A 111,178-nucleotide genomic window follows, 5' to 3' on the forward strand; every position below is an offset into this window, starting at 1 on the left:
CCTCCCCGGTGGTGGCGTCGCGCTGGTCCAGGCCGGCGCGAACGCGTTCGACAAGCTCGAGCTCGAGGGCGACGAGGCGACCGGCGCGAACATCGTGAAGGTGGCGCTCTCCGCTCCGCTGAAGCAGATCGCCATCAACGCCGGCCTCGAGGGTGGCGTCGTCGCGGAGAAGGTCGCCAACCTCCCCGCCGGCCAGGGCCTCAACGCCGCCACCGGCGACTACGTCGACCTGCTCGCCGAGGGCATTATCGACCCGGCCAAGGTGACCCGTTCGGCCCTGCAGAACGCCGCGTCGATCGCCGCGCTGTTCCTCACCACCGAGGCCGTCGTGGCCGACAAGCCGGAGAAGGCCGCCCCCATGGGTGGCGACCCGACCGGTGGCATGGGCGGCATGGACTTCTGAGTCCCGCTCACCTCGCTTCACCGCACCACCCGCAGGGCCCCCGCTTCGGCGGGGGCCCTGTGGCTTTTGGCTTCCAGCCGAGCGCTGGGTCGGGGTAGCACTCGCCGAGGACGGTGCCGTCGTGGGCGCGCAGCGGCTCGACGCGGACTGTGCCGCGTGGAGTCACGAGGCGGGCGAGGCCGTGTGGGGTGATCCAGCGGTAGGCGGTCAGGCCGAGCTGGCGCACCTGGTAGCCGCCGCCTCCGTCGGGGAGATGGCCGTGGGTCTTGATCCGATGGTGTCTTCGGGTCAGCGGAGCGGCGTTGTGGTCGCCGGTCTGACCGGGCGGGCCGCCGCGGGCGGGCGGGACGTAGGGCTCGGCATGGTCGAGGTCGAATCGGCCACCGACGCCGGCGCTGTTGGCGGAATGAGGGAAGACGTCGCCGCACCTGCGCTGGATGGCGCGTTCGCGAACGGTGGTGGGGTGCTCGTAGGCGTTCACGGTGGTGACGCCGGCGAGGTCCAACACGGGTTGCAGGGTGATGTCGTGGCGGCCGAGGAGCTCGGCCAGCTGCTCGAGGAGGAACGGGCCGAGCTCCTCGACTCGGGCGACGCCGGGGACGAGGCCGGCGAGGGCGAGAGCGGAGAGATGCACGTGGACGATCGCCTTGCGACGTCGGGCGGGCTTCGTCGGCCGCTCGGGTGGCGGGTCGTCGTCGGTCGGCGCCGGAGAATGGAGGCCGTCCAGGAACCGCGCTGCGGCGTGGGGGTCGGCCAGCAGCGCCAGCGCCTCGGCTCGCAACTGGGCACGGGTGGCGGGCTCGTCGCTCTCGGCCCGGTCCTGGTGCGCCTCCAGGGCGTCGGCGAGGTCGTCGATGGCGGCGTCCAACTCCACGGCCGCGCCGGCGGGCAGCCTGGCGGCGAAGCGGCGGGTGGCGGGCTCGTCGCCGGTGAGGGGGTCGACGAGCTCGCCGGGGCGCGGCCTGGAGAGCCAGCACCCGGTCTTCCGCGCGTCCTCGGCGATGCGGGCCTGATGGGCGGCGATGTCGGCCTCGATCACCTTGGCCTCGGCGATCCGCAGGATCCGGCCAGGGGCTTCCTGGGCCGCGGCGGCGACCGCGGCGTCGACCAGGCGCACCGCGTGGCGGTCCAGCCGCCGCGCCATCACGGCGACCTTGCGCGCCAGCCACACCGGCATCCGCAGGTCGAGCACCGAAGCCCAGAGGAACGGAAGCCGGTGGCGCAGGTCCAGCGCGGCGGCGGCGAGGTTCTGGGTGCTGATGTCACCGGCGTGGAAGGCGATCGCGAGCTCGGCGAGGCACAGCTCGGCCACCTCGGGCGTGCCGTCGCCGCCGAGCCGGACCAGACGGTCTCCACCTCTCGCAACCGGTACGACGCCCGCCGTGGCCTTGGGATCGTCGCTGTTGCGGTCGCACCACTCGAGGACCAGGAGCAGCTGGTCGACCTCGGCCTGGCGCTGCTCCCGCACGTTGGCCTCGGCAGTAGCCAGCAGCTGAGCTGCCGTCAGATTGCCGAGGTCCAGGTTCATGCCGACAGCCGATCACGCACCCCCGACACAAGGGCGATCGAATCCCCAGGACCGCCGCGGGGTGGGGAACCTCCTACGGCACCATCTCCTCTCCGGGCAGTCGGGCGGCGATCCGCTGCCGGATCATCGCGGCCGCGCGGTTGGCACGCTCGAGCGCGATGGTGGTGTCCTGGCCGTGCCCGGTGTGGACGACCGTGTCGGGCGGCAGCCGGAACAGATGCGCCTCGATGGAGGCGTCCAGGGTGGGCCGGTCGCTGTAGGAGCGGCCGGTGGCGCCGGGGCCGCCATGGAAGAGGGTGTCGCCGGTGAAGACACAGCCCAGCTCGGGGCTGTAGAGGCACACGGCGCCCGGGGCATGGCCCGGTGTGTGCAGGACGCGCAGGGTCGCGTCCGCGGCGGCCAGCACCTCGCCGTCGAACAGGTCGCCGTCCCAGGACGTCGCAGGGTGGGTCAGCTCCCAGAGAGGACGGTCCGCCGGGTGCAGCAGGATCGGCGCCCGGGTGGCGTGACGCAGCGCGGGGGCGACCCGGACGTGGTCGTCGTGGGCGTGGGTACACACGATGGCCTTGACCCGGCGGCCGGCGACCACGGCCAGGATGTCCTCCACGCTGTGGGGGGCGTCGATCACGATGCACTCGACCTCGTCGCCGACGACCCACACGTTGTTGTCGACCTCGAACGTCTCCCCGTCCAGGGAGAAGGTGCCGGAGGTGACCGCGTGATCGACCCGAGCGGTCCCGACAGCCATCAGAGGATCACCACGGACCGCAGCACGTCGCCGTGGTGCATCTTGTCGAACGCGGCCTCGATGTCGCCGAGCCCGATCTCCTCACTCACGAACGCGTCCAGGTCCAGCCGACCCTGCTGATACAGGTCGACCAGCATCGGGAAGTCCCGCGAGGGCAGGCAGTCGCCGTACCAGGACGACTTCAACGCCCCACCACGACCGAACACGTCGATCAACGGCAGATCGGGGACCTTCATGTCCGGGGTCGGGACACCGACCAGCACCACCGTGCCCGCCAGATCCCGGGCATAGAACGCCTGCCGCCAGGTCTCGGGGCGACCGACCGCCTCGACCACCACATCAGCACCCTCAGCGCCCTCGTAGGTCTCGCCGCAGATCCGCTTGATCTCCGCCACCGGGTCGACCTGGCTCGAGTCGACGGTGTGGGTCGCACCCATCGCCTTGGCCTTCTCGAGCTTGTTCGCGTCGATGTCGACCGCGATGATCGGCGAGGCACCTGCCAACGCAGCGCCCGCGATCGCCGCGACCCCGACACCACCGCAACCGATGACCGCGATCGACTTCCCACGACCGACCTGGCCGGTGTTGATCGCCGCACCGATCCCGGCCATCACGCCACACCCGAGCAGACCCACCGCCGCCGGGCGAGCCGACCCGTCGACCTTCGTGCACTGACCCGCGGCGACCAGGGTCTTCTCCGCGAACGCGCCGATGCCCAGAGCCGGGGACAGCTCGGTGCCGTCCTCGAGCGTCATCTTCTGGGTCGCGTTGTGGGTGTTGAAGCAGTACTGCGCCTCACCCCGGCGACAGGCCCGGCACTGCCCGCACACCGCGCGCCAGTTCAGCACCACGAAGTCGCCCGGCACCACGCCGGTCACGTCCGGGCCGACCGCCTCCACGATCCCGGAGGCCTCGTGACCGAGCAGGAACGGGAAGTCGTCGTTGATCCCACCCTCACGGTAGTGCAGATCCGTATGACACACCCCGCACGAGAGCACCTTCACCACCGCCTCGCCCGGACCCGGATCCGGCACGTTGATCCTCACCACCTCGACCGGCGCACCCTTCGACAACGCGACCACGGCCCTCACCTGCTGACTCATCTGCTGCTGCTCTCCGTTCGTGTGGCATCGAGGATCGAGGTGGCCCACAGGGCGTGGACCGTGGCGTCGGGGCACCCGCCGGACGTGCGTACGGCGTCGAGCGCCGCCTCGGGCTGGTCGAGCTGGAGCGCGACCTCGGCGACGAGCAGCCAGTACCGGGCGGTGCCGGTCTGGTCGGCCAGCACCATCCGGTCGAGCACCTGGTCGGCGTCGGCGGCTCGGCGGGCGCCGATCAGGGCGCCGATCGTCTCGACCCCGAGCTCCACCTCGGCGGGATGGGTGCGATGGGCGCGCAGGTAGCGCACCGCGGCGCCGTTCCGGTCGCCGCGGGCCAGGGCGAGGAGCGCGAGGTCGCGGTCCGCCCAGGGGCTGGGGCGCAGGGAGTACGACCAGCTCCAGCGGGCCTCCGCCTCGTCCAGGTCGCCCCGCAGGAAGGCGATCTCGCCCTCGCGCAGGTGGACCCGCCAGTCGCCGAGCGCCTCGCGCCGGTGCGCGCGCCGCAGCAACGGGAGCCAGGGGAGGCCGGCGGGCTCGCCGACATCGTCCAGGTGGACCCGGTCGGTGGTGCCGAGCCCCTCGTCGCGCAGCAGGTGCAGCCACTGGGAGCTGACCACCAGGCGCTGGCGGGTGGCCACGTCCTGGTGCCCGATCGGTGGGATCGGGGTGACCGCCGTCGAGAACGGCAGCGGCGTGCCCTCGGCCTCGAGCCGGGCCAGCTCCAGCGCCGCCCAGGCCGGGCCCTGCGCGACCAGCCCGCCACGCCACGTCGGCACCGGGTCGTCCAGGGCAGCCAGGACGCCGTCCAGCTCGGCCGCGTCCAGCTGGTCGTCGTCCGGCGCGAGCACGAACCAGCTGACCGAGCCGGCCGTCCCGGACGGCACGAGCACCGCGGCCCGCAGACCGGGCGGCAGGCCGCCGTCGACACTGTCGGCGAGCAGGCGCGGCGGCGGGAGCGTCGCGTCCGGCCCCAGTGGCGTCTGCCGTACGACGACCACCAACCGCGCCGGGGCCGGCAGCAGGTGCAGGTCGACCTGGGTCAGGTGATGCGACGCGCGCTCCAGCTGCCACCAGCGCAGCCGGTCGCCGCCGAGCCGGCTGGGCAGGCCGAGCGCGGCCGGCACCGCCTCCAGCGCCCAGGGCGAGCGTGGGAACGGGCTGGTGTTGAGCTCGATCCCGCCGCGCAGGCCGACCCCGCGCACGTCGCCGGGGGTGGCGACGCACTGCAGCGTCGCCTCCCAGGACGGTGCGCCGGGTCCGGTCATGCCCACGATCCGGCCGCCGTGGCCGAGATCGACGCTGACGCTGAGGTCGGCGCAGCGCAGCTCGGCCCGGGACGGCGCCCGGCGTCCCGGCTCGGGCAGCACGCCTCCGGACCAGTGGCCGTAGGGGAACGAGGAGAACGGCTGGTCGCGCAGCGGGTGGTGGGGCGGCAGGGCGGGGCTCCGGTCGAGGGGCGAGAGCCGGCTGGGGGTGAGCCTCACCCCGGCCGCGGTCGGCGCGAGCACGGACGTGACGCTCATGCGGCGGGGAGCTCGGGCGAGAACGAGGCCGGTGTCAGCAGGCGCATCCGGCGCTCGAGGATGAGGTGCCCGAACTCGGCGGCGAACGAGATCCACTCCGGGTCCGCGGCGAGCGCCTGGCGCCGCCGTGCCCGGTCGCCGTGGTCCGGGAAGGCCCAGACCTGCACCATGGTGTCCATGTCGCCGCCGACCTCGCTGGTCCAGCACGCGGCCAGGATCCCGAGGTGACGGCGCAGCACGGCCAGGCCGCGCTCGTCGTACGCCGCCAGCAGCAGGGGCACCTTGCCGACCTGGATCCGGTAGCTCTGCTCCTCCAGGATCATCGCGATCCCGCGGCCGCGCCGGCCTTCTCCCGCTCGGACTCCAGCTCGACCTTCTCGAGCACCTTGCGCAGCTCGTCCACGCCGGTGCGCGCCGCGGCGTCGAGCTCGCGGATCCAGCGCCGCCACAGGATCATCGCCTTGTCGGGCATGATCGTCAGCTCCTCGGCGGCCTCGCCGATCCGCGCCGGCTGATGGCTGGACACGACCGGCAGGTCCTCGCCGAGCACCATGTCCTGGAGCTGGAGATGCACCTCGTCGGCCGAGCCGTCCACGGTGTGGCAGGTGAACCAGTAGCTGCGGCTGGTCACCTCGTCGATCGGGGTGGCATGCATGAAGATCTGGGTGGAGAAGGTCTCCGACCATGTGAACTTCAAGGTGATCGTGAACGGCATCTCGATGACGTACTCGGCCGGCGGCAGCATCCGGGAGTCCTCGCCGGTCGGCGGTCCGTAGGTGTCGGTGCCGGGGTTGTGGGCGAGGAAGGTCTCGGTCTTCCAGCGCAGGCGGCGCTCGGCCTGGTCCATGGGGAAGACCGGGAAGACGGTGTTGGGCGGGGCGCCCAGGGTTCCCTGATGGGTGAACGGGAAGTGGGTGACGTCCATGAAGTTCTCCATCCGACGTCCCGACGAGCACGGCCACTCGTACGGCTCGCCCATGATGCAGTGCATGGACTCGTCCGACCAGCCCGTGAACTCGGGGAGCACGGTGTCGGCGGAGCTGTCGAGACGCACCCAGACCAGGTCGTAGCGCACCTCGCAGTCGTACTTCCTGAGCGCTGCTCGCGCGGGCTTGATCTGGTCGGCGGGCATCGACGGGATCTCGGTGCAGCTGCCGGCCGCGTCGAAGCACCAGCCGTGGTAGCGGCAGCGCAGGCCGTCGTCCTCGGCCCAGCCGAGACTGAGGGCGACGCCGCGGTGGGGACAGCGGTCCTCGAAGGCGATCACCTCGCCCGCGATCTCGGCGATGCCGATGTACTCGCCGAGCAGCTGGGTGCGCAGCGGGCCGCGGCCGCCCGGCTTGGCCTCGCGCAGCTCGTGGAGGGTGGCGACCGGGTGCCAGAACAGGCGCCAGGTCTCGGCGTGGGTGTTGAGGTCGTAGCCGCCGGGCAGCGTCTCGGGGCGGGAAGTGGACAGGGTCACGGTGATCTCCTCAGGGGTGGTGCTCGGTCGGGCGAGTCAGGCGAACAGGTCGATCTCGTCACCCGCTCGGGCGACGGTGATGCAGAGCGTCGGACAGGTGCGCGCCGCGCGTACGACGTCGTCGGGGTCGGCGCGGTCGGCGTCGGGACGCACCACGGCGTAGCCGGCGGCGTCGACGGCGAAGGCCTCCGGGGCGATCGCGGCGCACATGCCGGAGGCGCAGCACTCGGTGGTGTCGATGCTGATCTGGACAGGGGAATCGGTCATCGGTCGGCTCCTGCCGGCAGGGGGAGGTCGGGGGCGGGGAGGTGCGCGGTCGCGTGCTGCCACGACGAGTCGCTCCGAGCGCGCTTGCGGACGGCGGCGAACTCGCGCGGTGCGTTGACGGCGACGGCGCCGGTGAGCTCGGCGCCGGCGCGGAAGCCGGCCAGGAAGGAGCCGCGGGCGGCATCTCGGGACAGCACGACGGCCTCGCCGGCAGTGGCGCCGAAGCCCTGGATCCGGCTGCCGTACTCGTCGGACCAGAAGTACAGGTCGTGGTCGAAGGCGCCGGTCGCCGCGGCGCCCTGCACCAGGAGCCGGCCCACATGGCGGCCCTGGTCGCTGGCCGTCGTCCACTGCTGCGAGCGGGCCCGGCGCCCGAGGCGCGCGCTGGGCCAGGAGACCGCGTCGCCGGCGCCGTAGACCCCCGGGGCGGCCACGAGGTGCTGGTCGCAGGCGAGCCCGTCGTCGAGCCGGAGGCCGCTGTCGTGCAGCCACTCGACGTCGGGGACCACGCCGACGCCGACCAGGACCAGGTCGACCTCCAGCACCGAGCCGTCGTCGAGGGTGAGCCCCTCGACCCGGTCGCGGCCGACGAATCCGGTGACGGCCTTGCCGCAGACCAGGCGGATGCCGGCGTCGGTGTGCAGCCGGGCCAGCTCGGCGCCGACCACGGCGCCGACCGCCCGCACGAGAGGGGTGGGCGCGGTCTCCACGACGGTGACCTCCAGGCCCATCGAGGTCGCCGAGGACGCGACCTCGGCGCCGACGAAGCCGGCGCCGACGATGGCCAGCCGGCTCGCGCCGGCGAGGTCGGCACGCAGCCGTTCCGCGTCGTCGCGGGTGCGCAGCACGTGGACGCCGTCGGCGGGGGAGACGAACGGCAGCCGCCGCGGTCGGGAGCCGGTCGCGACGACCAGTGCCCGGTAGGGCAGCTCCTCACCGCCCGCCAGCAGCAGCCGCCGGCGCTCCTGGTCGACGCCCCGGGCGCTCACGCCCAGCAGCGTGTCGACGCCGAGCTCGTCGGAGAAGTACGCCGCCGGGTGGTAGCCGGTCGCGTCGAGCGCCAGGTCGCCGGTCAGCACCTGCTTCGACAGCGGCGGCCGGTCGTAGGGCAGCCACGGCTCCGCCCCGAGCAGGGTGACCGGGCCGGAGTACCCCTCCTGGCGGACCGTCTGCACGACCCGCAACCCGGCCACCCCGCCTCCGACGACGACCAGCCCCAGGTCGCCCGGCGTGGAGGCCCGCAGCTCGCCGCCGCTCATCCCAGCTCCTGCGGTCGGCGACCGCGCAGCAGCTGCGACAGCGAGACGGCGATGACGAGTGCGCCGCCGTAGAACAGGTCCTGCACGAACGGGTCGGCCCCCATCATCTGCAGGCCGGTGATGCCCACGATGAGGAAGTACGCCGCGATCACGGTGCCGACCGGGTTGAACTGCCCGGGCTGCACGCAGGTGCCGCCGAGGAAGGCCGCGGCGAAGGCGGGCAGCAGGAAGGCGACGCCGCCGCGCGGGTCGGCCGAGCCGGTGGTGCCGGCGTACAGGACGCCCGCGGCCGCGGCGATGGTGCCGGACCAGACCAGCGCGCCCCAGCGGGTGCGGGCCACGCGGATGCCGGAGAGGCGGGCGACCTCGCGCTGCGCGCCGACGTAGAGCCAGCGCCGGCCCAGCAGGGTGCGCTCGAAGACGAACCACAGGACCAGGCACAGCCCGAGGGCGTAGAAGAACTCGATCGGTACGCCGAGTGGGCGGGTGAGCACGACCAGGTCCAGCAGCGCGGGGTCGATGCCGGCCACGATCCGGTTGTCGCTGAGCCAGCTGACCACGCCGAGCAGGAAGGTGCCGAGGCCCAGCGTGACGATGAAGGAGTTGATCCCGAAGACGATGACGAAGAAGCCGTTGACCGCGCCCACGACGGCTCCGGCGAGCAGGGCGGCGAGGATCGCGGCCCACAGCGGCCAGCCGTGGACCCCGTTGAGGACCGCGACGAGCATCGTCGACAGGGTCAGCGTGCCGCCGACGGACAGGTCGAAGTCGCCGCACCGCAGGGGGATGATCAGCGCCAGCGAGAGCACCACGAGCACCGCCTGGGAGCCCAGGATCGCGGCGGCGTTGTCGGTGGTCGCGAACGACTGCGGGCGCAGGACCGAGAAGACCGCGACCAGCACCAGCAGACCCGCCGGCAGCGCCAGCCGTTCGGCGGTGGCGCCCCAGCGGTGGCCGTGGGCGGCGCCTCCCGCCGATCCGGTACGCCGGGGCGCGGGCGCCGTCTCGGCGTCCGCCCGGGCGAGATCGGCCGGGGCGGGGGTGTCGGTCGTCATGAGGCCTCCTCGTCGTCGGAACCGGCGCTCGTCGCGAGGAGACAGGCGCGGGTGATGGTCTTCTTGGTGACCTCGGTGCCGTCGAGCACCTGCGTCACCCGGCCGCCGGCCACCACGAGGACCCGGTGGCACAGCTCGGCGAGCTGGTCGGCGTCCCCGCTGCTCAGCAGCACCGCGGCGCCCTCGCGCGCGGCGGAGCGGACCAGGTCCTCGATCTGCCGGCGGGCGCCGACGTCGACGCCCTGGGTCGGCTCCTCCAGCAGGAGCAGCCGGGGCGCGGTGCCGAGCCACTTGGCCATCAGCACCTTCTGCGCGTTGCCCCCGCTGAGCTGCTCCACGGGCCGGGCCGGATCGGCCGGCCGCACGTCGTAGCGACCGACCGTCGCGACGGCCTCCCGACGCAGCCCCCCACGGGACAGGCCGATCCGGCCGCGGTGGCGCCCCAGCGCCGTCACCGCGAGGTTGTCGGTGACCGAGAGGCCGCGGAAGACGCCGTGCCGGTTGCGGTCCGACGGCACCAGCGCCAGCCCGGCCCGCATCGCGCGGCGCGGCGCGTGGTGGCGCAGGTCGGCCGAGGCGCCGCCGAGACACAGCGTCCCGGTCGCCTCGCGCAGCCCGAACAGGGCGCCGAGAACGTCGTCGCAGCCGGACCCGATCAGTCCGGTGATCCCGAGGATCTCGCCGGCGTGGACGTCGAAGGACAGGTCGTCGAGCACGCTCGTGCGGAGCCCGCGGACCTCGGCGGCGACCGTCGCGCCGCAGGCCTCGGGGCGCGGCGGAGTGCCGCCGGCGGCGTCGCCCACGATCGCCTCGACCAGCGTGTCCACGCTCATCCGGTCGGTGGCCTGCTCGGCGATCGTCACCCGGCCGTCGCGCAGCACGCTCACCCGGTCGCACAGGGTGAGCACCTCCTCGAGGAAGTGCGAGACGAACAGGACCGCGCTGCCGCGGGCGGCCACCTGCTCGACCAGGCCGTAGAGCGTGCGCTTGTCCTGCTCGGGCAGGAACGCGGTCGGCTCGTCGAGCACCAGCAGTGTGGGCGCCACGCCCTCCTCGCCCGGTCGCGGGCAGACCGCGCGGACGATGGCGAGGTTGGCCCTCTCGACCGCGCTGAGCTCCGCGACCGGGCGCCGTACGTCGACGTCGAGGCCGAAGTCGGCCAGCGCCGCCCGCGCGTCCCGGCGCAGCGCACCGGCCGAGACCTGGCGGCGACTGCCGCGGGCGACGTCGTCGAGCCACAGGTTCTCGGCCACGCTGAGCCGCTCGACCAGGCCGAGGGTCTGGTGGACGAAGCGGATCGAGTGCTCGCGCAGGACGGAGGCGGGGACCGGGGTCGGCACCTCCTGGTCGCGCACCCGCACCGTCCCGCTGTCGGGGCGCTCGTAGCCGGCGAGCACCTTGATCAGGGTCGACTTGCCCGAGCCGTTGTGTCCGAGCAGGCCGTGGACCTCGCCGGAGCGGAGGGTGAGGCCGACGTCGTTGAGGGCGAGGGTGGTGCCGAAGCGCTTGGTGAGGCCGGCGACCGTCACCGCGGCAGGTGCGTCGCTCACCTCAGCTCAGTCCCCACAGGGTGCGGAAGCCGCTCTGGTAGTCGTCGCCGTAGCCCTGCGAGTCGGTCGCCGGCACACCGGCCTGCTCGACGTTGTCGTGGGTCCAGATGTAGAGCGGCCAGCTCGCCTTCGGCGTGGTCGGCAGGCCCGCGACGGTGCGCATCGCCTGGTCGAGCGTCACGTGGGCCATCCAGTCGTTGCTCTGGCCGACGTTCATCTCGATGATGTCCGAGCCCCGCATCAGGTCGAGGATCGAGGGCGTGCCGTTGTAGGTGGCGATCCGGACCTTGTCCTGGCGTCCGGCCTGGGTGATCGCCTGGACCGCCCAGATCGACATGGTGTCGAAGACGGGCAGCACGTAGTCGATGCCGGGATCCGCGACGAGCGCCGACTGAACCTGGGGCAGGATCTTGGTCGCCCAGTCGGCCGACGGGATGTCGATGAAGGTGGCCTCGCAGCCGGGGCAGACGCTCTTCAGCTCCTCCTTCATCGCCGACTCGGAGGCAGCGCTGGCCTTGACGTCGCTGGAGGTCAGCACGAGCAGCTTCCCGGCGCCCTTGGTCTTGACCGTCGCCCAGTCGATCATCACCCGGGCGGCCTCCGAGCAGGGGCAGCCGACGGAGGCGGCCAGCGACTTGTCCGGGGTCTGGGTGAGGTCGTAGCCGTCGGTCGCGATCACCGGGATGTCGGCGTCGCCCGTCTGCGTCATCGCCGGCGCGATCTGCGCCGGGTCGATGCCGGCGAAGAGCTCGACCAGGTCGGCCTTCTCCGAGATCGCCTTCTGCACGCCCTGGCTCCACTCGGTGGGACTGCCCTGGTTGGGCCAGGTGGTGTAGGTGAAGCCCACCTCCTCGGCGATCCGCTTGGCCGCCTCGGCGTAGTACTGCGTGAAGTCGATGGCGGAGTTGACGGGAATGCCGGCGATGGTCCTGCCGGCCATCGCGGCCTTCGCGTCGAACGGGTCGCCGGGCGCCTCGAAGGTGGGCGGCGCGGCGTACTCGTCGACCCGGGCCTGGGCGGCGGGCAGGTCGGCGTCCGCGGCCGAGCCGCTGGTGCCGGCGTCCTCCGAGCAGGCGGCCAGAGCGGCGGTGACGAGCGCGAGCGTCACCGCGGCCAGCACGGGACGGGTGGAGCGGGCCTTGGGGAGGGCCTTGAACATGGTGACGCTTCCTCTCTGCTGCCGAGACCGTGCGAGGAATCGTCGTCGTCTGCCGGGGTGAGCCACATCACCCCGACGGCGCGTACTTGGGCGCGCCGGGTGAGGCGCCCGGTGCCGCGGATCACCCGATCGGGGTGAGGCGCCCGGGTGGGGCGGTCGGCTACAGCAGGCCGAGGGTCTCGGCCTTAGCGATCGCCTCGCGCCGGCCGTGGACGCCGAGCTTTCGGTAGAGGCTGCGCAGGTGCGCCTTGACCGTGTTGACCGAGACGAAGAGCTCGGCGGCGACCTCGGGCAGGGTCGCCATCGAGTCGAGTCGGATCAGGATCTCGTGCTCCCGGGCGGTGAGCGGCTCCTCCAGCCCGCCGTCGGGCCGGACCTGCTGCGCGGTCGAGACGTGGGCCGCGATCCGGGACCGCACCAGTCGGACGAAGTCGCGGGTGCCCTGCTCGCGCCGCTCCACCAGCTCGAGCATCCGGTCGATGCGCGGGCCGAACTGGAGCAGCGGCTGCACCATTCGCTCGCCGGCGGCCATCGCGACCGCGTCGCCGAGGAGCGGCAGCCCGGCGCGCAGGCCGTTCTGCTGGGCCTCGACCACGGCGAGCAGGACCTGCGCCTGGATCCGCTGGTCCAGGTAGCCGTGGCCGTCGGCGATCGCGGAGCGCAGCAGGTCGAGGGCGGCGTCGGGCCGGCTGTCGGAGAGGAGCAGCTCGGCGCGCCCGATCCGCAGATGGATGCCCTCGGTCGCGGCATCGGTGCGCGCCAGCGCCCGCCGGGCCGGGCCGAGCTGGCCCAGCGCGAGGTTGAGCCGGACCAGCTCGGCCTCCACGTAGTCGGTGAAGACCCAGCGGGCGTGCAGCCCGGCGATCTCCCGCTCCACCTGCATCATCTGGGTCAGCGCGTGCCGCTTGCGGCCGCGCTGGGCCAGCACCAGGGCCCGGACCAGCCCGATCGCGGCCCGCACGGCGGTGTCGTCGAGGCGCACCGCCTCGTCCCCGAGGTCGAGGAACTGGTCGGCGGCGTCCAGGTCGTCGCGCAGGTAGTGGGTCCAGCCGAGCGCGTGCCACAGCTCGGCGGCCGCGGCCGACTGCTCCCAGCCGCGCCGCCCGGCCAGGCTGCGGGCCTCGGCGGCGACGGCCAGCGCGTCGTCGAGCCGGTCCTGGGCGGTCAGGACGCCGACCAGCTGGCTCAGGCAGCCGAGCTCGACGTACGCGCGACGTCCGGAGCGGGCCGCCTCCAGCGCCTGGCGCAGGTGCTCCTCGGCGGCGAACCGGTCACCGCGCCAGTACTCCGTCGCCCCGAGCTGGTAGAGCGCGAGGGCGGCCAGGTCGCCGAACGCCTCCACGCCCGCCGGCTCGCCCGGGCGCACGCGGAGCAGGGCGGTGGAGGCCGCCTCGACGATGGCCAGGTCGCCGCAGGCGCGGCCCTGCTCCAGGGCGAGCACCTGACCGGCCAGGCCGGTGGGCGGTACGACGACCGGGCCGGCGCCGAGCTGGCTCCCGGGCTCGCCGAGGGCAAGGGCGACGGTGGTGCGGATCAGGCCCAGCTCGTCGTCCGGCCCGGCCGCCGGGTCGGTGTGTACCCGGTCGACCATGTCGCGCAGGGTGACGAGCTGGCCGCCGACGTACAGCGCGAACCAGGAGGCGTGGACGACCTCGCGGGCCAGTCCGGTCGCCGTGCCCTGGCGGGCGTGCTCGAAGGCGCCCAGCCAGAGCTGATGGTCGGCGTACCAGGCCGCGGCCCGGTCGTGCAGCGCCCGCCAGCGGGTCGGCTCGGCCTGCCGGAGCTGGCGGCGCAGCATGCCGACGAACATCGCGTGGTAGCGGTACCACTCCTCGTCGGACGACTGCCGGACCGTGAAGATGTTGTGCTCGGCCAGCCAGCGCAGCGTCGCCGCGCCGTCCTCGTCGCCGGTGAGCGCGTCGGCGAGCGAGCCGTTGAGCCGGTCGCAGACGCAGGTGGTGAGCACGAAGGCGCGGGCCTGCTCGGGCAGGTTCGCGAGCACCTCGCCGAGCAGGTACTCGTCGGCCTCGGCGCTGCCCGAGGTCAGCAGGTACGGCGAGTCGGGCGCCCCGAGGGTGTCGGCGCCCGCGAGCGCGGCCAGCCGCAGCCCCGCCGACCAGCCCTCGGTCCGGTCGACGAGCTGGGTGAGCACGTCGTCGGTGGGGTGGAGCCCGGTGCCCTCGAGCATCGAGCGCGCCTCGCCCGTCGTGAACGCGAGCTCGTCGCCCGGCACGGTCGCGAGTCTGCCCTCGAGTCGCAGCCGGGCGCGGGGCACCGCCGGGAGGAAGACGCCCGTGAGCACGAACCGGACCGCGGGCGGCAGATGCAGCAGCAGGTACGACAGCGCCTCCACGGTCGGGCTGCCGTCGATCTCGTGGACGTCGTCGAGCACCACGACGACCTCGTGGTCGAGGTCGGCCAGGGCGTCGACGACGAGGGCGGGCAGCACGGACAGGGAGTGCGTGCTCCCGGGTGCCGGCTCCATCGTCGCCAGCACCGAGTCCTCGCCCAGGCCGGCCACCGGCTGCAGGGCGAGGAGGAGCGCGGTCCAGAAGCGGTGGGGGTCGCCGTCGTGCGCGTCGAGATTGAGCCAGGCCACCGGCCGGTCGGACTGCCGCGCCCACGAGGCCAGCAGCTGGGTCTTGCCCGAGCCCGTCGGCGCGGTCATCGCGGTCACCGGACGCGTGGTCGCGACGTCGAGCAGCCGCCACAGCCGGGGCCGCTCCACGGCGGCGTCGTGGAGGTCGGGGACCGACGTCTTGGCGCGCAGCAGGGAGCGCGGGAGGGCCAGCGCGCCCGGGGCGCGAACGGTCCCGCGCTCGTCGGGACCAGCGTCCGCACCCTGCATGCGCTCCACCTCGACCAGTCTGCGCGAAGGCGACAGGGTAGCGGAACCGAGGCGCGTCGACCGGCCCAGGCGGGCAGGCTCAGGCGGGCAGGCTCAGGTGGGCAGGCGCACCAGGCAGGTCGTCGGCGTCGTGAAGGGGACCAGGGTCGCCTCGGCCGAGCCGGCGGACAGCAGGGCCTCGACCATGCCGCCGTGGAGGGCGCAGACGAGGGGCTGATGGGTGTCGACGAGCTCGCGGAAGGGGCAGTTGCGCAGCCGGATCTCGCGAGGCCGGCGCCGCGGGTGCGGCTCGGGCTCGAAGCCCATGTCGGCGAGCGCCGCCACCGCCGCCCCCGACGCGGGGCCGCCGGCGTGGGTGCGGGCCAGCCGGCGCCCCCAGGCGCGTCCGGCCGCGCGGGCGCCGGCGACGGCGTCGTCCCCGCTCGAGGCGAGGTCCTCGATCAGGACGTCGGCGAGGAGCTGGTAGTTGCGAGGGCCGCTGCGCGCCCCTTCGGGCGTGGGCCGATAGGTCGCGCGGGGACGTCCTCTGCCGCCCGTGGGCCGCGACTCCTGACGGAGCAGACCGTCGCGCTCGAGGGCCGCCGTATGGGTCCGGACGGTGTTGGGGTGCAAGTCGAGCGCGCCGGCGAGGTCTTCGACGCCGACGGGGCCTGCGGCGTCCCGGATCGCCCGCAGCACCAGATCGCGAGCGGAGGCCGGTGCGGACATGACCCCTATTTAATCACAAGACATGTGTCATTTATTGTGGCCTCATGAACGAGCTGCCCCTGACCGAAGCCGCCCCCGCCTGTGCCTGCGAAGAGGAGCCCGGCGACCCCGTGTTCGACGTGAGGCCCGTCCCCCACGCCATCCGCCACGCCACCGTCTTCGGTGCGCTCTCGGCGATTCGCCCGGGCAAGGCGCTGGTGCTGGTCGCGCCGCACGACCCGAAGCCGTTGCTGGCGCAGATCGCCGAGCGCGAGGCCGGCCAGATCGAGGTCAGCTACCTTGAGAGTGGGCCGGAGAAATGGCGTCTGCGCCTGGCCCGACGGTGAGGAGGGAAGGGGAGCCATGGAGTCCACGAGCCTGACCACGCTGGCCCGCGAGCAGGTCGCCGCCGCCCGGGCCGCCAGCAGCGGCAGGGCCGCCGTCACCGTGTACGGCGGCCGCGAGCACCGGCTGCGCCAGACCCTGGTCGCGCTGCGCTCGGGCGAGCGGCTCGGCGAGCACGACGCGCCGGACGAGGCGACCCTCCTGGTGCTGGAGGGCGAGGTCGCCCTGCACGCCGGCGGGGACACCTGGCGCGGCGTGGCCGGCGACCACCTGGTCATCCCTCCGCAGCGTCACGACCTCGAGGCGCTCACCGACGCGGCTGTCCTGCTGACGGTGTCGAACTGACCGTGGTCTGGGCGCTCAGCGGAGCAGGCCGGCCGGGGTGACCGTGAGCTGGAACGGCCGCTCCGCAGCCCAGGACTCGTGGCCTCCACCATGACAGCCATCGTGCCTCCTCGTCCCGAGATCTGTCATGGGCGCCAGGCTCGCCCACCGCCGAAGCTGCCGCAACCGGCCGTCCACAGGCGCTCTGTGACAGGGTCGGACCGTGACCACGACCGGACTCCTCCTCGCCGCCGGCGCGGGCCGCCGGATGGGCATGCCCAAGGCCCTGGTCCGCGATGCCGACGGCACGCCCTGGCTGACCCGCTCGGTGGGGGTGCTGCTCGACGGCGGCTGCCGGGAGGTCGTGGTGGTGCTCGGCGCGGGGGCCGAGGAGGCGGCGCCGTTGCTCGACGGGTTGGCCGGGGTCACCGCGGTCCGCTCCGACGACTGGTCGTCGGGGATGGGGGCCTCGCTCGCCACCGGGCTGGTGGAGCTCGCCCCGAGCCTCACGGACGCTGCGCTGGTGCATCTGGTCGATCTGCCCGACGTCACCGCCGCGGTGGTCGCGCGCGTGCTCGCCCAGGGCGGCGAGGCCGCGAGCACCCTCGCCCGGGCGTCGTACGACGCCCGCCCGGGCCACCCCGTCCTGCTCGGTCGCGACCACTGGGCCGGCGTGGCGCGGAGCGCGGTGGGGGACCAGGGTGCGCGGGCCTATCTCGCGGCCCACGAGGTGACTCTCGTCGAGTGCGGCGATCTCGCCACGGGCGCGGACGTGGACCGGAGATGAGGGGTCCGGCTTCGGCAACAGTTGCCAACCTCCCGCCAACGACCGCCCCCTAGCCTTGGTGTCATGGACACCCGTGTCGCCGATCTCGCCCGCCGGCTGGAGGGGACGGGCTACCTCTGTGACGAGGAGCTGGCGACGGTGCTCTTCTTGTCGCTGGAGATGTCGCGTCCGCTGCTGCTCGAGGGCGAGCCGGGGACGGGCAAGACGGCGCTGGCCGAGGCGATCGCGGAGAGCCTGGACCGGCCGCTGATCCGGCTGCAGTGCTACGAGGGGATCGACGCGACGCAGGCGCTCTACGACTGGGACTTCCCGCGCCAGATCCTGCACCTGCGGGCCCTGGAGGCGCTGTCCGGAGCCACCAAGGGAGATGTCGAGGAGGCCGAGAAGAGCCTGTACGACGAGCGCTTCCTGCTCGCGCGGCCGGTGCTGGCGGCGCTGCAGCAGAGTCCGGCGGTGCTGTTGATCGACGAGGTGGACCGTGCCGACGACGAGTTCGAGGCGTTCCTGCTCGAGGTGCTCTCGACCTTCCAGGTGACCATCCCCGAGCTCGGCACGGTGCAGGCCGCGACGCCGCCGACCGTGGTCCTGACGTCCAACCGGACCCGCGAGCTGCACGACGCCTTGAAGCGGCGCTGTCTCTACCACTGGATCGACCACCCGGGTCTGGAGCGCGAGGTGGCGATCGTGCGGTCGCGGGCACCGGAGGTGAGCGCGGCCCTGGCCCGCCAGGTGGTGGAGGTCGTGCAGCAGCTGCGGGCCGGCGCCGACCTGCTCAAGCCGCCGGGCGTGGCCGAGACCCTGGACTGGGCGCGGGCGCTGCAGCATCTCGCCACCACCGACCTCGACGTCGAGACCGCGGCGCGAACCCTCGGCGCCCTGGTGAAGTACCGCGACGACGCCGAGCGGGTGCGCGCCGCCCTCGACCGGATGCTGGCGCGATGACGGACTTCTTGACCAGTTCTGACGCTTCCTGGCGGTTGCAACGGCCAGGAAGCGCAGGAATCACCGCTGAGGAGGTGATTCCGACACGCGGCGCCGACGAGATCCTCCTCGGCTTCGCCACCGCGCTCCGGGAGGCCGGGGTGCCGGTGACCCAGGACCGCACCCGCGCCTACCTCGAGGCCGTCGCGCTCGTCGGCCTCGACGATCGTGGGGCGACCCGGGCGGCCGGGCGGGCGACGCTGTGCGCGACGCCCGAGGACCTGGAGCGCCACGACCGGGTGTTCGAGGAGTGGTTCGACCGCGACAACACGACGCCCACCCGTCGCCCCCGCACCGAACGGCAGCAGCCGACCGCGACCCTGCTGCCCGACCAGGAGGCCGGACCCGCGGGCGGGCCGGACGAGGAGGATGACCCGATCCGCGCGGCGGCCAGTGCGATCGAGGTGCTGCGGCACCGCGACGTCGCCACGATGGACCCGGCGGATCGAGTGCGGCTCGCCGCCATGTTCACCTCGCTCCGGGTCACTCTCCCCACCCGGCCGACCGCCCGGCGTACGCCGCGCCGCCGCGGTGACGTCGACGCCTCCCGCACGCTGCGCGCCAGCCTGCGCCGGATGGGCGAGCCGGCCGAGATCCACCGTCGCCGTCGCACGACCCGGCCCCGGCGCGTGGTGCTGCTCGTCGACGTGTCCGGCTCGATGAGCGGGTACGCCGACGCGTTGCTCCGTCTCGCGCACCGGGTCGCGGGCGCCGGTCCGGGCGTGGAGGTGTTCAGCCTCGGAACCCGGCTCACCCACCTGACCCGTGCGCTCAAGCGCCGCGACCCGGATCGGGCGATCGCGGCGGCGGGCGACGTCGTACCGGACTGGTCGGGTGGCACCCGGCTCGGCGAGACGCTGAAGGCGTTCGTGGACCGGCACGGCCGGCGTGGGATGGCCCGCGGCGCCGTGGTCGTGATCTTCAGCGACGGCTGGGAGCGCGGCGACACCACGCTGCTCGCCGAGCAGGTCGACCGGCTGCACCGGCTCGCCCACGAGGTCGTGTGGGTCAACCCGCACCGTGGCAAGGACGGCTACGCCCCGGTGCAGCAGGGGATCGTGGCCGTGCTGCCCCATGTCGACGCGTTCCTCGCCGGCCACTCGCTGGCGACCTTCGCCGAGCTGCTCGAGGAGGTACGCCGTGCGTGAGGTCCTGCCCCAGCTGCTGGCCTGGTGGGAGGCGGGGGAGACAGTGGGGATGGGCACCGTCGTGGCGACCTTCCGCTCCGCCCCGCGGCCGCCGGGTGCCTCGATGCTGGTCGGGCCCGACGCGTCGGCGGTGGGCTCGGTGTCGGGCGGCTGCGTCGAGAGCGCGGTCTACGACCTGGCCCAGGAGGTCACCTCCTCCGGGGCGCCGGCCCTGCAGCGCTACGGCGTCTCCGACGACGACGCCTTCGCGGTCGGGCTGACCTGCGGCGGCATCCTCGACGTCTACGTCGAGAAGGTGAGCCGCGAGACCTTCCCCGAGCTGGGCGAGATCGCCGCCGACATCGCGGCCGGCCGACCCGTCGCGGTCGCCACCATCGTCGACCACCCCGACCCGTCATACGTCGGTCGCCGGACCGTGATCCGTCCCGACGAGCCTCCGACGGGGAGCCTCGGCAGTGCACGCATCGACGACGCCGTCGGTGACGACGCGCTCGGCCTGCTCGTCTCCGGGCACCACGGCACGCTCACCTACGGCCCTGACGGCGAGCGTCGCGGCGAGGGGATGCGGGTGTTCGTGTGGGCGTTCGCGCCGGCGCCGCGGATGCTGGTCTTCGGCGCCATCGACTTCGCTGCCGCGGTCGCCCGGGTCGGTGGCTTCCTCGGCTACCACGTGACGGTGTGCGACGCGCGGCCGGTGTTCGCCACCACCAGTCGGTTCCCCGGCGCCGACGAGGTGATCGTCGAGTGGCCGCACCGCTACCTGGCCGCCGAGCAGGAGGCCGGCCGGATCGACGGCCGCACGGTGATCGCCGTGCTCACCCACGACCCGAAGTTCGACGTACCGCTGCTGGAGGTGGCGCTGCGCCTGCCCGAGGTCGGGTACGTCGGCGCGATGGGCTCGCGGCGCACCCACGACGACCGGATGGAGCGGCTGCGCGAGGCGGGGCTGACCGCCGACGAGCTGACGAGGCTGCGCAGCCCGATCGGCCTCGACCTCGGCGCCCGCACGCCCGAGGAGACCGCGATCAGCATCGCCGCCGAGATCGTCGCCGGACGCTGGGGCGGGTCGGGGGAGCCGCTGGCCGTGCTGTCCGGCCGCATCCACGCGTGATCGAGGTCACACTCCGGGAGTAGGGTTCGGTCATGGACGAGCTCGACCAGCGCCGGCGGCGCGCGCTCGCCGCCTGGACCACCTGGGTGGAGGAGGGCGACAGTGCGCTGACCCAGGTGCGGCCCGAGATCCTCGACAGCTGGACCCGTTCAGGGGCGTGCGTCGCGCGCGACGTGATCCGGGCGCCGCTCGCCGACGAGTCGGAGACCCGCTCGTTCTGGCAGGGCTCGCCGCTCCAGATCGCGGTCGAGCGGGTCGAGGAGGAGCTGCGCCGCACGGCCGAGGACGGTGACCTGGTCCTCGCCGTCACCGATCCCGACACCCGCGTGCTGTGGACGTACGGCGGCCGGGTGATGCGTCGCAAGGCCGAGACCGTGAACTTCGTGCCGGGCGGGCGCTGGGACGACCGCTCGGTCGGCACCAACGCGCTCGACCTCGCCAACCGGCTGGACCGCCCCTCGATGGTGTTCAGCGCCGAGCACTACGCCCCCATCGTCCACAACTGGGTGTGCTGGGCCGCGCCGGTCCACGACCCGGTGAGCGGCGCCAAGCTGGGCGTCCTCGACATCTCCACCACCTGGGAGCGCACCCACCCGATCGGCCTGGCCACAGCCCGGGTGCTGGCCCGGCTGGTGGAGGGGGCGCTGCCGCGCACCCATCTCTACGAGAGCGCCGCACCTCCCGAGGAGACCAGCGAGCCAGGCCTGGTGCTCAGCCTGCTCGGCACCGCCGAGGCGCGCGTCGACGGCCGGCGCCTGCTGCTCAACCGGCGCCAGACCGAGATCCTGTCGCTGCTCGCGCTGCACCCCGACGGGCTCTCGCTCGACCAGCTCCACGCCATGCTGTACGGCGACCACGCGGTCACCTTCTCCACGCTCAAGGCCGAGGTCTCCCACCTGCGCGCGGCGCTGTCCGGCCAGCTCGCCTCGCGCCCCTACCGGCTGCTCATGCCGATCGCCACCGACGTCGACCACGTGCTCGCCCTGCTGCGCCGAGGCAACGTCGCGGCGGCCGTCGAGGCCTACGGCGGCGACCTGCTGCCCGGCACCGAGAGCCCGGCGCTGGTCGAGATGGGGGAGTACGTCGCCGTCGCGGTCCGCGAGGCGCTGCTCGCCGACCCGCAGCCCGACGCGGTGCTGCACTACAGCGAGCTGGCGCCGTACGACACCGCCGTGCTGGAGGCCTGCCTGGCCGAGCTCGGCCGCGCGGGTCGGCTGCGGCACCCCGCCATCCCGCTGCTCAAGGCGCGGCTCGCGGTCGCCGACGACTGAGCCCGCCCGGACCTCGAGGAGGCCTCAGGCGCGGGTGGTCTCCAGCCACTCCCGGATCTCGTCGTTGTGCTGCCCGAGCGTGGGCGGCGCGACGTGCCGCTCGCGGCCGCCGGCGTAGGCGTTGTCGTCGAAGCGCAGCGGCGGGCCGGGGAGCTGGATGTCGCCGAGAGTGGTGTGCTCGACGTCGATGAGCAGGCCCTGGGAGCGGGTCTGCTCCCACGCGTAGACGTCGTCGAGGGTGCGCACCTTGCCGGCCGGGACGCCGGCCTTGTCGAGGCGCTCGAGGACCTCCTCGGCACTGACGGGGGCGAGCAGCTCCTCGATGAGGGCAATGACGGCGTCGCGGTTCTGGACCCGCTCGGGGTTGGTCGCCATGCCGTCGCGTCCCGGGTCGATGTCGAGCTCGGCGCACAGCGCCTGCCACAGCTTCTCCGAGCCGCAGGCGATCTGCACCGGCGCGGTCTTGGTGGCGAACATGCCGTAGGGCGCGATCGAGGGGTGGTGGCCGCCGGCCAGCCCGGGGACCTCCTTGGCGACGGTCCACTTGGTGCCCTGGAAGGCGTGGACGCCGACCATGCCGGCGAGCAGCGAGGTATGCACGACCCGGCCGCGGCCGGTGCGCTCGCGCTCGTAGAGGGCCGACACCACGCCGTACGCGCCGTTCATGCCGGCCAGCAGGTCGGCGATCGGCACGCCCACCTTGGTCGGCTCGCTCAGCCCGGTCAGCGACATCAGCCCGCCCTCGCCCTGGGCGATCTGGTCGAAGCCGGAGCGGGTCGCCTCGGGGCCGTCGTGGCCGAAGCCGGTGATCTGCAGGACGACCAGGCGCGGGTTGAGCTCATGGAGCCGGGAGATCGGGAAGCCGAGGCGGTCCAGGACGCCGACCCGGAAGTTCTCCATCAGCACGTCGGCGCGCTCGACCAGCCGGGCCAGGACGTCCTGGTCGGCGGGGTCCTTGAGGTCGAGGGTGATCGACTCCTTGTTGCGGTTCGCCGAGAGGAAGTACGTCGACTCGCGGCTGCCCTCCGTGGGGTCCACGAAGGGCGGACCCCAGGTCCGGGTGTCGTCGCCGGTGGGACTCTCGACCTTGATCACCCGGGCGCCGAGGTCGCCCAGCATCATCGCCGCATGGGGGCCGGCGAGGGCGCGGGTGAGGTCGAGGACCAGGACGTCGTCAAGCGGCGCGGACATGGGTCGACCCTAGTGACCACGACACGCCCGGTGCATGGCAGGTGTTGCCAAGAGAACCGCCCTGATCAGGGCAGGAGCAGCACCACCGTCTCGGCGACCGCGGCCGGCTTGTCCTCGCCCTCGATCTCGATGACGTGCTTGAGGGTGACCTGGTAGCCGCTGGCGAGCTCGGTGACCTCGGCCAGGGTGACCGTCGACCGGATCCGCCTGCCGACCAGGACCGGGCTCGGGAAGCGCACCTTGTTGACGCCGTAGTTCAGCTTGGCACCGGGGGTCTCGATGCCGAAGACGCCGCTGCCGAGCCACGGGATCAGCGAGAGGGTGAGGTAGCCGTGGGCGATGGTGCCGCCGAACGGGCCGTCCTTCGCCTTCTCGACGTCGACATGGATCCACTGGTGGTCGCCGGTCGCCTCGGCGAACTGGTTCACCCGCTCCTGGGTGATCTCGACCCAGTCACTGGTGCCGAGGACCTCGCCGTTGGCGGCGACCAGCTCGTCGAAGGTGGTGAAGACCCGCATGCCTCGTGCTCCTCGCTCTCTAGGATTCGGTCATGGAACCTACACGTGGCCTTCCGGAGGACCTGCTGCGGGCGGCACCCAAGGTGCTGCTCCACGACCACCTCGACGGAGGACTGCGGCCGGCGACGATCATCGAGCTCGCCGCCGGCGTGGGGCACGCCCTCCCCGCGACCGACACCGACGCGCTGGCGCGCTGGTTCGCGGAGGCCGCCGACTCCGGCTCCCTCGAGCGCTATCTGGAGACCTTCGCCCACACCGTCGGGGTGATGCAGACCGCCGAGGCGCTGACCCGGGTCGCGCGGGAGTGCGTCGAGGACCTGGCTGCCGACGGCGTCGTGTACGCCGAGATCCGCTACGCCCCCGAGCTGCACGTCGAGTCCGGGCTCGACCTCGAGGAGGTGGTCGCCGCCGTCCAGCAGGGCTTCGAGGAGGGCATGGCCGCGGCCGACGGCCGGATCATCGTGCGGCACCTGCTCACCGCGATGCGCCAGGCCGCGCGGGCCATGGAGATCGCCGAGCTCGCCATCGCCTGGCGTGACCGCGGCGTCGTCGGCTTCGACATCGCCGGCCCCGAGGCGGGCTACCCGCCCACCCGGTTCATCGACGCCTTCGAGTACCTCCAGCGCGAGAACTCCCACTTCACCATCCACGCCGGCGAGGGCTTCGGGCTGCCGTCGATCTGGGAGGCGGTGCAGTGGTGCGGTGCCGACCGACTCGGTCACGGGGTGCGGATCGTCGACGACATCGCCGTGCCCGTCGAGGGGGCGGACGGCGTCGCGCAGCTGGGCCGGCTGGCGTCGTACGTCCGGGACAAGCGGATCCCGCTCGAGATGTGCCCGTCGTCCAACGTGCAGACCGGTGCCGCGCCGTCGCTGGCCGAGCACCCGATCCGGCTGCTGGCCTCGCTGCGGTTCCGGGTCACCGTCAACACCGACAACCGGCTGATGAGCCGCACCACGCTGAGCCGGGAGCTCGGGCTGCTCGCCGAGACGTTCGGGTACGGCTGGGCCGAGATGGAGTGGCTGACCGTCAACGCGATGAAGTCCGCGTTCATCCCGTACGACGAGCGGTACCGGCTGATCACCGAGACCATCAAGCCCTGGTACGCGGCTCAGGCTCAGACCACGAACCAGAAGTAGCCCCAGCCGGCGACGCCGACCCGCTGCCCGGCCCAGTTCTCGGCGGGGACGTCGATCAGGTGCCCGCTCGCCGGGTCGAACACCTCGACGCCCGTCGCGGTCGCACGCACTGCCAGCACCACGTGGCGCGGCAGGCAGCGGCTGCCGATGTAGACGCCGACCGGACGGCTGTGCAGCTGCTCGCGCAGCACGTCGTAGGCGATCGCGGGGCGGGGGCGCGCGATCACCGTCGCGACGTACACGCCGGTCAGGGCCCGAAGGGCGTTGGCCACCGCCCAGGGCGGGGTGCCGAGCGCGCGCGGCCACGGCAGCTGGAAGCGGTCGCGCGGGCTGCGCGAGGAGGTGAGCAGCCGGTGCTCCTCGATGATGGCGGCCTCGGGGTCCTCGGGGCGCCAGGTCGTCAGCAGGGCGCGGGCGCCGAGGACGCTCGCCGCGCCGCAGCTGCGGGTGTCGGGCTGGCGCAGGCTGCTCGGCGCCAGGTCAGCCGGCCACCGCATGATCGCCCTCCTGGTCGCTGCTCTCCCGCAGCTCGGCGAACGCCCGGTCGCCGGTCGCCACCCGGCAGCCGACCGCGGTCGCGCGGCGCACGATCTGACGCTGGGCGCGGGCCAGCGCGAGGCCGCGTCGTACCAGGACCGGGGGCGGCTTGCGGTGCTCTCGCAGATCGCGGGTGAGCCGACGCCAGAAGGTCACCGCGGGGTGCTGGGTGATGCAGTACGCGGTCGCGAGGATGCCCGCCCGCCGGCACTCCTCGACGATCTCGGTCGCGAAGATCCCCTCCGCGCAGAACCGGGTCGCGCCGCCGAGGTCGAGGCGTTGGGTGCCGGTGCGCCGGCTCTGTGAGATCGAGTAGACGGGCACCTCGGTCGCGCCCGTCGTACACAGCTCGCGGAGCGCGGCGAAGGCGTCCTCGTGGTTCCAGGTGCCCGGATGGTCCCAGTCGACGAGGCCGGCGTTGGCGCCCGCGGTGATCAGCGGCAGTCCCGGCTCGTCGCCGTCGCGGTAGAAGTCGTCGAGGCGCAGCGTCGGCCAGCCGTAGGCCTTCGCGAGCCGCCCGGCCAGTCGCGACTTGCCGGACCCGGACGGGCCGGCGAGCACGATCACGCGGGCCCCGGGCCATCCGTCGGTCATGAGGGTCGAGTCTGCCGTACCGGCCCCGAGGGAGCGAGCCGGGTGCGGCCGACCACCTTTGGGCGTGCCGATGTCCCCGCGATCTCGGTGACTCGCGGGGTGTGGGGCTCGGTCCCTACTCGTCGGGTGGGCTGGGATCGCTGGTGCCGTGGATCGGGTGGGTGCCGCGGTGGTCGACACGGAACCGGAACCCGTTCGGGCTGGTCCACACGTACGAGCCCGGCGTCACGATGTCGTAGCGCCATCGTGAGTGGGTCTTGGCCCTGTGATGGCGTCGACACAACGGCACTTCGTTGCAGGGACACGTCGGGCCACCCTGGTCGAACGGGCGGTGGTGGTCGAGGTCGCAACGCTGTGCGGGACGAGCGCAGTGGGGGAACCGGCAGGTGTGGTCCCGCAGGATCACACGTGTCCGATGACGCTCGGGGATCTCGTACGCCGTCACGGGCACGTGGTCGGCCAGGTCGATCACCGGCCGCACGACGATGGTGGTGTCCTTCGAGCGGAGCCATGCGCGGATCTGCGTGGTGGTGATGGGGCAGCGGCCCTCCTCCCACCGGCCGACCGGGTTGGCGGAGGGGCTCACGAACGGGTTGTCGCCGAGGAGGCTGGTGTCGGTGATGTGGACGTTGAGGACGACCTTGCGTCCCGGGACGGTGGCCGTGACTTCGCCGGTGTCGGGGTCGGGGATCAACAGGTCCAGGGCGAGGTCTTGGCGGGCGATCTCCGCGACCGCCTTGGACCGGCGCACGTCCAACGGCGAGTCATCACCCAACCGGCCGAGCACGTCAGCGCGTCGGGCAACGGCTTGGTCGAGGTCGCGCCCGTCGGCGGCGTCGAGAAGTCCGTCGAGGTGGACCAGGCCGTGCTCGTCGACCTCGCCGATGTCGAAACGACGCCGGTCCGCGGCGCGCTGCCGGTCGGCTTCGGCGCGTTCGGGGTCGAACCGCACGATCGCCTCGGCGACGAGTCGTTCGAGCTGCGCCCACCCGACCCCGGAGGCGTTGAACAGCTGTCGGTCCACGAATCCTGCGGCCTCAGCAGACAGGCCGTGGGTGAGGTCCGCGATCCGCTCTGCCCGCCACGGTGCGAGCTTCCCGGCGACAACGGCGGCGTAGACGTTCGGGAGCCGCCACGCGCACTCGAGGACTCGCCCCACGTAGGCCCGGCCACCATCCGGGGAGCGGCCCAGCACCGCGACCAGTTCCATGAGGGCGAACTCCGAGACCAGTGGCGCTCCGTCACCGGCGATCGGGAGGCCGGTGTCGAGGAAGCCGTCGACGATGGTCGGGGCGCCCTCGGGTGAGGTCAGGCGGTGCTCGTCGGCCCAGGCGACGATGTCTTCCCACTCCTCGACGAGGAGTGCGTTCCGGGAGCGGATCCGCTCACCGACCCGCGACAGCAGGGTTGCTGTCGCGTGGGGGCGGGTTCCGAGATCCATGACTGGACTCTCCCACCCACCCCCGACACAAAGCCGAGGGTCGAGAGCCGCCTGGAGGTGGCATTCGACCCCGGATGTCAGATCCCGATCGGGTGCCACACCGTCTTGTGCTCCACGAACGCGGTCATGGGAGACAACCCGGGCTCGACGGCCCAGTCCGGCTCGGCATCCGGCGCGCGGCGTACCCGCTTGAGGTTGTCGGCCGCCGCGACCTCGAGGTCGGTGGCGAGGTCGGGGGAGCCCGCGACACCGCACAGGTCGATCGCGTTGACGTCCATGTGGGCGGCCAGCCACGGTCCGAGGACCGCGGCGTCGCCGGTGAGGATGTTGACCACGCCGCCGGGGACGTCGGAGGTCGCGAGCACCTCGGAGAAGGTCACCGCCGGCAGCGGCCGCTCGAAGGAGGACACGACCACCGCGACATTGCCGGTCACGATGACCGGCGCGACGACCGAGACCAGGCCCAGCAGCGAGGACTCCTGCGGGGCCAGCACGCCGACCACGCCGGTCGGCTCGGGGGCGGTGTGGTTGAAGAACGGCCCCGCGACGGGATTGGCGTTGCCGATCACCTGGGCGAGCTTGTCGGCCCACCCGGCGTACCAGACCAGGCGGTCGACGGCGGCGTCGACCTGACCCCGCGCCACCGCCGCGGAGACGCCCTCGGACTGGCGCACGGCCTCCTCGAACTGCGGACGGCGGTCCTCCATGACCTCGGCGATCCGGTAGACCACCTGGCCGCGGTTGTACGCGGTCCGGCCGGCCCACGGCCCGAAGGCCTTGCGGGCCGCGACGACGGCGTCGCGGACGTCCTTGCGGGAGGCGAGGGCGGCGTTGGCCACGAACTTCCCCTTGCTGTCGGTGACCTCGTAGGAGTGGCCGGACTCCGAGCGCGGGAACGCGCCGCCGATGTAGAGCTTGTAGGTCTTGCGCACGTCGATGCGAGCCATCAGGCGTCAGCTCCCTCGAGATAGGCGGCGAGGCCCTGGCGCCCGCCCTCGCGGCCGTAGCCGGACTCCTTGTAGCCGCCGAACGGACTGGCCGGGTCGAACTTGTTGAACGTGTTGGCCCACACCACGCCGGCCCGCAGCTGGGAGGCCATGTGCAGGATCCGTGAGCCCTTCTCGGTCCAGACCCCCGCGGAGAGGCCGTACGGCGTGTTGTTGGCCTTCTCGATCGCCTCGGCGGGCGTGCGGAAGGTCAGCACCGACAGCACCGGCCCGAAGACCTCCTCGCGCGCGATCCGGTGCGCCTGGGTGACGCCGGTGAAGATCGTCGGCGGGAACCAGAAGCCGGACGACGGCAGCTCGCACTCCGGCGCCCAGCGCTCGGCGCCCTCGGCCTCGCCGATGTCGGAGAGCTCGCGGATGCGAGCGAGCTGCTCGGAGGAGTTGATGGCGCCGATGTCGGTGTTCTTGTCGAGCGGGTCGCCCACGCGCAGCGTGGACATCCGGCGCTTGAGCCGGGAGAGCACCTCGTCGGCGACGGACTCCTGCACGAGCAGGCGGGATCCGGCGCAGCAGACGTGGCCCTGGTTGAAGAAGATGCCGCCGACGATGCCCTCGATCGCCTGGTCGATGGGCGCGTCGTCGAACACGATGTTGGCGGCCTTGCCGCCGAGCTCGAGCGTCGCCTTCTTGTCGGTGCCGGCGATCGCCCGCGCGATCGCCTTGCCGACCGCGGTGGAGCCGGTGAACGCGACCTTGTCGACGTCCGGGTGCGACACGACGGCCTGGCCGGTCGCGCCGGCGCCGGTGACGATGTTGACGACGCCCGGCGGCAGGTCGGCCTGCTGGCAGATCTCCGCGAACAGCAGTGCCGTCAGCGGCGTGGTCTCGGCCGGCTTGAGGACGACCGTGTTGCCGCACGCCAGCGCGGGCGCGACCTTCCACGCCAGCATGAGCAGCGGGAAGTTCCACGGGATGACCTGGCCCGCGACGCCGAGGGGTCGCGGGTCGGGGCCGAGGCCGGCGTAGTCGAGCTTGTCGGCCCAGCCGGCGTAGTAGAAGAAGTGCGCCGCCACGACGGGTACGTCGACGTCGCGGCTCTCCTTGATCGGCTTGCCGTTGTCGATCGACTCCAGGACGGCCAGCTCGCGGCCGCGCTCCTGGATGATCCGGGCGATCCGGAACAGGTACTTCGCCCGCTCCTTGCCGGACATGCGCGACCAGCCCCGGAAGGCGCGTCGGGCCGCGCGAACCGCGAGGTCGACGTCGGCCTCGGACGCCTCCGCGACCTCGGCGAGGGTCTCCTCGGTGGCGGGGTTGATCGTCTTGAACGACGACCCGCGGCCGTCGACGAACTCGCCGTCGACGAACAGGCCGTAGGAGGGCTTGATGTCGACGATGCTCCGGGACTCGGGCGCCGGTGCGTACTCGAACGGAGTGCTGTTCTTGGCCAAGGGGATCAGTCCAGGGTGAAGTAGTCGGGACCGCTGTAGCGGCCGGTGGTCAGCTTCGTGCGCTGCATGAGCAGGTCGTTGAGCAGCGTGGAGGCGCCGAACCGGAACCAGTCGGGGTCCAGCCAGTCGTCGCCGGCGATCTCGTTGACCATGACGAGGTACTTGATCGCGTCCTTGGCGGTGCGGATGCCGCCCGCCGGCTTCACGCCGATCTGGACGCCGGTCGCCTCGCGGAAGTCGCGGACCGCCTCCAGCATGACGAGGGTGACCGGCAGGGTCGCGGCCGGCTGCACCTTGCCGGTGGAGGTCTTGATGAAGTCGGTGCCGGCCAGCATCGCCAGCCAGGACGCGCGCCGGACGTTGTCGTAGGTCTGCAGCTCGCCGGTCTCGAAGATCACCTTGAGGTGGGCGTGCGAGCCGTCGGGACGCACGCACGCCTCGCGGGTCGCGACGATCTCCTCGAACACCTGCAGGTAGCGACCGGCCAGGAAGGCGCCCCGGTCGATGACCATGTCGATCTCGTCGGCGCCACCCGCGACCGCGTCGCGGGTGTCGGCCAGCTTGACGTCCATCGACGCCCGACCGCTCGGGAAGGCCGTGGCGACCGCGGCGACGTTGACCGAGGAGCCGACGATCGCCTTCACCTCGCCGACCAGGTCGCCGTAGACGCAGACCGCGGCGACCGACGGGCAGCTCGGGTCGGCCGGATCGGGGCGCAGCGCCTTGCCGGCCAGCGCCCGCACCTTGCCGGGCGTGTCCTGGCCCTCGAGCGTCGTAAGGTCGACCATCCGGATGGCGAGGTCGAGCGCCCACGCCTTCGCGGTCGTCTTGATCGAGCGGGTCCCGAGCCCGGCCGCGCGGGCCTCGGCGCCGACCTGGTCGACGCCGGGCAGGCCGTGCAGGAACCGGCGCAGCGAGGCCTCGCTCGCCGTCACTTCGGAGTACGCCGCGAGGGCGGTGGTCGCCATTGCCTCAGCATAGGGTTGGGAACCGTGCAGAACGAAGGTGTCGACAAGGTCGAGCGGTACAGCTCCGGTGGTCTGGTCATGGGCGTGATCGGGCTGGTGCTGGTGGCTGGCGTGCTGATCTACGGGATCGTCGCCGACGAGGCGGGCTTCGCTCCGTGGGCCTACCCGTGCTGCCTGCTGCTCGGCCTGCTGACCTGGCTGGTGCTGGTCCGGCCCGCGATCCGCCTGCACCGCGACGAGCTCGAGCTCCGTAACGTGCTGCACTCCCGCTGGATTCGGTTCGCGGCGATCACCGGCGTCGAGATCAGCCAGGTGACGGTGGTGCGCGTCGGGGAGCAGCGCTACGTCGGCAGCGGGTTCGGCCGCACCCGCCGCTCCATCCACCGCGACAGCCGGGCCGCCCACGACACCCCCCTGGAGAACAGGTCCACGGCCTGGCTGATCGAGGACAAGATCGAGCGCCGGATCGCCGCGGCCCGCGAGCGTCGTACGACGGACGACGCGGTCCCCGAGGTCCGGCACGTCTGGGCGTGGCCCGAGATCGCGCTGCTCGGCGTGCTCGCGATCGCCACCCTGGTGCTGGCCCTCCTCGGCTGAGGCTTCGCCCGGTTCGTAGGCTGCACGCCATGCAGACCCCTGCCCGGCTCGCCGCCGCTGCCCTCCTGTCGTTGTCCGTGCTCGCCACCGGTGCCTGTGGCGACGAGGGCGCGGGCAAGGTGGCGGACACGTCCGCGTCCGCGCCGAGCGAGGAGTGCGCCGTCGACGACATCACCGTCGAGGGCGACTTCGGCAGCGAGCCGACGATCACCATCCCCGACGACTGCGCGCCGCCGACGACCCTGCTCACCGAGGACCTGGTCACCGGCACCGGACCCGAGGCGAAGGCCGGCGACACGGTCGAGACGAACTACCACCTGGTCACCTGGTCGGACAAGCAGGTGCTCGACAGCTCCTTCGAGCGCGGCCAGACCTACCCGCTCGAGAACCTCGGCAACGCGGCGGTCATCGACGGCTGGAACCAGGGCCTGATCGGCGTCCGGCAGGGCACCCGCCGGCTGCTCGTCGTCCCGCCGGACCTGGGCTACGGCCAGGGCGGCAACGGGGTCGCGCCCAACGAGACCCTGGTCTTCGTGGTCGACGCCGTCTCGATCAGCTGAGCATCAGATGCCCGCTGCGGCGGCGATGTCGGCCCGCAGCGCGGTGAGCCGCGTCGCCGCCTCGGCGCGGGCCGTGGTGACGTCGCCGTCGACGACGGGGACGACGACCTCGAGATAGCACTTGAGCTTGGGCTCGGTGCCGCTCGGGCGGACCACGACCCGGCTGCCGTCGGCGGTGCGGTAGCGCAGCCCGTCGGTGGGCGGCAGCTGCGCCGAGCCGGCGGTGAGGTCGTCGGCGGTCGTCACCTCGGAGCCGCCGAGGATGGCGGGCGGGGTCTCGCGCAGGCGGGCCATGGCGGTCGCGATCTCGCCGAGGTCGGTGACCCGCACCGAGAGCTGGTCGGTGGCGTGCAGCCCGTGCGTGACGGCGATGTCGTCGAGCAGGTCCGGCAGGCCGCGGCCGGCGGCCTTGGCCTCGGCGGCGATCTCGCACAGCAGCAGGGCCGCGGAGACGCCGTCCTTGTCGGCGACGTGGGTGGGATCGACGCAGTAGCCGAGCGCCTCCTCGTAGCCGAACACCAGATCCGGCAGCCGGCCGATCCACTTGAAGCCGGTCAGCGTCTCGGCGTACCGCTGGCCGGCGGCCGCGGCCATCGTCCCCAGCAGTGACGACGAGACGATCGAGGTGGCGTAGAGGCCCTCGCGCCCGGCCCGCAGCAGGTGGTCGGCGAGCAGAGCCCCCACCTCGTCGCCGCGCAGCATCCGCCAGCCGTCCGGTCCCGGTACGGCGACCGCGCACCGGTCCGCGTCGGGGTCGTTGGCGATGACCAGGTCGGCGCCGGTCCTCTCGGCCAGGGCGACCGCGCGGTCGATCGCGCCGGGCTCCTCCGGGTTGGGGAAGGCGACGGTCGGGAAGTCGGGGTCCGGCGCCTCCTGCTCGGCGACGACCTGCGGGGTGGCGAAGCCCGCGTTCTCGAGCACGGTCGGCAGCGCGCCGCCGCCGACGCCGTGCAGCGGCGTGTAGACGATGGTGAGGTCGCGCGGGCCGTCGCCGGCGATCGCGGCGACGGTGTCGAGATAGGCGTCGACGATCCCGTCGTCGAGGACCCGGCCGCCGGTGGTCTCCAGCGGCACCCGGGCCACCGACTCCAGGCTGCCGACCGCGTCGATCCGCGCGGCGATCCCGGTGTCGGCGGGCGGCACGATCTGGCTGCCGTCGCCGAGGTAGACCTTGTAGCCGTTGTCCTGCGGCGGGTTGTGGCTCGCGGTCACCATCACGCCGGCCGCGCAGCCCAGCTCGCGGATCGCGAACGCCAGCAGCGGCGTCGGCAGCGGCCGGGGGAGCAGCAGCGGCTTGAGACCCGCGCCGGCCATCACCTCGGCCGTGTCGCGGGCGAACAGGTCGGAGTTGTGGCGGGCGTCGTACCCGATGACGACGGGGGCGCCGGCGGTGGTGCCGGTGTCGCGGAGGTACGCCGCGAGGCCGGCCGCCGCCCGGATCACGACGATCCGGTTCATCCGGTTGGGGCCGGCCCCGAGGGCGCCGCGCAGGCCCGCCGTACCGAACTCCAGAGTCCCGCGGAAGCGGTCGGCGAGGTCGGCGCGCGCATCCGCGTCGCCCGCCTCGACGGCCGCGATCACCCGGACCAGCTCGTCGCGGGTCTGCACGTCGGGGTCCTCGGCGAGCCAGGACTGGGCCCGGGCGAGCAGGACGTCAGTGTCAGGCGTGGTCACCGGCCCACCGTAGCCGGGTCATGCGTCGATGGTGCTCGGGCGCCATGATGGGCCCGTGCGCCGCTCCTTCGCGTTCTCCGACTCCTGGGTCGTCGCCGCGCCGGTCGACGACGTGGCGACCACGCTCGTCGACCTGGAGCACTACCCGCGCTGGTGGCCCCAGGTGCGTGCCGTCGCCAAGCTCGGACCCGACACCGCATGGGTGCGCTGCCGCTCGGCCCTGCCCTACACCCTCGACCTGGTCCTCGACGCGGTCTCCCGAACCCCGCCGGTGGTCGAGGTCGCGATCGGCGGCGACCTCGACGGGTACGCGCGGTTCACGCTGAACGCCGAGGGAGCCGGCACCCGGCTGGACTTCGCGCAGGAGGTCAGCGTCGGCGGCCTGCTCGCCCTGGCGTCGTACGGCGGGCGGTGGCTGCTGGTCTGGAACCACCGCCGGATGATGGCCGGCTGCCGGGTGGGGCTGGCGTCAGCGGTACGCCGCTGAGCGAGCGCCCAGCCGCGGGTCAGGCCGCGCGGTAGCGCTCGATCTGTCCGCCGAGCTCGTCGAACAGCGCCTGGTTGAGGCCGAACACGGCCCGCACCTCGTCGACGACCCGGTCGACCTCGGCCGGGGAGAGGTCGAGCGCGTCGAGGCGGGCGCGGTAGCCGTCCTTGTAGGGCTTCGGCTTGGGGATCTCCGGGAACTCGTAGAAGCGCACGCCGGTGTCCTCGGGCAGGTCGAAGGTGCGCTGCAGCACGCGGCCGATGACCTGGCCCCCGGAGAGGTCGCCGAGGTAGCGCGTGTAGTGGTGCGCGACCAGCAGTCCGCCCCAGGCGGCCCCGGCGCGGATCCGGTCGACGTAGGCCGCCGCGGCGGGGGAGTCGACCGTGGCCGGGTCGATGCCCGGAGCCCAGTGGGCCAGGTCGGCGTCGATCGCGGCGAGGCGGTCGAGGGCCGGGTCGTGGACGGCGGCGACGATGGCGTCGTCACGGTGCTCGGCGACGACCTCCTCGAGCGCGGCGTAGACCCGGCGCAGGCGCAGCAGCAGGTCGGCGTACGCCTCGGCGGTGAGCTTGCCCTCGAGCAGCTCGGCCATGAACGTCGAGCCCTCGGCCGCCTCGTGCTCGGCGCGCGAGCCGTCGCGCATGGCGGTCGAGAGCGGGACGAGGTCGGTCTCGGTCACAGCAGACATGCGGCGCTCCTTCGGAAGTCATTTCACTTACTGACGGATTGTCGACAAGTTTCTGACAACTTGTCAAGCCGGCGCAATCCAGATTAGCCTGTCCTAAGTAAGGTGATCCTGATCGTTGCGAGAGTGAGCCCCCGTGTTGTCCCACCCCGTCGGTACGCCGTGGCGCGTGCTGGTCGCCGCCCTGCTTGCCGTCGGCCTCCTCGCGGGCTGCGGACTGTCTGCGCCGGGGGCGTCCGAGCGCGGTGGGGGAGACACGGACGCTCAGGCAGCGCCGCTGCTGGCCGACGTCACCCCACTCGACGACCCACGAGACTGGACCGGCGCCACCCGTGCCGTCGTGGCCGACGCCGCCGTCGACCCGGTCGCCACGCCCGTGCCCGAGCTGCCCGCCACCGTCACCGACGCGCAGGGCACCGAGGTCACCGTCAAGGACGTCGACCGGGTGCTGGCCCTCGACGTCTACGGCACCCTGGCCCGCACCGTGTTCGAGCTCGGCCTCGGTGACCGCGTCGTCGGACGCGACATCTCGACCCAGTTCGCCGAGGCCTCCGAGCTGCCGCTGGTGACCCAGAACGGCCACGATCTCTCCGCCGAGGCGATCCTCGAGCTGGACCCGACCGTGATCCTCACCGACACCTCGCTCGGGCCCTGGGACGTCGTGCTGCAGATGCGAGACGCCGGGATCCCGGTCGTGGTGGTCGACAGTCACCGCGGCCTCGACAACGTCGCCGAGCTGACCGGTCAGGTCGCCGCCGCGCTCGGCGTCCCCCAGGCGGGACAGGCGCTCGTCGACCGCACGCAGGCCGAGGTCGCCACCGTGCAGGCCGCGATCGAGAACGTCGCCCCGGCGAAGCAGACCGACCGGTTGCGCACCCTGTTCCTGTACGTCCGCGGCCAGTCCGGCGTCTACTACCTGTTCGGCGAGGACTCCGGCGCCGACGGCCTGATCGACGCCCTCGGTCTGTACGACGTGGCCGAGGAGATCGGTTGGAACGGCATGAAGCCGGTCACCGACGAGGCGATCATCGCGGCACAGCCGGACCTGGTGCTGATGATGAGCGGCGGTCTGGACTCGGTCGACGGCGTGGCCGGGCTGCTCGACCGGCTGCCTGCCCTGGCCAACACGCCCGCCGGCGAGCACGAGCGGTTCGTCGACATGGAGGACTCGCAGATCCTGGGCTTCGGCCCCCAGAGCGCCGACGTCCTCAACGCGCTCGCGGTCGCGATCTACGCGCCCGAGGCGGTCTCGTGACGGCCGTCTCCTCGACCGCGTCCCGCGCCCGCTCGAGAGTCCAGGTGAGCGGGGCCGGGCTGCTGGCCGTGCTCACGGTGCTCCTCGTCGTGGCGCTCGTGGTCGGCGCCGGACAGGGACAGATGCACATCCCGCCGCTGGAGGTCCTCGGCTCGGTGCTGCACCGGATCGGCCTCGACGTCGGCCCGCTGCCCACGCACCCGCGCGCGGAGAACACGCTGTGGGACGTCCGCTTCCCACGGGTCGTGCTCGCCGCGCTGGTCGGCGCCGCGCTGGCCACGGCGGGCGCGGTCATGCAGGGCATCTTCGGCAACCCCCTGGCCGAGCCGGCCGTGGTCGGCGTCTCCTCCGGAGCGGCGGTCGCGGCGGGCTGCGTCATCGTCTTCGACGTCGCCGTCCTCGGCTCCTGGACCATCGCGGTGGCCGCCTTCATCGGAGGCCTGGTCGCCACCCTGCTCGTCTACCTGCTCTCGCGCGACGGCGGGCGCACCGAGGTCGTCACGCTCGTCCTGACCGGCATCGCCCTCAACGCCATGACCAGCGCGGCACTCGCCTTCTTGATGTTCCTCGGTGACCAGCAGGCGCGCGAGGAGATCGTGTTCTGGACCCTCGGCAGCCTCAACGGCACCCGCTGGGCGGCGGTCGCCGTGGTCGCGCCGCTGACCGCGGTCGGCATCGTGGCGGCCTTCGGCCTGGCCCGCAAGCTCGACCTGCTCGCGCTCGGCGACCGGGCGGCGTACCACGTCGGCGTGGACGTGGAACGGCTGCGCATCGTGGCCATCGTCGTCGTGGCCGTGCTCACCGCAGCGGCCGTCTCCTTCTGCGGCATCATCGCCTTCGTCGGCCTGGTCGTCCCCCACCTGATCCGGATGATCGCCGGCCCCGGCCACCTGCTGCTGATTCCGGCCAGCGCCCTCGGCGGCGCCGTGCTGCTGACCTTCGCCGACCTGTGGGCCCGTACCGCCATCGACAATGCGGACCTGCCGATCGGCATGCTCACCTCGCTGATCGGCGGCCCGTTCTTCTTCTGGCTGATCCGCCGTTCCCGTCGCACGGCGGGGGGCTGGGCGTGAGCACGGCACTCGAGGCCCGCGGGATCCGGGTCGAGCTCGGCGGTCGGGCGATCCTGGACGGCGTCGACCTGGCGGTCGATGCCGGCGAGCTGGTCGTGCTGGTCGGGCCCAACGGAGCCGGCAAGTCCACCTTGCTCGGCGTCCTGGCCGGCGACGTGCGCGCCGACGTCGGCGAGGTTCACCTCGCCGGGCAGCCGCTGGCGTCGTACGGCGCCCGGGCGGCCGCCCAGCAACGCGCGGTCCAGCTCCAGCAGCAGGGCCTCGCGTTCGGATTCCGGGTGCAGGACGTCGTCGCGATGGGCCGCTCGCCTTGGCACCGCACGCCGCGTGGCGACGCCGACGACGAGGTCGTGCGCGCCGCGATGGTCCGCACCGACGTCGACAACCTCGCCGAGCGGACCTTCCCGACCCTGTCCGGCGGCGAGCAGGCCCGGACGTCCTTCGCCCGCGTGCTCGCCCAGGAGACCCCCGTGCTGCTGCTCGACGAGCCCACCGCGGCGCTCGACATCCGGCACCAGGAGGCGGTGCTGAGCGTCGCGCGCTCGGTGGCGGCGGAGGGGGCTGCGGTCGTCGTCGTCCTCCACGACCTCTCCCTGGCCGCCGCCTACGCCAACCGGATCTGCGTGATCGCCGACGGTCGGGTCCGCGCCGTCGGTCCCGCCGCGGAGGTGCTCACCGAGGCCCTCCTCAGCGAGGTCTACCAGCACCCGGTCCGCGTGCTCGACCACGACGGCACACCGGTCGTCGTGCCCGTGCGCATCTCCCAGGAGGCACGATGCTGACCCGGGTCACCCTGCTCCTGGCCGCGGGCTCCGCCGCTCTGGCCGCCTTGCTCGGTCCGGTCCCGGCCGCGCAGGCCCAGGCGCGCGTGTCCATCTCCAGTGACAGGGGCGGCGCGGCCATCGACCCGACCTACGCCACGACGCTGCGGGTCAGCGGCAGCGGCTTCCAGTCCATCAAGGGCGGCCACGGCGGCATCTACGTCTTCTTCGGCACGGTGTCCGGCAACTGGCGCCCCAGCAAGGGCGGAGTGACCGGCAAGGACTACTTCTACGTCCCCGACAGCGAGAGCCAGGCCAACGCCGGATATCAGAAGTACGTCGCGTTCCCCGGCTCCGACACCGCCGCCTCCGCCAACGGCGGCACGGTCTCGGCCGCGGGCCGGTGGGCGACGACGATCACCGTGCCGGGCGCGACCTTCAAGGCGGTCGACCGCAACGGTGGCACCCGCACCATCGACTGCCGCAAGGTCCGGTGCGGGATCATCACCGTTGGTGCGCACGGCGTCACCAATGCCGTCAACGAGAGCTTCACGCCGGTCACCGTCCAGGACCTGTACGGCGGTACGGCTGCCGGCGACGAGAAGACGCCCGCCGACGTCGGCGGTCAAGAGGCCCCCGCCCCCACGCAGGCCGCCGACCCCGCGCCCGAGGCCGGCGCCGCGCCGCCGGCGGCGTCCGCGCCGATCCTCAGCGTCGACCGGCCCTCAGCCGTCGCCGGGCGGGCCCTGTCCTTCACCGCCCGCGGGCTGACGCCGGGCGCCCAGGTCTCGGCCGTGCTCGACGACGGCGTGGCGGCGGCGGGACCCTTCCTCGTCGGTGCCCAGGGCCAGGTGACGGGTGTCGTCACCCTGCCCTCCGAGGTCGCCGGGGGCACGCACGAGCTTCGGCTGTACGGCCTCGACGGCGACCAGTCGCCCCTGGTGCGCTTCGCGATCTCCGCCCCCGACCGCCCGGCGGCCGACGCCACGGCGGCGAACGACGACGACCAGCGGTCCACGGCCGACCGGCTGGGGATCTGGTTCTTCGCCACAGCCGGGCTCGTGCTGCTGGCGGCGGTGGCGCGCCTCCTGCTCGCGGCCCGCCGGCGAGGAGCATCGCGTGCGTAGGCCCCTCGCCGCCGTCCTCGCCGCCGCGGGGCTGGTCGCGTGGCTGGTGGCGATAGCCACGCTCGTCGTCACCCCCGCCCGGGCGGACGAGACGCCGAGCGACCCGGCGACCACCACCTCCCCGACGGAGTCGACCACCGAGCCGGCGACCGAGCCGACGGACGAGCCCACGACCGAGCCCACGACTGAGCCCACGACCGAGCCGACGGACGAGCCCACGACCGAGCCGACGGACGAGCCCACCACCGAGCCGACGGACGACGGCACCCGCACCCTGACCGACGCGGTCCTGCGTTGGGGCGTCAGCAACGAGTCCAACACCGCGGCGTTCAACCCCGGCACCTACAACTTCCTGGCCGCCGGGAAGGTCCCCGACCCGGGCCAGGGTGGCCAGCAGATCCCGGAAGGCCAGTGGCAGCAGCGGTCCGGTGAGGTCGAGGTCGAGAAGTGGAACGCCACCACGGGCGCTTGGGCCGACGCCACCTGGGCCGGGCTGCGCACCGACAGCACCGGCGCCCCGCTGCGGATCGGCACCTTCAGCAACCACCAGCTGGTGTTCTCGAAGGGGGTGGGCGAGCTCGACCTCGCGGCCGGTACCGCCCGGATCGCCTGGCAGGGCAGCGCCACGGTCGTCTACTACTCGGGCCTCTCGTTCTTCTACCTCAGCGATCCGGTGCTCGATGTCGCCGACGGCAGGGGAACCGTGACGGCGACCTTGAGCGGGTTCGGCTCCGACCAGACCGACCCGAGCAAGTGGGTCGCGATCCCACCGACCGTGGTCACGGTCGCAACCCTCCCGCAGGTGAGCTTCGGCGCCGACGGCTTCACCGTCGACCCCGCCTACCGCGGTGTCGCGGTCGAGCTCGCGGTCGGCGCGCAGGTGCGCACGGGCGAGCAGTGGGGGGCCTTCCCGCAGTCATGGGTCAGCTTCATGGAGAAGGTCGGCACGGCGGCCTTCTGGTACTCCAGCGGCGGCGCCGCCGACCCCAACAAGGTCGCCGCCCCGCTCACCGTCGCCTTCGACGCGAGCCGGGCGGCGGGGCCCGCGCCGTCCGTCGCGACCAGCCAGCCCCCGAACGTCCGCAACAGCGCACCGCCGCCGCCCAGCACGACGGTGCCCGTGCCCGTCGCGGGAGCCGGCGTCGGCGCCGGCGGTGCGCCCCCGGTCGCCGTGCCTCCGGCCGCCGGCGTACCGATGGCCGGCGACGTGGCCCTGCCCCGCCCCGCCACCGACCTGCGGCTGGCCGCGGCGACGGCGGCGCCGGCCGAGACGAGCGGGGCGCGCTCCTGGCCGTGGTGGGGCGGCGGCGCGCTGCTCCTCCTCGCCGCAGCGGCCCTCGTCGTACCCCCACCCGTTCGCGACCTGCACTGAGCAGCGTCGCCTGCCCGTCCATCTCGGGACCACCACAGAAGGGAACACACATCATGTCCACCATGACCTCGCTGCGGCGGGCCCTGGCGGCGACCACCGCTGCCGGCGTCACCGCGGCCGGCCTGACGCTCGTCGCTGGAGTGAGTCCTGCGCATGCTGCGCAGGGTGACCTCGAGTTGCGCTGGCTCATTTCCCAGCAGTTCAAGGATCACCTCTCGACCCATACCTACTCCGGCGGCGTGACCGAAGATGCAGCCGGTGTGGTCACCTTCCCGGATGGTGACGCCAGCACGGTCGGTGGGGTGGAGCAGATCGCCTACCAGGGCTCGATCACGGGCGGTTTCGCGCCGGCGCCCGGGGCCCCTGCTTTGTACTCGGTCACCATCGAGGATCCGATCATCACCCTCGACGGTACGGACAGCACGATCACCGCAACCGTGAGCGCGACGGCTCCCGGTGGTGTGGTGGCCTCGTCCGAGGAGGTGGTGCTGACGACCTTCGACAGCGACACGGGCGTGTGGGGACGCTCTGCCGAGGACAACACTCTCACCGCCACTCCGCGTTGGGAGGGTGTGCTGCCCGAAGGTGCGCAATCGGATGCGCTCGGCATCCCGGCGGGCCAGCCACTCGGCGGCAAGGCATGGGATCCCGAGTTCCTCGGCCACCTGCCGTCGTCTGTTCGTGCCCACTTCTATGCATCGGGATCGGCATCCGACCCGAAGAAGGCGCCGGCAGTGTTCACCGCCGAGCAGCCGGCTCCGACCGTGCAGGCGATCGCCACGACGTCGGCCAGTGGGGTCGCGATCACAGTCTCCGGGGACGGGTTCCGCGGGGTGACCAAGCCTGGTGACGACGGTGTCTACGTCGGGCTTGCCCCCTCCGGCGGACTGCCCGACGTCAGCAGTATCTCCCAGCAGGCAGCGTTCGCGACGTCGACCTATCTGCCTGCGGTCGCATTGGGCGGCGGTACTTTCGACATCAACCTGAGCGCCGTCTCGGACAAGCTGGATCCGCGACTGAAGTACTCGGTCTACACGTGGCAGGCCCACGCCCATTCCAACGCCAGCCAGGACACCGAGACCCCGGTGACCATCGACTGGAGCAAGCTGGGCTACCCGGTCGCGACCACCGCGACCGCGACGGTGACCAAGAAGCCGACCAGCAAGAAGAAGGGCTCGGCCACCATCGCCGTCGCGGGCGGCAAGTACACCGCGACCGGTCAGGTGCAGGTCGTCTACAAGGGCGGCAAGCTCAAGGGCAAGAAGAAGGTCAAGGTCAAGAAGACCCTCACCCTGGCCGCCGACGGCACGGTGACGGTGAAGCTGCCGAAGTCCGCCAAGGGCAAGCGCACCCTGAAGGTCACCTACCTCGGTGACCAGGTGCATCAGGCCTCGGCCACCACGAAGGTCAAGGTCAAGGTCAAGAAGTAGGTTCCGGCGCTGCGGTCCTCCGAGATGTCTCGGAGGACCGCAGCGCTCGTTCGGCTCAGGCCACGATGTCGTCGGCGAGCACGAGTGCCTGCCGTTCGAGCACGTGGTACTCGGCCGCGGTCAGCACGGTTGTGCCGGTCGTGGGGACGAGGCGGAACAGGCCGCGGGTGACGAACACGCTCTCACCGCGCGCGACGGCGATCTCCACCAATGCCAGATCGGCGACCTGGGGAGTGCCGTCCCCGCCCAGGGTGATCAGCCGAGACCCGCCGTAGCGGGCCGGGACCGCGTCGGGCTCGGCCTGCGGGTCACCAGAATGCCGATCGGCCGCCATGCACGGTCCGTCAGGATCTTCGGGCGCTGTCGGCGCCGACCGCCCGCAGCACGAACGACTCGATCGCCGCGGACGCGAGGTGTCGGGGGCTCAGGCATGCGTGGACCAGGGACAGGGTCGAGTCGAGGTCGTCGAAGTCGAAGGCGCCGTCGGCTCGGCCCTGTTCGAGCATGGCCCGCAACACGTCCTCGACCTCGATCACGTGGTCGCGGATCTCCAGCCTGGCGGACGGCGAGAGCGCGCCGTACAGCGCCGGGCCCAGGCCCATGTGGAACTTCTCGCCGGCGGCCAGGTGGTGCCGGATGTAGGTGCGCAACTGGTCGGCCGGGCCGTCCACGTCATCGAGCGCGGCGCGCAGGTCGGCGGTGTACGCCTGGGTCTCGTGGGTCGCGAACGCGACCAGGACCGCCTCCTTGTCGTGGAAGTGGTGGTAGATCGACGTGCGCCCGATCCCGGCACGCTCGGCGATCGCGCGCATGGTCACGCCGTCGAAGCTGCCCTCGCCCACGAGCTCGGCGAAGGCGTCGAACACGCGACGCTGGATCAGCTCGCGGTGGTCGCTGAGCGACTCTCCGAGGATGCGAGGCACGGTCGAAGATTAGTGGAGAGACCTGCCGGCGGCGATGACCTCGCCGCGAGCCGTGTGATCAGCGCGGGCCGGCCGCTCTCACAGGCCGTCAGGAGACCCACCTCAGCGCCCGCCCGTGCCCGTGCGTCTGGGCGACCATCCGCCCGTCGACGCCGAGCACGAAGGTGGGGTGGTGCTCGGGGATCGGCGGGCCGGTGCGGGTGACCGACGGCAGCACCTGCTTGCCCTCGTTGCTGACCCAGTGGCACCGGCCGCGACCGACCAGGTCGCGGACCAGCTCGTCGAACTCGGCACGACGCGCGGGTGGCAGGTAGGCGATGACGGCGCTGTGGAAGACGACGACCGTCCCGTACGACGACGCCCGCTCGACCGCCGCGGGCAGCTCGTCGATCAGATCGCCCCGCGCGACCACCGGCGGATCGGCGCGGGCGACCTCGATCGCCCGCACCAGCCGGGCCCGGCGCTCGTCCTGCTCGGGCCAGACCAGGGTCTCCAGCCAGGCCATGTCGTCGGCGTCGGTGACGTCGAGCGGGTGGAGGTCGATCCCGCCGCGCCAGGCCACCTCGGGCAGCGCGCTCGGAACAGGAGCGGGCCCCTTCACCCGGCACGGCAGCCGGGGGGAGTCGCCGAGCACGACGTCGCCGTCGTCGGTGGTCCAGCGGTAGCCCCAGCGGTCGGGGTACAGGCACAGCCCGGCGGAGGAGCCGACCTCGAGCAGCGCCAGCGGTCCGTCGAACCGGGCGAAGGCCGGCACCAGCGTCGCCAGCCGGCCGACCTCGTTGGTCTGCGTCGCCCGGGCCAGGATGGTGGCGCGGAGCGGCCCGGTGTCACCGAGGAGCGCGGCCCGCAGGCCGGCGTACGGGCCGGGCGCGGGGACGCCGTGGTGCCGGGCCGCCGCGAAGACCAGGTTCGGCTGCTGCTTGAGCGAGGGCAGGGTCCGGATCCACGACAGCACCTCCGGGTCGTCGGCGACGGCGCTCGCCCATGTCGTGAAGGTCGGCGAGTCGGCCGCCTCGACCGCGAAGCGGCGGTAGGACTCCTCGACCTCGGCGTACGGCTCCACGCGCGGCGCCCGGACCTCAGATCCGCGGGACGATGTCGCCGAGCAGCGCGCCCATCCGGGTGGCGGCGTTGCGGCCGGCCTCGAGGACCTCGGCGTGGTCGAGCGGCTCGCCGCTGAGGCCGGCGGCCAGGTTGGTGACCAGGCTGATGCCGAGGATCTCCATCCCGGCCTCGCGGGCGGCGATCGCCTCGAGGGTGGTGCTCATGCCGACCAGGTGGCCGCCGAGGATGCCGGCCATCCGGACCTCGGCGGGCGTCTCGTAGTGGGGGCCGGTGAACTGGACGTAGACGCCCTCGTCCAGCCCGGGGTCGACCGAGCGGCACAGCTCGCGCAGCCGGGACGAGTAGAGGTCGGTGAGGTCGACGAAGTTGGCGCCGACGATGGGCGACTGGCCGGTCAGGTTGATGTGGTCGCTGATCAGCACCGGGGTGCCGGGCGTCCAGGTCTCCTCGAGCCCGCCGCAGCCGTTGGTCAGCACGATCGCGCGACAGCCCGCGGCAGCCGCCACCCGCACGCCGTGGACGACGGCGGCCACCCCGCGGCCCTCGTAGTAGTGGGTGCGGCTGAGGAACACCAGCAGGTGGCGGTCGGGGCCACCGTCCTCGCCGGGGATCCGGATCGAGCGGATCTTGCCGGAGTGCCCCTGCACCGCCGACGCGGCGAAGCCCGGCAGCGAGGTCACCTCGATCTCCGTGGTGTCGGCCCCGCCCGCGCCGTCGAGCGCGTCGGCGGCCGGCAGCCAGCCGGAGCCGAGCACCAGCGCGACGTCGTGACGAGCCACTCCGGTCAGCTCGACCAGGCGGGCGGCGGCCTCTTCGGCCAGGGCGTACGGCGTGGGCGACTCGGTCACGGCGCGAGCCTACTCATCGTGGGTCACAGGCCCGTCGAGCGGCAGGCGCGGGTCCGCAGCCCGGCCACGTAGTCGTCGGGTGCGTCGGCCGCCTCGGCGGCGTCGGCCAGCACGCCGAGGTACGACGCCGAGGGCAGCCCGCCCTCGTACGCGTCGAGCACGTAGGTCCACGCCACGATCTCGCCGGCCATGGTCGAGATCCGCACCTTGGTCCTGCGGTAGAGCCCCGAGTCGGCCGACTCCCACTGGTCCAGGCTCGGCTCGTCGAGCGGGCTGACGTCGTAGACCGCGACGAAGACGGCGCCGATCGGGTCGGGCGCGATCGTCGCGAGGGCGCCGTCCCAGCCGTGCTCCTCGCCGCCGAAGGTCAGCCGCCAGCCGGTCAGCCAGCCGGTGGTCTGCAGTGGCGAGTGGGGGCATCGCTCGCCCATCCGCTGGGGGTCGAGGTTGGTGCCGTAGGCGGCGTACGACGTCACGGGCTCAGGCTAGACCGTCGTACGCTGCCCGAGCGTGATGCCCGACACAAGGAGGGGTCCCACTACGCTGGCTCCGTGACCCACTTCGATGTCCTCGTCCTCGGTGCCGGCCCCGGTGGGTACGTCGCCGCGATCCGCGCCGCCCAGCTCGGCAAGTCCGTTGCCGTGATCGAGAAGAAGTACTGGGGCGGCGTGTGCCTCAACGTCGGCTGCATCCCCTCCAAGGCGCTGCTCAAGAACGCCGAGCTGGCCCACACGCTGACCCACGAGAAGGCCAAGTTCGGCATCGAGGGCGATGCGACCATGGCCTTCGGCCCCACGCACAAGCGCTCGCGCCAGGTCAGCGCCGGCATCGTCAAGGGCGTCCACTACCTGATGAAGAAGAACAAGATCACCGAGATCGACGGCTGGGGCACCCTGACCGGTCCGAAGTCGGTGTCGGTGGCGCTCGAGGACGGATCCACCGCCGAGCACACCTGCGACAACCTGATCATCGCCACCGGTGCGACGGTCCGCACCGTCCCGGGTGTCGAGGTCAACGGCAAGAACATCGTCAGCTACGAGGAGCAGATCCTCGACGAGAACCTGCCGTCCTCGATCATCATCGGCGGCTCCGGCGCGATCGGCGTCGAGTTCGCCTACGTGCTGAAGAACTTCGGTGTCGACGTCACCATCGTCGAGTTCCTCGACCGGATGGTCCCGACCGAGGACGCCGACGTGTCCAAGGAGCTGGCCAAGCACTACAAGAAGCTCGGCGTGAAGGTGCTGACCTCGACCGCCGTCAAGGGCGTCGAGGACACCGGCTCCGGCGTCAAGGTCCGCGTCGCCCCCGCTGCCGGCGGCGACGAGCAGGTACTCGAGGCCGACAAGTTCCTCGCGGCCTTCGGCTTCGCCCCGCGCGTTGACGGCTACGGCCTCGAGGCCGCCGGCGTGAAGCTCACCGACCGCGGCGCGATCGAGATCGACGACTTCTGCCGCACCAACGTCGAGGGCGTCTACGCCATCGGCGACTGCACCGGCAAGCTGATGCTCGCCCACGTCGCCGAGGCGCAGGGCATCGTCGCCGCCGAGACCATGTCCGGTGCCGAGACGATGCCGGTCGAGTACGACTTCGTCCCGCGCGCGACCTACTGCCAGCCGCAGATCGGCTCCTTCGGCTACAGCGAGCAGCAGGCCAAGGACAAGGGGTACGACGTCAAGACGGCCACCTTCCCGTTCTCCGCCAACGGCAAGGCCCAGGGCCTCGGCGAGGCCGTCGGCTTCGTCAAGATCGTCGCCGACGCCGAGTTCAACGAGATCCTCGGCGCCCACCTGATCGGCCCCGACGTCACCGAGCTGCTCCCCGCGCTCACCCTGGCGCAGAAGTGGGACCTCACCGCCGACGAGGTGGGCCGCAACGTCTTCGCCCACCCGACGCTGTCCGAGGCCGTCAAGGAGGCGATCCACGGGATCGCCGGCCACATGATCAACCTCTGATTCCGGCGACCGTCCGGGGAACGGGAGCACCATGACGCGCGTCGTGATCGTCGGTGGCGGACCCGGTGGCTACGAGTCGGCCCTGGTGGCCGCCCAGCTCGGGGCCGAGGTCGTGGTCGTCGACTCCGACGGGCTCGGCGGGTCGGCGGTGCTGACCGACTGCGTGCCGAGCAAGACCCTGATCGCGACCGCCGAGGTGATGACCGACTTCAGCGAGGCCGGCGAGCTCGGCATCGACGTCGCGGCGCCGCGCGTCGACCTCGCCCGGGTCAACGAGCGGGTCAAGGCGCTCGCGCTCGCCCAGTCCGCCGACATCGAGAGCCGGCTGGCGCGGGAGGGCGTCACGGTCGTCCACGGCCGGGGACGCCTCGACGGCCCGTCCCGGGTGGTGGCGACGCTGGCCGACGGCACCGAGACGTCGTACGGCGCCGACGCGGTGCTCGTCGCGACCGGCGCCACGCCGCGGGTGCTCGACACCGCCCAGCCCGACGGGGAGCGGATCCTCACCTGGGAGCAGGTCTACGACCTCGCCGAGCTGCCCGAGCACATCGTCGTGGTCGGCTCGGGCGTCACGGGCGCGGAGTTCGCCAGCGCCTACCAGTCGCTCGGCATCCCGGTGACGCTGGTCTCCTCGCGCGATCGGGTGCTGCCCGGCGAGGACCAGGATGCCGCGCAGGTGCTCGAGGACGTGCTCACCCGCCGCGGCATGACCGTGCTGTCGCGCTCGCGGATGCAGTCGGTGACCCGGGCAGGCGACGTCGTGACCGTCACCCTCCAAGACGGCCGCGAGGTGACCGGCTCGCACTGCATCCTCGCCCTCGGCTCGGTCCCGAACACCGCCGGCATCGGCCTGGAGTCGGCCGGCGTGGACCTCGACGACGGCGGCTTCGTCAAGGTCGACCGGGTCTCGCGGACCTCCGCGCCGGGCGTGTACGCAGCCGGCGACTGCACCGGCGTGTTCATGCTCGCCTCGGTCGCGGCCATGCAGGGCCGGATCGCGATGGCCCACGTGCTCGGCGACGCGGTGCAGCCGCTGGACCTCGGCGTGGTCGCCTCCAACGTCTTCACCGCCCCCGAGATCGCGACCGTCGGCGTCACCCAGCAGCAGGTCGACGCGGGCGAGGTGCTCGCGGAGGTCGTCATGCAGCCGCTCGCGACCAACGCGCGCGCCAAGATGCAGGGCGTCGTCGACGGCTTCGTGAAGCTCTTCGTCGCCCCCGGCTCGCGCAGCCTGCTCGGCGGGGTGGTCGTGGGACCGCGGGCCTCGGAGCTGATCCACCCCGTCGCGCTCGCCGTGACCGAGCGGCTCACCGCCGACCAGCTCGCCCAGACCTTCACCGTCTACCCCTCGATCAGCGGCTCGATCGCCGAGGCCGCCCGCCGCCTGCACCAGGTCTGAGGCCTGAGAGGATGGGGGTCATGCGCGTTCACCTCGGCTGCGACCACGCCGGCCTCGAGCTCAAGTCCCACCTCATCGGCTGGCTGAGCGAGCACGGCTACGAGCCGGTCGACCACGGCCCGTTCGTCTACGACGCGCTCGACGACTATCCGGTCTTCTGCCTGCGGGCCGCCGAGGGCGTGCGCGCCGACCGCGAGCAGGGCCTCGACAGCCTCGGCGTCGTCATCGGCGGCTCCGGCAACGGCGAGCAGATCGCCGCCAACAAGGTCGAGGGCGTCCGCGCGGCCCTCGCGTGGTCGGAGGAGACCGCCACCCTGGCGCGCGAGCACAACGACGCCTGGGTCGTCGCCGTCGGTGGCCGGATGCACACCCTCGAGGAGATGACGCGGCTCGTCGAGGTCTTCCTGGCCACCCCGTTCCCCGGCGACGAGCGCCACGTGCGGCGCATCGGCCAGCTGACGTCGTACGAGACCACGGGCGAGCTGCCGCCGCTCCCCGAGTCCGCTCTCGGGCACCAGGACTGATGCCCGAGGGTCATACCCTCCATCGTCTCGCCGGCGAGCTGACCGCGGTCTTCGGGGGGAGCCGCGTCCGGGTCGGCAGCCCCCAGGGCCGCTTCGCGGAGTCCGCCGCCCAGCTCGACGGCGCCCTGCTCGTCGACGCCGAGGCCTGGGGCAAGCAGCTGTTCATCCGGTTCGAGGGCGAGCGGTTCGTCCAGGTCCACCTCGGTCTCTACGGCACCTTCGACATCCGCACCGGCGTCGACGAGATCCCGCTGCCCGTCGGCCAGGTCCGGCTGCGCCTCGCCCTGCCCCGCGCGTACGGCGACCTGCGCGGTCCCACGACCTGCGCCCTGGTGACCGCGGCCGAGCGCGCCGCGGTGGTCGCGAAGGCCGGCCCGGACCCGCTGCGGGCCGACGCCGACCCCGAGCGGGCGTGGGCCCGGATCGCCAGGAGCAGCGCGCCGATCGGCACCCTGCTGATGGACCAGACGGTGCTCGCCGGCGTCGGGAACGTCTACCGGGCCGAGGTGCTGTTCCGGCATCGCATCCACCCGCTGCGTCCGGGTCGCATGCTTCGGCGTACGCAGTGGGGTGCGATCTGGGACGATCTGGTCGTGCTGATGGGGGAGGGGGTGCTGACCGGGCGGATCGACACCGTCCGGCCGGAGCACACCCCCGAGGCGATGGGCCGTCCCCCGCGGGTCGACGACCACGGTGGCGAGGTGTACGTGTACCGCCGCACGGGACAGCCGTGCCACGTGTGCGGGGGCAAGGTGCGCACCCAGGTCCTCGGCGGCCGCAACCTGTTCTGGTGCCCGCGCTGCCAGCCGGCCCCTCGTTCGACTTCCAGTCGGTCCCGGGCGGGGCGATGATCCGCGGCCGGCGCCGGCCACGCCCCGACATCGTCCTCGCCTGCCTCCTGGGGCTCCTGGCCGCGGCGGTCGTGGTCGCCATCGCCGCGATGCCCGCCGACGTCCCGGTCAACCTGGTCTTCTTGCCGCTGGTGCTCGGCATCCTGTTCCTGAGCAACCGGGTGCTGCGCTGGTTCGCGGCGTTCGTCATGGTCGCGCTCACCGGCGCGGCGGTCCTGCAGGAGACCTTCCAGGTGCGCGTCGTCGTCGCGCTGTGTGTCATGTACGGCGTCTCGGTCCTGGTGATCATGCTGTCCCTGCGCCGCGACCACGTCGGTGTCGGCCCGCTGCGCGGGCAGTCGATGCTGGTCGACCTGCGCGACCGGATCCTGGCCCAGGGCCAGATCCCGGACCTCCCGGCCGAGTGGCTGGTCGAGTCGGCGCTGTCGTCGGCCGGCGGCTCGCCGTTCGCCGGCGACTTCGTGGTCGCCACCGCCAGCGACCGGGGCCGGCGCGTCGAGCTGGTCGTGGTCGACGTGTCCGGCAAGGGCGAGGCGGCCGGCACCCGGGCGCTCCAGCTCTCCGGCGCGATGGGCGGCCTGGTCGCGGCGCTGCCGCCCGCCCGCTTCCTCTCGGCGGCCAACGACTACCTCCTCCAGCGCGCCTGGGAGGAGGGCTTCGCGACCGCCGTCCACGTCTCGGTCGACCTGCGCACCGGCGACTTCGAGCTCCGCTCGGCCGGCCATCCGCCCGCCGTCCAGCGCGAGGCCGGCTCGGGCCGCTGGCGGCCGCTGCGTCCCGAGGGGCCCGTCCTCGGCATCGTCGACGACGCCGAGTTCGGCTGCCACCGCGGCCGGCTCGCCCCCGGCGACAGCCTGCTGCTCTACACCGACGGCATGGTCGAGGAGCCGCGTCGCGACATCGACCTCGGCATCGACCACATGATGGGCGAGGCCGAGTCGCTGCTGCGCGGTTCGTGGGACGGACTGGCCCGTCGCCTCGTCGCCGCCGTCGGCTCGCCGGACGACGATCGGGCGCTGCTGGTGGTCCACCGCCGTCCCTGAGCGTGGCCCGGGTTGGGGCGCACGCCATGCGATGTGGCACGATTGCGCGTGGTCTTCGGCCGTGCGCGAGCGCAACCGGGGCCGGTCGGGGATGTAGCTCAATGGTAGAGCCTCAGTCTTCCAAACTGATTACGCGGGTTCGATTCCCGTCATCCCCTCGAAGTGCGGCCCAGCCAACCGAGCGCCGGGCCGTTCCGCGGGGCGTAGCGTAGTGGCTAGCGCGCCTGCTTTGGGAGCAGGAGACCGCAGGTTCGAGTCCTGTCGCCCCGACAGATCGCCCCGATCGGCGGGCCCTCGTGGCCCGTGCATCATCCCGGACAAGTACAAGTAGGAGAACACCTGTGAAGAGCGCCGTCGAGACCTTGAGCCCGACCCGGGCCAAGCTGACCGTCGAGGTGCCCTTCGAGGAGCTCAAGCCGAGCCTCGACGCGGCGTACCAGAAGATCGCGAAGCAGATCAACGTCCCCGGCTTCCGCCGCGGCAAGGTCCCGCCCCAGGTGATCGAGCGTCAGTTCCCCGGAGCCGCCCGCGAGGAGGCCCTCAACGACATCCTCGGCAGCAAGTACGTCGAGGCGCTCCAGGAGAACAACCTCACCCCGCTCGCCCAGCCCGAGGTCGAGGTCGTCAAGTACGACGACGAGGGTCCCCTCGAGTTCACCGCCGAGGTCGACGTCAAGCCCGAGTTCGAGCTGCCGGCGTACGACGGCGTCGAGGCCTCCGTCGAGGACCTCGAGGTCACCGACGAGGACGTCGCCGAGCAGGTCGACGCGCTGCGTGAGCGCTTCGGCACCCTCATCGACGTCGAGCGCGCGGCCCAGGACGGCGACTTCGTCGTCATCGACCTGGTCGCCACCAACGACGGCGAGGTCGTCGACGGCGCCGAGATCTCCGGCTTCTCCTACAAGGTCGGCAACGGCGGCATGATCGACGGCCTCGACGAGGCTCTGGTCGGCATGGGCGTCGACGAGGAGAAGACCTTCACGACCCAGCTCGTTTCCGGCGACCTGGTGGGCCAGGACGTCGAGGTGGCCGTCAAGGTCACCCAGGTCCAGGAGCAGGAGCTCCCGGAGCTCGACGACGAGTTCGCCCAGGAGGCCTCCGAGTTCGACACCCTCGACGAGCTGCGTGCCGACGTCCGCGAGCGGCTGACCCGCGGCAAGCGTCTCGAGCAGGCCGCCGCCGCCCGCGACGCCGTCCTCGAGGTGCTGCTGGAGAAGGTCGAGATCCCGCTGCCCGACAGCATGGTCACCGAGGAGCTCAACGCCCGGCGCGGCAGCCTCGAGCAGCAGCTGGCGATGGCCGGCATGACGCTGGAGAAGTACCTCGAGGACGAGCAGCAGACCCAGGAGGAGTTCGAGGCCGACCTCGAGCGCCGGGTTCGCGACGCCGTCGCCGCGCAGTTCCTCCTCGACGACATCGCCGACAAGGAGGAGATGGGCGTCGACCAGGGCGAGCTGACCCAGCACATGATCCGCCGCGCCCAGCAGTCCGGCCAGGACCCGCAGGAGTTCGTGAACCACATGTTCGAGCACAACCACGTGCCCGACCTGGTCCAGGAGATCCGCCGCGGCAAGGCGCTCCAGCTCCTCGTCGAGGGCGCGACCGTCAAGGACGCGGCCGGCAACGTGCTCGAGCTGAAGAACCTGCAGGCCGACGGCACCATCGGCGAGCCCGCGGACGAGGCTGCCGACGAGACCGCTGCCGACGACGCCGCTGAGGACGAGGCTCCGGCCGAGGCCTGATCCGCTGCACACTACCCGCTGAGTGTACGACTGTACACTCAGCGGGTAGTGTGCGTTCCATGACCACTGCCCCGACCGTCGTGGACGCCCTGGCCCTGGCGAGCGCGGTCGTCGACGACCTGGTCGTGACGACGGCCCGCGACACCCATCAGGCGATCGCGCGCCGCGCCCACGGTCTGGTCCGACGCGGCGTCGGGCCGGCCGCCGTGCCGGCGGAGGTGCTGCACCGCGGCATCGCCGCGACCGTGTACGGCGCCGTGGCCCTCTCCTTCCGCGGCGCCAGCCTGGGCCTGACCCGTCTGGCGGAGGCGGGGGTCGGGCCGGCACTCGAGGCGGGCCCGCGCGGCCGGTTCGTCAACGCCGCCGTCAACGGACTGATCGGCGACGAGATCCGCCGCGAGCGCCCGCGCCTGGCGATCGAGATGGGGGTGCGGCGCGAGGGACGCGACGTGCCGCTCACCCCGGCCGGCGTGAGCCGGGCGTTCCCGGAGGCGACCGGCCGGATCGTGGTGTTCGTGCATGGTCTGTGCGAGAACGAGGACTACTGGCGGCGCCACCGCGACCGCCTCGGCTCCACGTACGGCGAGAGCCTGGCCGCGCGCGGCTGGACTCCGGTCTACCTGCGGGCCAACACCGGGCTCCCGCTGCGTGAGAACGGCGTCGTGCTGGCCTCCCTGGTGCAGCGGCTGGTCGACGCCTGGCCGAGCGAGGTCACCCGGATCGCGCTCGTCGGCCACTCGCTGGGCGGCCTGATCCTGCGGGCCTCCTCCGCGGTCGTGGCGGAGGGGGAGGGCCCGGCGGCGTGGACCCGGCTGGTCAGCGACGTCGTCACGCTCGGCACACCACACCTCGGCTCCTGGTTCGCGATCGGGGCGGACCACGCCAGCCGCACCCTGGCCCGCGCGCCCGAGGTGGCCGCCTTCGGCCGGGTCATCGACCGCCAGGCACCGGGCATCCACGACCTGATCGAGGGCCTCGCGCACGACGTGCCGCCGCTGCCGCACGCCCGCTACCGCCTGGTCTCGGCCACCTTGACCCGCTCCGCGCGGCACCCGGTCGCGCAGGCCGTGGGCGACCTGCTGGTCACCCCGCGCTCCGCCGTCGGCCGGGACCGCCGCGGCACCGACCTGTTCCCCGACGCCGAGGTGCTCCACCTGGCCCGCACCGACCACTTCGGGCTGCTCAACCACCCCGAGGTCCACACCGCGCTGGCCCGCTGGCTCGCCTGAGCATTCCTCCCGCGGGAGGTGGTGGCCCGCCGGCGCACGCCATCATGATGATCCCCATGACGACGAACGCCGCGCGCGAGCTGCGCGCCGAGGCCGTGATCGAGGCGCCGGCGGCGCACGTGTGGGCGCTGCTGACCGACTTCGGCCAGCTGGCCGGGTGGAGCCCGGAGACGGTCCGGATGGTGCCGCTCAAGCGGGGCGGCCTGCGGGTGGGGCAGTGGTACCTCGGCATCAACCGGCGCAAGGCGGTCGTGTGGCCGACCCGCTCGGTCGTCGTCGACGTGGAGCCGGAGCGGCGGCTGGTGTGGGACACGCCGTCGAGCGGTGCCCAGTGGGTCTGGGAGCTCGAGGCGGACCCGGCCGACACCGGCCGCACCCGGGTCGTCCACCGGCGTCCCGTCCCGCGCTCGCTGAGCCTCGGCAGCCGGATCGTGGCCCCGCTGCTGCTCGGCGGCAACGACGAGCACGCCGCCGAGCTCGAGGCGGGCATGGCCACCACGCTGGCCGGGCTGAAGGCCGCCGCCGAGCGCTGAGCCGGGTCAGCCCGGGAAGCCGGTGAACCCGACGAGCGTGCTCGCCCCGACCAGCCACACGGCGCTGGGGGAGACGTACGGCCCGCCGGGCGAGACCCCGTCGTCGTACCCCTCCTTGCCGATCGCGCTGACGTCCTTCTCCCACGCCACCTCGCCGGAGGTGCGATCGAGGGCCTGCACGACCCAGGAGGTGGCGTCGTCGCTCGCGACCTGGACGAAGGCGTCGGGCGTCTCGGTGGGGGCGACGTCGGTGCCGGGGCCGGCCCAGAGGGTCTTGCCGGTCTCGGCGTCGAGGTACGTCGTCAGCATCTTCTGGGCCTTCGTGTCGTACCCGGTCACCGCGACCTGGGCCCGGTCCTCGGTCCAGCGCCACCCGGCCAGGTCGTCGCCGAGGTCGGGGCGCTCCCAGACCGGCTGGCCGGTGGTCACGTCGTAGAGCGTCGAGCCGACGCCGAGGCGCCCCTCGGTGCTCGTCAGGCGCTGGTCCTGGGTGTCCCACGGCTGGCCCTCGAGCGTGAGCAGCACCTCGTCGCCGAGCAGCACCTCCAGCTTGTCGTTGCCGAAGCCGCGATGCACCGTCCACGGCCGCTCGAGGAAGGAGCCCTTGCCGAGGTGGGTGCTGCCGAGCACCCGTCCGCTGGCCCGGTCGAGCTCGAACTGGGTGGCGTCGGGCTGCCCGGAAGGGGTGTCCTTCCAGGCCGCGACCGACACGTCGTCACCGCCGAGGTCGAGCGCGGGGGAGCCGGCCCCGAAGCCGCGCAGCTCGTCGGCACCGGCCGGCCCGTCGGGCCACACGCTCCTCAGCGTCGTCGCGTCGAGCGCGGCGACCGCGAACGGCGGCGGGTAGGCGGTCTCGTCGGCGCCCGCGGGAGTCACCACGACATAGAGCACGCCGTCGTCGAGCACGGGCACGCTGCCCGGCGCGACGCTCACCTCGGCGCCGGCCCCCGCGCCGCCCGTCTCTGGGTTCACCTTCACCAGGGCGTTGCCCCGGGCGCAGTAGAGGGCGGCGTGGTCGGGCGTCCAGCAGCCGCCGTAGTCCTTGCCCCGCCACAGCACCTCGCCGGCACCGGAGACGCCGACCAGCAGCGCCGCGACGCCTCCGTCGGCGTCGTCCGTGCCGTGGTCGGTGATCGCGGCCACCAGGACGTCGCCCACCACCACGCCGCCCGGCTGGGGGACCTCGTCGTCGCCCACCGGCGCCAGCGGCGCGAACCGGCCGCCCGGCAGCACCGTGTCGGCCCGCAGCTCCCAGGTCGTCGCGGGCTCGTGGAGCACGGCGGCCGCGGCCGCCGTGCTGCCGCTCGCGGCCGGCCGCTCAGGGGCGTCCCCGCCCGCGTCGCAGGCGGTCAGGCCGAGGGCCGCCACGAGGGTGACGGTGGCGACGAGACGGCCGGTCGGTCGGGCCGCGGGCATGGGACCTCCTGGAGCGCTCGGGCAGTCGGCTTCCCGGCAGGCTACCCGGGGGGACGACGACCGATCCGGCCCGGCCGTCGCGAATCTGCTGTCGGCGAACAGCGGCGTCGAACGCGTGGATCTGTCTCCCGCTGCGGCTAGGGTCACTTGCGTGACTCATAATCTTCCCGGTGGCCCCGTGCGTGGTCATGAGATGAACGGCGGAGCGGGGATCAGCTTCCTCGACGACAACATCTACAGCCGGCTGCTGCGTGAGCGGATCGTGTTCCTCGGCTCCGAGGTCCGCGACCAGAACGCCAACGCGATCTGCGCCCAGCTGCTGCTGCTCTCGGCCGAGGACCCCGAGGCGGACATCTTCTTGCACATCAACAGCCCCGGTGGCTCGGTGGACGCCGGCATGGCGATCTACGACACCATGAACTACATCCCCAACGACGTCGCCACGGTCGGCATGGGCCTGGCCGCCTCGATGGGCCAGTTCCTGCTGTGCGCCGGAGCCAAGGGCAAGCGCTACGCCCTGCCGCACGCGCGGATCATGATGCACCAGCCGTCGTCCGGCATGGGCGGCTCGGCCTCCGACATCAAGATCCAGGCGCAGCAGTCGCTGCACATCAAGAAGGTGCTCCTCGAGCTGATCGCCGAGCACACCGGCCAGACGGTGGAGCAGGTCACCGAGGACGCCGACCGCGACCGCTGGTTCACCGCGCAGGAGGCCCTCGAGTACGGCCTCGTCGACCAGGTCATCAAGAGCGCCCGCGAGGCGTCCGACGAGGGCCGCCCGGCCCACAAGAAGGACTGACATGAACTACTACATCCCGCAGTGGGAAGAGCGGACCTCCTACGGCTTCCGCCGGATCGACCCCTACGCCAAGCTGTTCGAGGACCGCATCATCTACCTCGGCACGCCGATCTCCGACGATGTCGCCAACGCCGTCATCGCCCAGCTGCTGTGCCTGCAGTCGATGAACCCCGACCAGGACATCAGCATCTACATCAACAGCCCCGGCGGGTCCTTCACCGCACTGACCGCCGTCTACGACACGATCCAGTTCATCAAGCCGGATGTGCAGACGGTGTGCATCGGCCAGGCGGCCTCGGCGGCGGCGATCCTGCTCGCCGCGGGCGCCAAGGGCAAGCGGCTCGCCCTGCCCAACAGCCGGATCCTGATCCACCAGCCCTACACCGAGGGCACCTTCGGCCAGACCTCCGACATCGAGATCCAGGCCAACGAGATCCTGCGGATGCGCGAGCTGCTCGAGAAGATGATCAGCGACCACTCCGGCAAGTCGATCGACGAGGTCAGCCGCGACATCGAGCGCGACAAGATCCTCACCGCCCAGGGTGCGATCGAGTACGGCCTGATCGACTCCGTGCTCGAGTCCCTCAAGCAGACCCCGGCCCTGGTCTGAGCCCCGGCTCAGGCGACGACGAAACAAGACCGATGAGCCCGACGTCCCCCTCGTGTCACGCTCCCGCCGGAGCGTGGCAGGGGGTACCGTCGGGTAGTTCGATTGTGAGGAGGATCCGTGGCACGCATCGGTGACGGTGGCGACCTGTTGAAGTGCTCGTTCTGCGGCAAGAGCCAAAAGCAGGTCAAGAAGCTCATCGCTGGTCCGGGTGTCTACATCTGCGACGAGTGCATCGACTTGTGCAACGAGATCATCGAGGAGGAGCTCGCCGAGGGCTCCGAGGTCGAGCTCGCGGACCTGCCCAAGCCCAAGGAGATCTTCGAGTTCCTCAACTCCTACGTCATCGGGCAGGAGCAGGCGAAGAAGTCCCTCGCGGTCGCGGTCTACAACCACTACAAGCGGGTCCAAGCCGGCGTGCAGCCGCTGGGCAGCGCCTCGGGGCAGGGCAAGCACAGCAAGGACGAGGTCGTCGAGGTGGCGAAGTCCAACATCCTCGTCATCGGCCCGACCGGCTGCGGCAAGACCTACCTCGCGCAGACTCTGGCCCGGATGCTCAACGTCCCGTTCGCGATCGCCGACGCCACGGCGCTGACCGAGGCCGGCTACGTCGGCGAGGACGTCGAGAACATCCTCCTCAAGCTGATCCAGGCCGCCGACTACGACGTCAAGAAGGCCGAGACCGGCATCATCTACATCGACGAGATCGACAAGGTGGCCCGCAAGGCCGAGAACCCGTCGATCACCCGCGACGTCTCCGGTGAGGGCGTCCAGCAGGCGCTGCTGAAGATCATCGAGGGCACCACCGCCTCGGTGCCGCCGCAGGGCGGCCGCAAGCACCCCCACCAGGAGTTCATCCAGATCGACACCACCAACATCCTGTTCGTGGTGGGCGGCGCCTTCGCCGGTCTGGAGCACATCATCGAGCAGCGCGTCGGCAAGAAGTCCCTGGGCTTCACCGCCGAGCCGCGGGGCCAGGCCGAGCGCGACGCGGACGACCTGCTCTCGCTCGTGAGGCCCGAGGATCTCACCAAGTTCGGTCTGATCCCCGAGTTCATCGGCCGGCTGCCGTTGATCGCGAGCGTCAGCCCGCTCGACCAGGACGCCCTGGTCCAGATCCTCACCGAGCCGCGCAACGCGCTGGTCAAGCAGTACCAGAAGCTCTTCGAGCTCGACGGCGTCGAGCTGGAGTTCACCGACGACGCCATCGGCGCGATCGCCGACAAGGCGCTCGAGCGCGGCACCGGCGCCCGCGGCCTGCGCGCGATCATCGAGGAGGTCCTCCTCCACGTCATGTACGACGTGCCCAGCCGCGGCGACGTCGAGAAGGTCGTGGTGACCCGGGAGGTCGTCGACGACGACGTCGCGCCGACGCTCGTGCTGCGCGAGACCAAGAAGAAGAAGTCCGCCTGACTCTCAGCCCTCGGCGGGCTGCTCGGCCGGCTCCTCGGCGATCTCGGCGGTGACGCTCAGCTCGGTGGCGTCCTCGGCGACGGTGAAGACCAGCTCGCCGACGACGTTGCCGCTGCGGCGCAGGTCGTCGGCGGCCTTCTCGGCGGTGTCGACCAGGCGGGCCGGGCCGGTGACCTCCACCCGGGCCAGCGGCGCGCGCATCTTGACCTTGGCGGCCGACTTGGCGCCGCGGATGCCGGACAGGGCGGCGGCGACGGCGTCGATCAGCGATCCGTCCGAGGCGGCCGGCGAGCCGAGCTCGGTGGCGGTCGGCCAGGCGGCGCGGTGGACCGAGCCCTCCTGCCACCACGACCAGACCTCCTCGGTGACATAGGGCAAGAAGGGCGCGAGCAGCCGGAGCTGGACCTGCAGGGCGAGGGCGAGCGTGGCCCGGGCGGAGGACGAGCCGTCGCCGTCGCCGGCGTACGCGCGCTCCTTGACCAGCTCGAGGTAGTCGTCGCAGAACTCCCAGAAGAACTTCTCGGTGACCTCGAGCGCGGTGGTGTAGTCGTACGCCTCGAACGCCTCCGTCGCACGGCGCACGACGCCGCCGAGCCGGCCGAGCAGCGCGGTGTCGACCGGCTGGCTGACAGCGGCGGTGCTGAACGTGGTCGCGCCGACGCTGCCGAGGACGAACTTCGACGCGTTGAGGACCTTCATCGCCAGCCGGCGGCCGACCTTCATCTGGGTCTCGTCGAAGGGCGAGTCCAGGCCCGGGCGGGCGATGGCCGCGCGCCAGCGGACCGCGTCGGCGCCGTACTTGTCGAGGATCTCGTTGGGGACGACGACATTGCCCTTGGACTTCGACATCTTCTTGCGGTCGGGGTCGACGATGAACCCGGAGATCATGGCGTGCGACCACGGCGCGACGTGGTTCTCGAAGTGCGCGCGCACGACGCGGGAGAACAGCCAGGTCCGGATGATGTCGTGAGCCTGGGTGGCCAGGTCCATCGGGAACACCCGCGACCACAGGTCGGGGTCGGACTCCCAGCCGCCCGCGATGTGGGGGGTGAGGGACGAGGTCGCCCAGGTGTCCATCACGTCGGGGTCGCCGATGAAGCCGCCCGGCTTGCCGCGCTGCTCCTCGGCGTAGCCGGTCGGCGCCTGCGTCGACGGGTCGATCGGCAGCTCGGCCTCGGTGGGCAGCAGCAGCCGGGTGTAGTCGGGCTCGCCCTCGGCGTCGAGGGGGTACCACACCGGGAACGGGATGCCGAAGAAGCGCTGGCGCGAGACCAGCCAGTCGCCGTTGAGGCCGCCGACCCAGTTGTCGTAGCGGTGCTTCATGTGGGGCGGCAGCCACTCGATCTCGGCGCCGCGGCCGAGCATCTGCTTGCGGATCTCGGTGTCGCGTCCGCCGTTGCGGATGTACCACTGGCGGGTGGAGACGATCTCGAGCGGCTTGTCGCCCTTCTCGTAGAAGTTCGCCATCCGCTGGGTCGGCTTCGGGTCGCCGTCGAGGTCGCCGGACTCCTTGAGCTTGGCTACCATCGCCTCGCGGGCGGAGTGGACCGTCTTGCCCTGGAGGTCGTCGTACGCCGCCGCGGCGCTCTCGCCCGACAGCCACTCCGGGGTCTCCCGCAAGAACCTGCCGTCGCGGCCGATGACGGTGCGCACCGGCAGCTGGAGCTCACGCCACCACTGGACGTCGGTGAGGTCGCCGAAGGTGCAGCACATCGCGATGCCGGCGCCCTTGTCCTTCTCGGCGGCGGCGTGCGCCAGCACCGGGATCTCCACGCCGAAGACGGGGGAGGTGACCGTGGTGCCGAACAGGTCCTGGTAGCGCTCGTCGTCGGGGTGCGCGATCAGCGCGACGGCGCTGGCGATGAGCTCGGGGCGGGTCGTCTCGACGTACACGGGGGCGCCGTCGGACTTGTGGTAGGCGACCCGGTGGTAGGCGCCGGCGTAGTCGCGCGCCTCCAGCTCGGCCTGCGCGACCGCGGTCTGGAAGGTGACGTCCCACAGGGTCGGCGCCTCCTGCAGGTAGGCCTCGCCGCGGGCCAGGTTGCGCAGGAACGCGCGCTGGCTGACGGTCTGCGCCTTGGGGCCGATCGTCGTGTAGGTGGTGTTCCAGTCGACGCTGAGGCCGAGGGTGCGCCACAGGTCCTCGAAGACCTTCTCGTCCTGCTCGACCAGCTGCTCGCACAGGGCGATGAAGTTGGGCCGGCTGATCGGGATCTGGCGCTTGGGGTCCGGCTTCTCCGGCGGGGTGAAGTCGGCGTCGTACGGCAGCGACGGGTCGCAGCGCACGCCGAAGTAGTTCTGCACCCGGCGCTCGGTGGGCAGGCCGTTGTCGTCCCAGCCCATCGGGTAGAAGACGGACTTGCCCTGCATCCGCCAGAAGCGGGCGATCAGGTCGGTGTGGGTGTAGGAGAACACGTGCCCGACGTGCAGGCTGCCGCTCACCGTCGGCGGCGGCGTGTCGATCGCGTAGACGTTCTCGCGCGGCTGGGTGCGGTCGAAGCCGTAGGTGTCGGCGTCCTTCCAGCGCTGCGCCCACTTCTCCTCGAGGCCCTCCAGCGCGGGCTTGTCCGGTACGACCACGGCGCTGGGGGGCGCGCTGGTCGGGTCCGGGGTCTGCGTGCTGTCGAGCTCGGTCATGGTCGAAGCCTATTGCGCCCCGGCGCCGGGGCTTTAACCGGCAGTTAGTCTCGGACGATGCGTCTGTTCCCGGGAACCGTCACCACTCTCGCCGCCGGTCTCGCCCTCGGCGTGGTCGGACCGGCCTCGCTGCCCGCCGCATCGGCCGCCGCCCGCGTCGAGCAGGTCACCTTGACCGGAAGCGGTTGGGGGCATGGCAAGGGCCTGTCGCAGTACGGCGCGAAGGGAGCGGCCGAGCAGGGCCTGAGCACCGACCAGATCCTCGACTTCTACTACCCCGGCACGGCGCCCGGGGTCGGCGGCGGCTCGGTGAGGGTGCTGATCACCGCCGACACCTCGAGCAATGTCGTCGTCCAGCACCGCGCGAAGCTGAAGGTGCGCAGCCTCGCCACCGGCCGGACCTGGAAGCTCGGCAAGCGCGGCGCGAAGCGCTGGAAGCTGACCGCCCACGGCGCCGACACCAGGCTCTCCGTCAAGACCAAGCGCTGGCACAAGGTCCGGATCATCCCGGGCCAGGCCGAGTTCAAGGCGAAGGGCGGCACGATCCGGCTCTACGTCCCCGGCGGCGCCGTCGACTACCGTGGCAAGATCCGCTCCGTCGTACCCGCGGGCGGGCAGGGCCGCGACACCGTCAACGTGTTGAAGGTGGAGAAGTACCTGCGCGGCGTCGTCCCCTCCGAGATGCCCGCGACGTGGCACCCCCAGGCGGTCCGGGCGCAGGCGGTCGCCGCCCGCACCTACGTCATCTTCGAGCGTGACACCAACGACCGCGGCGTCTTCGACGTCTACGACACCACCCAGTCGCAGGTCTATCGCGGCATCGCGGTCGAGCGGTCGGAGTCGAACGCCGCCATCGCCGCCACGGCCGGGCAGATCAGGACGTACGGCGGCCAGCCGGCGTTCACCCAGTTCTCGTCGAGCAACGGCGGCTGGACGGCGCCGGGCGGTCTGCCCTACCAGGTCGCGAAGCCGGACCCGTACGAGGCGACGTCGGGCAACCCGAACAACTCGTGGCAGGTCACGCTGACCGGGGTGGCGATCGAGACGCAGTTCCCGGGGATCGGTGACTTCACCGGCCTCGAGATCACCAAGGACCCGGCGCAGGGTGGCCGGGTGACCGCGGTGAAGGTCGTCGGAGCGGCGGGCAGCACCACGCTGACCGGCGACCAGTTCCGGATCAGGTTCGGGCTGAGGTCGACGATGTTCGCGTCGACGGCCTGAGGGTCGTCCCGCGCCCGGCGCGCAGGAACCCGCGCAGCAGCAGGCCCGCGACCAGCGCCCAGAACGCCGCGCCGATCCCGAGCACGCTGACGCCCGAGGCCGCCACCACCAGCGTCGCGGCCGCCGGCTCGCGCTCGGCCGGGTCGGCGAGTGCCTCGGCCAGGGCGGCGCCGAGGGTGCCGAGCAGCGCCAGGCCGGCGGCGGCCTGCATCACGCCGTCGGCCGCGGCGGCGACGAGGGTGGCCAACGCGGTGCTCGCGACCGCCAGCACGAGATAGGCGACCGACGTGCTCACCGCGGCGATCCAGCGCCGGCGCGGGTCCGGTCCGGCGCTGGGGCCGGCGGCGAGCGCGGCGCTGATGGCGGCGAGGTTGATCGCGTGCCCGCCGGTGGGGGCGCCGACGACGGTGCCGAGGCCGGTGACGGCGAGCGACTCACGCCACGGGACCCGGTACCCGAAGCCGCTCATCACCGCGACGCCGGGGACGTTCTGGGAGGCCATCGTGACGACGTACAGCGGGAGCGCGATGCCGGCCAGCGCGGAGAGCGACCAGGTCGGCGTGGTCCAGGCCAGGTGCGGGGCGAGGTCGGCGGCGTCGATCCGCGCGGTCGCGAGGACGGTGCCGAGGGCGACGAGGAGGGCGCCCGGCACCGCCCATCGCGGCGCCAGCCGGAGCAGCACCAGCCAGGTGAGCACCAGCGGGGCGACCGCGGCGGGGGAGTCGACGAGCGCCGTGACCGGCGCGAGGCACAGCGGCAGCAGCACCCCGGCGAGCATCGCGCGGGCCAGGCTGTGGGGGATCGCGGCGACCAGGTCGCCGACCTTCGGCACCAGCGCGGTCAGCAGGATCAGCACGCCGGTCGCGACGAAGGCGCCCACCGCGGCCGACCAGCCACCGCTCACCCCGGCGGAGGTGGCGAGCAGGGCGGCGCCCGGCGTGGACCAGGCGAGGGTGACCGGGATCCGGTGCCGCAGCGAGAGCCAGAGCATGCCGAGCGCCTGGGTGACCAGCAGCGTGGCGAGGCCGGAGGCCGCCTGGTCGGCCGTCGCGCCGACCGCGACCAGGCCGGCGAGCACGACGACGAACGAGCTGCTGAACCCGACCAGGGCCGTGACCACGCCGGCCGTCACGGGACCATGAGTAGTCTCCTCGGACACGCCGCCTCCTCCGGGAACACCGGTGCGGCGTTCTGTATATGGAACACTCTAGCCCGGATCCAGGCTGAGGGGGGCGGCGACGATGGCGCGAGAGGTCGGCGCCCGGATCCGGGCCCTGCGCGAGGCGCGCGGCCTCTCCCTGTCGGCACTGGCGGCCCAGGCGGGGATCGGGAAGGGGTCGCTCTCCGAGCTCGAGACGGGCCGGCGCAACCCCACCCTCGACACGCTGTACGCCGTCGCGACCCCGCTCGGCGTACCCCTCGCGGCGCTGCTCGACGACCACGACGGCGCCGCCGTCGCCGACGAGGGCGTGGTGGCGACCCGGGTCCGGGTGCTGCGCGAGCCCGGCCGGACGACCGAGGTCTACCTGCTGCGCCTGGCCGCCAGCGTCGAGCGCACCTCGCCCGCCCACCCCGCCGGTGTCGAGGAGCAGCTGGTCGTGCTCGCCGGTGCCGGCGAGGTCGAGCACGGCGGCCGCGTGGTCGCGGTCGGCCCCGGCGACCACGTGCGCTTCGCGGCCGACCTGCCGCACGCCTACCGGGCCGCCCCGGACACGGCCCTCGAGGCGGTCAACGTGATCGTCACTCCTGTCTGAGATCGGATGACGAGACTCCGCGCCTCAGAACGGCGGCCGCCCGGTCCCGCTGACCCGGAACCGGCCCCACGGGTCGAGGTCGGCGACCTTCCCGGCCGCCTCGCCGTAGGCGGTGCGCAGGGTGACCGGTGACCCGCTGCGGACGTCGCCGAGGGCGTTGTCGACAGCGATCCGGCCGTACCAGTGGAAGTGGCCGTCGAGCGGCTGGAAGGCGCCGCGCAGGGTCACCGACACGGCGTGCTCGGCCTCGCCGACGACGAGGACCGCGGGACCGTCGTACGCCTCCTGGGGCTCATGGGCGGGCGTGGCGCTCATCGGCGCCGCGCCGTTCGGATCGGGGTCACCTCGCCGGCGCCGGCGTCGAGGCGGGACAGGTCGACGCCGCTCTCGGCGGCCGCGCCGGACAGTGCGTGCCAGATGAAGTCGCTGAGGTAGCCGGCCGCCGCGCTGCGCGAGACGGTGTGCCGCTCCAGCCACCACTGGCCGACCGACGTGCCGAGGCCGACGACGGCGTGCGCCCAGGGCTCGGCCGCGCCGGTGTCGCCGCCGAGGTGGCGCAGGGCATCGCCGAGGAGGCGGGTCAGCTTCGCGGCGATCTGGTCCTTGCCCGCGGCCAGCGGGTCGGTGCCGCCGGCCGGCCGGCTGAGCAGGAGGAACGCCTGCGGATGCTCGGCGAGGGTGTCGAGGTACGCCGCCACGCCGGCGCCGACCCGGTCGCGGGCCGAGGCGGGCGCGTGGACCGCGGTGAGCACCCGGGCCAGGACCAGGTCGGCCGCCCAGGCGCCGACCGCGTCGTGCAGCTCGGACTTGTCGGCGAAGTAGCGGTAGAGGACCGGCTTGCTGACCCCGGCCTCGGCCGCGATGTCGGCCACCGAGGCGTCGGGGCCGAGGGTGTCGATGGCGCGCACGGCGGCATGGACGAACTCCTCGCGCCGCTCGGCGCGGTGTCGTTCCCAGCGGGTGGTGCGTCCGTCGCTCTTGACGTGGGGAGCCATGGGGAGAAGAGTACCTTTATCCGTTACTGACGGTAATACCTATGTCGCAGGAGGAAGCCCGTGACCTTGGAGGCGCTGCCCGAGCGGCTGCTGCGCTCGACCGCGCGCCAGTCGTACGACCCGGAGGTCGACCTCGACTGGAGCGCGCCCCCCGTCCCCGGCCTGTGGTGGATGCAGCCCGAGCGGATGTCGCTCTACGGCACTGCCATGTGGCGCTCGCTCAGCGAGGAGCAGCGGATCACGCTCTCGATGCACGAGGTCGCCAGCATCGCCAGTGTCGGGATCTGGTTCGAGATCGTGCTCATGCAGATCCTGCTGCGCGAGGCCTATCGCGAGGACCCGACCTCCGCGCGCACCCAGTTCGCGCTGACCGAGGTGGGTGACGAGACCCGGCACACGGTGATGTTCGGCCGGGCGATCGGCTCGATGGGCGTGCCGGCGTACGGTCCTCGGCCCACGCCGCACCGGCTCGCGCGACTCGGCCCGCTGGCGCTGCGCGGCGCGAGCGCGTACGCCGGCATCCTGATCGGCGAGGAGCCGGTCGATCGCTGGCAGCGGGAGATGATGCGCGACGAGCGGATCCAGCCGCTGACCCGGATGGTCGCCCGGATCCACGTCACCGAGGAGGCCCGCCACGTCACCTTCGCCCGTGACGAGCTGGCCAAGGCGGTGCGCGGCCTGGGCCGCGCCAGGCTGCGCTGGCACCAGGCGATGACCGCGCAGGTCGCCTACGTGACGATGCGCTCGCTGGTCCACCCCGACGTGTACGCCGCCGTGGGGCTCGACCCGCAGCAGGCGCGGCGCGAGGCCCTCGGCAACGAGAGCTACCGCGCGACGATCGCCTGGATGGGCGAGAAGGTGATGCCGGTGCTGCAGGAGAACGGCATGGTCTCCGAGCGCGACCGCAAGACCTGGCGGGCGTCCTTCCTGCTGCCCTGACCCGAGTCCACGACGAACGGTGCCGTGAACTGGTAGGCCATCTCCGCCAGCTCCCGTCGTCGGTGTGCTGGCCTGGGCGGGACTGTTCGGGTGCATCAGCTTCGAGGTGTTCGGCCAGTACGGCCCGGGTGCGTTCGGCGACCCGGCGGCGCTCTTCGAGCACCACCTCGCAACGTTCGCCACGGACCTCGGACTGGGGGACGGCCTCAGCGCGTGAACCGCTGCCGCGCCGCGATCACCTCGGCGTAGACCGCCGGGGCCAGCGCGGCCCCCTCGCGTCGTACGTCGGCCGCGGGGAGGACGAGCAAGCGGTTGAGCCGGACCTCGCTCGGCCGGCCGCGCGGGTCCCAGGCGCCGGTGCCGATGTCCATCCAGTACCGGCCCGCGGCGGCCTCCTGGGCCTCGTCGCGGTCGTGGTCCTTGCTCGTCATGGCCAGCGCATGCACGACCTCCCGGCCGTCGCGGCCGATGGCCGTGCCGATCACCAGCACCGGGCGGTCCTTGCCCTGGCTGGGGTCGTCCTCGTAGGGGACCCACGCCCAGACGACCTCGCCCGGGTCGGGCCGGTCGTCGGTGACCGGTGCGTAGCTGCCGTCGGGCCGTCCGCTCATCTCGCCTCCAGGAATTGCCCGACCAGGCCGGGGGTGGCGGCCTCGGCGAGCGCGATCGCCGCGTCCGTGGGTACGTCGGGCACCCGCACCTGCCCCTTGCCGCCGGCCGTCGTCGCGGCGAGCGCGACCAGGCCGGCCCGGCGCTGGAACCAGGTGGCGCGCTGGTTCCAGCCGATCACGTGGCCGGCGGCGACCGCGTCGCGGCTGCGCAGCACCGAGCCGGAGCGCATCACGACGTGGCCGTCGAGGAAGCCGTGCCCGAGGGCGCGGGCCCGGTCCGCCGCGAGGGCGAGCGCGACGCCGATCGGGAGCACGGCGCCGCCCAGCAGCCAGGCAGGGCCGCCGGCCAGGACCGCGACCACCGCGGCCGCGACGAAGGGAAGCGCGCCGAGCAGGGCCCGGCTGTAGCGCCGGGTCGTCGCCGCGCGGCCGTGGGGGAGCAGGTCCGCGGTGATCGGGCCGGGGGTGCCGAGCACTGCCGACGCGACGGCGTACCCGGTCGCCTGGGGTGCGGGCGGCAGCAGGACGGCGGAGCGGGCCTGGTCACCGGTCAGCCCGGTCACGATCGCGCCGACCCGCCGGCCGCGCGCGACCCGCAGCGCGGCGGGCTCGCCGAGACTGACGCCGGCGAGGCGCGCGACGTCGATGCTGGTCTCGCGGCGGGTGAGCAGGCCGCGGCGCACGTGCCAGGCGGCGCCGTGCCTGCTGAGGACGAAGCCGCCGTTCGTGACCAGGTAGCCACCGACGGCGAGCAGTGTCACGAGCAGGACGGCGACCACGACGACGGCGACGACGAAGCCCTGGCCGATGGCGGCGAGGTCGTCCTCGCTGACGCGGATGTCGATCGACTCCGCGAGCTGGAAGGCGCCACCGATGATCGCGCCGAGCCCGACCAGGACGGTGCCACTGAACGGGGCGTACCACAGCCAGCGCGGCACGAACCGGGCGACGACCTGCTCCTCCTCGACGTGGCCCGCGGCGGCGTCCGCGGGGACGGCGGCGTGGAGCAGCTCCGAGCGCAGCCGGGCCGCCTCCTCGCGGGGCAGCGCGTCGAGGACCAGACGCTCGTCGCTGTCGCTGGCGACGCTGCCGGTGCCGATCACGACCGTCGCCAGCCCGAGCACGCGGTGGACCGGCGACGCGGTCAGGTCGACCGTGCGCACCCGGTCGACCGGCGTCGACAGGGTGTGTCGCTGGAGCAGGCCGCGCTGGAGCTCGACGCGCCCGTCGGCGATCCGGTAGGTCGTGGTGAGGTAGCGCACTACGCCGAGCCCGACCGGGATGCCGACGCCGAGCAGCGCCCACGCTCCGGCGCCGGACGCGCCGCCCGCCACGACCAGGCCGACGAGGACGGGCAGGAACTTGCCGACCTCCTTGATCGGGTGGACCAGCAGCATCCGCGGGTCGAGGCGCTGCCAGGCGACCGGCGAGACGGGCAGGCTCACGTGGCGTCGCCCTCGACCAGGTCCGCCTTGCGGGTCAGCTCGTCGACGAGCGCGAGCGCGACGGGGCGGTCCAGTCCCTCGATCTGCAGCGGACCGGCTGCCGAGGCGGTGGTCACGGTGACCGTCGCGAGGCCGAACAGCCGCGCCAGCGGACCCTGCGCGAGGTCGACCGTCTGCACGCGCGACATGGGCGCGATCCGCCGCTCCTGGGCCCACCAGCCGCGCTGGGTGTAGACCGCGGTCGCGGAGACCTCCCAGCGGTGAACGGCATAGCGCCACCGCGGTACGGCGAGCGCCACCGCCGCGCAGAGCACCACCGCCAGCACGACCAGCCACCAGCGCAGGCCGTCGGGGGTGAGCAGCACCGCCGCGACGCCGAGCCCGACTGCCACGACGAGCGCGGCGATCGCGGTCTCGACGTGCCACATCAGGCGGGCCCGGGGACTGACCCGGTGGGCGGGGTCGCGCAGCTGGCTCACGCTGGGGAGCCTACGTGCTGCGGGGCTGGGGCCCGGCGCGCGCGGCACGGGACCTTGGTCCCTGTCGGCCTGGCCGGTGTCGCCCGAATTGACCATGGTGGATCGGCCTTCGGTCAGGATCGGCACACTCCGGCCCGCGGGCGTGGGCGAGCGGCCTAGCCTGGGAGTCATGCTGGACACCTTGACCCTGCGCGTGGCCTTCGGCCTCGTCGCGGCCTGTGTCCTGGCCCTCTTCTACGGCGTCACCTACCGCTCGACCCGGGCGGCCTACAGCGGCTGGTGGTGCGCGTCGCTGGGCTGCTTCATCGTCAGCGCGTCCCTCTTCTTGGCCAACGGCACGCCCGCGCAGGTGGTCGCCAACCCGCTCGGCAACGCGACCGGCGTGCTCGGCGCGGCCTGCGTGTGGGCCGGTGGACGTTCGCTGCGCGAGCGCCGGGTGCGGGCCTGGCAGGTGCTCGTCGTACCGGTCGTGGTGCTCGTCGTCTCGCTCGCCGACGACCCGCGCACCGACATCTGGTCCGGTGGCGCGGTCTACCTGGCCGGGATGGCGCTGCTGATCGGCGCCTCGGCCCGCGAGCTCGGCCTGCTGCTGCGCGGCCTCGAGCCGGCCGCCGCGCCTCGGGGCCAGTACCGCTTCGTGCTCACCGCGATGGCGCTCGCGTCGAGCGTGATCGCGGTCTTCTACCTCGCGCGGACCGTCGCCTTCGTGGCCGTCGGGCCGACCCACCCCTTCTTCGAGGCGGTCTTCGGCGGTCAGGTCACGACGCTGCTGATGATGGTGCTGCTGGTGGTGGTCACCTTCAGCATGTCCGCGCTCAGCCACGAGCAGCAGACCTCCGAGCTGCGTCTGCAGGCCACCCGGGACGACCTCACCGGCCTGCTCAACCGAGCCGAGTTCCTCCGGGCCGCGCAGCGCGACATCGATCGCGGTCCGGTCCGTGCCGACGCGGCGGTGGTCGTCGCCGACCTCGACCGGTTCAAGAGCATCAACGACGGCCTCGGTCATGCGGCGGGCGACCGGGCGCTCACCGCCTTCGCCGACGCGTGCCAGGCCGTCGTCGGCCTGCGGGGCGTGATCGGGCGGCTCGGCGGCGACGAGTTCGTGCTGCTGGTCCGCGGCGCCCCGGCCGAGGCGGTGGTCGACGCGATCGCCCGCAGCTATCGCGGCGACGACGAGACCGGCCCGATGCCGACGGTCAGCTTCGGCATCGCTCCCGTCGTCGCGGGCGACGACATCGCGCTCGCCCTGGCGTACGCCGACGAGGCGCTCTACGAGGCGAAGGCCGCCGGCCGGGCCCGAGCTGTGCGAGCCGTGCGGCACGACGACCGCCCACCGTCGCTGGTGGATCGTCGTCGCTCCGCCTGACCAGCCTGGGGCTCAGCCCCGGGCGACCCGTTGCCCGGGGCGGAAAATGACCCGGTCCACTGGTTAACAAACGTTAACCTCGTGGCCTACGATGGGACCATGACCCAGTTCGAGCTGTCGCGCGAGCACGAGGAGTTCCGTCGTACCGTCCGGGACTTCGCCGAGGCCGCCATCCGCCCGCACGTCGCGGAGTGGGACAAGGCGCACCACTTCCCGACCGACGTCGTCCACAAGATGGGGGAGCTGGGGCTGTTCGGCCTCACCGCCCCGGAGGAGTACGGCGGCGCCGGGCTCGACGCGGCCGACGGCCCGTTCACCTCGCTGTGCCTGGCGATCGAGGAGCTCGGCCGGGTCGACCAGTCGATCGGCATCACCCTCGAGGCGGGGGTGGGCCTCGGCATCAACCCGATCCTCACCTACGGCACCGACGAGCAGAAGAAGACCTGGCTGCCCGACCTGGTGTCCGGCCAGCGGCTCGCCGGCTTCGGCCTCACCGAGCCGGGGGCCGGCTCGGACGCGGGCGCCACCAAGACCCGCGCCGAGCTCGACGCCGGCGAGTGGGTGATCAACGGTGGCAAGCAGTTCATCACCAACTCCGGCTCCGAGATCACCAGCCTGGTGACCGTGACCGCGCGTACCGGCGTCTCGGAGTCGGGCAGGCCGGAGATCTCCGCGATCATCGTGCCGTCCGGTACGCCGGGCTTCCTCGCCGAGCCGGGCTACGACAAGCTCGGCTGGCACATCTCCGACACCCACCCGCTCTCCTTCACCGACTGCCGGGTGCCCGAGCAGAACCTGGTCGGCGAGCGGGGCCGCGGCTACGCCCAGTTCCTCGCCATCCTCGACGACGGCCGGGTCGCCATCGCCGCGCTCGCCGTCGGCCTGATCCAGGCCTGCGTCGACCTGTGCGTGGAGTACTCCCTCGACCGGCAGACCATGGGCGGCCCGATCGGCCGCAAGCAGGGCGTCGCCTTCCAGATCGCCGACCTCGAGGTCATGCTGCACGCCTCGCGGATGCTGACCTACCGCGCCGCCGCGATGAGGGATGCGATGGAGGGCGGACACGGCCCGTCGATGAAGGAGTTCAAGCAGGCGGCGTCGGTGGCCAAGCTGTACGCCAGCGAGTCGGCCGTCACGGCGACCCGGATCGCCACCCAGGTCTTCGGCGGCTACGGCTTCATGGAGGAGTACCCGGTCGCGCGGTTCTACCGCGACGCCAAGATCCTCGAGATCGGCGAGGGCACCTCCGAGGTGCAGCGGATGCTCATCGCCCGCGGGCTCGGGCTCCCCGTCGAGTAGGACGCCCGCGGCGGCGTACGCCGAGCGCCACCGCGACCAGCAGTGCCAGTGCGCCGACTCCGATCCAGATCAGGGTCGGCGCACTGTCGTCGGTGGGCTCCTCGAGGACCCGGTCCGGCGGCGGTGCGTCGGCGCCGGCCGGTCGGGTGTAGTCGGGCACGCCGTCGGCCGGGACGCCGTCGATCGCGAGGCTCAGCGTGACCGTCGCCGGCGCGGCCCCGGGCGGCAGGCCGACCAGCACGTAGCGCGTCCCCGCGAGGCAGGCTCCGGCGCGGGTCGGGTCGAACGAGTCCCGGTGCAGGTACGACGTCACGTAGCTCTGCGCCCGCCCGGGCCCGCTCGAGGCGACGTCCTCGCCGAGCAGCGGCCCGAGGACGGTCACCGTGGTGTCCGGGCCGCCGTCGACCTGGGCGCGCAGGGACTGGTCCCAGTCGAGCGGGATCGTCACCACCGCCTGTCGCCCCGGCTCGAGCCGGAGCTCGTGGCTGCCCGTGCCGACGGCGGCGGCGTCGGCCGGGGTCGTGCCCGCGGCGACCGGCCGCGGTGACGGCTCGGGCTCCAACGGCTGCCAGGCGGGGACGGCCGGCTCACGCAGCAGGTCGAACGCGTACGCCGACAGCGGCGGCTCCTCCGCCACGACCACCGTGGCAGCGCGCCCCCGGTCGGCCGGGTCGCTGGGCGGGGCGACGGTCACGAACAGCTCAGCCGCCGTGCCGCAGGCGTGGTCGGGCTCGTCGGTCCACGTCGACGCCGTCGTGGTGAGCAGCGGAGCCGGCTCGCCGAGGGTCGGCCGGAACACGGCGCCGCTGCCGCAGCCGGTGCCGTCGGGCGTCGTGCCGATGGTCAGTCGGACCCCCTCGCCGACCGAGTCGCCGGCGCCGACGTACCAGAGCGCGACGTGCAGGGTGCTGCCCGGCGCGGTCCGCTGCAGCCGGAAGGTCGTCGGTGCGTCGGTGGGCAGCGTGATCGGGTGGCTGCCGGGGGTGAGGGTGGGAACGTCCGCGTGTGCCGCCGCGGGCAGCAAGACGGGCAGCGCCAGCAGGACGGCGAGCAGCCGGGTCAGCGTGACCAGAGGTCGGTCCACGAGTGCCCGAGCTCCTGGACCATGCCGCGCAGCAGCGGCAGGCTGACCCCAACGACATTGTGGTGGTCGCCCTCGATGCTGGCGACGAACCCGCCGCCGAGCCCGTCGACGGTGAACGCGCCGGCGACGTGGAGCGGTTCGCCGGTCGCGACGTACGCCGCGATCTCGTCGTCGGTGACGTCGGCGAAGTGGACCGTGGTGGAGGCGGTCGCGGCGACCTGGTGGCTGCTCGCGCGGTCGTGCAGGCAGTGGCCGGTGTGCAGGACCCCGGACCGGCCGCGCATCGCCTGCCAGCGGCGTACCGCGTCGTCGGCGTCGTCGGGCTTGCCGAGCGCGACCCCGTCGAGCTCGAGCACCGAGTCGCAGCCGAGCACCAGGCCGTCGGCCGGGACGTCGTCGCGACCGGCCACCGCGCCGCACTTGAGCTCGGCCAGCCGCAGCGCCAGCTCGGCCGGCGGCACGTCGCTGACCTGCGACTCGTCGACCCCCGACACGATCACCCGCGGGTCGAGACCGGCGTTGCGCAGGGTCGCCAGGCGCGCGGGGGAGGCGGAGGCGAGGACGAAGGTCGGCACGCCGTCACCCTAACGAGGTCCGGCGACGAAACCTTTCGGGACCTGTCGCCGCAGGTCGTCACCCCGTCGGCGGCAGCTGACCGGATCCTGGTCACCGACCCAAGCACCGGCAGCACCATCACCTACACCGCCGATCAGTACGCCAGCGGCCACTGACGCGGGCATGCCGATGCCCCCGCGATCTCGGTGACTCGCGGGGTGTGGGCGGGGTCGCTACTCGTCGGGTGGGCTGGGATCGCTGGTGCCGTGGATCGGGTGGGTGCCGCGGTGGTCGACACGGAACCGGAACCCGTTCGGGCTGGTCCACACGTACGAGCCCGGCGTCACGATGTCGTAGCGCCATCGTGAGTGGGTCTTGGCCCTGTGATGGCGTCGACACAACGGCACTTCGTTGCAGGGACACGTCGGGCCACCCTGGTCGAACGGGCGGTGGTGGTCGAGGTCGCAACGCTGTGCGGGACGAGCGCAGTGGGGGAACCGGCAGGTGTGGTCCCGCAGGATCACACGTGTCCGATGACGCTCGGGGATCTCGTACGCCGTCACGGGCACGTGGTCGGCCAGGTCGATCACCGGCCGCACGACGATGGTGGTGTCGCGGGCGCGGAGCCATTCGCGGATCTGCGTGGTGGTGATGGGGCAGCGGCCCTCCTCCCACCGGCCGACCGGGTTGGTGGAGGGGCTCACGAACGGGTTGTCCCCGAGGAGGCTGGTGTCGGTGATGTGGACGTTGAGGACGACCTTGCGGCCCGGGACGGTCGTGACGACCTCACCGGTGTCGGGGTCGGGGATCAGCAGGTCCAACGCGAGGTCGTGGCGGGCGAGCTCGGCCGCGGCCTTCGAGCGGCGCACGTCGAGCGACGAGTCGTCACCCAACCGGCCGAGCACGTCAGCGCGTCGGGCGACGGCCTGGTCGAGGTCCCGTCCGTCAGCGGCGTCCATGAGTGCGTCGAGGTGGACCAGGCCGTGCTCGTCGACCTCGCCGAGGTCGAAACGACGCCGGTCGGCGGCTTTCTGTCGTTCGGCCTCAGCACGCTCGGGGTCGTGCCGCAGCACTGCCTCGACCACGAGGCGTTCGAGCTGGGCCCAGCCGACGCCGGAGGCGTCGAAGAGTTGCCGGTCCACGAACCCCGCCGCCTCGGCGGACAGGGCGTGGGTGAGGTCGGCGATCCGCTCGGCCCGCCACGGCGCCAACCGGCCGGCCACGACGGCGTCGTAGACGTTCGGGAGCCGCCAGGCGCACTCGATGACCCGCCCGACATACGCCTTCCCACCATCGGGCGCGCGGCCGAGGACCGCGACGAGCTCCATGAGTGCGAACTCGCTGACCAACGGCGCACCGGGCCCGGCGATCGGGACACCCGTGTCGAGATAGTCCTCGGTGATGGTCGCTGCGCCTTCGGGGCCGGTGACGATGTGGTCGCCGGCCCACTCGGCGATGGTCGCCCACTCACGGACGATCGATGCCTCTCGGCCCTCGACCTCGGCACGTAGCCCGGACAGCAGAGCTGCTGTCGAGCGGGGCCGGGTTCCGAGATCCATGACTGAACTCTCCCACCCACCCCCGACAGAATCGAACGTCGAGAACCCGCCTGTGGACAGGGAAAACCCCATCAGCCGGATGTGGAGAACGGACATCACGAATCGCGACGTCGCCGGTCAAGGTGAGGACCTCGAGCAGGCGGTTGACGTTCTTGTCGTTGTTCCAGCCGCTCGACGCCCACGGCACCTCGCAGGTGTCGGGGATCTCCGCGGCGGTATGCGGTCCCTCGGTGCGGAGCAGGGCGAGGACGTCGGCCCGGAAGCTCTGGTTGGCCGCGAGCCAGTCGTGGATCGTGGGGTGCAGGTCGTGGGGTGCGACGGCGAGCAGGAGCCCGACATCGGCCCTCAGAGCCGGGCCAGCGCGGCCTGCAGCGGGTCGAGGCCGAGGCTGCCGAGGTCGAGCGCCGCGGTGTGGAAGGCCTTGAGGTCGAACGCCGCGCCGTGCCGGGCCTGTGCCGCCGCGCGCGACTCGAGCCAGATCCGCTCGCCGACCTTGTACGACGGCGCCTGACCCGGCCAGCCGAGGTAGCGGTTGACCTCGAAGCGCAGCGAGCCGTCGTCCATCCGCGAGTGCGCGCGCATGAACTCGTAGGCCAAGTCGGCGTCCCAGGTCTCGCCGGGCCGCCAGCCGAAGGGGTTGTCGGCGGGCACGGTGAGCCCGAGGTGGACGCCGATGTCGACGACCACGCGGGCGGCGCGGAAGCCCTGCATGTCGAGGAACCCGAGCCGCTCGCCGGGGTCGGCGAAGTAGCCGAGCTCGTCCATCAGCCGCTCGGCGTACAGCGCCCAGCCCTCGCCGTGGCCGCTGACCCAGCACAGCAGCCGCTGCCAGCGGTTGAGCAGGTCGGCGCGGTGGACGGCCTGCGCGACCTGCAGGTGATGGCCGGGGACGCCCTCGTGGAAGACGGTCGTCGTCTCGCGCCAGGTGGAGTAGCGCTCGTTGTCGTCGGTGAACGAGAACCACATCGTGCCGGGGCGGGAGAAGTCCTCGGTGGGCGGGGTGTACCAGGCGCCGCCGTCGTTGACCGGCGCCACCTTGCACTGCAGGGTGCGGATCGGCTCGGCGATGTCGAAGTGGACGCCGTCGAAGTCGGCCAGGACCGTGTCGGACCGCTCCTGCATCCAGGCCTGGAACGCCTCGCGGCTGCCGCAGTCGCGCGCCGGGTCGGCGTCGAGCGCGGCGACGGCGTCGGCGACCGAGCCGCCCGGCACGATCCGGAGTGCGGTGGCGGCCATGTCGTCCTCGATCCGCTTGAGCTCCTCCCAGCCCCAGCGGTAGGCCTCCTCGAGGTCGACGCTCGCGCCGAGGAAGGCGCGCGACTCCAGGGCGTAGCGCTCCCGTCCCACCCCGTCGACGTCGCGGCCGCGGGGGAGCAGGTCGGTCTCGACGAAGCGCCCGAACTCGGCGTACGCCGCCGACGCGCTCGCCGCGGCCGCGGCGAGCGCCTCGCGCCGGTCGGCCGGTGCCGCGGCCACGACGCCGGCGAAGTAGTCGCCCGCGGCCCCCTCCTGCCCGGTCCAGCCGCGCACCTGGCCGGCCACCTCGGCGTACTGCCGCCTGGCCGAGACCCGGCCCGCGCCCGCCTCCTCGAGCAGGGTGGTGCGATAGCCCGCGAGCGCGGCCGGCACCGCGGCGAGCCGCGAGCCGATCGCGTCCCACTGCTCGACGGTGTCGGTCGGCATCAGGTCGAACACCTCGCGCACCGCGTGGATCCCGCTCGAGATCACCGAGAACTCACTGCGCTCCAGGCCCGCGTCGGCCCGCTCGACGGCGAGTCCGACCCGCTCGAGGAAGGCCGCCTTGGCGACCTCCTCGCGCTCGTCGGCCGCCGCCAGCGCGGCGACGTCGGCGAGGGCGCGGCGGTGCAGCTCCTCGCTCGCCGCGAAGCCGTCGGGGGACAGGTCGGGCAGCTCGCCGTCGTGGCCGGCGATGCCGGCGTAGGTCGCCGTCAACGGGTCGAGGGCGGCGAGGTCCTCGACGAACTGGTCGGTGCGGGTGTCCACGAGTCGGGTCATGGGAGCCATTCTCGTCACTCAGGGGCCGGGGAAGTACGTCTTGAACCGCTCGGCGTGCTCGGCCTCGCCCCGGACCTGGAGCCGGGTCGCGTCGACCCTGCCCGAGGCGAACAGCACCACGTCGTGCGGGCGGCCGGTCAGCGTCGTCGTGGCCGCCCGGCCGTCCGGCTCGCTCCGGCGCCAGCCGCCGCCCTCGGCGCTCAGCCGGATGCCGTCGCCGAGGCCGACGAGGTCGATGACGACCTCCCCGTCGGGGACGCTCGAGGCCAGCAGGTCGAGCATGGGGCCGACGACGATCGAGCAGGCCCCCAGCTCCGCGGCGCTCAGCGGTCGATCCTCCCCCGACAGGGCGTGCTCGAGATCGGCTGCGTGCAGCGCCGCCTCGAAGGCGAACAGGGGTGCGGCGTAGGTCAGGGGCACGCTCCCGGCGGGCAGGACGACGGCCGTGGACGGGGCGAGCCGGAGGTCCGCGGCCCGCTCGAAGGCCGTGATCGCCTGGGGAAGCGTCGGGTGGCTCGGGGCCGTGGCCGGCAGACCGGCGGCCGAGCGGATCGCCGCCGCCTCCATGGCAGCGGCCCAGGTGACATGCTCGACGAGGTCGGCGACCGTCCATCCACTCAGCCGGGTGGGCAACGTGGGCTCCGCCCCGCGGCAGCGGTCGGCGAAGCGCCGGTAGGCCGCGCTCGCCGTGCGGAGCGCCGCGCCGGGCGTCACGACGGCACCGCCTCGAGCAGGCTCAGCGCCTCGCTCGCGTCGCCGAGCACCGCGGCGCCTGCCCCGAGAACCTGGCGCTGCCCGACGCCCGGGCGGATCAGTGCGGCCAGCCGGGTCCGGGCGGCCTCGTCGCCGTACTCCGCCACGGCCTCGGCGACCAGGCAGGCGCAGAAGGTCCGGATGCCGGCGAAGGGACGGGCCAGGGCGAAGCGCCGGGCGGACCAGGGCCCGAGGATCCGGACCGCCGCCGCGCGGTCTTCCCGGGCGTGAGCGACCGCGAGGGCCGTGGCCCGCCACGGCTCGAACCCCCGGTCGTGGTCGAAGCGGGCGAGCACGGCCGCCGCCCGGTCCGGCGTACGGCGCCCGAGCGCGAGCAGGACCGACTGGAAGCCGTGGATGCGCGCGGTGTCGGCGTAGCCGGCCCGCTCGCCGGCGATGCGGAAGTCGTCGATCAGCACCTCCGCCTCGTCGTGACGCCCGGCGGCCAGCGCGAGGGCCGCGCGCCACATCGGCACCTGGTGCGGGTGCAGCAGGTTGCCCTGGGTCTCGCTCAGGTGCTCGACCCGGGCGGCGACCTCCTCGGCCTCGGCCAGCCGGTCGTGCCGCATCAGCTCGGGCACCCAGGCCGCGAGTGCATCGAGCTCCAGCTCGTCGGCCTCGGCCGCGCGCGCCACCGCGGCCGCCTCCCGGGCCAGCTCGAACCGGGTCGCGGCGCCGCTCACCGGGTCGTGGACGGCCACGCCGCGCAGCAGGGTGCGGGCGAGCGTCTCCGGGTCGGCGGCGCGGCGCGCGCCGGCCACGGCGTCGCCCACCATGCGGGTGGCCCGTTCGCCCAGACCGGAGAACGACAGCGCCTGCGCCAGCGACGCGAGCAGCTCGACCCGCCGGGGATGGTCGTCGTCGGCGTCGCCCAGGGCACGCGTCAGCAGCCGGACCGACGGATCCCGGGCGCCGGTGCGGGGCCGCCGCGCCCGCAGTGAGCACTCCTCATAGCCCAGCGCACCGCTGATCCTGATCTGCGCACCGGCCTCCGGCATCTGTGCCGCGGCCTCGTGCGCGGCCAGCGCCGCGTCGACGTCGCCCGCGCACTGCAGGGCCTCGCCCAACGTGAGCCACAGACGCGCCCGGTCGACCCGCGCGGCGTCGTCACCGGTGAGATTCGCGGCGCTGACCAGGGCGCGCCGGGCATGGCGCACCGCGTCGGCGTACTGGGCCTGGGCCATCGCCGTCCGGGCGAGCTCCTGGTCCAGGTCGACGGCCAGCAGCGCCGTCGGTACGTCGAGCGCCGCCGCCGCCGCGAGATGATCGGCGGCCCGCCGGGCCAGGGCGGGCTCGCCGCCCCGTCGCCACAGGCTCTCGCCGAGCCCGCGGTGCAGGCGCAGCGCCTCCGCGGGCGGGATCAACGCCGTGACCTGCTCGCGTACGCCGGGATCGGCGAACCGCACGCCGTCCTCGCCGCGGACCGCGATGCCGGCGGCCAGGGCGGGAGCCAGCGCGTCGGCCAGCGAGGGACCGTCGATGCCGAGCACCTGGGCGATCTGGGCGGTGTCCCAGGCGGCGCCGGCCAGTGCGGCCGCGCGGACCGCGTGCTGCGTCGGCAGCGGCAGGGCGGCGAGCCGGTCGGCCCACCCGGTGCCGGGGCCGGTCGACGCGGCGACGGGCGCCGGCCCCGGGGCTCGCTCGGCGACCGGCTCGTGCCGCAGGATCCGGCCCCGCAGCAGCTGCGATGCCGGGCCCAGGTCGAGTCCGAGGTCGCCGCGCAGCCGGGTCTCGAGGTCGGCCAGGACTGCGAGGGCGGCGACCTGGTCACCCCGTCCGTAGTGCGCGCGGGCGAGGGCCCGATGCACCGACTCGTTCCACGGGTCCGACTGCAGGGCGAGGGCCGCCTCCGGGACGACGCGGTCGTAGGCGCCGCTCTCGCACAGCATCTCCAGCAGGTCGAGCCGGACCTGGTCGCGAGCCGCCTCCAGCTCGCCTTGCCGGTCGCGGACGCAGTCGTCGTCGGCCAGGTCGGCGAAGGCCGGACCCCGCCACAGGCCGAGGGCGTGCTGGGCGAGGTCGATGCCGGCGCCGAGGTCCCCGCGGGCCCGGGCCGCCCTCGCGGCTGCCGCCCGGCCCTCGAACTCGAGGGCGTCGAGCTCGTCGGCGGTGAGGTGCAGGGTGTAGCCGGCGGCGCCGTAGCCGATGCGATGCCGGCCCAGCGCCTTGCGCCACCGCGAGACGTGCGCCTGCAGGCGGTTCTCGTGAGGGCGCTCGCCGCGCGGCCACACCAGGTCGGCCAGCCGGGCGGGCAGCACCGGCCGGTTGGCCTCGGCCGCGAGCACGGCGAGCACCCGCCGGGCGATCTCGCCCGACGGGGCCGCCGCGCTCGCGTCGAGTACGCTCACCGCCCCCAGCACCGTCACCCGCACCGGAGCCATCTTGCCCGGCACCGGCTGCGCCCGCGCGGGGAGGGGCTGCCGGGCGGTGCGCGGCCGTGGGCTCACCGCCGCACACGCACCGCCTTCGTCGTCAGGGTCGTGCTCGCGTAGCCGGGGCGGACCAGCGTGATCCGGACCTTGATCCTCCTGCCGCGGTCCGCGGCCCGGATCCGGTAGCCGGGCTTGGTGGCGGCCTTGCCCTTGATCACCTTGCCGTTGCGCAGCCACTGGTAGCGCACCGTGACCGGCGCCGGTGACCAGACGACCCTCGCCACCATGAGCCGGCGACCGACCGCCGCCTTGCCGCCCTTCGCCCTCAGCCTCGGCTTCCCGGACAGCACGAAGGCGAGCAGACCCGGATCGCCCGATCCCGGACCGGCCCCCGGGCCCGGCGTACCGGGGTCGGGCGCGGCGCCGTCGGTGATCTCGAAGACGCAGGTCGCGCTCTCGCCCAGGTTGTGGGCGTCGTCGCTCGCGCGCACCTCGAAGACGTAGGCGCCGGGCGCCAGCGCGGTCGCGGGGCGGTGCGTCGTCGTGTCCGAGCAGGGCGCGAAGGCCGGCGGGTTGGCGGCCTGCCGGTAGATCCGGCACTGGTAGGAGGCCTCCTCCCCGGCGGCGTAGCCGAACGTCGGCCGCGGATCGGCGGTCGAGTCGGGAACCTCGGTGAGCGTGACCACCGGGCCGGGCCCGCGCAGCACCCACGCGGCGAGCTCGAGCCGGTCGGCGGTGCCCTGGATCAGCCCCGCGACCCGGGCCTCGTACGGCGGCACCGGCTCCGTCGCGGTGCCCCGGATGTGGTCGCGCAGCACGGTCTCGAGCCGGTCGACCTGCTCGCCGGCCCGGTCGTGGACGATGCCGCGCAGGTTCGTGGCGGGAGGTGTCGTCGAGGCCTCCAGCCACGGCAGGGCCAGCTCGGAGACGTCCTGACCGTCCACCCGCACGGTCCGGCTGGGGTCGGGGATGCCCCGAGTGCCGTGGAGCAGGCCGCGCAGCTCGCCGTCGGCGGCCAGGTCGGCGGGCGCGCCGGCCTCCAGGTAGAGGGCCAGGAGCCGCTTGGCGGGGACGAGCGCCTCGGCGGCCCGCTTCAGCGGCGGGTGGGGAGCCTGCGCGCTGCCCTGGTGGGCGGCGTACACCCGGGCGTAGGCCTCCTGCTGCCTGGCCACGAGGGCGGCCTGGGCCTCGCTCGAGATGGCTGCCCGACCGGTCGGGTTGGCGCTCCAGGGGATGCCGTCGCGGATGGCCGGCCAGCGCTCCGCCAGCCGCTCGGCGGCCAGCCGCGCGTCGCGCTGTTCACGGGTCTCCGTTGCGTTCTCGCAGGTGGTCGTCTCGGAGCCGTCGGGCCAGAACTCCTCCCGGCACAGCTCGACAGCCCGGGAGTCGGTGCTGGTCGCCGACGTGAAGGCGGTGATGCCGCTGGTCCGGTTGCTGAGGAAGCTCCAGGTCAGCTGGTAGCGCCACCGGGCCTCGTAGACCTTCCCGGTCACGGTCCCGGACGGGATGTTGCGAATCGTGTTGCGGGTCGTGTGGCCGGTCCAGGAGCCGTCGGCGCACAGGGCCACCGAGCCCAGTCCGAGCGCCAGGGCGACCTTCACGGCCGCGGGCAGCGGGTCGACGGTGCCGGTGCCGAGGTCGAGCCGCTGCTTGTTCGTGCAGCGGGCGGCGGTGTTGGTCTGCGTGATCGGGTTCGGGTAGGCGATCGACTGGTCCGGACCCTGCCAGGGGTCGATCCCGGCCGGCAGCGTGGCGAGGTACGAGGCGATCACGGCGCCGACCTCGGCGTCGACCGTGTCCCAGCGATCGAGGTAGAGCGCGAGGAGCTTGTCGAAGAGGCGGCTGCCGGTGCCGTCGGAGCCGGCGGGAGCGTCGGCGGCGACGATCTTCGACAAGGTGGCGCGGATCCGGTCGCCGACAGCGCGCACCTCGTTGAGCCGGCTCATCGTGGTGTCGTTGACGTAGCCCGGGTTCTCCAGCATCAGCTGCTCCAGGGCTCGGGCGGCGACGGCCCAGTCCCGCGGGTTGGCGATCTTGGTGTTGCCCAGGGCCGGCAGGCCGAGGCGCTCGCTCGGGAAGCGGCGCAGGTAGTCGACATTGCTATCGAGGGGGTGGGCGAGCTCGGCGGCGAGGGCGGCGTCGTCGAAGCCGCGGTCGTGGCTGACGAGGGCGACCTCGTCGAGGGCGTGGCTGGTCGCCCAGGTGTAGAAGTACGACGCGCTGCGCTCGAACTGCTGCTGGTCGATCGGGACGCCGGTGCGCTCGCGGTAGCCGAGCACGAAGTTGAGCTCCTCGTTCAGCGACCGGCCCTCGATGGTGCGGAAGCCCTGGTAGACCCGCGCCTCGATCCGGTTGAGCGCCGTCTGGGCCAGCAGCAGGGAGCTCATCACGTCGCTGACGTTGGCGTTGACGGCGTCGATCCGGCTCTGCACCTCGCCCAGTCCCTCGACCATCGTGGTGAAGATCTGGTTGAGCCCGGCGTCGATCCGGTCGAACCGCTCGTGCATCTCGGCGCGCAGCTCGGCGATGTCCTCCTTGATCCCGTCCAGCGCCTCCTTGACCGGGTCCGGCTTGGGCTCGGTCGCGCTCTCGCCGAAGAACAGCGAGCCGAGCCCGGTCAGCAGGGACACGGCGTCGCCGGCCGCCGCGATCCAGTTGCCGGTGATCACGTTCATGACGCCGTTGACGACATTGCCGGCGAGCCCGAGGACCTTCTCCGCGAGCGGGAAGGCGACGTCGGCGAACTCCTCGATGGCCTCGGCCGTGGCGGGGCTGAAGGTCTCGATGATCCGGACGGCCAGGTTCGTCATGGCCTTGGCCTGCTTGACGATCTTCTGGGCGCTCTCGAGCGTCTCGTCGAGGCTCTTCTTGAGCGCCTTGAGCTCGTCCTCCCGCTGCTTCTTCTCCGCGGCGGTGGCGGCGGAGGCGACCTCCTCCTCCTTGGCGCCGATCGTGGCGATCGCGTCCAGCGTCGTGCCCCGGGCGCCGGCCACGCCGGTGTCCGGCCTGCCGTCGCCGTCGGTGTCGGTGCCGTTGAGGGCCTTGTCGACGGCCGCCTCGGCGTCGCCGGGGGAGATGGTGAGGGTCTCGCCGTCGATCCGCGAGGTCAGCTCGTCGGCGTCGGCCAGGTCGGGGTCGTCCAGCCGCTGCGTGATGGTGGCCGTCGCCGACTGTCCGGTCTGGTCCTGCCACAGGCCGTCGCGGGCCGCGCCGAAGGCGGGGTTGCTCCGGGCCTGCCGCACCGTGTCCACGCCGACCAGGTCGGCGGACAGCGGAAGGAACCCGCGAGCCTCCCACGAGTCCTGGGTCGCGGTCAGGGACAGCGATCCCGCGCCGTCGCCGCGGTCGGCGAGCACCTCCTTGGCGACCGCGCGCACCGCGCGTCGGGTGACCCCCTTGGTGGCCGCCTTCGCGGCCTCCTTGTAGAGGCCGACGCCGCCGTTCTCGATCCAGTACTGGGCGCGGAAGATCACCTGGGGCGCGATGCCTCGCGTGTCGGCCCTGCCCCGGCCCGCCGGCGGGCTCGGGGCGACGTCCACCGCCGCCTGCAGCCGGGTGATCTCGGCGACGGCCTCCTGGGGCGGCAGGCCGGGCCGCACCCGGTACATGTGCTGCAGCACCTTCTCCAGGAAGGCCGCGCTCGGGTCGGAGCCGAGCCGGTCGGCGTCGCCGGCGACGAACAGCGCCTCGTGCAGGGCCGGTCCGGAGACGGTGATCGTCTCGGCGGCCCGGGCCGGCGCCGGCGGGGCGAGGACGAGGACGCTCAGCGCCAGGGCCAGGCCGGTCACGGCGGTGATCAGCGCTGTCGCACGGCTCCTGAGCTCGGTCAGGGCGGCAGAGGGCATCGAGGGCTCCTTCACGGAGGTCGGCGGTCGAGTCGGCGCGACGATGGTCGCGAGCGGGGCTGATGACGCGCTGACAGATCGCTGACAGGGCCGGCCTGAGCGGCGCGCCGGGTCGCCGGGTGCGCGGCCCCGGGGTTTCCTCACGGCGCCGGCTGCGCCAAGGTAGAGCCCGTGACTTCCGGCTCCACTCCGACCCCCACCCGTGGACCGCTCGACGGCGACCGTCTCGCGGGCGCGTCCGACCTGACCCCCGACCTCTCCTTCGAGCTGCTCGCGCAGGCGCCGTCGACCAACGAGGTCGCCGCCGAGCGCGCCCGTGCCGGCGCGCACGAGGGGCTCGTGGTGGTCGCCGACCACCAGTCGTCGGGACGCGGTCGCCTCGACCGCACCTGGCAGACCCCGCCGGGGACCGCCGTCACGTTCTCGCTGGTGCTGCGCCCGACGGTGCCGCCGGCCTCGTGGCCGTGGCTGCCGCTGCTCGTGGGCCACAACGTCGCGAAGGCGCTCACCGCGCTCGGCTACGACGCCAAGGTGAAGTGGCCCAACGACGTCCTCCTCGACGGCGACCGCAAGGTGGCGGGCATCCTCGTCGAGCGGGTCGAGACGCCCACCGGACCGGCCGCGATCGTCGGCGTCGGCATCAACGTCGCGATGAGCGCCGAGGAGCTCCCCGTCCCCACCGCGACCAGCCTCGCCGTCGCCGGCCCGGACGCCCCCGACCGCACCTCCGTCCTGCTCGGCGTAGTGGCCGCCGTCCGCGAGGGGTACGACGTGTGGCAGACCGGCGGCGAGCAGGGCACCGCGCGCCTCGCCACGTCGTACCGCTCCCACTGCGCGACCCTCGGTCGCGACGTGCGAGTCGAGCTTCCGGGCGGCGGTGAGCTGCTCGGCCGCGCCACCGACATCGACGACGACGGCCGGCTGGTGGTCACCACGGCCGACGGGACCGAGCGGGTCGGCGCGGGCGACGTCATCCACGTCCGGCCGAGCTGAGCACCAAACGCCCTCGTTGATGGGATGATCTGACCGTGGCCATCTCGAAGAAGCTGCTCAACCCCGGTGAGCGCCTGATCATCAGCACCCGCCAGCACCCCAAGGCGCTGTTCGGGCCGATCCTGGCTCTCGTCGTGCTGCTCGCGATCGGCGTCGCCGTGCAGGTGCTGCTCGACGGCACCGGGTTCCAGCGGGTGCTCACCCTCATCGTGTGGGTGCTCGTCGCGATCGGGATCCTGTGGTTCTCGCTGCGCCCGTTCCTGGACTGGCTGACCACGGTGCATGCCTTCACCGACCGCCGGCTGATCACCCGCAACGGGATCATCACCCGGCGCGGCCACGACATCCCACTGGCCCGGGTCAGCGACATCGCGATGGAGATCAACCTCATCGACCGGCCGTTCGGCTGCGGCAGCCTGCTGATCTCCGACGCCTCGACCTTCGGCACCGTGCGCCTCAACGACATCCCCCACGTCGAGGCCACCCAGCGCCAGCTCAACGAGCTGCTCCACGAGCTGCACAGCGGACCCTCTCGCCGGGACGAAGGTGTCTGACGGCGGTCCCGAGCGGACCTCCCTGGGGGACGCGCCCCAGCTCACCGCGGCCGAGGTGGCCGAGCAGGCGGGCCTCTCGCTCGACCTCACCCGCCGCCTGTTTCGCACCCTCGGCTTCGCCGAGCACGGCGAGGAGCGGGCCTACACCCAGGCCGACGTCGCCGCGATGCGGATCCTCGGGCAGGGACCCGGCGACGGGGTCGTCGTACCCGAGGTGGCGCTGAACGTCACCCGCGGCATCGGCATCACCATGGCCCGGCTGGCCGACTGGGAGGTCGGCGAGCTGGTGCAGCACGTCGCGGACGCCGCGCCCCAGGACGCCGAGGACCCCGGCGCCTGGGTCACCTCCCGGCTGGGCGGGCGCTTCGAGGATCTCCTCGTGTACGCGTGGCGCCGCCACCTCGCCGCCGCCATCGCGCGGATGGAGGCGGTCCGCGCCCTCGACGACGACCCGCACACCACCGACCTGAGCGTCGGCTTCGCCGACATCGTCGGCTTCACCGCTCTGTCCAACGAGGCCTCCCGCGAGCGGATCGGCGAGCTGGTCGAGGTCTTCGAGGCCCGTTGCGGCGACGTGATCGCGCGCGAGCAGGGCCGGCTGATCAAGAGCATGGGCGATGCGGTGCTGTACGTGAACGACGACCCGATGGCCGCGTTCACCACTGCCGAGGGGATCATCAACGTCATCGGCCGCGACCCGCGGATGCCCGACGTACGCGTCGGCCTGGCCACCGGCGGTGTCGTGCTGCGGATGGGCGACGTCTTCGGACCGCCGGTCAACCTGGCCGCCCGGCTGACCCAGGTGGCCCGGCGCAACCGGATCATCGTCGACCACGCCACCGCCGATCTGCTGCCCTCCGACCAGGTCGAGTCGCGTCCGCTGCCGGCGCGGCCGGTGCGCGGCTTCGGCGTCGTGGAACCTGTTGCCGTCAGGCGGGCCTGACCTCGGCCGACCCCTGAATCCGCAGGTCAGGGACGGTTTTGCCACGCCTTCTCAAGGCAAAATTGTTTCCGTTTCGTGTCCGGGAAGGCCGTGCGCTCCTTACCTTGTCCCCTGTGATCGAAGTGCAGGACGTCCGGGTCGACCCGTCGACCCGGCGAACGTGGCGTGGGGACCGCGAGATCCTGTTGTCGCGCAAGGAGTTCGACCTGGTGCATGCGCTCATCGCGCGCGCCGGGTCGGTGGTCAGCCGCGAGGAGCTGATGCGCGAGGTGTGGGGCGTGACCTTCTGGACGTCGTCGAAGACCATCGACGTCCACCTCGGATGGGTGCGCCGCAAGCTCGGCGACGACACCCGGCAGCCCCGCCTGATCACCACCATCCGCGGCCAGGGCCTGCGCTTCGAGCTCGGCGTGGCGGCCGACGCCACCAGTTCGGCGTAGGACGCGCGCAGTGCGTAGGGTTCGGCCGTGCCGACGACCGAACCCGCGCCCCGGATCGCCGTGATCGGTGGCGGTCAGCTCGCCCGGATGATGGCCCAGCCGGCCCTCGCCCTCGGCGTGCCGCTCCGCCTGCTCGCCGAGGCCGAGGGCGTCTCCGCCGCCCAGGTGATCCCCGACCAGATGGTCGGCGACTACCGCGACCTGGCCACGCTGCGCGCCGTCACCGAGGGCTGCTCGGTCCTCACCTTCGACCACGAGCACGTCCCGACCGAGCACCTGCGCGCGCTCGCCGCCGACGGCGTGATCGCCCACCCCGGCCCCGAGGCCCTGGTCCACGCCCAGGACAAGATCGTGATGCGCGAGGCGATGGCCCGCCTCGACGCGCCCCAGCCGCGCTGGGCCGTCGTCGCCTCCGAGGCCGACGTCGAGGCCTTCGGCCTGCCGTGCGTCCTCAAGGTCGCGCGCGACGGGTACGACGGCAAGGGGGTCTGGGTGGTCCGGACCCTCGCCGACGCGGCCGAGCCGCTGGCCGCCGCCGGAGAGACCGGGGTCCGGCTGCTGGCCGAGGAGCTCGTCGACTTCCGCCGCGAGCTCTCCGCCCTCGTCGCCCGCGCCCCGAGCGGCCAGGCGGCGGCGTACCCGGTGGTCGCGACGCTCCAGGTCGACGGCGTGTGCCGCGAGGTGATCGCCCCGGCGCCCGACCTCGACCCCGCGCTCGCCACCTCGGCCCAGGAGCTCGCGCTGCGGATCGCCGGCGAGCTCGACGTCACCGGCATCCTCGCCGTCGAGCTGTTCGAGGCGCTCGACGCCGCCGGCCGTCCGGTCGTCTACATCAACGAGCTGGCGATGCGCCCCCACAACACCGGCCACTGGACCCAGGACGGCGCGGTCACCAGCCAGTTCGAGAACCACCTGCGCGCCGCCCTCGACCTGCCCCTCGGCTCACCGGCCCCGCGCGCCCGCTGGACCGTGATGGTCAACATCCTCGGCGGCGAGAACCCCGACGTCGGCCGCCTCTACGACGGCTACCCCCACGCCCTCGCCCGCGACCCGCGGCTGCGGGTGCATCTGTACGGCAAGGACCTGCGGCCCGGCCGCAAGGTCGGGCACGTCAACGTCTACGGCGACGACCTCGAGGACTGCCTCGAGCGGGGCCGGCATGCCGCGGCGTGGTTCCGCGGTGACCTGGGGAACGAGAGCGAGTAGGGCCCAGCCGCCCCGACGCCGCCAGAGCACCCGGTGCTGTCGAGAACCGAGTCCGGGGTGGGTAGCCTCGCGGCCATGACTGCGCGCGTGGGCATCGTGATGGGCTCGGACTCCGACTGGCCGGTGATGAAGGCGGCAGCCGAGGCGCTGCGCGAGTTCGGGATCGCCTACGAGGCCGACGTCGTCTCCGCGCACCGGATGCCCGCCGAGATGCTGGCCTACGGCCAGGAGGCGTCCGGGCGCGGGCTGTCGGTGATCATCGCCGGTGCCGGCGGCGCGGCCCACCTGCCCGGCATGCTCGCCGCGGTGACGCCGCTGCCGGTGATCGGCGTGCCGGTGCCGCTGAAGTACCTCGACGGCATGGACTCGCTGCTGTCCATCGTGCAGATGCCCGCGGGCGTGCCGGTGGCCACGGTCGCGATCGGGGGTGCGCGCAACGCCGGCCTGCTCGCCGTCCGCATCCTGGCGGCGACCGACCCGGCCCTGCAACGGCAGATGACCGACTTCCAGGCCGAGCTGAAGGCCGTCGCCGAGGCGAAGGGCGCCGTCGTCCGGGATCAGTGAGCGCGCTTGCGCCACTCGATGGCCGGACAGGTGTCCATGACCATCGGTACGCCGGCCGCCCGGGTCCGCTCGAAGGCGGCCTGGTCGACGACGCCGAGCTGGAACCACACGCCGCCGGCGCCGACCGCGACCGCCTCGTCGGCGAACCGTCCGGCGTCCTCGGAGCGGCGGAAGACGTCGACGACGTCGATCGGGAACGGCACGTCCGCGAGCGTCGCGTAGCCCTGCTCGCCGAGCACGACCGGCGCCGAGGGATGGATCGGCACGATCCGCTTGCCGCGCGACTGCAGCAGCTCGGCGATCCGGTACGCCGTCCGGTCCGGGTTGCCGGACAGGCCGACGACCGCCCAGGTGGTGGCGTCGTCGAGCATCCGGTCGATGGCCGCGGGGTCGAGGTGCGAGACGGTGGTCATGCAGACCCAAGGTCCGTCGTGCCCGGGTTCTTCCCGGCCCGGGGCGCGAGGGCGTCGCGGACCTCCCGCACGACCTGCTCGACGTCGCGGTCGCTGCCCGTGATCACGATCGTGGGCGCGCCCTCGGCGGCCGGTCCGCGGAGCACGGCGAGCGCGTGGTCGAGGGCCCGGTCGACGAGGGCCCGGGTGGTGGCGGCGTCGTCGACCTCGCCGCGCAGCCACTGCCGGAGCACGTGGTTGTGGGCGATCACGACGGACGAGGCGACCAGCTCGGCCCGCAGCGGGCCGTCGGGCTCGGCGTCGAGCCAGCGGTGGACGTGCTTGCCGAACAGCCGCACGTAGCGCTGGACGCTCGCGATCTCCCGGTCCCGGACCGTCGGCACCGAGTTCGCCAGGCGGTAGCGGGTGCGGGCGGTCTCGCCCTCGGCGAGGTAGTGGGCGAGCACGACGGCCGCCGCCTCGCGCAGCGCGACCTCGCGGCCGGCCGTCGAGGCGGTGGCGAGCCGCTCGTCGACCCGGCGCAGCAGCGCGTCGTGGTCGGGCAGCACCACGTCGTCCTTGGTGGGGAAGTGGCGGAAGAAGGTGCTCCGTCCGGTGCCGGCCCGGGCGGCGATCTCGTCGACGGTGGTGGCGTCGTACCCCTGGCCGGCGAAGAGCTCGAAGGCGGCGGCGATCAGGCGGTCGCGGGGAGTGGCGGGCACGGCCTGACCCTAACTCGACGGGACGCAGTCTCACTAGTACGATACTGAGTATCAACGAGACCAGGAGAACCGTCGTGAGCGACTACCCGATGTACGCCCTGTCCGAGGAGCACCAGGCCATCCGCGAGGCCGTGCGCGCGGTCTGCGACGCCAAGGTCGCTCCCTTCGCGGCCGACGTCGACGAGCAGGCCCGCTACCCGCGCGAGGCCGCCGAGGCCCTCCTGGCCGCCGACTTCCACGCGCCCCACGTCCCCGAGGCGTACGGCGGCGCCGGGGCCGACGCCCTCGCGACCGTGCTGGTCATCGAGGAGATCGCCCGCGCCGACGTGTCGGCCTCGCTGATCCCCGCGGTCAACAAGCTCGGCTCGCTGCCGGTCATGATCGGCGGCTCGGAGGACCTCAAGAAGAAGTACCTCGGCCGGCTGGCCGCCGGCGAGGGCTTCTCGTACTGCCTCTCCGAGCCCGACGCCGGCTCGGACGCCGCCAACCAGAGGACCCGCGCCGTGCGCGACGGCGACGGCTGGGTCCTCAACGGCACCAAGCGCTGGATCTCCAATGCGGGGGAGTCGGAGTTCTACACCGTGCTCGCCACCACCGACCCCGACGCCCGCACGAAGGGGATCTCCGCCTTCGTCGTCGAGAAGGGCGACGCCGGCGTCTCCTTCGGTGCTCCTGAGAAGAAGCTCGGCATCAAGGGCTCGCCCACCCGCGAGGTCTACTTCGACAACGTCCGGATCCCCGGCGACCGGATCGTCGGTGAGGAGGGCAAGGGCTTCGAGTACGCCATGAAGACCCTCGACCACACCCGGATCACCATCGCCGCGCAGGCCGTCGGCGTCGCCCAGGGCGCGCTCGACTACGCGCTCGGCTACGCCCAGGAGCGCCAGCAGTTCGGCAAGGCGATCGCCGACTTCCAGGGCCTGCAGTTCCTGCTCGCCGACATGGGCATGAAGGTCGAGGCCGCCCGCCAGCTCACCTACGCCGCCGCCGGCCGCTCCGAGCGCGGCGACAGCGACCTCACCTTCTTCGGTGCCGCGGCCAAGTGCTTCGCCTCCGACGTCGCCATGGAGGTCACCACCAACGCGGTGCAGGTGCTCGGCGGCTACGGCTACACCCGCGACTACCCGGTCGAGCGGATGATGCGCGACGCCAAGATCACCCAGATCTACGAGGGCACCAACCAGGTGCAGCGGATCGTGATGGCCCGCCAGCTCCTCGCCGGGGTGCAGAGCGAGCTCTGAGTCCCGGCACCGACCCGGCGCCGAGGTCGGGTGCGAGCGAAAAGTCAGCGGATCGGCGTAACGAATCTCACGCTCAGGGGTTGGGTGATCAAGGTTCGCCCGTGGGGTGGCGGGCGGGCATCCCAGTCATCTTCTCGGGAGAGATGAGGTCCGATGCGTCGCTACCTAGTCCTGGGTGGTGCCCTCGCGGCACCGCTCGCGTTCCTGCTCGGCCTGGGGAGCGCCGCGTCCGCGGACCCCTACCCCCCGGCCGTGCCGGCGTCGTGCCGGGTGAGCGTGCCGGCCACCGTCGTGGGCGACCGCGTCGTCCTGCGGGTCCGGGTCACCGCCGCCGGCGTGCAGCCGGTCGGAACCGTGAGGGTCGGCGTCGACGGCGACGTCGAGAGGTCGGTGCGCTACGACGGCCTCGCCGTCGACGTCCAGGGCCCGCGGCTGAGCCGCGGCTCCCACCAGGCCACCGCCCGCTTCGTGCCGGACGACACGAAGAACCTCTCCGGATGCCGCGACAGCGTGCGCTTCGAGGTGGGCGCCGAGCGGGCCGGCGGGGGCGCGGGCGGGCTGCCCGACACCGGTGGCCCGCGTCTGGGGCTCCTCCTCGCCGGCATCGGACTGGTCGCGGCCGGCGGCGGGCTCGTGGAGCGGGGCCGCCGGACGTGACACGCGGGTCCGCACCGCGTTGGATGGGGTGGGGCCATCCGGCGCGGCAGGCCCCGCGAGGAGGGAGCCCCCATGACCCAGACCGATCGGCCCGACGGCACCGAGGCCGAGGCCGCCCCCCAGCGGGTGCGCCGGCGCCGGGCCCGTCCCGCTGACGCGCCCCCCGGCCGGGCCCCGGTCTCGACGGGCCGCCGGATCTCGTTCTGGGCCGGCTGCGGCCTGATCCTCGCCGGCCTCGCCGTGCTGGGCTGGGTCGCGTGGCAGTTCTGGGGCACCAACTGGCAGTCGCACCAGCGCCAGGACGACGTACGGCGTGCGCTCCAGTCCGGCTGGGGCGACGGCCAGGACGTCGTCCGCACGGACTTCGGCAACGCGACGGCGATCTTGCACATCTCCAAGTTCGGCAAGGACTACGCGGTCCCCGTGCTCGAGGGCTCCAGCCGGGAGGTGCTCGCCGCGGGCGTGGGCCATCTGGCCGACACCGCCGACGCGGGTGCCGCCGGCAACTACGTGCTGGCGGGTCACCGGGTCACCCACGGCGAGCCGTTCGCCGACCTGCCGTCGCTGGAGCCCGGCGACGAGGTGGTCGTCGAGACCCGCGCCGCGACGTACACCTATGTCCTTGACACCGGCGGCGAGGACCTGGTGATCCCGTTCACCCAGACCTGGGTCCTCGACCCGAGTCCGGTGAACCCGAAGGGCGGCACCCAGCCGCCCGCCGACGCGGGCGACCACCTGATCACCCTGCTCACCTGCTCGGAGATCTTCCACACCGACAACCGCTCGGTCGTGTTCGGGCACCTGGTGGAGAGCGCGCCCACGTCGCAGGCGGCGGCCGGGTGACCCGGGGCGGCGTTTGCACTAGGCTGGCCACGCACTGCCCGTCACCTTGAACACGCCGGGTCGCTGCATGGGGAAGTTCAAGGAGGACACGTGCTCAAGAAGCTGGCTGCGCTCGCCATGCTTGCCACCGCATTCGCCGTGGCGCCGTCGGCGCCCGCGGGTGCCGACGACGGCTATCCGCCCAAGATCCCGACGGTGACCCGGATCCAGGTCATCACGGCCGAGCCGGGGGAGCCGATCGTGCTGGAGGTCAGCGCGAGCGCCGAGTCCCCGACGCCGCCCGCCGGCAACATCGCGGTGGCGGTCTCCTCGAGCGGTCCCGCCGCCCGCGGCGCCCGGGCCCTCGTCGCCAAGCCGGTGTTCACGACCACCGTCCACTTCACCGACAAGCCGATCCGGGTCACCGGCCCGCGCCTGCCCAAGGGCGCCTACCTCGCCCGCGCGGCGCTGTCGCCCGACGACACGGCGCGGTTCCTGCCCTCGTCCGACACCGCGCGCTTCCGGATCGGCTCCGTCGACGGTGGCGACAAGAGCGGCGCGCTGCCCGACACCGGTGGACCGGACCTGCTCTGGCTGGTCCTCGGCGGCGGGCTGATCGCCGTCGGTGCCGGCGGTGTCGGCTACGGCCGTCGCCGCGCCACCGCTGCCGCCTGACGTACCACGAACCACCCGCTCCGGCCGTCCCCTCGGGGGCGGCCGGAGCTGCTTTTCGGGCTCGTGGCGGCGTGTCACCGCTCCGCGCGGGCCGGCTCTACGGAGCGAACCAGGTCGTGCTGCGGGCCATGCCGAGGGCCCGGTCGGGACCGCGCCAGTTGGCCTGCATGAACAGCCAGGGGCGGGCGAACCAGAGGAAGCCGTCGACGTACCTCCTCGCCTCCCGCGTGGTCGCCGGGGACAGGCCCCAGCGCGAGTCGCCGACACGGGAGGTCGGGGGGATGCCGAGGGTGACGCAGCCGCGACGGTCAGAGGCGGAGCCGCAGACGCGGGCGTTGTCGTTGACCCGGCTGCCCTGGGCCTCGACCTCGGGCCAGGTCATGCCGTTGCCGTTCTGGGCGGTGTCGACGACGAAGTGGACGCCCTTGACGCCGCGCTCGCGCAGGATCCGGACCAGCTCGGCGCCGTACGCGACGGACTCCTCGGTGCCGACGTAGTGGGTCGCGTTGAGGGCGAAGCCGCGGGCCTCGGCGATGCCGTTGGCGAGGAGCAGGTCGGCGGCCTGGGAGGCGCGAGGGGCGCCGACCTGCGGGGTGCTGCTCCAGTCGGCGGCGCCGGCGTCGAGGTAGACGCTGGTGTTCGGCTGCGCCGAGAAGGTCCGCACCGCGTAGGTGATCAGCGAGCTGGTCACCGCGCGGTTGGAGCACCACCAGAACGGCAGGTCGGGCTGCAGGATGATCGCGGTGTGCTGGCGGCCGAGGGCGCGGGCGGCGTTGGCGATCCAGCGGCGATAGGCGTCCTGGGCGCCGCCGGAGGGGGCGCGGCCGCCGCACACGGCGTGCTCCCAGGGGTCCATCCGGAAGATCGCGAGCTGGACGAGCACCTTCGGGTCGCCGCCGGAGGCGTTCTCGACGTACTCCCGCACGACCGAGCCGATCTGCTCCGGCGACCCGCTCCAGTCGCCGAGCCACAGCGACTTGGGGCGCAGCGCGATCTTGCCGAGCAGCCGCCTCGCGTCGCCGCCGGCCGACTCGTAGGCCCGCCAGGTCTGCTCGAGGTCGCCCTGGTAGACGCCCCAGCGTCGCTCGGCGAGCGGGTTCTTCAGGTTCTGCAGGTGGGCCGGCTGGGCCTTCTGCCAGACCTCCTTGTCCTTGACGTAGGGCCGCTGCGTGCGCTGGACGTGGGGGATCGCCGTCTTCGGCTGCTCGGCGGCGGGCGGCACGGGGGCGGCCTCGGGGGCGGCCTCGGGGGTGGCCGTGGTGGCCGGAGCCGTGGTCGGCACGGCGGCCGCCGGCTCCGCGGGCCCCGGCGCCTGCTCGTCGCACCCGGCCAGCGCCACGGTCGTGAGGACGGCGACCAGGGTCGCGAGGGTACGGCGAACGGGGGCTCCGGGCTGGCGCATCGCGGTCGAGGCTAACCCGACCGGCCCCTCGTCTCGAAGTCGCCAGAGTCATAGACTGGAACGCGTTCCCGCCCGCCGTCCCCGGAGGTCCCGATGCCCACACTGCGCTGCCCCTGCGCCACCACCCTGCGCGCCGACACCGACGACGAGCTCGTCGAGAAGGTGCAGGAGCACCTCGCGGCCGAGCACCCGGGGCGGGAGTACAGCCGCGAGGAGATCCTCTTCATGGCGATGTGAGCCGGCGGCTCACACGATCCTGGGCAGCTGGGAGGCCTTGCCGGTGAAGCTCGGCGGGCGCTTCTCGAGGAACGCCGCGACACCCTCCTTGCCGTCGCCGATCGAGGTCCAGAACATGGCGAGCGAGTCGGTGAGGTGCGCCTCGAGCGGGTCGGCGGCCGCGCTGTTGCGGTAGAGCAGCTGCTTGGCCAGGCCCAGCGCGACGGGGGAGCGGTCCTTGACGAACGACCGCGCCAGGTCGTACGCCGCCGGCAGCAGCTCGTCGGGCTCGTGGACGCTGCGCACCAGCCGGCCCGCGTGGGCCTGCTCGGCGGTGAGGATGTCGGCCGAGTAGACCCACTCCAGGGCCTGCTGGATGCCGACGATGCGCGGCAGGAACCACGACGAGCAGGCCTCGGGCACGATGCCGAGGCGCCCGAAGACGAACCCGATCCGGGCCTTCGTCGAGGCCAGCCGCAGGTCCATGGCCAGGGTCATGGTGGCGCCGATGCCGACCGCGGGGCCGTTGATCGCGGCGATGACCGGCTTGGGCAGGGCGTGGATCGCGAGGGTGATCTTGCCGCCGGTGTCGCGCACGCCCTCGGCGTAGGGCGCCTCGTCGTACGCCGCCCGGAAGTCCTCGGGCGTCGGGGAGAGTGACTCGTCGAGGCCGAAGACGTTGCCGTCGGCCGACAGGTCCATGCCGGCGCAGAACGCGCGGCCCGAGCCGGTGACGACGACCGCGCGCACGGCGTCGTCGCGGGCGTCGGTGAGGAACACCTGGAGCAGCTCGCGGGCCATGGTCAGGTCGAACGCGTTGAGCGCGTCGGGCCGGTGCAGGGTCAGGGTCGCGATGCCGTCGTCGTCGACGTGCCAGGTCAGGGTCTCGTACACGGGTCCTCCGGTGGGGTGCGGTCAGCGGGCGAGGCCGGTGGCCGTGCAGAGGTCGTCGGTGATCTCGTCGGTCCGGTCCGAGGCGATCTTGCCGAAGAGCTGCTGCGCGCGCTTGGTGTCCCACGTGGTGTCGGCCCGCGCGAGCGGGACGGTGCACGACTTCGTCACCTTGGTCATCGCCAGCGCCCACCTCCCGGCGGCGACCGGTCCGGTCGTCTGGCCGAAGCGGAAGAAGTCCGGGACGGCGCCGTTGAGCTGCCACCAGCGCACCGGGTTGAGCACCGACCAGGGCGAGAGCACCTTGTCGCCGACCGCCGCGATCACCTCGCGCTGCTGCTGCACCCGGGCCAGGTCGGAGATCGGGCTGTACTTGCGGGCCCGCGAGTAGGCCAGCGCGGTCGCGCCGTCGACCTCCTGGCAGCCCTTCCTCACGTTCAGGCCGGAGTCCTTGTCCTTGATCCGCTGCTTGGGGCAGATCTCGATCCCGCCGACCGCGTCGACGACGCCCACCAGGCCGCCGAACCCGATCTCGACGTACTGGTCGATCCGCAGCCCGGTGGCCTGCTCGAGGGTCTGGACCAGCAGTGGCGTGCCGCCCTTGGCGTACGCCGAGTTGACCTTGCTGGTCCCGAAGCCCGGGATGGCGAGCGGCGAGTCGCGCGGGATCGACACCAGCGTCGTCGGGCCGGCGCCGGTGTGGAGCAGCAGGATGGTGTCGGTCAGCTCGGAGGCGGCGTCGCCGGTGTGGAGCCGCTTGCGCTCCTCGGGCGAGAGGCCGGCGCGCGAGTCGCTGCCGACCAGCAGGTACGTCGTGCCGGGCTGCTGCGCCGGGCGGTCGGCGGTGGGCTCGAAGTCGACCTTGTCGACCTTGTTCCACGCGATGAACGGGACGGCGACCAGGAAGACCAGCCACAGCACGAGCAGCAGCAGGACCAGCCGGACGTAGGTGCGCGGCCGGGACCAGCGACGGCGTCCCCGGGGCGACGGGGGCGACGGGGGCCTGCCGCCGTACTGCTGGACGGGGGGCAGTCGCGTCGGCGGGGGCGGCGGGGTGGCGCCCGGGCGCTGCTGCACCGGGATCCGCCGGGTGGGCTCGGGGTCGGACGAGCCGGCGCCGTAGACCCAGTCGAAGTCGTCGCCGGAGTCCCCGGTGCCGTTGCCACGCCCTGCCATGGCCATGACGCTACCGTCAGGCCGTGAGCGAAATCGTCGCGGCACGCACGCCGTCGTACTCCCGCATCGAGCTGGCCACGCTGACCTCGCGAGCGCAGGCCAACCTGCTCGGCAACATCCACGGCGGCGAGGTGGTCAAGCTGGCCGACTCGACCGCGGGCGTCGTGGCGCAGCGGCACAGCGGAGGGCCTGCCGTCACGGCGGCGCTCGACGAGATGGCTTTCCTCGAGCCGGTGCGGGTGGGCGACATCATTCGCACCTTCGGCCGGATCAACTGGGTCGGCCGGTCCTCGATGGAGATCGGCGTGCGGATCGAGACCGAGCCCTGGGACGCGGCCGGCAAGGTGCTGCACGTCGGCTCGGCCTACTTCGTGTTCGTCGCGGTCGACGGGGCGGGCCTCGGTCGGCCGGTGCCGGCGCTCGAGCCGGAGACCGAGGAGGACCACCGGCGGCTGCGGGAGGCCGAGATCCGACGCGCCCACCGGCTCGCGCGCCGGCAGGAGATCGAGGCGGTCCGGGTCAGCCGCTGACCTCGGTGATCGCCGCGGCCACGGCGTCGACCGCGGCGGGGCGCGGGGGAGCGCCGTACGTCGAGAGCTGGACCCGGCGGTGCGCGGCCAGCGGGCGTCGTACGACGTCGCGGTGCTGGTGCGCGCGCAGGGCCAGGCCGGGGAGCACGGTGACGCCGAGCCCGCTGGCGACCAGGGACTGCACGGCGACGTAGTCGTCGCTGGCGAACGCGATCGCCGGGGTGAAGCCGGCGTCCGCGCACAGGCTGAGCAGCTCGCGGCGGCAGCGCTCGCAGCCGGTGATCCAGCCCGTCTCCGCGTAGGCGCCGAGGTCGACGGCGCCGGCGGGCGGCGCCGCCCCGGCCGGGGTGACCAGGTGCAGGGGGTCGTCGACGACGGGCACCGAGGTGATCTGGTCGGGCTCGGGCTGGTCGGGGTAGGCGAAGGTGAGGGCGAGGTCGATCTCCCCGGCGCGGAGCAGCTCGTAGGCCTCGGGCGGCTCGGCCTCGACCAGGTCGAGCCGGATGCCGGGGTGCCGGGTGGCGAGCAGGGCCAGGGCGTCGGGGACCAGGGTCGCGGCGCCCGAGGGGAAGGCGGCGAGCCGGACCCGGCCGGACTGGAGGCTGGTCGCGGCGGCGAGCTCGGCCTCGGCGCGGGCGAGCAGGCCGAGGATCTCCTCGCCGCGGCGGGCCAGCCGCTCGCCCTCCGGGGTGAGCCGCACGCCCCGGCCGACGCGCTGCAGCAGGACGGCGCCGGTCTCGGCCTCGAGGCGGCGCAGGTGGTGGGAGATCGTGGGCTGTCCGTAGTGCAGGTGGGCGGCGGCCGCCGACACCGAGCCGGTGCGGTGGACGGCGACGAGGGCCTCCAGGCGGCGCAGGTCGATCATGACGTCGATCCTATATCGACGTCATCGATCGATTCCGACGAAAGGAACTATTGGACCGATGGGTATCCGGTCCCCGACGATGGACCCATGCTGAGCTTCGACGACGTCCGCGCCGCCGCCGAGGTCGTCGGCGCCCACCTGCCACCCACCCCGCTGCAGGCGCACCCGCTGCTCGACCAGGCCCTCGGCCGCCCGGTCCTGGTCAAGCACGAGAACGTCCAGCCGACCGGCGCCTTCAAGGTCCGCGGCGGCGTCCATCTCGCGGCGACCCTGACCGACGCCGAGCGCGCGCACGGCCTGGTGACCTGCTCGACCGGCAACCACGCCCAGTCGGTGGCGTACGGCGCCCGGCTGGCCGGGGTGCCCGCGACGATCGTGATGCCGGTCGGCGCCCCCGCGGCCAAGCGCGACGCGGTCCGGGCGCTGGGCGCCGAGGTGGTCCTCGTCGGCGCGAGCCTCGGCGAGGCGGCCGAGCACGCCCGCGCCCGCGCGGTCGAGACCGGATCCTCGTTCGTGTGCCCGACCGACCCGCGGATCGTGCTGGGCCACGCGACGGCGTACCTCGAGCTGTTCGGGCAGGCCCCCGATCTCGACGCCCTCTTCGTACCGATCGGCAGCGGCACCGGCGCCGCCGGCGCCTGCCTGGTCCGCGACGCGCTGGCGCCGGGGTGCCGGGTGGTCGGCGTCCAGTCGTCCGCCGCGCCCGCCGGGTGGCACTCGTGGCGCACCGGCCGGATCGAGGCAGCGCCGGCGACCACGCGGGCGGCCGGGCTGGCCACGACGACCGGGTACCCGCGCACCCAGGAGATTATGCGCGCGCGGCTCGACGACTTCGTGCTGGTCGACGACGACGCGATCGACGCGGCCGCCCGACTGCTCGCCACCTGCGCCCACACCCTCGCCGAGGGGGCCGGCGCCGCGTCGCTGGCCGCCGCCGTCGCCACCGAGGTCGCGGGGAGCGTCGCGGTGGTCTGCACCGGCGCCAACGCCTCGGCCGACGAGATCGCCCGACTCGCCGGCGCGGTCGCCGCCGCCTGACGACCGGCCGGCCGGTCGCGGCGCGTCGTCACCGGAGTGGCGTGTGGGACTGGTGATACTGGGCGGGTGCCTCAGCCTGGATCCGTGGATGGACGCCGTAGCGAGCGGCGCCGCAGGGGTGCGATCGCAAGGCGTGGCCGCGACGACGTGCTGGATCGCCCTTCGAGCGGCCGCAACGCAGCGAGCGCGCCGCTGCGGGGCCGCGCAGTAGGCGGCCATCCGCGGATCCAGGCTCAGATGCCCGTCGACGAACGCGCCGCCCGGGTGCGGTTCCGCCGGGCCCTGACCCTGATGGCGTTCACGCTCGTCGTCCCCGGCTCGGCGCAGCTGGTCGCCGGCAACCGGGCGATCGGCAGGCTCGCGCTGCGGATCTGGCTGTTCTCACTCGGCACCCTGCTCGTCGTCGGGGTGTGGAGCTGGTACGACCAGGGCTTCGCGCTCTCGCTGGCGTTCAGCCCGACGACGATGCTGGTGATCCGGCTGTACCTCATCCTCGGCGCCCTCGGCTGGGCCGCGCTGTTCGTCGACGCCTGGCGGATCGGGCAGCCGCTCAGCCTGCGCCTCCCGCACCGCCGCGCCGTCGTCGGCGTCAACGGCATCCTGTGCTTCTCGGTCGCCGGCACCCTGCTCTTCGGCGCCCACCTCGCCGCCGCCCAACGCGAGTGGCTGACCACGTTCGCCGACGGCGACCTCGGCGCCGCCCACGACGGCCGCTACAACATCCTGCTCATCGGCGGCGACTCCGGCAACGACCGCTGGGGCCTGCGCACCGACTCGATGACCGTCGCCTCCGTCGACGCCACCACCGGCCGCACCGTGATGATCGGCCTGCCCCGCAACATGCAGAACTTCCCGTTCCGCAAGGGCAGCGTGATGGCCGAGCAGTTCCCCAAGGGCTTCAACTGCGACGGCTGCTACCTCAACGGCGTCAGCACCTGGGTCGGCGACCACACCGATCTGTTCAAGGACTCCGCCAACCCCGGGATCGACGCCACCGTGTCGGCCATCGAGGGCATCACCGACCTGGACATCAACTACTGGGTGATGGTCAACATGCGCGGCTTCGAGCGCCTGGTCAACGCCTTCGGCGGGGTCACCCTCAACGTGCGCCAGCGGATCCCCGTCGGTGGCCTCGGCAAGGACGTCACCGGCTACATCGAGCCCGGCAAGCGCAAGCTCAACGGCCACGACGCGCTCTGGTACGCCCGGGCCCGCGAGGGATCCGACGACTACTCGCGCATGGCCCGCCAGAAGTGCGTGTTCTCCGCCCTCGTCTCCCAGGTCAGCCCTGCCCAGGCGCTGACCAACTTCCAGGAGATCGCCCAGGCCTCGAGCGCGATGATCCAGACCGACATCCCCGGCGGCGCGCTCAGCGACTTCGTGGAGCTCGCCCTGCGCGCGCGGACCCAGAAGATCTCCTCGGTCTCCCTCGTCCCGCCACGGATCAACACCGCCGCCCCCGACATCGACCTGGTGCAGAAGATGATCCGCACCGCCATCGACCGCGCCGAGGGCGACCCGAAGGCCGCCAAGAAGGCCAAGACGCCGGCCAAGGACTCGGGTACGCCGAGCGGCGACCAGGCCACCGAGCAGCCCGCCCAACAGCCCGGCACGGTCACGGGCGGCTCGCTCGGCTCGCGCAACGAGGGCTACCAGGCCAACGAGACCGACGACGTCGCCGCGGCCTGCTGAGGTCGGACTACGGCGCCTCTACAGCGGCAGCGCCGCCACCACGGCGTCGTACGTCGCCCGATCGGGAGCGGCGACCAGCCCACCGGCGAGGTGCCGCGGCTGGAGCGGCGAGCCGTCGTGCTGCCCGATGGCGCCGCCGGCCTCGGTGAGGATGAGCCCGCCGGGCAGGTGGTCCCAGGGCATGCTGCGGCTGTAGACGAGCGCGCGGGCGTCGCCGGCGATCAGGTGCGGGTAGTCGACGCCGCAGCAGGCCCAGGTCAGCTCGAGGGTGCCGAGACCGCCGAGGTCCTGGCCGACCCAGGCGCGCCGGGCGGTCCGGAAGGGCACCCCGCCGCCGGCCGCGGTCACGCCGAGCCGCTCGCCGTTGCGCCAGGCGCCGGCGCCGAGCTCGGCGACGTACGACGTGGCGTGCTGCGGCTGCCAGATCCAGCCGCGGATGACCGTGTCGCCGCGGACCTCGGCGACCATGACGGCGTGGTCGGGGGAGCCGTTGACGAAGTTCTTGGTGCCGTCGACCGGGTCGACGGTGAAGGCGTGGTCGGCGGCGGCGAAGCGGTCGAGCAGCGTCGGGTCGGCCGCCATCGCCTCCTCACCGAGCACCAGCGCGTCCGGGTAGGCCGCCTGCAGGGCCGCGGTGATCAGCTCCTCGGACTCGTGGTCGGCCACGGTGACGAGGTCGCCCGGGTTCTTCTCCGAGACCTGCTCGTCGGCGAGCGCGCGGAACCGGGGGTCGATCACCTCCGCGGCGACGTCCTGGAGCAGGGTCAGCACGGCGGCAGTGTCCACAGCGCCACGGTAACGGGACAGCGCCCGGCCTCGTGAGGTTGGGTAGGGCCATGCGCTTCACCGAGCACGAGCTGACCGCAGCGCTCGCCGGCGCGGCCAAGGTCGTGCTGGCCGCGGACCGCCGCCTGCGCAAGCGGGGCGTCGACGTCGACACGGCCTGGGGGCAGATGGATCGCTACCAGCGGTTCAAGGTGCTCGACGCCCTCGGCGAGCAGGTGTTGCCCGTGCTCGTCGCGCTGCCCGACGTCGACGTCGCCCCCGGCACCCGGCCGGCGTACGACGACCGCCAGGTCGCGGAGGTCGTGGAGGCTCTGGTCCGGACCGGCAGGGGCCGGCTGCGCCGCGCGGTCGAGGTCAAGGCGCGCACCGCGCTGGTCCAGGCCGCGCTCGCCGCGATCCCGCCCCGGCTCGACCCCGACGCGCTGCTGCGGGCCGAAGACGGGTGTTGACCCACACCCTGGGTGATATCTTGGAGATGAAGTTCGGATATCTCAGGGGGCATGGATGACGAAGACGCTGATCGACGTGGACGAGAACCTGATGGCCGATGCCATGGCGGCGACAGGGCAGCCCACCAAGCGCGGGACGGTGACCGAGGCGCTGGAGCAGGTGGTTCGCAAGGCGCGTGCTCTGGAATACCTGGAGCAGCTTCGGTCCGGGATCGCGCGCGCACTGGACGAGCCTGAGGTTGTCGCCCAAGCACAGCGATGAGGCAGCTGTACCTGCTCGACAACTCCGTGACTCAGCGCGTCCATCGGGCGCCGGCGGTGGCTGAGGCGGTGGTCGCGCTGCTGGCCACCGGCGAGCTGGCCAGTTGTCTCCCGCAGATGTTGGAGGAGTGCTATTCGGCCAAGAGCCCGGCCGACTATCGCGTCATTCTCGACGCGAATCGGAGGGCGAAGGTGTACCTGCCCCCAGATGAGGATGTCGCCCGGATCGCCGTCGAGATGCAGGGACTGCTCTTCGGGGCGGGGCTGGGACGTGCAGTCGGAGTGAGCGACCTCCAGATCGCCGCGACCGCATTGCGTCATTCGAATGAGAATCAGACAGTCACCGTCATGCACTACGACGCTGACTTCGACCACGCGGTGCGGGTCCGCCCGGAGTTGAGGGCGCAGTGGATCGTCCCACGCGGGACGGTCGCCTGACCGGCGCGCCCTCCCCAGTAGGGTGAGCGCCGTGCGCGTGCAGGCCGTCGTGGTGACCTTCAACCGGCTGACGATGCTGCAGCGACTCGTCCCGCGACTGCAGGAGATCGCCGGCCTGGAGCGGATCCTCGTGGTCGACAACGCCTCGACCGACGGCACGGGGGAGTGGCTGGCGGGGCTCGGCGACGAGCGGGTCCGCCACGAGACGCTGGCAACGAACACCGGCGGCGCGGGCGGCTTCCATCACGGCCTGGGCTGGGCGGTGCGCGAGGGCGCGGACCTGGTGTGGCTGATGGACGACGACGGCCTGCCCGCCCCCGACTGCCTCGACCTCCTCCTACGGCGCCAGCAGCGCGACGGCCTCGAGTTCTGCGGGCCGGTGGTGCTCGCCGAGCAGGACCCGGCGCGGCTGTGCTTCCCGATCCGGCTGCCCGGCGGGACCCGGGTCGTCCACGAGATGGCCGCCGTCGAGGCCGCGGCGCGTGACGGGCTGATCGACGACGTCGTGATCCCGTTCAACGGCGTGCTCGTCACCCGCGACCTGGTCGAGCGGATCGGGCTGCCGCGCGAGGAGTTCTTCATCTGGGGCGACGACGTGGAGTACCTGTGGCGTGCCCAGCGGGCCGGCGCCCGGATCGCCACGGTCGTCGAGGCCCACTTCCTCCACCCTGCCACCGACGACCTCGGGACGCCGATGATGCTCGGCCGAACGACGTACAACCACACGGCCAGCGACCTCAAGCACTACTGCATGGCGCGCAACAACACGCTCAACCTGCGCACCTACCGCGGCTGGGCGCACGTGCTGCTGTTCTGGCTGAAGACCGTGTGGTTCTACCTGTTCACGAAGCCGCAGCCGGCCCGGATCCCGCTGAGCGCACGCGCCGCGGTCGCCGGCCTGCGCGGCGACTTCACCGGCCACCGGAGGTATCTGCGGTGAGCGGGTCTCGAGACGGTCGCAGCGCGACCTCCTCGACCTCCGGGGTGCTCGAGAAGGTCGCGGTCGTCGTCGTCACCTACAACCGCGCCGACCTGCTCCGCGGCATGCTCGAAGGCCTCGCCGCGCTCGACCGGGCCCCCGACGCGGTGTTCGTGGTCGACAACGCGAGCACCGACCACACCCCGCAGGTGCTGGCCCACAGCGCGCTGGCCGGCCTGGTCACGGTCCGCACCACCGACAACCTCGGGGGAGCAGGTGGCTTCCACCTCGGCCTGAAGCGCGCACACGACGAGGGCTACGACGTGATGTGGCTCATGGACGACGACGTCGTCCCGGCCCCCGACTGCCTCACCCGGCTCCTCGAGGCCGACGGATCCTGCCTGATCGCGGTCCGCGAGGACCGCTCGGGTGCGCTCGTCGAGAAGGCGGCGCTGCGCTTCGACCTGCGCAACCCGCTGGCGATCCGCCCGAAGACGGCCAGCATCGACTCGACGTACCCCAGCCGGGCCGCGATGCCGGCGAGCGTGGAGGTCGAGAACGTCGCCTTCGAGGGCTTCCTCGTGCGGCGGGAGGTGATCGACCGGATCGGGCTGCCCGACGCGTCCTTCTTCATCTTCTACGACGACGTGGACTTCGCGATCCGCGCGCGCCGTGCCGGCTTCGCGATCCGCGCGGTGCGCGACGCCGTGCTGGTGCGCCAGCTCGACTTCGACCAGCAGCACGACCTCGCCGGCTGGAAGGGGTACTACATGTACCGCAACCTGTTCGTCGTCCACTTCCGGTACGGCGAGAACCCGCTCGTGCGGCTCAAGCCGGCGCTGATCGCGCTCGTCGTCGTGCTGCTCAGTCCGCTGCGGGGCGGTCGGGCCGAGGCAGCGAACGTGACGCGAGCGCTTCGGGATGGCTGGCGGATGCGGGGACGGCCGGCTCGCTGACCTCGGGCACCAGGCGGGCGCGCAGGCCGACCCGGTTGCCGGTCGCGATGCCCGCGAGCCACACGGCGAACGCGCCGAGCGCGGCGCCGGCGATCACGTCGACGAAGAAGTGCCAGCCGAGGTAGACCGTCGCGAGCACGGTCAGGCCGAAGAACGTCCAGGCGCTGATCCGCACCCAGCGGGCCAGCTTGACCGCCTGCACGATGAGGCAGATCGTCATCATGATGCCGACGTGCAGGGACGCGAACGCCGCGATCGTCTGCAGGCCGGACTCGCCGTGGGTCGCGAGGGTGTTGACCCGGTCGTCCCACATCGAGTCCGCGAGCTTGCTCACGTACGTCTCGGGCAGCGCCGCGAAGGTGCTGCTGTCGGAGTAGATCGGGCCGACCGTCGGCACCAGCACGTACAGCAGCGCGCCGAGGGCCCAGTCGACGGCGACCGCTGTGACGTACCACTCACCGGCGCGCGTCTGCCGGGTCCAGACCAGGGCGATCGCGATCGAGACCGGGACCAGCGCGATCCACACGATGTAGACCGACGAGAAGAAGTGGGCGGCGAGCCCGGTGCCGAACCAGGCGTGCAGCACGGCGGCCGGGTCGTGGCCGGCGAAGAGGAACTTGTCGATCCCGGCCAGCGGGTCGTCGTAGATCTTCTCGTGGACGAACGGCGCCATGCTCTTCACGTTGCGGAAGGCGGCGTAGCACAGGTACCAGGCGATGACGCCGTTGAGCGCGAACTTCCAGTGCGACAGCGGCCAGCGCTCGCGCATCACGGTGCGGAAGGCGGTGCGGATCCGGCGCAGCCAGCCGCCGCCGGGGCGGCCGGCGCCCAGGAAGGTGTGGGGGACCACGTCGAGCGCGATCGCGCCGAGGACGATCGCGGGGAAGCGGATGTAGCCGGGGATCAGGCTGTCGGGGTCCTCGATCGGGATGTCCTCGAACTTGGAGAACGCCACGGTGGCGACGGCCAGACCGAGGCCGGCGAGCCAGGCGAGAGCAAACGATGGCGCGCCGCGTCCGGTCGACTGGTGGGTATACACCAGAACAGGATATGCGCCGCGCCCATCGAGAAGCCGGACAGGACCCGGCAGCGCGTCCGAATGGGGAAGGACGGGGAACATCCGTAAACTCACCGAACGTGTCTCTCACCTCGTCGAACCCCGACCTTCCGGATCTGGTCGTCGTCGGCTCCGGCTTCTTCGGTCTGACCGTCGCCGAGCGCTGCGCCAACGACCTCGGACTGAGGGTCCTGGTCATCGAGCGCCGCTCCCACCTGGGCGGCAACGCCTACAGCGAGCCGGAGCCGGAGACCGGGATCGAGGTCCACAAGTACGGCGCGCACCTGTTCCACACCAGCAACGAGCGGGTGTGGGAGTACGTCAACCGGTTCACCTCGTTCACCGGCTACCAGCACCGCGTCTACTCCACGCACCACCAGCAGGTCTACCCGCTGCCGATCAACCTCGGCACGATCAACCAGTTCTTCGACGCGGCGTACACGCCCGCAGAGGCGCGCGCGCTCATCAGGGAGCAGGCGAGCGAGCTGGGCGACAAGGAGCCGGAGAACTTCGTCGAGAAGGGCGTCTCCCTCATCGGCCGTCCGCTCTACGAGGCGTTCATCGCCCACTACACCGCCAAGCAGTGGCAGACCGCGCCCGAGGAGCTCTCGGCCGACATCATCAGCCGGCTCCCGGTGCGCTACACCTACGACAACCGGTACTTCAACGACACGTACGAGGGCCTGCCCACCGACGGGTACGCCGCCTGGCTGGCCAGGATGGCCGACCACCCGAACATCGAGGTCGTGCTCGAGACCGACTTCCTCGCCGACGGCGTCGCGGAGCGCTACAAGGGCAAGGTCCCGATCGTCTACACCGGCCCGGTCGACGAGTACTTCGCCAACAGCGAGGGCCGGCTGTCCTGGCGTACGGTCGACCTGGTCCCCGAGGTGCTCGAGGTCGACGACTTCCAGGGCTGCGCCGTGATGAACTACCCCGACCCGGACGTCGACTTCACCCGGATCCACGAGTTCAAGCACTTCCACCCCGAGCGCGACTACCCGGAGGGCCGGACCGTCATCGTGCGGGAGTACAGCCGGTTCGCGGAGGACACCGACGAGCCCTACTACCCGGTCAACACCGCCGAGGACCGCGAGAAGCTGCTCAAGTACCGCGACCTCGCCGAGCGCGAGCCGATGGTCCTGTTCGGCGGCCGGCTCGGCACCTACCAGTACCTCGACATGCACATGGCCATCGCCGCCGCGCTCTCCATGTACGACAACAAGCTCAAGCCCCACTTCGCCGACGGCGCCGAGCTGAAGAGCGGCGGGGTGGAGCAGTGAGCGGCACGGTCGAGGCAGCCACCGTGCAGCGGCTGCTGCAGCGCCAGATCCTGCCCCTCGACACCGACCCCGACGTGCTGCCGCTCTACCTCGACTGCGAGGAGCCGAACCTCGACGAGGACAAGTACGTCGTCGGCGGCAACCGCGGCGCCCGGGAGCTCAACGCCACCGCCATCCGGCAGAAGACCTCGACCGGGCGCACGATCCGCCCCGACCAGGTCCTGTCGCGGACCGCCGTCTCGATCCCCTCGGGGGAGAAGCTGTCCTTCGGCACCTACTTCAACGCGTTCCCGGCCGGATACTGGCGCCGGTGGAGCGTGGTGGGCTCCGTGACGCTGAGCGTGACGGTGCGCGGCTCGGGGGCGACCGTGATCGTCACCAAGTCGATGGCCAACGGCCGCCAGCAGAAGGTCGCCAGCGGGGTCACCGAGGCCGACGGCCCGACCACGCTGAGGTTCGAGCTGACCCTCGGCCCGTTCATCGACGGCGGCTGGTACTGGTACGACGTCGTGGCCGGCCACGGCGACGTCACCGTCGAGTCCGCCGAGTGGACCGCGGAGGTGCCCGCCGACCGCGCCGAGCACGGCACCGTCGACCTGGCCATCACCACCATGAACCGGCCCGACTTCTGTGCCCAGCTGCTGGGCCAGCTCGGCACCCCCGAGCTGCTGCCCTACCTCGACACCGTCTTCGTGATGGAGCAGGGCACCCAGCTGGTCCGCGACAGCGAGTACTTCCCGGGGGCCGAGGAGGGGCTCGGCGGCCGGCTGCGGGTGCTCCAGCAGGGCAATCTCGGCGGCTCGGGCGGCTACGCCCGCGGGCAGCTCGAGTCGGTGCGCAAGGGCACCGCGACGTACGCGATGATGATGGACGACGACGTCGTCTGCGAGCCCGAGGGCATCATCCGCGCGGTCACCTTCGGCGACCTCGCGAGGCGGCCCACGATCGTCGGCGGGCACATGTTCAGCCTCTACGCCAAGAGCCGGCTGCACAGCTTCGGCGAGATCGTCCAGCCCTACCGGTTCTGGTGGATGTCGCCCAAGGACGGCTACCAGGACTGGGACTTCGGTGCCCGCAACCTGCGCTCGGCGCGGTGGCTGCACAAGCGCCAGGACGTCGACTTCAACGGCTGGTTCATGTGTATGATCCCGCGCGCGGTGCTCGAGGACATCGGCCTCTCGCTGCCGCTGTTCATCAAGTGGGACGACTCCGAGTACGGCCTGCGAGCCCGCGCGGCCGGCGTGCCGACGGTGACCTTCCCGGGCGCCGCGGTCTGGCACGTGCCGTGGACCGACAAGAACGACGCCCTCGACTGGCAGGCCTACTTCCACCAGCGCAACCGGTTCGTCGCGGCCCTGCTGCACTCCGGCTACCCGCGCGGCGGCCGGCTGCTGCAGGAGAGCTTCGCCTTCGACCTGGCCCACCTGGTCTCCATGCAGTACTCCACCGTCGAGCTGCGGATCCAGGCCCTCGAGGACGTCCTCGCCGGTCCGCACGGGCTGCACGACATGCTCCCCACGCGCCTCGGCGAGGTGAACGCCTTCCGCAAGCAGTTCACCGACGCCCAGCTGCACGCCGACGCCGACGACTTCGCGCCGGTGCGCCGCGAGAAGCCGCCGCGCAAGGGCAAGGACCTCAGTGACGTCCCCGGCCGGCTCTCCAAGCTGGTCACCGCCGGGCTGGCGCCGATCCGCCAGCTCAAGGCGCCGCGCGAGCTGTCCCGGGACTTCCCCGAGGTCGAGATCCGGGCGATGGACGCCAAGTGGTACCGGATCGCCGGCTTCGACTCCGCGATCGTCTCGATGAACGACGGCACCTCGGCGGCGCTCTACCAGCGCGACCGGGACCGCTACAAGGCGCTGGTCCGTCGTACCCTTCAGCTCCACAACCGGTTCCGCCGCGACTGGGACGAGATCGCCGCGCAGTACCGGGCCGCGCTGGGGGACATCACGTCGCCGGAGACCTGGGAGAAGACCTTCGCGCCGTGGATGGAGGAGGAGAAGTGACCGACGTGAGCGTCGACGAGAGCGGGCTCCCTCCGCTGCGGCCACCGTCCTCGGACAACGGCCTGGTCGGGGTGCTGCGCCGCAGGTACCTGCTCACGCTGCTGGTGCGGCGCGAGATCAGCGCCCGCTACCAGGGCTCCTTCCTGGGCCTGCTGTGGTCCTACATCAACCCGCTGACGCAGTTCTTCATCTACTACTTCGTCGTGGGGTTCATCTTCAACCTGCACGCGGACATCCCGAACTTCGCTATCCACCTGTTCGCCGGCCTGACGGTGGTGCACTTCTTCACCGAGACCTTCGGCGCGGGCACGCGCTCGATCGTGCGCAACCGGGCTCTCGTGGTGAAGATGGCGATGCCACGCGAGATGTTCCCGGTCGCGACCATGCTGGTCTCGCTCTACCACGTCCTCCCGCAGATCGTGATCTTGATCATCGCCTCGCTGCTCTCCGGCTGGACCCCCGAGCCGGTCGACCTGGTCGCGCTGCTGCTCGGCCTGCTCATCTGCGGGCTGCTCGGCCTGGCGGGAGCCCTGTTCTTCAGCGCCGCCAACGTCTTCTTCAGCGACTTCGGCAACATCGTCAGCGTCTTCAACAACTTTGTGCGCTGGGGCGTGCCGATGATGTACTCGTACGCGATGGTCGACGACCGGTTCGGCCGGTTCGCGCAGTACTACCTCTACAACCCGCTGGCCGACGCCGTCCTCCTCTTCCAGCGGGCCTTCTGGGTCGGCACGGTCGACGACCCCGGGCACAAGGCGGTCGCGGCGATGCCCGATCACCTGCTGCTCAACGGCGTGGTCATCGTGGCCATCTCGGCGCTGATCCTGTGCGCCGCCCAGTTCGTCTTCAGCAGGCTCGAGAACAAGATCCCGGAGCGTCTTTGATGGCCGCATCGATCGTCGTGGAGAACGCGACCAAGTACTTCACCCTCCGCTACCACCGCACCTTCAAGGAGGTCGCCGTCGCCAAGGTCAAGGGCCGGCAGACCTCGGAGACCTTCAAGGCCGTCGACGACGTCTCCTTCACCGTCGAGCAGGGCGAGTCGGTCGGCATCATGGGCCTCAACGGCTCCGGCAAGAGCACGCTGCTCAAGATGATCAACGGCGTGATGCGCCCCGACGAGGGATCGATCCTCACCCGCGGCCGGATCGCCGGCCTGATCGCCACCGGTGCCGGCTTCCACAACCAGCTCACCGGTCGCGAGAACCTCTACCTCAACGCCGCCATCCTCGGCATGACCGAGCAGGAGATCCGCCGCAAGTTCGACGACATCGTCGAGTTCGCCGAGCTCGGCCCCACCCTCGACGGCCCGGTCGGCCACTACTCCTCGGGCCAGAAGGCCCGGCTCGGCTTCGCGATCGCGATCCACGTCGACTCCGACATCTTCCTCGCCGACGAGGTCCTCGCCGTCGGCGACAAGCCGTTCCGGGTCAAGTGCATGAAGAGGATGCGGCAGATCCGCAAGAGCGGCCGCACGCTGTTCTACGTCAGCCACTCGCCGGACTCGGTCATCAAGATGTGCAACCGGGTGCTCGTCCTCGAGAAGGGCCGCCTCGGCTTCGACGGCGACCCGGTCGAGGCCGTGCACTACCTGCGCTACGACGAGGGCGACGACATCGACGACGACGAGATCGCCAACGACATCTGAGCTGGATCGCGCGGGGGGTCGCCGACCCGGCGCAGCTTGAACTCGTGCTTGCGAGCCGGCAGTGCCGACTTCTCCCGTTTTGCTGCGCGGGGGACACCGGGAGCGGGAGGATCGGAGGCACGTCACGCGAAGGAGGCGCGCGTGGTCACCTCCGTCACACCCGAGATCTCATCCGAGCCGTCGCTCCGCGTGGCCGCGATGACGACGGGTGCTGCGCGCACGCCGGCGACCGATCCGATGCTGGCCTACGCGGACGCCGCGATCACGCACGCGCTCGCGGCCCTCGACGGCGCGCCCGGCGAGCTGATCAGCACCGCCGCGGAGCTGGAGCAGGCCCGCGCGAGGCTGGTCGGCGAGCCGTCGGCGTTCGCGACCCTGTGCGCCAATGCCGGCGCGAGCGCGGAGGCCACCGAGCTGCTGGCGCTGGTGGTGGCCGTCGAGGTCGACGCCTCCCGGGCCGCACAGGTGGCGGCACTGGACGGCTCGGGTCCGGGCGCCCGGCTGAGTCTGGGTGCCGCGGCCCGGCTGCTGGGCGACGTCGGCCGGTGCGCGGCCGCGATCGGTCCCGGGTCCGCGCTGCTGCGCGCGGCGCTGGTCGACCTGAGCCAGGACGGCACCTGGGCCGCGACCCGGATCCGGCTCGCACCGAGCCTGGTGTGGGCACTCGCGGGCGACACGGAGCCGGACCCCGACCTGCCGCTGGGCAGCCACTGGGCCACCGGCGACGCCACGGCCGAGCAGGCACCCGGCCTGGTGCTCGTGACCGGTCCCGACCGGATCCGGCGCCGCGAGCTCGGCATGCGGCACTGTCCCGTGGCCACCGTGCTGGTCAGCTCGACGCCGGCCGGTGAGGCCGGCTGGGCGGCCCTCGTGAGGGAGGCCACGATCGCCGGCGCCGGGATCGTCCTCGAGCTCGACGACGAGCTGCCCGAGGCGGGCCGGCGGTGGATCGAGCGGGCCACGCATCTGCGCTGGGTCGTCACGGGTCGCGACGAGCTGATGCTGACCGCGATGCCGGTGCGCCACCGGATCGAGCTCGCCGCGGCCGACGACGTCGTCGACGAGGACGAGTGGCGCGCGGCCCTCGGCGACGTGCCGCACACGCACCGGCTCAACGCCACCCAGCTCGACCAGGTGCGGCGTACCCTGCCCGCGGTCGACGGGGACGTGGACGCCGCCGTACGCCGATTGCTCGGTGGCCCGCTCGCCCGGCTGGCCCACCGGGTGCGGCCGCGCAAGTCCTGGGACGACCTGGTGCTGAGCGAGGCCAAGAGCGCCCAGCTGCGCGCCGTCGTCGGCCGCTATCGCCACGGCCCCACGGTGTACGACGAGTGGGGCGTCACGACCGCCTCCGGGCGCGGTGTCGTCGCGCTGTTCACGGGCCCCTCGGGCACCGGCAAGACGCTGGCCGCGGAGGTGGTCGCCCACAGCCTCGACCTCGATCTGTATCGGATCGACCTGTCGACCGTGGTCAGCAAGTACATCGGCGAGACCGAGCAGAACCTGGACCGGCTCTTCGACGCCGCCTCGGCCGGCAACGCGGTGCTCTTCTTCGACGAGGCGGACTCCGTCTTCGGCAAGCGCGCCGAGGTCAAGGACGCCCGCGACCGGTACGCCAACCTCGAGGTGTCCTACCTGCTCCAGCGGCTCGAGGCGTACGACGGTGTGGTGGTCCTCGCGACCAACCTGCCGGGCAATATCGACGAGGCCTTCCTGCGC

108 protein-coding genes, 2 tRNA genes and 2 pseudogenes (2 of these 112 cut by a window edge) are annotated in these 111,178 nt (G+C 72.8%); 60 read left to right on the forward strand and 52 right to left on the reverse strand.

The window, feature by feature from the left end:
• A protein-coding gene (gene groL, locus ACUP6Y_RS06125) for a chaperonin GroEL (RefSeq protein WP_462554801.1) crosses the window boundary here: on the forward strand, positions 1-403 show its final stretch. The gene continues 1,229 nt to the left of window position 1, outside the view; 403 of the gene's 1,632 nt are visible here — the last part of the coding sequence; its start codon lies off the left edge, out of view; its stop codon occupies positions 401-403.
• Positions 404-410: 7 nt separating this feature from the next.
• Here groL and ACUP6Y_RS06130 read toward each other — a convergent pair whose 3' ends face one another.
• The 13 genes from ACUP6Y_RS06130 to ACUP6Y_RS06190 form a co-directional block, all read right to left on the reverse strand.
• Positions 411-1,931 carry a hypothetical protein gene (locus ACUP6Y_RS06130; RefSeq protein WP_462554802.1) on the reverse strand — a complete coding sequence of 507 codons (1,521 nt, stop codon included), beginning with the start codon at positions 1,929-1,931 and terminating at the stop codon, positions 411-413.
• A gap of 73 nt (positions 1,932-2,004) precedes the next feature.
• Positions 2,005-2,679, reverse strand: coding sequence for an MBL fold metallo-hydrolase (locus ACUP6Y_RS06135; RefSeq protein ID WP_462554803.1), 675 nt, complete (start codon positions 2,677-2,679; stop codon positions 2,005-2,007).
• On the reverse strand, positions 2,679-3,782 hold the full coding sequence (locus ACUP6Y_RS06140; protein WP_462554804.1) for an S-(hydroxymethyl)mycothiol dehydrogenase: 1,104 nt from the start codon (positions 3,780-3,782) through the stop codon (positions 2,679-2,681). The genes ACUP6Y_RS06135 and ACUP6Y_RS06140 overlap by 1 nt, the downstream gene beginning before the upstream one ends.
• Positions 3,779-5,302 carry a hypothetical protein gene (locus ACUP6Y_RS06145; RefSeq protein WP_462554805.1) on the reverse strand — a complete coding sequence of 508 codons (1,524 nt, stop codon included), beginning with the start codon at positions 5,300-5,302 and terminating at the stop codon, positions 3,779-3,781. Before ACUP6Y_RS06145 ends, ACUP6Y_RS06140 begins: the two co-directional genes overlap by 4 nt.
• Positions 5,299-5,625, reverse strand: coding sequence for an NIPSNAP family protein (locus tag ACUP6Y_RS06150; RefSeq protein ID WP_462554806.1), 327 nt, complete (start codon positions 5,623-5,625; stop codon positions 5,299-5,301). The genes ACUP6Y_RS06145 and ACUP6Y_RS06150 overlap by 4 nt, the downstream gene beginning before the upstream one ends.
• Positions 5,622-6,764, reverse strand: coding sequence for a Rieske 2Fe-2S domain-containing protein (locus ACUP6Y_RS06155; protein ID WP_462554807.1), 1,143 nt, complete (start codon positions 6,762-6,764; stop codon positions 5,622-5,624). The genes ACUP6Y_RS06150 and ACUP6Y_RS06155 overlap by 4 nt, the downstream gene beginning before the upstream one ends.
• 36 nt (positions 6,765-6,800) lie before the next feature.
• Positions 6,801-7,031, reverse strand: coding sequence for a ferredoxin (locus tag ACUP6Y_RS06160; protein WP_462554808.1), 231 nt, complete (start codon positions 7,029-7,031; stop codon positions 6,801-6,803).
• Positions 7,028-8,290: an NAD(P)/FAD-dependent oxidoreductase gene (locus tag ACUP6Y_RS06165; protein WP_462554809.1), complete on the reverse strand. Its 1,263-nt coding sequence runs from the start codon at positions 8,288-8,290 to the stop codon at positions 7,028-7,030. The genes ACUP6Y_RS06160 and ACUP6Y_RS06165 overlap by 4 nt, the downstream gene beginning before the upstream one ends.
• Complete coding sequence (locus tag ACUP6Y_RS06170; protein WP_462554810.1) at positions 8,287-9,345, reverse strand: ABC transporter permease; 1,059 nt, start codon at positions 9,343-9,345, stop codon at positions 8,287-8,289. The genes ACUP6Y_RS06165 and ACUP6Y_RS06170 overlap by 4 nt, the downstream gene beginning before the upstream one ends.
• Positions 9,342-10,895 carry a sugar ABC transporter ATP-binding protein gene (locus ACUP6Y_RS06175; RefSeq protein ID WP_462554811.1) on the reverse strand — a complete coding sequence of 518 codons (1,554 nt, stop codon included), beginning with the start codon at positions 10,893-10,895 and terminating at the stop codon, positions 9,342-9,344. The genes ACUP6Y_RS06170 and ACUP6Y_RS06175 overlap by 4 nt, the downstream gene beginning before the upstream one ends.
• A gap of 1 nt (position 10,896) precedes the next feature.
• Positions 10,897-12,054, reverse strand: coding sequence for a sugar ABC transporter substrate-binding protein (locus ACUP6Y_RS06180; protein ID WP_462554813.1), 1,158 nt, complete (start codon positions 12,052-12,054; stop codon positions 10,897-10,899).
• Between the two features lie 160 nt (positions 12,055-12,214).
• Complete coding sequence (locus ACUP6Y_RS06185; RefSeq protein WP_462556642.1) at positions 12,215-14,902, reverse strand: LuxR C-terminal-related transcriptional regulator; 2,688 nt, start codon at positions 14,900-14,902, stop codon at positions 12,215-12,217.
• A gap of 93 nt (positions 14,903-14,995) precedes the next feature.
• Entirely contained in the window at positions 14,996-15,610 is a 615-nt protein-coding gene (locus ACUP6Y_RS06190) for a helix-turn-helix transcriptional regulator (protein ID WP_462554815.1), read from the reverse strand.
• 44 nt (positions 15,611-15,654) lie between these two features.
• Here ACUP6Y_RS06190 and ACUP6Y_RS06195 point away from each other — a divergent pair, with 44 nt between their 5' ends.
• The 7 genes from ACUP6Y_RS06195 to ACUP6Y_RS06225 all read left to right on the forward strand — a co-directional run bounded on the left by ACUP6Y_RS06195 (position 15,655) and on the right by ACUP6Y_RS06225 (position 21,556).
• The gene (locus tag ACUP6Y_RS06195; protein WP_462554816.1) at positions 15,655-15,936 is read left to right on the forward strand and encodes a DUF2249 domain-containing protein; all 282 of its coding nucleotides are present in this window, start codon (positions 15,655-15,657) and stop codon (positions 15,934-15,936) included.
• A gap of 16 nt (positions 15,937-15,952) precedes the next feature.
• On the forward strand, positions 15,953-16,279 hold the full coding sequence (locus ACUP6Y_RS06200) for a cupin domain-containing protein (protein ID WP_462554817.1): 327 nt from the start codon (positions 15,953-15,955) through the stop codon (positions 16,277-16,279).
• A gap of 202 nt (positions 16,280-16,481) precedes the next feature.
• On the forward strand, positions 16,482-17,045 hold the full coding sequence (locus ACUP6Y_RS06205) for a nucleotidyltransferase family protein (RefSeq protein WP_462554818.1): 564 nt from the start codon (positions 16,482-16,484) through the stop codon (positions 17,043-17,045).
• A gap of 63 nt (positions 17,046-17,108) precedes the next feature.
• A complete protein-coding gene (locus ACUP6Y_RS06210; protein WP_462554819.1) occupies positions 17,109-17,987 on the forward strand; it encodes an AAA family ATPase in 879 nt (292 codons plus the stop codon).
• Positions 17,988-18,061: 74 nt separating this feature from the next.
• Positions 18,062-19,174: a vWA domain-containing protein gene (locus tag ACUP6Y_RS06215; protein ID WP_462554820.1), complete on the forward strand. Its 1,113-nt coding sequence runs from the start codon at positions 18,062-18,064 to the stop codon at positions 19,172-19,174.
• Positions 19,167-20,285, forward strand: a complete 1,119-nt coding sequence (locus ACUP6Y_RS06220) for an XdhC family protein (RefSeq protein ID WP_462554821.1) — start codon at positions 19,167-19,169, stop codon at positions 20,283-20,285. Before ACUP6Y_RS06215 ends, ACUP6Y_RS06220 begins: the two co-directional genes overlap by 8 nt.
• 32 nt (positions 20,286-20,317) lie before the next feature.
• A complete protein-coding gene (locus ACUP6Y_RS06225) occupies positions 20,318-21,556 on the forward strand; it encodes a transcriptional regulator (protein ID WP_462554822.1) in 1,239 nt (412 codons plus the stop codon).
• Between the two features lie 24 nt (positions 21,557-21,580).
• On the opposite strand, the gene ACUP6Y_RS06230 is transcribed toward ACUP6Y_RS06225, so the two are convergent.
• The gene (locus ACUP6Y_RS06230) at positions 21,581-22,747 is read right to left on the reverse strand and encodes a CaiB/BaiF CoA transferase family protein (protein ID WP_462554823.1); all 1,167 of its coding nucleotides are present in this window, start codon (positions 22,745-22,747) and stop codon (positions 21,581-21,583) included.
• Between the two features lie 65 nt (positions 22,748-22,812).
• On the reverse strand, positions 22,813-23,265 hold the full coding sequence (locus ACUP6Y_RS06235) for a MaoC family dehydratase (RefSeq protein WP_462554825.1): 453 nt from the start codon (positions 23,263-23,265) through the stop codon (positions 22,813-22,815).
• Between the two features lie 32 nt (positions 23,266-23,297).
• On the opposite strand from ACUP6Y_RS06235, the gene ACUP6Y_RS06240 reads away from it, so the two are divergent.
• A complete protein-coding gene (locus ACUP6Y_RS06240) occupies positions 23,298-24,404 on the forward strand; it encodes an adenosine deaminase (protein ID WP_462554826.1) in 1,107 nt (368 codons plus the stop codon).
• Here the strand turns inward: ACUP6Y_RS06240 and ACUP6Y_RS06245 are convergent.
• The 6 genes from ACUP6Y_RS06245 to deoC form a co-directional block, all read right to left on the reverse strand.
• Entirely contained in the window at positions 24,383-24,901 is a 519-nt protein-coding gene (locus tag ACUP6Y_RS06245) for a hypothetical protein (protein ID WP_462554827.1), read from the reverse strand. The two genes, ACUP6Y_RS06240 and ACUP6Y_RS06245, sit on opposite strands and share 22 nt — an antisense overlap.
• Complete coding sequence (locus tag ACUP6Y_RS06250; RefSeq protein ID WP_462554828.1) at positions 24,885-25,535, reverse strand: ATP-binding protein; 651 nt, start codon at positions 25,533-25,535, stop codon at positions 24,885-24,887. The genes ACUP6Y_RS06245 and ACUP6Y_RS06250 overlap by 17 nt, the downstream gene beginning before the upstream one ends.
• Positions 25,536-25,650: 115 nt before the next feature.
• Positions 25,651-26,976, reverse strand: a complete 1,326-nt coding sequence (locus tag ACUP6Y_RS06255) for an HNH endonuclease signature motif containing protein (protein ID WP_462554829.1) — start codon at positions 26,974-26,976, stop codon at positions 25,651-25,653.
• A 77-nt stretch (positions 26,977-27,053) separates the two neighbouring features.
• Positions 27,054-27,923 carry an aldehyde dehydrogenase family protein gene (locus ACUP6Y_RS06260; protein ID WP_462554830.1) on the reverse strand — a complete coding sequence of 290 codons (870 nt, stop codon included), beginning with the start codon at positions 27,921-27,923 and terminating at the stop codon, positions 27,054-27,056.
• Positions 27,923-29,374 (reverse strand): aldehyde dehydrogenase family protein, encoded by a 1,452-nt coding sequence (locus tag ACUP6Y_RS06265; RefSeq protein ID WP_462554832.1) that lies wholly within the window; start codon positions 29,372-29,374, stop codon positions 27,923-27,925. Before ACUP6Y_RS06265 ends, ACUP6Y_RS06260 begins: the two co-directional genes overlap by 1 nt.
• 5 nt (positions 29,375-29,379) lie before the next feature.
• Positions 29,380-30,342, reverse strand: a complete 963-nt coding sequence (gene deoC, locus ACUP6Y_RS06270; protein ID WP_462554836.1) for a deoxyribose-phosphate aldolase — start codon at positions 30,340-30,342, stop codon at positions 29,380-29,382.
• A gap of 24 nt (positions 30,343-30,366) precedes the next feature.
• On the opposite strand from deoC, the gene ACUP6Y_RS06275 reads away from it, so the two are divergent.
• Both ACUP6Y_RS06275 and ACUP6Y_RS06280 read left to right on the forward strand, forming a co-directional pair.
• Entirely contained in the window at positions 30,367-30,939 is a 573-nt protein-coding gene (locus ACUP6Y_RS06275; protein ID WP_462554840.1) for a hypothetical protein, read from the forward strand.
• A 29-nt stretch (positions 30,940-30,968) separates the two neighbouring features.
• The gene (locus ACUP6Y_RS06280) at positions 30,969-31,499 is read left to right on the forward strand and encodes an FKBP-type peptidyl-prolyl cis-trans isomerase (RefSeq protein ID WP_462554841.1); all 531 of its coding nucleotides are present in this window, start codon (positions 30,969-30,971) and stop codon (positions 31,497-31,499) included.
• Between the two features lie 3 nt (positions 31,500-31,502).
• Here the strand turns inward: ACUP6Y_RS06280 and ACUP6Y_RS06285 are convergent, their stop codons facing one another.
• Positions 31,503-33,173, reverse strand: a complete 1,671-nt coding sequence (locus ACUP6Y_RS06285; protein WP_462554842.1) for a phospho-sugar mutase — start codon at positions 33,171-33,173, stop codon at positions 31,503-31,505.
• Between the two features lie 55 nt (positions 33,174-33,228).
• Here ACUP6Y_RS06285 and ACUP6Y_RS06290 point away from each other — a divergent pair, with 55 nt between their 5' ends.
• Positions 33,229-33,660 carry an SRPBCC family protein gene (locus ACUP6Y_RS06290; RefSeq protein ID WP_462554844.1) on the forward strand — a complete coding sequence of 144 codons (432 nt, stop codon included), beginning with the start codon at positions 33,229-33,231 and terminating at the stop codon, positions 33,658-33,660.
• A gap of 19 nt (positions 33,661-33,679) precedes the next feature.
• Here ACUP6Y_RS06290 and ACUP6Y_RS06295 read toward each other — a convergent pair whose 3' ends face one another.
• On the reverse strand, positions 33,680-34,348 hold the full coding sequence (locus ACUP6Y_RS06295; RefSeq protein ID WP_462554846.1) for a biliverdin-producing heme oxygenase: 669 nt from the start codon (positions 34,346-34,348) through the stop codon (positions 33,680-33,682).
• 133 nt (positions 34,349-34,481) lie between these two features.
• On the opposite strand from ACUP6Y_RS06295, the gene ACUP6Y_RS06300 reads away from it, so the two are divergent.
• From ACUP6Y_RS06300 to ACUP6Y_RS06315, 4 genes are read left to right on the forward strand one after another with little or no spacing between them, the layout of a single operon-like run.
• Entirely contained in the window at positions 34,482-35,600 is a 1,119-nt protein-coding gene (locus ACUP6Y_RS06300; protein ID WP_462554847.1) for a heme/hemin ABC transporter substrate-binding protein, read from the forward strand.
• Complete coding sequence (locus ACUP6Y_RS06305) at positions 35,597-36,673, forward strand: FecCD family ABC transporter permease (RefSeq protein WP_462554848.1); 1,077 nt, start codon at positions 35,597-35,599, stop codon at positions 36,671-36,673. The genes ACUP6Y_RS06300 and ACUP6Y_RS06305 overlap by 4 nt, the downstream gene beginning before the upstream one ends.
• Positions 36,670-37,455: a heme ABC transporter ATP-binding protein gene (locus ACUP6Y_RS06310; RefSeq protein WP_462554849.1), complete on the forward strand. Its 786-nt coding sequence runs from the start codon at positions 36,670-36,672 to the stop codon at positions 37,453-37,455. Before ACUP6Y_RS06305 ends, ACUP6Y_RS06310 begins: the two co-directional genes overlap by 4 nt.
• Positions 37,449-38,561 (forward strand): hypothetical protein, encoded by a 1,113-nt coding sequence (locus tag ACUP6Y_RS06315; RefSeq protein WP_462554850.1) that lies wholly within the window; start codon positions 37,449-37,451, stop codon positions 38,559-38,561. Before ACUP6Y_RS06310 ends, ACUP6Y_RS06315 begins: the two co-directional genes overlap by 7 nt.
• Before the next feature lie 189 nt (positions 38,562-38,750).
• On the opposite strand, the pseudogene ACUP6Y_RS06320 reads toward ACUP6Y_RS06315, so the two are convergent.
• A pseudogene (locus tag ACUP6Y_RS06320) lies at positions 38,751-38,903 on the reverse strand (hypothetical protein); the annotation flags it as partial.
• Positions 38,904-39,995: 1,092 nt separating this feature from the next.
• On the opposite strand from ACUP6Y_RS06320, the gene ACUP6Y_RS06325 reads away from it, so the two are divergent.
• On the forward strand, positions 39,996-41,363 hold the full coding sequence (locus tag ACUP6Y_RS06325; protein WP_462554851.1) for an HtaA domain-containing protein: 1,368 nt from the start codon (positions 39,996-39,998) through the stop codon (positions 41,361-41,363).
• A gap of 55 nt (positions 41,364-41,418) precedes the next feature.
• Here ACUP6Y_RS06325 and ACUP6Y_RS06330 read toward each other — a convergent pair whose 3' ends face one another.
• From ACUP6Y_RS06330 to ACUP6Y_RS06350, 5 genes are all read right to left on the reverse strand, one after another.
• Positions 41,419-41,697, reverse strand: a complete 279-nt coding sequence (locus tag ACUP6Y_RS06330; protein ID WP_462554852.1) for a hypothetical protein — start codon at positions 41,695-41,697, stop codon at positions 41,419-41,421.
• A 10-nt stretch (positions 41,698-41,707) separates the two neighbouring features.
• Positions 41,708-42,286, reverse strand: a complete 579-nt coding sequence (locus ACUP6Y_RS06335; RefSeq protein ID WP_462554853.1) for a TetR/AcrR family transcriptional regulator — start codon at positions 42,284-42,286, stop codon at positions 41,708-41,710.
• 88 nt (positions 42,287-42,374) lie between these two features.
• Positions 42,375-43,349 carry a DUF2332 domain-containing protein gene (locus ACUP6Y_RS06340; protein WP_462554854.1) on the reverse strand — a complete coding sequence of 325 codons (975 nt, stop codon included), beginning with the start codon at positions 43,347-43,349 and terminating at the stop codon, positions 42,375-42,377.
• A 16-nt stretch (positions 43,350-43,365) separates the two neighbouring features.
• The gene (locus tag ACUP6Y_RS06345) at positions 43,366-44,199 is read right to left on the reverse strand and encodes a purine-nucleoside phosphorylase (RefSeq protein WP_462554855.1); all 834 of its coding nucleotides are present in this window, start codon (positions 44,197-44,199) and stop codon (positions 43,366-43,368) included.
• A 23-nt stretch (positions 44,200-44,222) separates the two neighbouring features.
• Positions 44,223-44,675 carry a gamma-glutamylcyclotransferase family protein gene (locus ACUP6Y_RS06350; protein ID WP_462554857.1) on the reverse strand — a complete coding sequence of 151 codons (453 nt, stop codon included), beginning with the start codon at positions 44,673-44,675 and terminating at the stop codon, positions 44,223-44,225.
• A gap of 75 nt (positions 44,676-44,750) precedes the next feature.
• Here ACUP6Y_RS06350 and lpdA point away from each other — a divergent pair, with 75 nt between their 5' ends.
• From lpdA to ACUP6Y_RS06400, 10 genes are all read left to right on the forward strand, one after another.
• Positions 44,751-46,151, forward strand: coding sequence for a dihydrolipoyl dehydrogenase (gene lpdA / locus ACUP6Y_RS06355; protein ID WP_462554859.1), 1,401 nt, complete (start codon positions 44,751-44,753; stop codon positions 46,149-46,151).
• 31 nt (positions 46,152-46,182) lie between these two features.
• Positions 46,183-47,550, forward strand: coding sequence for an NAD(P)H-quinone dehydrogenase (locus tag ACUP6Y_RS06360; RefSeq protein ID WP_462554860.1), 1,368 nt, complete (start codon positions 46,183-46,185; stop codon positions 47,548-47,550).
• A gap of 20 nt (positions 47,551-47,570) precedes the next feature.
• The gene (locus tag ACUP6Y_RS06365; RefSeq protein WP_462554861.1) at positions 47,571-48,074 is read left to right on the forward strand and encodes a ribose-5-phosphate isomerase; all 504 of its coding nucleotides are present in this window, start codon (positions 47,571-47,573) and stop codon (positions 48,072-48,074) included.
• Positions 48,074-48,925, forward strand: coding sequence for an Fpg/Nei family DNA glycosylase (locus tag ACUP6Y_RS06370; RefSeq protein WP_462554862.1), 852 nt, complete (start codon positions 48,074-48,076; stop codon positions 48,923-48,925). The genes ACUP6Y_RS06365 and ACUP6Y_RS06370 overlap by 1 nt, the downstream gene beginning before the upstream one ends.
• The gene (locus ACUP6Y_RS06375; RefSeq protein WP_462554863.1) at positions 48,865-49,968 is read left to right on the forward strand and encodes a PP2C family protein-serine/threonine phosphatase; all 1,104 of its coding nucleotides are present in this window, start codon (positions 48,865-48,867) and stop codon (positions 49,966-49,968) included. Before ACUP6Y_RS06370 ends, ACUP6Y_RS06375 begins: the two co-directional genes overlap by 61 nt.
• A gap of 87 nt (positions 49,969-50,055) precedes the next feature.
• Positions 50,056-50,126 (forward strand) — tRNA-Gly (locus tag ACUP6Y_RS06380).
• A gap of 39 nt (positions 50,127-50,165) precedes the next feature.
• Positions 50,166-50,238 (forward strand) — tRNA-Pro (locus ACUP6Y_RS06385).
• 71 nt (positions 50,239-50,309) lie between these two features.
• A complete protein-coding gene (gene tig, locus ACUP6Y_RS06390) occupies positions 50,310-51,710 on the forward strand; it encodes a trigger factor (RefSeq protein ID WP_462554865.1) in 1,401 nt (466 codons plus the stop codon).
• Between the two features lie 59 nt (positions 51,711-51,769).
• Positions 51,770-52,939, forward strand: a complete 1,170-nt coding sequence (locus ACUP6Y_RS06395) for an esterase/lipase family protein (RefSeq protein WP_462554867.1) — start codon at positions 51,770-51,772, stop codon at positions 52,937-52,939.
• 56 nt (positions 52,940-52,995) lie between these two features.
• Complete coding sequence (locus ACUP6Y_RS06400; RefSeq protein WP_462554869.1) at positions 52,996-53,472, forward strand: SRPBCC family protein; 477 nt, start codon at positions 52,996-52,998, stop codon at positions 53,470-53,472.
• 6 nt (positions 53,473-53,478) lie between these two features.
• On the opposite strand, the gene ACUP6Y_RS06405 is transcribed toward ACUP6Y_RS06400, so the two are convergent.
• Complete coding sequence (locus ACUP6Y_RS06405) at positions 53,479-54,888, reverse strand: hypothetical protein (protein WP_462554870.1); 1,410 nt, start codon at positions 54,886-54,888, stop codon at positions 53,479-53,481.
• Positions 54,889-55,081: 193 nt separating this feature from the next.
• Here ACUP6Y_RS06405 and ACUP6Y_RS06410 point away from each other — a divergent pair, with 193 nt between their 5' ends.
• The 3 genes from ACUP6Y_RS06410 to clpX all read left to right on the forward strand — a co-directional run bounded on the left by ACUP6Y_RS06410 (position 55,082) and on the right by clpX (position 57,707).
• A complete protein-coding gene (locus ACUP6Y_RS06410) occupies positions 55,082-55,687 on the forward strand; it encodes an ATP-dependent Clp protease proteolytic subunit (RefSeq protein ID WP_462554872.1) in 606 nt (201 codons plus the stop codon).
• A 1-nt stretch (position 55,688) separates the two neighbouring features.
• Positions 55,689-56,297, forward strand: a complete 609-nt coding sequence (locus tag ACUP6Y_RS06415; protein WP_462554873.1) for an ATP-dependent Clp protease proteolytic subunit — start codon at positions 55,689-55,691, stop codon at positions 56,295-56,297.
• A gap of 117 nt (positions 56,298-56,414) precedes the next feature.
• The gene (gene clpX / locus ACUP6Y_RS06420; RefSeq protein ID WP_462554874.1) at positions 56,415-57,707 is read left to right on the forward strand and encodes an ATP-dependent Clp protease ATP-binding subunit ClpX; all 1,293 of its coding nucleotides are present in this window, start codon (positions 56,415-56,417) and stop codon (positions 57,705-57,707) included.
• Between the two features lie 3 nt (positions 57,708-57,710).
• Here the strand turns inward: clpX and valS are convergent, their stop codons facing one another.
• Complete coding sequence (gene valS, locus ACUP6Y_RS06425; RefSeq protein WP_462554875.1) at positions 57,711-60,344, reverse strand: valine--tRNA ligase; 2,634 nt, start codon at positions 60,342-60,344, stop codon at positions 57,711-57,713.
• A gap of 57 nt (positions 60,345-60,401) precedes the next feature.
• On the opposite strand from valS, the gene ACUP6Y_RS06430 reads away from it, so the two are divergent.
• On the forward strand, positions 60,402-61,565 hold the full coding sequence (locus ACUP6Y_RS06430; protein WP_462554876.1) for a SpoIID/LytB domain-containing protein: 1,164 nt from the start codon (positions 60,402-60,404) through the stop codon (positions 61,563-61,565).
• On the opposite strand, the gene ACUP6Y_RS06435 is transcribed toward ACUP6Y_RS06430, so the two are convergent.
• On the reverse strand, positions 61,522-62,724 hold the full coding sequence (locus ACUP6Y_RS06435) for a benzoate/H(+) symporter BenE family transporter (RefSeq protein WP_462554877.1): 1,203 nt from the start codon (positions 62,722-62,724) through the stop codon (positions 61,522-61,524). The two genes, ACUP6Y_RS06430 and ACUP6Y_RS06435, sit on opposite strands and share 44 nt — an antisense overlap.
• Before the next feature lie 82 nt (positions 62,725-62,806).
• Between ACUP6Y_RS06435 and ACUP6Y_RS06440 the strand changes: the two genes are divergently transcribed.
• Entirely contained in the window at positions 62,807-63,319 is a 513-nt protein-coding gene (locus ACUP6Y_RS06440) for a helix-turn-helix domain-containing protein (protein ID WP_462554878.1), read from the forward strand.
• A gap of 24 nt (positions 63,320-63,343) precedes the next feature.
• Here the strand turns inward: ACUP6Y_RS06440 and ACUP6Y_RS06445 are convergent, their stop codons facing one another.
• The gene (locus ACUP6Y_RS06445) at positions 63,344-63,634 is read right to left on the reverse strand and encodes a DUF4873 domain-containing protein (protein ID WP_462554880.1); all 291 of its coding nucleotides are present in this window, start codon (positions 63,632-63,634) and stop codon (positions 63,344-63,346) included.
• The gene (locus tag ACUP6Y_RS06450; protein WP_462554881.1) at positions 63,631-64,314 is read right to left on the reverse strand and encodes a TetR/AcrR family transcriptional regulator; all 684 of its coding nucleotides are present in this window, start codon (positions 64,312-64,314) and stop codon (positions 63,631-63,633) included. Before ACUP6Y_RS06450 ends, ACUP6Y_RS06445 begins: the two co-directional genes overlap by 4 nt.
• A gap of 60 nt (positions 64,315-64,374) precedes the next feature.
• Between ACUP6Y_RS06450 and ACUP6Y_RS06455 the strand changes: the two genes are divergently transcribed.
• Both ACUP6Y_RS06455 and ACUP6Y_RS06460 read left to right on the forward strand, forming a co-directional pair.
• Positions 64,375-65,253: an AurF N-oxygenase family protein gene (locus ACUP6Y_RS06455; protein ID WP_462554882.1), complete on the forward strand. Its 879-nt coding sequence runs from the start codon at positions 64,375-64,377 to the stop codon at positions 65,251-65,253.
• Positions 65,254-65,305: 52 nt separating this feature from the next.
• Positions 65,306-65,470: pseudogene (locus tag ACUP6Y_RS06460) on the forward strand (TetR-like C-terminal domain-containing protein); the annotation flags it as partial.
• Here the strand turns inward: ACUP6Y_RS06460 and ACUP6Y_RS06465 are convergent.
• The 3 genes from ACUP6Y_RS06465 to ACUP6Y_RS06475 are packed head-to-tail and all read right to left on the reverse strand — an operon-like array spanning position 65,460 to position 67,788.
• Entirely contained in the window at positions 65,460-65,864 is a 405-nt protein-coding gene (locus ACUP6Y_RS06465; RefSeq protein ID WP_462554883.1) for a type II toxin-antitoxin system PemK/MazF family toxin, read from the reverse strand. The pseudogene ACUP6Y_RS06460 and the gene ACUP6Y_RS06465 overlap by 11 nt on opposite strands.
• The gene (locus tag ACUP6Y_RS06470) at positions 65,861-67,309 is read right to left on the reverse strand and encodes a PH domain-containing protein (protein WP_462554884.1); all 1,449 of its coding nucleotides are present in this window, start codon (positions 67,307-67,309) and stop codon (positions 65,861-65,863) included. Before ACUP6Y_RS06470 ends, ACUP6Y_RS06465 begins: the two co-directional genes overlap by 4 nt.
• The gene (locus ACUP6Y_RS06475) at positions 67,306-67,788 is read right to left on the reverse strand and encodes a PH domain-containing protein (RefSeq protein WP_462554887.1); all 483 of its coding nucleotides are present in this window, start codon (positions 67,786-67,788) and stop codon (positions 67,306-67,308) included. Before ACUP6Y_RS06475 ends, ACUP6Y_RS06470 begins: the two co-directional genes overlap by 4 nt.
• 169 nt (positions 67,789-67,957) lie before the next feature.
• Here ACUP6Y_RS06475 and ACUP6Y_RS06480 point away from each other — a divergent pair, with 169 nt between their 5' ends.
• Both ACUP6Y_RS06480 and ACUP6Y_RS06485 read left to right on the forward strand, forming a co-directional pair.
• Positions 67,958-69,154 carry a GGDEF domain-containing protein gene (locus tag ACUP6Y_RS06480; RefSeq protein WP_462554890.1) on the forward strand — a complete coding sequence of 399 codons (1,197 nt, stop codon included), beginning with the start codon at positions 67,958-67,960 and terminating at the stop codon, positions 69,152-69,154.
• 99 nt (positions 69,155-69,253) lie between these two features.
• On the forward strand, positions 69,254-70,453 hold the full coding sequence (locus ACUP6Y_RS06485; protein WP_462554891.1) for an acyl-CoA dehydrogenase family protein: 1,200 nt from the start codon (positions 69,254-69,256) through the stop codon (positions 70,451-70,453).
• Here ACUP6Y_RS06485 and ACUP6Y_RS06490 read toward each other — a convergent pair.
• The 7 genes from ACUP6Y_RS06490 to ACUP6Y_RS06520 form a co-directional block, all read right to left on the reverse strand.
• Positions 70,419-71,537, reverse strand: coding sequence for a hypothetical protein (locus ACUP6Y_RS06490; RefSeq protein WP_462554892.1), 1,119 nt, complete (start codon positions 71,535-71,537; stop codon positions 70,419-70,421). The genes ACUP6Y_RS06485 and ACUP6Y_RS06490 overlap by 35 nt on opposite strands.
• Positions 71,513-72,112, reverse strand: a complete 600-nt coding sequence (locus tag ACUP6Y_RS06495; protein WP_462554893.1) for a Maf family protein — start codon at positions 72,110-72,112, stop codon at positions 71,513-71,515. Before ACUP6Y_RS06495 ends, ACUP6Y_RS06490 begins: the two co-directional genes overlap by 25 nt.
• 213 nt (positions 72,113-72,325) lie before the next feature.
• On the reverse strand, positions 72,326-73,651 hold the full coding sequence (locus ACUP6Y_RS06500) for an HNH endonuclease signature motif containing protein (protein WP_462554894.1): 1,326 nt from the start codon (positions 73,649-73,651) through the stop codon (positions 72,326-72,328).
• A 345-nt stretch (positions 73,652-73,996) separates the two neighbouring features.
• Entirely contained in the window at positions 73,997-75,667 is a 1,671-nt protein-coding gene (locus ACUP6Y_RS06505) for a DUF885 domain-containing protein (RefSeq protein ID WP_462554895.1), read from the reverse strand.
• A gap of 18 nt (positions 75,668-75,685) precedes the next feature.
• Entirely contained in the window at positions 75,686-76,381 is a 696-nt protein-coding gene (locus ACUP6Y_RS06510) for a maleylpyruvate isomerase family mycothiol-dependent enzyme (protein ID WP_462554896.1), read from the reverse strand.
• Entirely contained in the window at positions 76,378-78,867 is a 2,490-nt protein-coding gene (locus ACUP6Y_RS06515) for a BTAD domain-containing putative transcriptional regulator (protein ID WP_462554897.1), read from the reverse strand. The genes ACUP6Y_RS06510 and ACUP6Y_RS06515 overlap by 4 nt, the downstream gene beginning before the upstream one ends.
• Positions 78,864-82,637 carry a hypothetical protein gene (locus tag ACUP6Y_RS06520; RefSeq protein WP_462554899.1) on the reverse strand — a complete coding sequence of 1,258 codons (3,774 nt, stop codon included), beginning with the start codon at positions 82,635-82,637 and terminating at the stop codon, positions 78,864-78,866. The genes ACUP6Y_RS06515 and ACUP6Y_RS06520 overlap by 4 nt, the downstream gene beginning before the upstream one ends.
• 171 nt (positions 82,638-82,808) lie before the next feature.
• Between ACUP6Y_RS06520 and ACUP6Y_RS06525 the strand changes: the two genes are divergently transcribed.
• The 6 genes from ACUP6Y_RS06525 to purE all read left to right on the forward strand — a co-directional run bounded on the left by ACUP6Y_RS06525 (position 82,809) and on the right by purE (position 87,337).
• Complete coding sequence (locus tag ACUP6Y_RS06525) at positions 82,809-83,630, forward strand: biotin--[acetyl-CoA-carboxylase] ligase (protein WP_462554901.1); 822 nt, start codon at positions 82,809-82,811, stop codon at positions 83,628-83,630.
• A gap of 35 nt (positions 83,631-83,665) precedes the next feature.
• Positions 83,666-84,184 (forward strand): PH domain-containing protein, encoded by a 519-nt coding sequence (locus tag ACUP6Y_RS06530; RefSeq protein ID WP_462554902.1) that lies wholly within the window; start codon positions 83,666-83,668, stop codon positions 84,182-84,184.
• Complete coding sequence (locus ACUP6Y_RS06535) at positions 84,177-85,127, forward strand: adenylate/guanylate cyclase domain-containing protein (protein ID WP_462554903.1); 951 nt, start codon at positions 84,177-84,179, stop codon at positions 85,125-85,127. Before ACUP6Y_RS06530 ends, ACUP6Y_RS06535 begins: the two co-directional genes overlap by 8 nt.
• Before the next feature lie 113 nt (positions 85,128-85,240).
• Positions 85,241-85,567: a winged helix-turn-helix domain-containing protein gene (locus tag ACUP6Y_RS06540; RefSeq protein ID WP_462554904.1), complete on the forward strand. Its 327-nt coding sequence runs from the start codon at positions 85,241-85,243 to the stop codon at positions 85,565-85,567.
• A 27-nt stretch (positions 85,568-85,594) separates the two neighbouring features.
• The gene (locus ACUP6Y_RS06545) at positions 85,595-86,773 is read left to right on the forward strand and encodes a 5-(carboxyamino)imidazole ribonucleotide synthase (RefSeq protein WP_462554905.1); all 1,179 of its coding nucleotides are present in this window, start codon (positions 85,595-85,597) and stop codon (positions 86,771-86,773) included.
• Between the two features lie 75 nt (positions 86,774-86,848).
• On the forward strand, positions 86,849-87,337 hold the full coding sequence (gene purE, locus ACUP6Y_RS06550) for a 5-(carboxyamino)imidazole ribonucleotide mutase (protein ID WP_462554906.1): 489 nt from the start codon (positions 86,849-86,851) through the stop codon (positions 87,335-87,337).
• Here purE and ACUP6Y_RS06555 read toward each other — a convergent pair.
• A complete protein-coding gene (locus ACUP6Y_RS06555) occupies positions 87,331-87,750 on the reverse strand; it encodes a CoA-binding protein (protein WP_462554907.1) in 420 nt (139 codons plus the stop codon). The two genes, purE and ACUP6Y_RS06555, sit on opposite strands and share 7 nt — an antisense overlap.
• On the reverse strand, positions 87,747-88,451 hold the full coding sequence (locus tag ACUP6Y_RS06560) for a TetR/AcrR family transcriptional regulator (RefSeq protein WP_462554908.1): 705 nt from the start codon (positions 88,449-88,451) through the stop codon (positions 87,747-87,749). Before ACUP6Y_RS06560 ends, ACUP6Y_RS06555 begins: the two co-directional genes overlap by 4 nt.
• An 89-nt stretch (positions 88,452-88,540) precedes the next feature.
• Between ACUP6Y_RS06560 and ACUP6Y_RS06565 the strand changes: the two genes are divergently transcribed.
• The 4 genes from ACUP6Y_RS06565 to ACUP6Y_RS06580 all read left to right on the forward strand — a co-directional run bounded on the left by ACUP6Y_RS06565 (position 88,541) and on the right by ACUP6Y_RS06580 (position 91,846).
• Positions 88,541-89,692, forward strand: a complete 1,152-nt coding sequence (locus tag ACUP6Y_RS06565) for an acyl-CoA dehydrogenase family protein (RefSeq protein WP_462556644.1) — start codon at positions 88,541-88,543, stop codon at positions 89,690-89,692.
• Positions 89,693-89,845: 153 nt separating this feature from the next.
• Complete coding sequence (locus ACUP6Y_RS06570; RefSeq protein WP_462554909.1) at positions 89,846-90,349, forward strand: hypothetical protein; 504 nt, start codon at positions 89,846-89,848, stop codon at positions 90,347-90,349.
• A 72-nt stretch (positions 90,350-90,421) separates the two neighbouring features.
• Positions 90,422-91,192 (forward strand): class E sortase, encoded by a 771-nt coding sequence (locus ACUP6Y_RS06575; protein WP_462554910.1) that lies wholly within the window; start codon positions 90,422-90,424, stop codon positions 91,190-91,192.
• A 90-nt stretch (positions 91,193-91,282) separates the two neighbouring features.
• Positions 91,283-91,846 (forward strand): LPXTG cell wall anchor domain-containing protein, encoded by a 564-nt coding sequence (locus tag ACUP6Y_RS06580; protein WP_462554911.1) that lies wholly within the window; start codon positions 91,283-91,285, stop codon positions 91,844-91,846.
• A gap of 97 nt (positions 91,847-91,943) precedes the next feature.
• On the opposite strand, the gene ACUP6Y_RS06585 is transcribed toward ACUP6Y_RS06580, so the two are convergent.
• The gene (locus ACUP6Y_RS06585; RefSeq protein ID WP_462554913.1) at positions 91,944-93,248 is read right to left on the reverse strand and encodes a glycoside hydrolase family 6 protein; all 1,305 of its coding nucleotides are present in this window, start codon (positions 93,246-93,248) and stop codon (positions 91,944-91,946) included.
• Positions 93,249-93,341: 93 nt separating this feature from the next.
• Between ACUP6Y_RS06585 and ACUP6Y_RS06590 the strand changes: the two genes are divergently transcribed.
• Complete coding sequence (locus ACUP6Y_RS06590) at positions 93,342-93,485, forward strand: DUF1059 domain-containing protein (RefSeq protein ID WP_462554915.1); 144 nt, start codon at positions 93,342-93,344, stop codon at positions 93,483-93,485.
• A gap of 9 nt (positions 93,486-93,494) precedes the next feature.
• Here ACUP6Y_RS06590 and ACUP6Y_RS06595 read toward each other — a convergent pair whose 3' ends face one another.
• Complete coding sequence (locus ACUP6Y_RS06595) at positions 93,495-94,358, reverse strand: crotonase/enoyl-CoA hydratase family protein (protein ID WP_462554916.1); 864 nt, start codon at positions 94,356-94,358, stop codon at positions 93,495-93,497.
• 21 nt (positions 94,359-94,379) lie between these two features.
• On the reverse strand, positions 94,380-95,531 hold the full coding sequence (locus tag ACUP6Y_RS06600) for an LCP family protein (RefSeq protein ID WP_462554917.1): 1,152 nt from the start codon (positions 95,529-95,531) through the stop codon (positions 94,380-94,382).
• A gap of 23 nt (positions 95,532-95,554) precedes the next feature.
• Here ACUP6Y_RS06600 and ACUP6Y_RS06605 point away from each other — a divergent pair, with 23 nt between their 5' ends.
• The gene (locus ACUP6Y_RS06605; RefSeq protein WP_462554918.1) at positions 95,555-96,061 is read left to right on the forward strand and encodes an acyl-CoA thioesterase; all 507 of its coding nucleotides are present in this window, start codon (positions 95,555-95,557) and stop codon (positions 96,059-96,061) included.
• On the opposite strand, the gene ACUP6Y_RS06610 is transcribed toward ACUP6Y_RS06605, so the two are convergent.
• Positions 96,051-96,926 (reverse strand): LysR family transcriptional regulator, encoded by an 876-nt coding sequence (locus ACUP6Y_RS06610; protein ID WP_462554919.1) that lies wholly within the window; start codon positions 96,924-96,926, stop codon positions 96,051-96,053. The genes ACUP6Y_RS06605 and ACUP6Y_RS06610 overlap by 11 nt on opposite strands.
• An 87-nt stretch (positions 96,927-97,013) precedes the next feature.
• Between ACUP6Y_RS06610 and ACUP6Y_RS06615 the strand changes: the two genes are divergently transcribed.
• Complete coding sequence (locus ACUP6Y_RS06615) at positions 97,014-97,964, forward strand: threonine ammonia-lyase (RefSeq protein WP_462554920.1); 951 nt, start codon at positions 97,014-97,016, stop codon at positions 97,962-97,964.
• A gap of 237 nt (positions 97,965-98,201) precedes the next feature.
• Complete coding sequence (locus tag ACUP6Y_RS06620) at positions 98,202-99,656, forward strand: LCP family protein (protein WP_462554921.1); 1,455 nt, start codon at positions 98,202-98,204, stop codon at positions 99,654-99,656.
• An 18-nt stretch (positions 99,657-99,674) separates the two neighbouring features.
• Here ACUP6Y_RS06620 and ACUP6Y_RS06625 read toward each other — a convergent pair whose 3' ends face one another.
• Positions 99,675-100,442: an inositol monophosphatase family protein gene (locus tag ACUP6Y_RS06625; RefSeq protein WP_462554922.1), complete on the reverse strand. Its 768-nt coding sequence runs from the start codon at positions 100,440-100,442 to the stop codon at positions 99,675-99,677.
• 50 nt (positions 100,443-100,492) lie between these two features.
• Here ACUP6Y_RS06625 and ACUP6Y_RS06630 point away from each other — a divergent pair, with 50 nt between their 5' ends.
• From ACUP6Y_RS06630 to ACUP6Y_RS06650, 5 genes are read left to right on the forward strand one after another with little or no spacing between them, the layout of a single operon-like run.
• A complete protein-coding gene (locus ACUP6Y_RS06630) occupies positions 100,493-100,891 on the forward strand; it encodes a hypothetical protein (protein ID WP_462554923.1) in 399 nt (132 codons plus the stop codon).
• Between the two features lie 55 nt (positions 100,892-100,946).
• Positions 100,947-101,153, forward strand: coding sequence for a type II toxin-antitoxin system VapB family antitoxin (locus ACUP6Y_RS06635; RefSeq protein WP_462554925.1), 207 nt, complete (start codon positions 100,947-100,949; stop codon positions 101,151-101,153).
• Positions 101,150-101,590 (forward strand): PIN domain-containing protein, encoded by a 441-nt coding sequence (locus ACUP6Y_RS06640; protein WP_462554927.1) that lies wholly within the window; start codon positions 101,150-101,152, stop codon positions 101,588-101,590. The genes ACUP6Y_RS06635 and ACUP6Y_RS06640 overlap by 4 nt, the downstream gene beginning before the upstream one ends.
• Positions 101,591-101,621: 31 nt before the next feature.
• Positions 101,622-102,530 carry a glycosyltransferase family 2 protein gene (locus ACUP6Y_RS06645; RefSeq protein WP_462554928.1) on the forward strand — a complete coding sequence of 303 codons (909 nt, stop codon included), beginning with the start codon at positions 101,622-101,624 and terminating at the stop codon, positions 102,528-102,530.
• Positions 102,527-103,465: a glycosyltransferase family 2 protein gene (locus tag ACUP6Y_RS06650; RefSeq protein WP_462554930.1), complete on the forward strand. Its 939-nt coding sequence runs from the start codon at positions 102,527-102,529 to the stop codon at positions 103,463-103,465. Before ACUP6Y_RS06645 ends, ACUP6Y_RS06650 begins: the two co-directional genes overlap by 4 nt.
• Here the strand turns inward: ACUP6Y_RS06650 and ACUP6Y_RS06655 are convergent.
• A complete protein-coding gene (locus tag ACUP6Y_RS06655; RefSeq protein ID WP_462554935.1) occupies positions 103,374-104,504 on the reverse strand; it encodes a phosphatase PAP2 family protein in 1,131 nt (376 codons plus the stop codon). The two genes, ACUP6Y_RS06650 and ACUP6Y_RS06655, sit on opposite strands and share 92 nt — an antisense overlap.
• Positions 104,505-104,602: 98 nt before the next feature.
• On the opposite strand from ACUP6Y_RS06655, the gene glf reads away from it, so the two are divergent.
• From glf to ACUP6Y_RS06680, 5 genes are all read left to right on the forward strand, one after another.
• Entirely contained in the window at positions 104,603-105,805 is a 1,203-nt protein-coding gene (glf, locus tag ACUP6Y_RS06660) for a UDP-galactopyranose mutase (protein ID WP_462554940.1), read from the forward strand.
• Entirely contained in the window at positions 105,802-107,811 is a 2,010-nt protein-coding gene (locus tag ACUP6Y_RS06665; protein WP_462554945.1) for a glycosyltransferase, read from the forward strand. Before glf ends, ACUP6Y_RS06665 begins: the two co-directional genes overlap by 4 nt.
• Complete coding sequence (locus ACUP6Y_RS06670; RefSeq protein WP_462554949.1) at positions 107,808-108,695, forward strand: ABC transporter permease; 888 nt, start codon at positions 107,808-107,810, stop codon at positions 108,693-108,695. The genes ACUP6Y_RS06665 and ACUP6Y_RS06670 overlap by 4 nt, the downstream gene beginning before the upstream one ends.
• A complete protein-coding gene (locus ACUP6Y_RS06675) occupies positions 108,695-109,459 on the forward strand; it encodes an ABC transporter ATP-binding protein (RefSeq protein WP_462554952.1) in 765 nt (254 codons plus the stop codon). Before ACUP6Y_RS06670 ends, ACUP6Y_RS06675 begins: the two co-directional genes overlap by 1 nt.
• A 141-nt stretch (positions 109,460-109,600) precedes the next feature.
• On the forward strand, positions 109,601-111,178 hold the 5' portion of the coding sequence (locus ACUP6Y_RS06680; protein ID WP_462554956.1) for an AAA family ATPase. The gene runs 288 nt beyond the window's last position; the window shows 1,578 of its 1,866 coding nt (coding positions 1-1,578); its start codon is at positions 109,601-109,603; its stop codon lies off the right edge, out of view.

The sequence above is a fragment of the Nocardioides sp. S5-5 genome (genome assembly GCF_054954065.1).

What these genes read in the sequence shown, in the direction of transcription:
- ACUP6Y_RS06130 (WP_462554802.1), bottom strand. Translation starts at nt 1,931, where the DNA reads ATGAACCTGGACCTCGGCAATCTGACGGCAGCTCAGCTGCTGGCTACT.
- ACUP6Y_RS06135 (WP_462554803.1), bottom strand. Translation starts at nt 2,679, where the DNA reads ATGGCTGTCGGGACCGCTCGGGTCGATCACGCGGTCACCTCCGGCACC.
- ACUP6Y_RS06140 (WP_462554804.1), bottom strand. Translation starts at nt 3,782, where the DNA reads ATGAGTCAGCAGGTGAGGGCCGTGGTCGCGTTGTCGAAGGGTGCGCCG.
- ACUP6Y_RS06145 (WP_462554805.1), bottom strand. Translation starts at nt 5,302, where the DNA reads ATGAGCGTCACGTCCGTGCTCGCGCCGACCGCGGCCGGGGTGAGGCTC.
- ACUP6Y_RS06150 (WP_462554806.1), bottom strand. Translation starts at nt 5,625, where the DNA reads ATGATCCTGGAGGAGCAGAGCTACCGGATCCAGGTCGGCAAGGTGCCC.
- ACUP6Y_RS06160 (WP_462554808.1), bottom strand. Translation starts at nt 7,031, where the DNA reads ATGACCGATTCCCCTGTCCAGATCAGCATCGACACCACCGAGTGCTGC.
- ACUP6Y_RS06165 (WP_462554809.1), bottom strand. Translation starts at nt 8,290, where the DNA reads ATGAGCGGCGGCGAGCTGCGGGCCTCCACGCCGGGCGACCTGGGGCTG.
- ACUP6Y_RS06170 (WP_462554810.1), bottom strand. Translation starts at nt 9,345, where the DNA reads ATGACGACCGACACCCCCGCCCCGGCCGATCTCGCCCGGGCGGACGCC.
- ACUP6Y_RS06180 (WP_462554813.1), bottom strand. Translation starts at nt 12,054, where the DNA reads ATGTTCAAGGCCCTCCCCAAGGCCCGCTCCACCCGTCCCGTGCTGGCC.
- ACUP6Y_RS06185 (WP_462556642.1), bottom strand. Translation starts at nt 14,902, where the DNA reads ATGCAGGGTGCGGACGCTGGTCCCGACGAGCGCGGGACCGTTCGCGCC.
- ACUP6Y_RS06190 (WP_462554815.1), bottom strand. Translation starts at nt 15,610, where the DNA reads ATGTCCGCACCGGCCTCCGCTCGCGATCTGGTGCTGCGGGCGATCCGG.
- ACUP6Y_RS06195 (WP_462554816.1), top strand. Translation starts at nt 15,655, where the DNA reads ATGAACGAGCTGCCCCTGACCGAAGCCGCCCCCGCCTGTGCCTGCGAA.
- ACUP6Y_RS06200 (WP_462554817.1), top strand. Translation starts at nt 15,953, where the DNA reads ATGGAGTCCACGAGCCTGACCACGCTGGCCCGCGAGCAGGTCGCCGCC.
- ACUP6Y_RS06210 (WP_462554819.1), top strand. Translation starts at nt 17,109, where the DNA reads ATGGACACCCGTGTCGCCGATCTCGCCCGCCGGCTGGAGGGGACGGGC.
- ACUP6Y_RS06225 (WP_462554822.1), top strand. Translation starts at nt 20,318, where the DNA reads ATGGACGAGCTCGACCAGCGCCGGCGGCGCGCGCTCGCCGCCTGGACC.
- ACUP6Y_RS06230 (WP_462554823.1), bottom strand. Translation starts at nt 22,747, where the DNA reads ATGTCCGCGCCGCTTGACGACGTCCTGGTCCTCGACCTCACCCGCGCC.
- ACUP6Y_RS06235 (WP_462554825.1), bottom strand. Translation starts at nt 23,265, where the DNA reads ATGCGGGTCTTCACCACCTTCGACGAGCTGGTCGCCGCCAACGGCGAG.
- ACUP6Y_RS06240 (WP_462554826.1), top strand. Translation starts at nt 23,298, where the DNA reads ATGGAACCTACACGTGGCCTTCCGGAGGACCTGCTGCGGGCGGCACCC.
- ACUP6Y_RS06245 (WP_462554827.1), bottom strand. Translation starts at nt 24,901, where the DNA reads ATGCGGTGGCCGGCTGACCTGGCGCCGAGCAGCCTGCGCCAGCCCGAC.
- ACUP6Y_RS06250 (WP_462554828.1), bottom strand. Translation starts at nt 25,535, where the DNA reads ATGACCGACGGATGGCCCGGGGCCCGCGTGATCGTGCTCGCCGGCCCG.
- ACUP6Y_RS06255 (WP_462554829.1), bottom strand. Translation starts at nt 26,976, where the DNA reads ATGGATCTCGGAACCCGCCCCCACGCGACAGCAACCCTGCTGTCGCGG.
- ACUP6Y_RS06260 (WP_462554830.1), bottom strand. Translation starts at nt 27,923, where the DNA reads ATGGCTCGCATCGACGTGCGCAAGACCTACAAGCTCTACATCGGCGGC.
- deoC (WP_462554836.1), bottom strand. Translation starts at nt 30,342, where the DNA reads ATGGCGACCACCGCCCTCGCGGCGTACTCCGAAGTGACGGCGAGCGAG.
- ACUP6Y_RS06280 (WP_462554841.1), top strand. Translation starts at nt 30,969, where the DNA reads ATGCAGACCCCTGCCCGGCTCGCCGCCGCTGCCCTCCTGTCGTTGTCC.
- ACUP6Y_RS06295 (WP_462554846.1), bottom strand. Translation starts at nt 34,348, where the DNA reads ATGTCTGCTGTGACCGAGACCGACCTCGTCCCGCTCTCGACCGCCATG.
- ACUP6Y_RS06315 (WP_462554850.1), top strand. Translation starts at nt 37,449, where the DNA reads ATGCTGACCCGGGTCACCCTGCTCCTGGCCGCGGGCTCCGCCGCTCTG.
- ACUP6Y_RS06325 (WP_462554851.1), top strand. Translation starts at nt 39,996, where the DNA reads ATGACCTCGCTGCGGCGGGCCCTGGCGGCGACCACCGCTGCCGGCGTC.
- ACUP6Y_RS06330 (WP_462554852.1), bottom strand. Translation starts at nt 41,697, where the DNA reads ATGGCGGCCGATCGGCATTCTGGTGACCCGCAGGCCGAGCCCGACGCG.
- ACUP6Y_RS06360 (WP_462554860.1), top strand. Translation starts at nt 46,183, where the DNA reads ATGACGCGCGTCGTGATCGTCGGTGGCGGACCCGGTGGCTACGAGTCG.
- ACUP6Y_RS06365 (WP_462554861.1), top strand. Translation starts at nt 47,571, where the DNA reads ATGCGCGTTCACCTCGGCTGCGACCACGCCGGCCTCGAGCTCAAGTCC.
- ACUP6Y_RS06370 (WP_462554862.1), top strand. Translation starts at nt 48,074, where the DNA reads ATGCCCGAGGGTCATACCCTCCATCGTCTCGCCGGCGAGCTGACCGCG.
- ACUP6Y_RS06395 (WP_462554867.1), top strand. Translation starts at nt 51,770, where the DNA reads ATGACCACTGCCCCGACCGTCGTGGACGCCCTGGCCCTGGCGAGCGCG.
- ACUP6Y_RS06400 (WP_462554869.1), top strand. Translation starts at nt 52,996, where the DNA reads ATGACGACGAACGCCGCGCGCGAGCTGCGCGCCGAGGCCGTGATCGAG.
- ACUP6Y_RS06405 (WP_462554870.1), bottom strand. Translation starts at nt 54,888, where the DNA reads ATGCCCGCGGCCCGACCGACCGGCCGTCTCGTCGCCACCGTCACCCTC.
- ACUP6Y_RS06410 (WP_462554872.1), top strand. Translation starts at nt 55,082, where the DNA reads ATGAACGGCGGAGCGGGGATCAGCTTCCTCGACGACAACATCTACAGC.
- ACUP6Y_RS06415 (WP_462554873.1), top strand. Translation starts at nt 55,689, where the DNA reads ATGAACTACTACATCCCGCAGTGGGAAGAGCGGACCTCCTACGGCTTC.
- valS (WP_462554875.1), bottom strand. Translation starts at nt 60,344, where the DNA reads ATGACCGAGCTCGACAGCACGCAGACCCCGGACCCGACCAGCGCGCCC.
- ACUP6Y_RS06430 (WP_462554876.1), top strand. Translation starts at nt 60,402, where the DNA reads ATGCGTCTGTTCCCGGGAACCGTCACCACTCTCGCCGCCGGTCTCGCC.
- ACUP6Y_RS06440 (WP_462554878.1), top strand. Translation starts at nt 62,807, where the DNA reads ATGGCGCGAGAGGTCGGCGCCCGGATCCGGGCCCTGCGCGAGGCGCGC.
- ACUP6Y_RS06445 (WP_462554880.1), bottom strand. Translation starts at nt 63,634, where the DNA reads ATGAGCGCCACGCCCGCCCATGAGCCCCAGGAGGCGTACGACGGTCCC.
- ACUP6Y_RS06450 (WP_462554881.1), bottom strand. Translation starts at nt 64,314, where the DNA reads ATGGCTCCCCACGTCAAGAGCGACGGACGCACCACCCGCTGGGAACGA.
- ACUP6Y_RS06465 (WP_462554883.1), bottom strand. Translation starts at nt 65,864, where the DNA reads ATGAGCGGACGGCCCGACGGCAGCTACGCACCGGTCACCGACGACCGG.
- ACUP6Y_RS06480 (WP_462554890.1), top strand. Translation starts at nt 67,958, where the DNA reads ATGCTGGACACCTTGACCCTGCGCGTGGCCTTCGGCCTCGTCGCGGCC.
- ACUP6Y_RS06485 (WP_462554891.1), top strand. Translation starts at nt 69,254, where the DNA reads ATGACCCAGTTCGAGCTGTCGCGCGAGCACGAGGAGTTCCGTCGTACC.
- ACUP6Y_RS06500 (WP_462554894.1), bottom strand. Translation starts at nt 73,651, where the DNA reads ATGGATCTCGGAACCCGGCCCCGCTCGACAGCAGCTCTGCTGTCCGGG.
- ACUP6Y_RS06505 (WP_462554895.1), bottom strand. Translation starts at nt 75,667, where the DNA reads ATGACCCGACTCGTGGACACCCGCACCGACCAGTTCGTCGAGGACCTC.
- ACUP6Y_RS06520 (WP_462554899.1), bottom strand. Translation starts at nt 82,637, where the DNA reads ATGCCCTCTGCCGCCCTGACCGAGCTCAGGAGCCGTGCGACAGCGCTG.
- purE (WP_462554906.1), top strand. Translation starts at nt 86,849, where the DNA reads ATGACTGCGCGCGTGGGCATCGTGATGGGCTCGGACTCCGACTGGCCG.
- ACUP6Y_RS06555 (WP_462554907.1), bottom strand. Translation starts at nt 87,750, where the DNA reads ATGACCACCGTCTCGCACCTCGACCCCGCGGCCATCGACCGGATGCTC.
- ACUP6Y_RS06565 (WP_462556644.1), top strand. Translation starts at nt 88,541, where the DNA reads ATGTACGCCCTGTCCGAGGAGCACCAGGCCATCCGCGAGGCCGTGCGC.
- ACUP6Y_RS06570 (WP_462554909.1), top strand. Translation starts at nt 89,846, where the DNA reads ATGCGTCGCTACCTAGTCCTGGGTGGTGCCCTCGCGGCACCGCTCGCG.
- ACUP6Y_RS06575 (WP_462554910.1), top strand. Translation starts at nt 90,422, where the DNA reads ATGACCCAGACCGATCGGCCCGACGGCACCGAGGCCGAGGCCGCCCCC.
- ACUP6Y_RS06585 (WP_462554913.1), bottom strand. Translation starts at nt 93,248, where the DNA reads ATGCGCCAGCCCGGAGCCCCCGTTCGCCGTACCCTCGCGACCCTGGTC.
- ACUP6Y_RS06590 (WP_462554915.1), top strand. Translation starts at nt 93,342, where the DNA reads ATGCCCACACTGCGCTGCCCCTGCGCCACCACCCTGCGCGCCGACACC.
- ACUP6Y_RS06600 (WP_462554917.1), bottom strand. Translation starts at nt 95,531, where the DNA reads ATGGCAGGGCGTGGCAACGGCACCGGGGACTCCGGCGACGACTTCGAC.
- ACUP6Y_RS06610 (WP_462554919.1), bottom strand. Translation starts at nt 96,926, where the DNA reads ATGATCGACCTGCGCCGCCTGGAGGCCCTCGTCGCCGTCCACCGCACC.
- ACUP6Y_RS06615 (WP_462554920.1), top strand. Translation starts at nt 97,014, where the DNA reads ATGCTGAGCTTCGACGACGTCCGCGCCGCCGCCGAGGTCGTCGGCGCC.
- ACUP6Y_RS06620 (WP_462554921.1), top strand. Translation starts at nt 98,202, where the DNA reads ATGCCCGTCGACGAACGCGCCGCCCGGGTGCGGTTCCGCCGGGCCCTG.
- ACUP6Y_RS06630 (WP_462554923.1), top strand. Translation starts at nt 100,493, where the DNA reads ATGCGCTTCACCGAGCACGAGCTGACCGCAGCGCTCGCCGGCGCGGCC.
- ACUP6Y_RS06635 (WP_462554925.1), top strand. Translation starts at nt 100,947, where the DNA reads ATGACGAAGACGCTGATCGACGTGGACGAGAACCTGATGGCCGATGCC.
- ACUP6Y_RS06640 (WP_462554927.1), top strand. Translation starts at nt 101,150, where the DNA reads ATGAGGCAGCTGTACCTGCTCGACAACTCCGTGACTCAGCGCGTCCAT.
- ACUP6Y_RS06675 (WP_462554952.1), top strand. Translation starts at nt 108,695, where the DNA reads ATGGCCGCATCGATCGTCGTGGAGAACGCGACCAAGTACTTCACCCTC.